Annotated in this window: 93 protein-coding genes (2 of these 93 cut by a window edge); 48 read left to right on the top strand and 45 right to left on the bottom strand. The window is 71.2% G+C overall.

Features of this window, described 5'->3' with window-relative positions:
* The 4 genes in view from ACQ0O7_RS28140 to ACQ0O7_RS28125 are tightly spaced (at most 37 nt apart) and all read left to right on the top strand, a layout consistent with a single transcriptional unit that may run on beyond the window.
* Window positions 1–609: the 3' portion of an LLM class flavin-dependent oxidoreductase gene (locus ACQ0O7_RS28140; protein ID WP_430786042.1), read on the top strand. 405 nt of this gene lie to the left of the window's left edge; the window shows 609 of its 1,014 coding nt (coding positions 406–1,014); the start codon falls outside the window, past its left edge; its stop codon occupies window positions 607–609.
* Between the two features lie 2 nt (window positions 610–611).
* Entirely contained in the window at window positions 612–1,724 is a 1,113-nt protein-coding gene (locus ACQ0O7_RS28135; RefSeq protein WP_430786040.1) for an LLM class flavin-dependent oxidoreductase, read from the top strand.
* A gap of 37 nt (window positions 1,725–1,761) precedes the next feature.
* Window positions 1,762–2,781, top strand: coding sequence for an L-histidine N(alpha)-methyltransferase (locus ACQ0O7_RS28130; RefSeq protein ID WP_430786038.1), 1,020 nt, complete (start codon window positions 1,762–1,764; stop codon window positions 2,779–2,781).
* A 23-nt stretch (window positions 2,782–2,804) separates the two neighbouring features.
* Window positions 2,805–4,022 carry an MFS transporter gene (locus ACQ0O7_RS28125; RefSeq protein ID WP_430786036.1) on the top strand — a complete coding sequence of 406 codons (1,218 nt, stop codon included), beginning with the start codon at window positions 2,805–2,807 and terminating at the stop codon, window positions 4,020–4,022.
* Between the two features lie 770 nt (window positions 4,023–4,792).
* On the opposite strand, the gene ACQ0O7_RS28120 is transcribed toward ACQ0O7_RS28125, so the two are convergent.
* On the bottom strand, window positions 4,793–6,811 hold the full coding sequence (locus ACQ0O7_RS28120; protein ID WP_430786034.1) for a prolyl oligopeptidase family serine peptidase: 2,019 nt from the start codon (window positions 6,809–6,811) through the stop codon (window positions 4,793–4,795).
* A 116-nt stretch (window positions 6,812–6,927) separates the two neighbouring features.
* Here ACQ0O7_RS28120 and ACQ0O7_RS28115 point away from each other — a divergent pair, with 116 nt between their 5' ends.
* Together ACQ0O7_RS28115 and ACQ0O7_RS28110 are read left to right on the top strand one after the other, a co-directional pair.
* Entirely contained in the window at window positions 6,928–7,884 is a 957-nt protein-coding gene (locus ACQ0O7_RS28115) for a LysR family transcriptional regulator (protein WP_430786032.1), read from the top strand.
* A 76-nt stretch (window positions 7,885–7,960) separates the two neighbouring features.
* Complete coding sequence (locus tag ACQ0O7_RS28110; protein ID WP_430786030.1) at window positions 7,961–8,821, top strand: phosphatase PAP2 family protein; 861 nt, start codon at window positions 7,961–7,963, stop codon at window positions 8,819–8,821.
* A gap of 359 nt (window positions 8,822–9,180) precedes the next feature.
* Here ACQ0O7_RS28110 and ACQ0O7_RS28105 read toward each other — a convergent pair whose 3' ends face one another.
* The 3 genes from ACQ0O7_RS28105 to ACQ0O7_RS28095 are packed head-to-tail and all read right to left on the bottom strand — an operon-like array spanning window position 9,181 to window position 11,792.
* Entirely contained in the window at window positions 9,181–9,939 is a 759-nt protein-coding gene (locus ACQ0O7_RS28105) for an ABC transporter ATP-binding protein (protein WP_430786028.1), read from the bottom strand.
* Window positions 9,926–10,948, bottom strand: coding sequence for a glycine betaine ABC transporter substrate-binding protein (locus ACQ0O7_RS28100; protein ID WP_430786026.1), 1,023 nt, complete (start codon window positions 10,946–10,948; stop codon window positions 9,926–9,928). Before ACQ0O7_RS28100 ends, ACQ0O7_RS28105 begins: the two co-directional genes overlap by 14 nt.
* A gap of 10 nt (window positions 10,949–10,958) precedes the next feature.
* Window positions 10,959–11,792 carry an ABC transporter permease gene (locus ACQ0O7_RS28095; RefSeq protein ID WP_430786024.1) on the bottom strand — a complete coding sequence of 278 codons (834 nt, stop codon included), beginning with the start codon at window positions 11,790–11,792 and terminating at the stop codon, window positions 10,959–10,961.
* Window positions 11,793–11,936: 144 nt separating this feature from the next.
* Here ACQ0O7_RS28095 and ACQ0O7_RS28090 point away from each other — a divergent pair, with 144 nt between their 5' ends.
* The 4 genes from ACQ0O7_RS28090 (at window position 11,937) to ACQ0O7_RS28075 (ending at window position 15,419) form a co-directional block, all read left to right on the top strand.
* Window positions 11,937–12,848, top strand: a complete 912-nt coding sequence (locus ACQ0O7_RS28090) for an amino acid ABC transporter permease (protein WP_430786022.1) — start codon at window positions 11,937–11,939, stop codon at window positions 12,846–12,848.
* A complete protein-coding gene (locus ACQ0O7_RS28085; protein WP_430786020.1) occupies window positions 12,845–13,600 on the top strand; it encodes an amino acid ABC transporter ATP-binding protein in 756 nt (251 codons plus the stop codon). The genes ACQ0O7_RS28090 and ACQ0O7_RS28085 overlap by 4 nt, the downstream gene beginning before the upstream one ends.
* A 119-nt stretch (window positions 13,601–13,719) precedes the next feature.
* Window positions 13,720–14,697 carry an ABC transporter substrate-binding protein gene (locus ACQ0O7_RS28080; RefSeq protein WP_430786018.1) on the top strand — a complete coding sequence of 326 codons (978 nt, stop codon included), beginning with the start codon at window positions 13,720–13,722 and terminating at the stop codon, window positions 14,695–14,697.
* Window positions 14,694–15,419 (top strand): GNAT family N-acetyltransferase, encoded by a 726-nt coding sequence (locus ACQ0O7_RS28075; RefSeq protein WP_430786016.1) that lies wholly within the window; start codon window positions 14,694–14,696, stop codon window positions 15,417–15,419. Before ACQ0O7_RS28080 ends, ACQ0O7_RS28075 begins: the two co-directional genes overlap by 4 nt.
* 31 nt (window positions 15,420–15,450) lie before the next feature.
* Here the strand turns inward: ACQ0O7_RS28075 and ACQ0O7_RS28070 are convergent, their stop codons facing one another.
* The 6 genes from ACQ0O7_RS28070 to ACQ0O7_RS28045 form a co-directional block, all read right to left on the bottom strand.
* The gene (locus ACQ0O7_RS28070) at window positions 15,451–16,473 is read right to left on the bottom strand and encodes a hypothetical protein (protein WP_430786014.1); all 1,023 of its coding nucleotides are present in this window, start codon (window positions 16,471–16,473) and stop codon (window positions 15,451–15,453) included.
* Window positions 16,474–16,581: 108 nt separating this feature from the next.
* Window positions 16,582–18,501 carry a putative bifunctional diguanylate cyclase/phosphodiesterase gene (locus ACQ0O7_RS28065; RefSeq protein ID WP_430786012.1) on the bottom strand — a complete coding sequence of 640 codons (1,920 nt, stop codon included), beginning with the start codon at window positions 18,499–18,501 and terminating at the stop codon, window positions 16,582–16,584.
* Entirely contained in the window at window positions 18,498–23,309 is a 4,812-nt protein-coding gene (locus tag ACQ0O7_RS28060; protein ID WP_430786010.1) for a diguanylate cyclase, read from the bottom strand. The genes ACQ0O7_RS28065 and ACQ0O7_RS28060 overlap by 4 nt, the downstream gene beginning before the upstream one ends.
* Before the next feature lie 59 nt (window positions 23,310–23,368).
* Window positions 23,369–25,042, bottom strand: coding sequence for a glycoside hydrolase family 13 protein (locus ACQ0O7_RS28055; RefSeq protein WP_430786008.1), 1,674 nt, complete (start codon window positions 25,040–25,042; stop codon window positions 23,369–23,371).
* A gap of 70 nt (window positions 25,043–25,112) precedes the next feature.
* Window positions 25,113–26,144: a LacI family DNA-binding transcriptional regulator gene (locus ACQ0O7_RS28050; protein ID WP_430786006.1), complete on the bottom strand. Its 1,032-nt coding sequence runs from the start codon at window positions 26,142–26,144 to the stop codon at window positions 25,113–25,115.
* A 253-nt stretch (window positions 26,145–26,397) separates the two neighbouring features.
* Window positions 26,398–27,618 carry a sulfite oxidase gene (locus ACQ0O7_RS28045; protein WP_430786004.1) on the bottom strand — a complete coding sequence of 407 codons (1,221 nt, stop codon included), beginning with the start codon at window positions 27,616–27,618 and terminating at the stop codon, window positions 26,398–26,400.
* Between the two features lie 48 nt (window positions 27,619–27,666).
* Between ACQ0O7_RS28045 and ACQ0O7_RS28040 the strand changes: the two genes are divergently transcribed.
* Window positions 27,667–28,773: an LLM class flavin-dependent oxidoreductase gene (locus tag ACQ0O7_RS28040; protein WP_430786002.1), complete on the top strand. Its 1,107-nt coding sequence runs from the start codon at window positions 27,667–27,669 to the stop codon at window positions 28,771–28,773.
* A 139-nt stretch (window positions 28,774–28,912) separates the two neighbouring features.
* Here ACQ0O7_RS28040 and ACQ0O7_RS28035 read toward each other — a convergent pair whose 3' ends face one another.
* Window positions 28,913–30,007, bottom strand: a complete 1,095-nt coding sequence (locus tag ACQ0O7_RS28035; protein WP_430786000.1) for an SAM-dependent methyltransferase — start codon at window positions 30,005–30,007, stop codon at window positions 28,913–28,915.
* Between the two features lie 222 nt (window positions 30,008–30,229).
* Between ACQ0O7_RS28035 and ACQ0O7_RS28030 the strand changes: the two genes are divergently transcribed.
* The 7 genes from ACQ0O7_RS28030 to ACQ0O7_RS28000 are packed head-to-tail and all read left to right on the top strand — an operon-like array spanning window position 30,230 to window position 38,536.
* Window positions 30,230–32,446, top strand: a complete 2,217-nt coding sequence (locus ACQ0O7_RS28030) for a sensor histidine kinase (protein ID WP_430785998.1) — start codon at window positions 30,230–30,232, stop codon at window positions 32,444–32,446.
* On the top strand, window positions 32,446–32,853 hold the full coding sequence (locus ACQ0O7_RS28025) for a roadblock/LC7 domain-containing protein (protein ID WP_430785996.1): 408 nt from the start codon (window positions 32,446–32,448) through the stop codon (window positions 32,851–32,853). Before ACQ0O7_RS28030 ends, ACQ0O7_RS28025 begins: the two co-directional genes overlap by 1 nt.
* 25 nt (window positions 32,854–32,878) lie before the next feature.
* Window positions 32,879–34,045 (top strand): ABC transporter substrate-binding protein, encoded by a 1,167-nt coding sequence (locus ACQ0O7_RS28020; protein WP_430785994.1) that lies wholly within the window; start codon window positions 32,879–32,881, stop codon window positions 34,043–34,045.
* Window positions 34,046–34,056: 11 nt separating this feature from the next.
* On the top strand, window positions 34,057–34,824 hold the full coding sequence (locus ACQ0O7_RS28015) for a class I SAM-dependent methyltransferase (RefSeq protein ID WP_430785992.1): 768 nt from the start codon (window positions 34,057–34,059) through the stop codon (window positions 34,822–34,824).
* A gap of 3 nt (window positions 34,825–34,827) precedes the next feature.
* Window positions 34,828–35,676: a branched-chain amino acid ABC transporter permease gene (locus ACQ0O7_RS28010; protein ID WP_430785990.1), complete on the top strand. Its 849-nt coding sequence runs from the start codon at window positions 34,828–34,830 to the stop codon at window positions 35,674–35,676.
* Window positions 35,673–36,602, top strand: a complete 930-nt coding sequence (locus ACQ0O7_RS28005; protein ID WP_430785988.1) for a branched-chain amino acid ABC transporter permease — start codon at window positions 35,673–35,675, stop codon at window positions 36,600–36,602. Before ACQ0O7_RS28010 ends, ACQ0O7_RS28005 begins: the two co-directional genes overlap by 4 nt.
* Entirely contained in the window at window positions 36,599–38,536 is a 1,938-nt protein-coding gene (locus ACQ0O7_RS28000; RefSeq protein WP_430785986.1) for an ATP-binding cassette domain-containing protein, read from the top strand. Before ACQ0O7_RS28005 ends, ACQ0O7_RS28000 begins: the two co-directional genes overlap by 4 nt.
* A 38-nt stretch (window positions 38,537–38,574) precedes the next feature.
* On the opposite strand, the gene ACQ0O7_RS27995 is transcribed toward ACQ0O7_RS28000, so the two are convergent.
* Window positions 38,575–40,746, bottom strand: a complete 2,172-nt coding sequence (locus ACQ0O7_RS27995) for an MMPL family transporter (protein WP_430785984.1) — start codon at window positions 40,744–40,746, stop codon at window positions 38,575–38,577.
* A 94-nt stretch (window positions 40,747–40,840) separates the two neighbouring features.
* Between ACQ0O7_RS27995 and ACQ0O7_RS27990 the strand changes: the two genes are divergently transcribed.
* The 4 genes from ACQ0O7_RS27990 to ACQ0O7_RS27975 all read left to right on the top strand — a co-directional run bounded on the left by ACQ0O7_RS27990 (window position 40,841) and on the right by ACQ0O7_RS27975 (window position 43,934).
* Window positions 40,841–41,326: a MarR family winged helix-turn-helix transcriptional regulator gene (locus tag ACQ0O7_RS27990; RefSeq protein WP_430785982.1), complete on the top strand. Its 486-nt coding sequence runs from the start codon at window positions 40,841–40,843 to the stop codon at window positions 41,324–41,326.
* A 170-nt stretch (window positions 41,327–41,496) separates the two neighbouring features.
* Window positions 41,497–42,339 (top strand): tetratricopeptide repeat protein, encoded by an 843-nt coding sequence (locus ACQ0O7_RS27985; protein ID WP_430785980.1) that lies wholly within the window; start codon window positions 41,497–41,499, stop codon window positions 42,337–42,339.
* A 171-nt stretch (window positions 42,340–42,510) separates the two neighbouring features.
* Window positions 42,511–43,179, top strand: a complete 669-nt coding sequence (locus ACQ0O7_RS27980; protein WP_430785978.1) for an RNA polymerase sigma factor — start codon at window positions 42,511–42,513, stop codon at window positions 43,177–43,179.
* Window positions 43,176–43,934: a hypothetical protein gene (locus ACQ0O7_RS27975; protein WP_430785976.1), complete on the top strand. Its 759-nt coding sequence runs from the start codon at window positions 43,176–43,178 to the stop codon at window positions 43,932–43,934. The genes ACQ0O7_RS27980 and ACQ0O7_RS27975 overlap by 4 nt, the downstream gene beginning before the upstream one ends.
* Window positions 43,935–44,446: 512 nt before the next feature.
* Here ACQ0O7_RS27975 and ACQ0O7_RS27970 read toward each other — a convergent pair.
* The gene (locus ACQ0O7_RS27970) at window positions 44,447–44,860 is read right to left on the bottom strand and encodes a MarR family winged helix-turn-helix transcriptional regulator (protein ID WP_430785974.1); all 414 of its coding nucleotides are present in this window, start codon (window positions 44,858–44,860) and stop codon (window positions 44,447–44,449) included.
* 116 nt (window positions 44,861–44,976) lie between these two features.
* On the opposite strand from ACQ0O7_RS27970, the gene ACQ0O7_RS27965 reads away from it, so the two are divergent.
* Window positions 44,977–46,749, top strand: a complete 1,773-nt coding sequence (locus tag ACQ0O7_RS27965) for an ABC transporter ATP-binding protein (protein ID WP_430786297.1) — start codon at window positions 44,977–44,979, stop codon at window positions 46,747–46,749.
* A gap of 324 nt (window positions 46,750–47,073) precedes the next feature.
* Here ACQ0O7_RS27965 and ACQ0O7_RS27960 read toward each other — a convergent pair whose 3' ends face one another.
* Window positions 47,074–47,709, bottom strand: a complete 636-nt coding sequence (locus tag ACQ0O7_RS27960) for a nitroreductase family protein (RefSeq protein WP_430785972.1) — start codon at window positions 47,707–47,709, stop codon at window positions 47,074–47,076.
* A 28-nt stretch (window positions 47,710–47,737) separates the two neighbouring features.
* Window positions 47,738–48,964, bottom strand: coding sequence for a citrate synthase (locus ACQ0O7_RS27955; protein ID WP_430785970.1), 1,227 nt, complete (start codon window positions 48,962–48,964; stop codon window positions 47,738–47,740).
* A gap of 67 nt (window positions 48,965–49,031) precedes the next feature.
* Between ACQ0O7_RS27955 and ACQ0O7_RS27950 the strand changes: the two genes are divergently transcribed.
* Complete coding sequence (locus tag ACQ0O7_RS27950; protein WP_430785968.1) at window positions 49,032–50,204, top strand: citrate synthase 2; 1,173 nt, start codon at window positions 49,032–49,034, stop codon at window positions 50,202–50,204.
* A gap of 236 nt (window positions 50,205–50,440) precedes the next feature.
* Here ACQ0O7_RS27950 and ACQ0O7_RS27945 read toward each other — a convergent pair whose 3' ends face one another.
* The gene (locus ACQ0O7_RS27945) at window positions 50,441–50,671 is read right to left on the bottom strand and encodes a hypothetical protein (protein WP_430785966.1); all 231 of its coding nucleotides are present in this window, start codon (window positions 50,669–50,671) and stop codon (window positions 50,441–50,443) included.
* A gap of 28 nt (window positions 50,672–50,699) precedes the next feature.
* On the opposite strand from ACQ0O7_RS27945, the gene ACQ0O7_RS27940 reads away from it, so the two are divergent.
* Window positions 50,700–52,391 (top strand): hypothetical protein, encoded by a 1,692-nt coding sequence (locus ACQ0O7_RS27940; RefSeq protein ID WP_430785964.1) that lies wholly within the window; start codon window positions 50,700–50,702, stop codon window positions 52,389–52,391.
* Between the two features lie 17 nt (window positions 52,392–52,408).
* Here the strand turns inward: ACQ0O7_RS27940 and ACQ0O7_RS27935 are convergent, their stop codons facing one another.
* The 4 genes from ACQ0O7_RS27935 to ACQ0O7_RS27920 all read right to left on the bottom strand — a co-directional run bounded on the left by ACQ0O7_RS27935 (window position 52,409) and on the right by ACQ0O7_RS27920 (window position 55,869).
* Window positions 52,409–53,287, bottom strand: coding sequence for an SDR family NAD(P)-dependent oxidoreductase (locus tag ACQ0O7_RS27935; protein ID WP_430785962.1), 879 nt, complete (start codon window positions 53,285–53,287; stop codon window positions 52,409–52,411).
* 117 nt (window positions 53,288–53,404) lie between these two features.
* On the bottom strand, window positions 53,405–53,860 hold the full coding sequence (locus ACQ0O7_RS27930; protein ID WP_430785960.1) for a hypothetical protein: 456 nt from the start codon (window positions 53,858–53,860) through the stop codon (window positions 53,405–53,407).
* Entirely contained in the window at window positions 53,848–55,074 is a 1,227-nt protein-coding gene (locus ACQ0O7_RS27925) for a hypothetical protein (protein ID WP_430785958.1), read from the bottom strand. The genes ACQ0O7_RS27930 and ACQ0O7_RS27925 overlap by 13 nt, the downstream gene beginning before the upstream one ends.
* Before the next feature lie 51 nt (window positions 55,075–55,125).
* Window positions 55,126–55,869, bottom strand: a complete 744-nt coding sequence (locus ACQ0O7_RS27920) for a hypothetical protein (protein WP_430785956.1) — start codon at window positions 55,867–55,869, stop codon at window positions 55,126–55,128.
* 197 nt (window positions 55,870–56,066) lie between these two features.
* On the opposite strand from ACQ0O7_RS27920, the gene ACQ0O7_RS27915 reads away from it, so the two are divergent.
* The 8 genes from ACQ0O7_RS27915 to ACQ0O7_RS27880 all read left to right on the top strand — a co-directional run bounded on the left by ACQ0O7_RS27915 (window position 56,067) and on the right by ACQ0O7_RS27880 (window position 64,014).
* On the top strand, window positions 56,067–56,282 hold the full coding sequence (locus ACQ0O7_RS27915) for a hypothetical protein (RefSeq protein WP_430785954.1): 216 nt from the start codon (window positions 56,067–56,069) through the stop codon (window positions 56,280–56,282).
* A 129-nt stretch (window positions 56,283–56,411) separates the two neighbouring features.
* A complete protein-coding gene (locus ACQ0O7_RS27910) occupies window positions 56,412–57,512 on the top strand; it encodes a uroporphyrinogen-III synthase (RefSeq protein ID WP_430785952.1) in 1,101 nt (366 codons plus the stop codon).
* Between the two features lie 93 nt (window positions 57,513–57,605).
* Window positions 57,606–58,271: a sirohydrochlorin chelatase gene (locus ACQ0O7_RS27905; RefSeq protein WP_430785950.1), complete on the top strand. Its 666-nt coding sequence runs from the start codon at window positions 57,606–57,608 to the stop codon at window positions 58,269–58,271.
* A 153-nt stretch (window positions 58,272–58,424) separates the two neighbouring features.
* The gene (gene nirB / locus ACQ0O7_RS27900) at window positions 58,425–60,884 is read left to right on the top strand and encodes a nitrite reductase large subunit NirB (protein ID WP_430785948.1); all 2,460 of its coding nucleotides are present in this window, start codon (window positions 58,425–58,427) and stop codon (window positions 60,882–60,884) included.
* Entirely contained in the window at window positions 60,884–61,201 is a 318-nt protein-coding gene (locus ACQ0O7_RS27895; RefSeq protein ID WP_430785946.1) for a Rieske (2Fe-2S) protein, read from the top strand. Before nirB ends, ACQ0O7_RS27895 begins: the two co-directional genes overlap by 1 nt.
* Before the next feature lie 2 nt (window positions 61,202–61,203).
* Window positions 61,204–62,538 (top strand): nitrate/nitrite transporter, encoded by a 1,335-nt coding sequence (locus tag ACQ0O7_RS27890; RefSeq protein WP_430785944.1) that lies wholly within the window; start codon window positions 61,204–61,206, stop codon window positions 62,536–62,538.
* Window positions 62,539–62,712: 174 nt separating this feature from the next.
* Window positions 62,713–63,183: a hypothetical protein gene (locus ACQ0O7_RS27885; RefSeq protein WP_430785942.1), complete on the top strand. Its 471-nt coding sequence runs from the start codon at window positions 62,713–62,715 to the stop codon at window positions 63,181–63,183.
* A gap of 171 nt (window positions 63,184–63,354) precedes the next feature.
* Window positions 63,355–64,014 carry a hypothetical protein gene (locus ACQ0O7_RS27880; RefSeq protein WP_430785940.1) on the top strand — a complete coding sequence of 220 codons (660 nt, stop codon included), beginning with the start codon at window positions 63,355–63,357 and terminating at the stop codon, window positions 64,012–64,014.
* On the opposite strand, the gene ACQ0O7_RS27875 is transcribed toward ACQ0O7_RS27880, so the two are convergent.
* The gene (locus ACQ0O7_RS27875) at window positions 63,971–65,878 is read right to left on the bottom strand and encodes a hypothetical protein (protein ID WP_430785938.1); all 1,908 of its coding nucleotides are present in this window, start codon (window positions 65,876–65,878) and stop codon (window positions 63,971–63,973) included. The genes ACQ0O7_RS27880 and ACQ0O7_RS27875 overlap by 44 nt on opposite strands.
* Window positions 65,875–66,633 carry an ABC transporter ATP-binding protein gene (locus ACQ0O7_RS27870; protein ID WP_430785936.1) on the bottom strand — a complete coding sequence of 253 codons (759 nt, stop codon included), beginning with the start codon at window positions 66,631–66,633 and terminating at the stop codon, window positions 65,875–65,877. The genes ACQ0O7_RS27875 and ACQ0O7_RS27870 overlap by 4 nt, the downstream gene beginning before the upstream one ends.
* An 88-nt stretch (window positions 66,634–66,721) precedes the next feature.
* Between ACQ0O7_RS27870 and ACQ0O7_RS27865 the strand changes: the two genes are divergently transcribed.
* From ACQ0O7_RS27865 to ACQ0O7_RS27855, 3 genes are all read left to right on the top strand, one after another.
* The gene (locus ACQ0O7_RS27865) at window positions 66,722–68,608 is read left to right on the top strand and encodes a hypothetical protein (RefSeq protein ID WP_430785934.1); all 1,887 of its coding nucleotides are present in this window, start codon (window positions 66,722–66,724) and stop codon (window positions 68,606–68,608) included.
* A 286-nt stretch (window positions 68,609–68,894) separates the two neighbouring features.
* Window positions 68,895–69,518, top strand: a complete 624-nt coding sequence (locus ACQ0O7_RS27860) for an NADPH-dependent FMN reductase (RefSeq protein ID WP_430785932.1) — start codon at window positions 68,895–68,897, stop codon at window positions 69,516–69,518.
* Window positions 69,515–70,894: a DHA2 family efflux MFS transporter permease subunit gene (locus ACQ0O7_RS27855; protein ID WP_430785930.1), complete on the top strand. Its 1,380-nt coding sequence runs from the start codon at window positions 69,515–69,517 to the stop codon at window positions 70,892–70,894. The genes ACQ0O7_RS27860 and ACQ0O7_RS27855 overlap by 4 nt, the downstream gene beginning before the upstream one ends.
* Window positions 70,895–70,979: 85 nt before the next feature.
* Here ACQ0O7_RS27855 and ACQ0O7_RS27850 read toward each other — a convergent pair whose 3' ends face one another.
* From ACQ0O7_RS27850 to ACQ0O7_RS27835, 4 genes are all read right to left on the bottom strand, one after another.
* On the bottom strand, window positions 70,980–71,894 hold the full coding sequence (locus ACQ0O7_RS27850; protein ID WP_430785928.1) for a carbohydrate ABC transporter permease: 915 nt from the start codon (window positions 71,892–71,894) through the stop codon (window positions 70,980–70,982).
* On the bottom strand, window positions 71,894–72,829 hold the full coding sequence (locus ACQ0O7_RS27845) for a carbohydrate ABC transporter permease (RefSeq protein WP_430785926.1): 936 nt from the start codon (window positions 72,827–72,829) through the stop codon (window positions 71,894–71,896). Before ACQ0O7_RS27845 ends, ACQ0O7_RS27850 begins: the two co-directional genes overlap by 1 nt.
* 324 nt (window positions 72,830–73,153) lie before the next feature.
* The gene (locus ACQ0O7_RS27840) at window positions 73,154–74,524 is read right to left on the bottom strand and encodes an ABC transporter substrate-binding protein (protein ID WP_430785924.1); all 1,371 of its coding nucleotides are present in this window, start codon (window positions 74,522–74,524) and stop codon (window positions 73,154–73,156) included.
* 355 nt (window positions 74,525–74,879) lie between these two features.
* Window positions 74,880–76,244, bottom strand: coding sequence for a UDP-glucose dehydrogenase family protein (locus ACQ0O7_RS27835; protein WP_430785922.1), 1,365 nt, complete (start codon window positions 76,242–76,244; stop codon window positions 74,880–74,882).
* Window positions 76,245–76,546: 302 nt separating this feature from the next.
* Here ACQ0O7_RS27835 and ACQ0O7_RS27830 point away from each other — a divergent pair, with 302 nt between their 5' ends.
* From ACQ0O7_RS27830 to ACQ0O7_RS27815, 4 genes are all read left to right on the top strand, one after another.
* On the top strand, window positions 76,547–79,189 hold the full coding sequence (locus tag ACQ0O7_RS27830; RefSeq protein ID WP_430785920.1) for a cellulose binding domain-containing protein: 2,643 nt from the start codon (window positions 76,547–76,549) through the stop codon (window positions 79,187–79,189).
* A 72-nt stretch (window positions 79,190–79,261) separates the two neighbouring features.
* The gene (locus tag ACQ0O7_RS27825; RefSeq protein WP_430785918.1) at window positions 79,262–82,180 is read left to right on the top strand and encodes a glycoside hydrolase family 48 protein; all 2,919 of its coding nucleotides are present in this window, start codon (window positions 79,262–79,264) and stop codon (window positions 82,178–82,180) included.
* A gap of 2 nt (window positions 82,181–82,182) precedes the next feature.
* Window positions 82,183–83,256 carry a lytic polysaccharide monooxygenase auxiliary activity family 9 protein gene (locus ACQ0O7_RS27820; RefSeq protein WP_430785916.1) on the top strand — a complete coding sequence of 358 codons (1,074 nt, stop codon included), beginning with the start codon at window positions 82,183–82,185 and terminating at the stop codon, window positions 83,254–83,256.
* A 148-nt stretch (window positions 83,257–83,404) separates the two neighbouring features.
* Window positions 83,405–84,700: an SGNH/GDSL hydrolase family protein gene (locus tag ACQ0O7_RS27815; RefSeq protein WP_430785914.1), complete on the top strand. Its 1,296-nt coding sequence runs from the start codon at window positions 83,405–83,407 to the stop codon at window positions 84,698–84,700.
* A 21-nt stretch (window positions 84,701–84,721) separates the two neighbouring features.
* Here ACQ0O7_RS27815 and ACQ0O7_RS27810 read toward each other — a convergent pair whose 3' ends face one another.
* Window positions 84,722–85,345: an L-threonylcarbamoyladenylate synthase gene (locus tag ACQ0O7_RS27810; RefSeq protein WP_430785912.1), complete on the bottom strand. Its 624-nt coding sequence runs from the start codon at window positions 85,343–85,345 to the stop codon at window positions 84,722–84,724.
* A gap of 23 nt (window positions 85,346–85,368) precedes the next feature.
* On the opposite strand from ACQ0O7_RS27810, the gene ACQ0O7_RS27805 reads away from it, so the two are divergent.
* The 3 genes from ACQ0O7_RS27805 (at window position 85,369) to ACQ0O7_RS27795 (ending at window position 86,660) form a co-directional block, all read left to right on the top strand.
* The gene (locus ACQ0O7_RS27805) at window positions 85,369–85,821 is read left to right on the top strand and encodes an NUDIX domain-containing protein (protein WP_430785910.1); all 453 of its coding nucleotides are present in this window, start codon (window positions 85,369–85,371) and stop codon (window positions 85,819–85,821) included.
* A 425-nt stretch (window positions 85,822–86,246) separates the two neighbouring features.
* Window positions 86,247–86,393, top strand: coding sequence for a hypothetical protein (locus tag ACQ0O7_RS27800; RefSeq protein WP_430785908.1), 147 nt, complete (start codon window positions 86,247–86,249; stop codon window positions 86,391–86,393).
* A 63-nt stretch (window positions 86,394–86,456) separates the two neighbouring features.
* On the top strand, window positions 86,457–86,660 hold the full coding sequence (locus ACQ0O7_RS27795; protein WP_430785906.1) for a DUF397 domain-containing protein: 204 nt from the start codon (window positions 86,457–86,459) through the stop codon (window positions 86,658–86,660).
* Here ACQ0O7_RS27795 and ACQ0O7_RS27790 read toward each other — a convergent pair.
* The gene (locus ACQ0O7_RS27790; RefSeq protein WP_430785904.1) at window positions 86,657–87,523 is read right to left on the bottom strand and encodes a helix-turn-helix domain-containing protein; all 867 of its coding nucleotides are present in this window, start codon (window positions 87,521–87,523) and stop codon (window positions 86,657–86,659) included. The genes ACQ0O7_RS27795 and ACQ0O7_RS27790 overlap by 4 nt on opposite strands.
* A 230-nt stretch (window positions 87,524–87,753) precedes the next feature.
* On the opposite strand from ACQ0O7_RS27790, the gene ACQ0O7_RS27785 reads away from it, so the two are divergent.
* Window positions 87,754–89,193, top strand: a complete 1,440-nt coding sequence (locus ACQ0O7_RS27785; protein ID WP_430785902.1) for a DUF4407 domain-containing protein — start codon at window positions 87,754–87,756, stop codon at window positions 89,191–89,193.
* A gap of 3 nt (window positions 89,194–89,196) precedes the next feature.
* On the opposite strand, the gene ACQ0O7_RS27780 is transcribed toward ACQ0O7_RS27785, so the two are convergent.
* From ACQ0O7_RS27780 to ACQ0O7_RS27745, 8 genes are all read right to left on the bottom strand, one after another.
* Entirely contained in the window at window positions 89,197–90,804 is a 1,608-nt protein-coding gene (locus ACQ0O7_RS27780; RefSeq protein ID WP_430785900.1) for a hypothetical protein, read from the bottom strand.
* Window positions 90,801–92,564: a hypothetical protein gene (locus ACQ0O7_RS27775; RefSeq protein WP_430785898.1), complete on the bottom strand. Its 1,764-nt coding sequence runs from the start codon at window positions 92,562–92,564 to the stop codon at window positions 90,801–90,803. Before ACQ0O7_RS27775 ends, ACQ0O7_RS27780 begins: the two co-directional genes overlap by 4 nt.
* Window positions 92,561–92,833: a hypothetical protein gene (locus ACQ0O7_RS27770; protein WP_430785896.1), complete on the bottom strand. Its 273-nt coding sequence runs from the start codon at window positions 92,831–92,833 to the stop codon at window positions 92,561–92,563. Before ACQ0O7_RS27770 ends, ACQ0O7_RS27775 begins: the two co-directional genes overlap by 4 nt.
* Before the next feature lie 3 nt (window positions 92,834–92,836).
* Window positions 92,837–94,258, bottom strand: a complete 1,422-nt coding sequence (locus tag ACQ0O7_RS27765; protein WP_430785894.1) for a hypothetical protein — start codon at window positions 94,256–94,258, stop codon at window positions 92,837–92,839.
* On the bottom strand, window positions 94,248–94,940 hold the full coding sequence (locus tag ACQ0O7_RS27760; protein WP_430785892.1) for a hypothetical protein: 693 nt from the start codon (window positions 94,938–94,940) through the stop codon (window positions 94,248–94,250). Before ACQ0O7_RS27760 ends, ACQ0O7_RS27765 begins: the two co-directional genes overlap by 11 nt.
* Window positions 94,940–97,987 (bottom strand): FtsW/RodA/SpoVE family cell cycle protein, encoded by a 3,048-nt coding sequence (locus tag ACQ0O7_RS27755; protein ID WP_430785890.1) that lies wholly within the window; start codon window positions 97,985–97,987, stop codon window positions 94,940–94,942. The genes ACQ0O7_RS27760 and ACQ0O7_RS27755 overlap by 1 nt, the downstream gene beginning before the upstream one ends.
* 112 nt (window positions 97,988–98,099) lie before the next feature.
* A complete protein-coding gene (locus tag ACQ0O7_RS27750; protein WP_430785888.1) occupies window positions 98,100–98,255 on the bottom strand; it encodes a hypothetical protein in 156 nt (51 codons plus the stop codon).
* 61 nt (window positions 98,256–98,316) lie between these two features.
* Window positions 98,317–99,123 (bottom strand): hypothetical protein, encoded by an 807-nt coding sequence (locus ACQ0O7_RS27745; protein WP_430785886.1) that lies wholly within the window; start codon window positions 99,121–99,123, stop codon window positions 98,317–98,319.
* Window positions 99,124–99,198: 75 nt separating this feature from the next.
* On the opposite strand from ACQ0O7_RS27745, the gene ACQ0O7_RS27740 reads away from it, so the two are divergent.
* Together ACQ0O7_RS27740 and ACQ0O7_RS27735 are read left to right on the top strand one after the other, a co-directional pair.
* Window positions 99,199–100,626 (top strand): NAD-dependent succinate-semialdehyde dehydrogenase, encoded by a 1,428-nt coding sequence (locus ACQ0O7_RS27740; RefSeq protein WP_430785884.1) that lies wholly within the window; start codon window positions 99,199–99,201, stop codon window positions 100,624–100,626.
* A gap of 187 nt (window positions 100,627–100,813) precedes the next feature.
* Window positions 100,814–101,947: a sugar ABC transporter substrate-binding protein gene (locus tag ACQ0O7_RS27735; protein ID WP_430785882.1), complete on the top strand. Its 1,134-nt coding sequence runs from the start codon at window positions 100,814–100,816 to the stop codon at window positions 101,945–101,947.
* Window positions 101,948–102,027: 80 nt separating this feature from the next.
* Here ACQ0O7_RS27735 and helR read toward each other — a convergent pair whose 3' ends face one another.
* The 9 genes from helR to ACQ0O7_RS27690 all read right to left on the bottom strand — a co-directional run bounded on the left by helR (window position 102,028) and on the right by ACQ0O7_RS27690 (window position 112,411).
* Window positions 102,028–104,127 (bottom strand): RNA polymerase recycling motor ATPase HelR, encoded by a 2,100-nt coding sequence (gene helR, locus ACQ0O7_RS27730; protein ID WP_430785880.1) that lies wholly within the window; start codon window positions 104,125–104,127, stop codon window positions 102,028–102,030.
* 180 nt (window positions 104,128–104,307) lie between these two features.
* Window positions 104,308–105,309 (bottom strand): LLM class flavin-dependent oxidoreductase, encoded by a 1,002-nt coding sequence (locus tag ACQ0O7_RS27725; protein ID WP_430785878.1) that lies wholly within the window; start codon window positions 105,307–105,309, stop codon window positions 104,308–104,310.
* Window positions 105,310–105,327: 18 nt separating this feature from the next.
* On the bottom strand, window positions 105,328–105,807 hold the full coding sequence (gene smpB, locus ACQ0O7_RS27720; protein WP_430785876.1) for an SsrA-binding protein SmpB: 480 nt from the start codon (window positions 105,805–105,807) through the stop codon (window positions 105,328–105,330).
* Window positions 105,800–106,087: a hypothetical protein gene (locus ACQ0O7_RS27715; protein WP_430785874.1), complete on the bottom strand. Its 288-nt coding sequence runs from the start codon at window positions 106,085–106,087 to the stop codon at window positions 105,800–105,802. The genes smpB and ACQ0O7_RS27715 overlap by 8 nt, the downstream gene beginning before the upstream one ends.
* Window positions 106,088–106,114: 27 nt before the next feature.
* Window positions 106,115–106,546 carry a DUF1801 domain-containing protein gene (locus ACQ0O7_RS27710; RefSeq protein ID WP_430785872.1) on the bottom strand — a complete coding sequence of 144 codons (432 nt, stop codon included), beginning with the start codon at window positions 106,544–106,546 and terminating at the stop codon, window positions 106,115–106,117.
* An 81-nt stretch (window positions 106,547–106,627) separates the two neighbouring features.
* Entirely contained in the window at window positions 106,628–107,737 is a 1,110-nt protein-coding gene (locus tag ACQ0O7_RS27705; protein WP_430785870.1) for a cellulose binding domain-containing protein, read from the bottom strand.
* Window positions 107,738–108,240: 503 nt separating this feature from the next.
* A complete protein-coding gene (locus ACQ0O7_RS27700; protein WP_430785868.1) occupies window positions 108,241–109,611 on the bottom strand; it encodes a (Fe-S)-binding protein in 1,371 nt (456 codons plus the stop codon).
* A 185-nt stretch (window positions 109,612–109,796) separates the two neighbouring features.
* Window positions 109,797–110,951, bottom strand: a complete 1,155-nt coding sequence (locus tag ACQ0O7_RS27695) for an FAD-binding oxidoreductase (protein ID WP_430785866.1) — start codon at window positions 110,949–110,951, stop codon at window positions 109,797–109,799.
* Window positions 110,951–112,411 (bottom strand): FAD-linked oxidase C-terminal domain-containing protein, encoded by a 1,461-nt coding sequence (locus ACQ0O7_RS27690; protein WP_430785864.1) that lies wholly within the window; start codon window positions 112,409–112,411, stop codon window positions 110,951–110,953. Before ACQ0O7_RS27690 ends, ACQ0O7_RS27695 begins: the two co-directional genes overlap by 1 nt.
* 83 nt (window positions 112,412–112,494) lie before the next feature.
* Between ACQ0O7_RS27690 and ACQ0O7_RS27685 the strand changes: the two genes are divergently transcribed.
* Both ACQ0O7_RS27685 and ppdK read left to right on the top strand, forming a co-directional pair.
* Entirely contained in the window at window positions 112,495–113,253 is a 759-nt protein-coding gene (locus ACQ0O7_RS27685; RefSeq protein ID WP_430785862.1) for a hypothetical protein, read from the top strand.
* Window positions 113,254–113,569: 316 nt separating this feature from the next.
* Window positions 113,570–115,343, top strand: partial view of a pyruvate, phosphate dikinase gene (ppdK, locus tag ACQ0O7_RS27680; RefSeq protein ID WP_430785860.1) — the 5' portion only. The gene runs 905 nt beyond the window's last position; only the first 1,774 of its 2,679 coding nucleotides appear in the window; its start codon is at window positions 113,570–113,572; the stop codon falls past the right edge of the window.

Genomic DNA, 115,343 nt, shown 5'->3' with positions numbered 1-115,343 from the left:
CGCCGGCTGTGGCGGGAGGAGAAGGTCACCTGGCAGGGGCGGTTCCGGCCGTCGCTGACCGACGCCGAGACCTGGCCCCGGCCGTTGCAGAACCCGATCACCGTGTGGCACGGCAGCGCGACCAGCCGGGCCAGCGTCGACCTCGCCGCCCGCTACGGCGACCCGCTCTTCTCCGCCAACGTCACCAACCCGATCGAGCCGTACGCCGAACTGATCGACTACTACCGGGAGCGCTGGGCCGTGCACGGCCACGACCCGGCGGCGATCCGGATCGGGGCCGGCAGTGCCGGGTTCTACGCCGCGCGTACCTCGCAAGAGGCTCTTGACGTTTACCGCCCCGTCTACCAGGCGCGGCTCGAAGCGTTCCGCAAGGTCGGGGTGGAGCCGGTGTTCCCGACCCTGGAGGACGCCGTGGAGCGCAGCTCGATCCTGGTCGGCAGCCCGCAGCAGATCATCGACAAGGTGCACCGCTACCACCAGCGGTTCGGTCACGAGATCACCCACCTGAGCGCGGACACCGAAGGGCTCACCGAGACACAGAACCGGGCCAGCCTCGAACTGTTCGCCGCCGACATCGCCCCCGCACTCGGCCACCTGAAAGGGCGGTAGCCATGCCCGTACCCCTGTCGATCCTCGATCTGGCCCCGCTCGTCTCCGGCGGTGACGTGCCGGACGCCCTGCGCCGCACCCTCGACCTGGCCCGGCGGGCCGAACAGTTCGGCTACCACCGGTACTGGGTGGCCGAACACCACTTCACGCCAGGGGTGGCCAGCTCCCAGCCGGCGCTGCTGCTCGGCCAGATCGCCGCGGTCACCGAGCACATCCGGCTCGGGTCCGGCGCGGTGCAGACCGGCTTCCTCACCGCGCTGTCCATCGTGGAGCAGTTCGGGCTGCTCGACGCCCTGTATCCGGGCCGGTTCGACCTGGGCCTGGGCCGGTCCGGGCAGGCCCGCACCGAGAAGGCCGCCGGTGGACCGCCGTCCGGCGACGCGGCCCGGGTCGTCGACGGACTGCTCATTCCGAAACACTTCGACTGGGCGCCGATCTTCGCCTCCAAACGCTCCGCGCTGGCCGGTGGCCTGCTCACCCAGCCGGGCGCGCAGCCGCTGGGGCTGACCGAGGTGCTGGACCAGATCGACGCGCTGCTGGCCGGGCCGGTCACCGACGGTGAGGGCAGCGAGGTGACCGCCACGCCGGGCGCCGGCGCCGACCTTCAGGTGTGGCTGCTCGGCAGCTCCGGTGGCGAGAGCGCCCGCACCGCCGGCGCGCGGGGGCTGCCGTTCGCCGCCAACTACCACGTCGCCCCGGCCAAGGTCCTGGAGGCCGTCCAGGCGTACCGGGAATCGTTCGTGCCGTCCGCCACCCTGGCGAAACCGCATGTGATGGTCTCCGCCGACGTGCTGGTCGCCGAGGACGACGCCACCGCCCGGCACCTGGCCACACCGTTCGCGGTCTGGGTCCGCAGCATCCGCACCGGGCTCGGCGCCGTGCCCTACCCGAGCATCGCCGAGGCCGAGGCGTTCGTGTGGACCGACCAGGACCGGGCGATCGTCGCCGACCGGGTCGACACCCAGTTCACCGGATCGCCACAGACGGTGACCGAGAAGCTCGACACCCTGCAACGGGTCACCGGCGCCGACGAGCTGCTGATCACCACGATCGCGCACGACCACACCGACCGGGTCCGATCGTACGAGCTGCTCGCGAAGGAATGGTCGGCCTGATCTTCGGCATCGATGACGGTCACCTATCATTCCGCAGGTGACCGGCATCGATGGACGAGTCGTCGCGCCCGGCCGGCGCTTCTCGCAGACCTACACGCGGGCGCAGGCGGACACCGTGGCCGACTCCCTGATCCGGCGCCGGGAGTTCCCCCAGGAGCTGACCTTCTTCGGGGACGGCGCCGAGTTGTGGCGTGCCGTCACCGAGGATCCCGGCACCGCCCGGTTCACCCGGCCCCGAGCCAGCGACCTGCTGCTCGCCGAGCACGTGACCGCACTGCTCGGCCTGCTGCCGCCCGGCCCGGTCGAGGTGCTCGACCTCGGGCCCGGCACCGGCCGGCCCGCCGAAGGGCTGCTCGCCGGGCTGCTGGCGGCCGGCCGGTTCGGCGGCTACCGGGCGATCGAGCTCAGCCCGGACCTGCTCACCATGACCAGCACCCGGCTGTGCGCGGCGTTCCCGGCCGAGACCGGCCGGATGGAGTTCGTCCAAGGCGACTTCAACGACCCCACGCTGCTCGCCGCACGTTCCGGTGATCCCCGGTTGCTGCTGCTCACCGGGGGTACGCCGTTCAACCTCGCCGATCCCGGCCCGCTGCTGTCGCACCTCGCCGCCCAGCTGGGCCCGGACGACCTGCTGGTGCTGACCGCCCGCTTCGACACCGCCGGCCGGGTGCCGTTCGGGCCGGTCGAGGCGGCCCCGCCGCTGCCGCCCAGCCACCGCCTCGGTCTCGACCTTCTCGACATCGACCCGGCCTGGTACGAGCCGGAACGCGGTTTCACCCCGGACCGTCACGAGGTGTGGAGCGGCGCCCGGCTGAACCGCCCGGTCACCCTGCACATCGACGGCGCGGCCGCCCGGCGTGTCGTCGAGTTGCACACCGGTGACCTGCTGCTGCTCTACCGCCAGCTGTTTCTCGGCCGGCCGGCGCTGACCGGCCTGCTCCAGCGGTCCGGTTTGCGGACTAGTCTGTTCCAAATAGGACGAGTCTCTGATGTCGCCATGATCGTTACCACGAGTGGTATGACGCGGACACAAGGGACTAATATGACTAAGCGGTAGTTATCTATGGCAGACTCGCTGTCATGGGGAGCCCGCCGCCGATCAGCCGTCCGATGCGCAACCTGCTGGCCGGCTTCTACACCTCCCTGCTCGGCACCCAGATGACCACCGTCGCGCTGGCGTTCGCCGTCCTCGCCAGCGGCCACGGCGCCGCCGGCCTCGGCCTCGTGCTCGCCGCCGGCCGGCTGCCCACCATCGCGTTCGTGCTGGTCGCCGGCGTCCTCGCGGACCGGCTCCCGCGCCGCACCGTCATGCTCATCACCGACGCGGTGCGCGGCGGCAGCCAGGCCGTCCTCGCCGTCTGGCTGTTCACCGGCGACGTGCCACTGATCGTGCTGATGTTCTTCGCCGCCGTCGACGGCCTCGGCAACGCCTTCTTCCGGCCCGCCCTCACCGGCCTCATCCCCACCCTGGCCGACAAGACCGGCCTGCAACGGGCCAACGCGCTCATCGGATTCGGCCGCTCCTTCGGCAGCCTCGCCGGCCCCGCCGTCGGCGGCCTGCTCGTCGCCCTCACCGGCCCGGCCACCGTGCTCGCCATCGACGCCGGCACCTACCTGATCAGCGCCCTGTTCCTGGTCGCCGTGCCCCGCGACACCGCCGCACCCCGGCCCCGCCGCACCAGCATGCTCACCGACCTGCGCGAAGGCTGGACCGAGTTCATCTCCCGGCGCTGGGTGTGGACCATCGTCGCCCAGTTCAGCCTGGTGCACCTGACCACCGTCCCGGCGTACATGGTGCTCGGCCCGCAGATCGCCGCCGACAGCCTCGGCGGCCCCCAGTCCTGGGGCTTCATCCTGGCCGGATTCGGGGCCGGCTCGGTCGTCGGCGGCCTGCTGATGGTCCGGTTCACCCCCCACCGCCCGATGCTCGTCGCCACCCTCGGCATGCTCTGGTTCGTGCCCGCCTGCCTGGCCCTCGCCCTGCACGCGCCACTCGCGGTGATCATCGGGACCGGGTTCCTGGCCGGCATCGGCATCGGGGTGTTCAGTGCCCTGTGGGCGACCGTGCTGCAGGCCAACGTGCCGACCCCGGTGCTGTCCCGGGTCAGCGCCTACGACTGGTTCGGCTCCCTGGTCACCCTGCCGATCGGGTACACCCTGGTCGGATTGCTGGCCGGCCCGTTCGGCACGGCCTTCCCGCTGATCCTCGGCGCGGTCACGATGGCGGTGACGTGCGCCGCGGTCCTGACAGTCGCCGAGGTCCGCCACTTAACGGTCGAACCCACCCGAACCCCATAACCACCCCCGTCCCACACCCGAACCATCCACACGCCGCAGCAGCCCGATCCGTGTGGTGACGTGTGGTGCGCTGCGCCCCGCAACTATCCACGCGGTGTGGTTTGCCGGTTCGTGTGGTGACGTGTGGTGTGGTGCGTGCCGCAACTGTCCACGCGGTGTGGTTTGCAAGCTTGTGTGGTGATGTGTGGTGTGGTGCGTGCCGGAAGTGTCCACGCGGTGTGGTTTGCAAGCTTGTGTGGTGATGTGTGGTGTGGTGCGTGCCGGAAGTGTCCACGCGGTGGGGCTTGTTGGTTTCTGCCCGGCCGGTTGGCTCGTTGGCTGAGCATGTTTGTGGTTTTTGGGTGGGCGTCTGGCGTTCTGGGCCGACGGCATCGCACGCACGCCTGGCCGGGAGACTGTGCCTGAACTCGTCACCCCGGCCTGTTTTAGGCCACCACACTCGGTGCCGTGTTCGGGTCGGTGAGGGGTTCGGGATGCTGGGTGCCGCATTCGCCCGGCGGTCGCCGGGCGGTGCGGTGGGGTGCGGACGTCGCGGGGACCGGACAGGGCGATTCGATTTTGGGTGGGGCCGATTGGCGTACCGGAACGGGGTTGAGAACGACCGGCGGCCCGGCGGCCGGCCGCGGAGAGGGGGAGCCGCGGACCGGGGCCGTCGCAGGGAACAAGGGGGAGCAAGGGAACAAGAGGTAGCAAGGGTGCAAGAGGTAGTAAGGGTGTAAGAGGTAGTAAGGGGACAAGAGGGAACAAGGGGACAAGAGGGAGCAAGGGGGTCAGGGGGTCAGTTCGCGCCACAGGAACTCGAAGGTCAGCGCCCACAACAGGGCCGCCTGCTCGTTGTCGGCGGCGCCGCCGTGACCGCCCTCGACGTTCTCGTAGTAGCCGGCCCGATGGCCCAGGTCGTCGAGCAGCGCCTTCATCTTGCGGGCGTGCGCCGGATGCACCCGGTCGTCGCGGGTCGACGTCAGCAGCAGCAGCGGCGGGTACGACCGATCGGGGAGCACGTTCTGCAGCGGTGAGAACTCCCGCAGGTAGGCCCAGTCCTCGGCGACGTCCGGATCCCCGTACTCGGCGATCCACGATTTTCCGGCCAGCAACTTCGTATACCTTCGCATGTCCAGCAGCGGCACCCGGGCCACCACCGCCCCGAACAGCTCCGGATAGCGGGTCAGCATCACCCCCATCAGCAGCCCGCCGTTGCTGCCGCCGAGGATGCCCAGCTGCCGCGGGGTGGTGATGCCCCGGGCGACCAGGTCGGCGGCGACGGCGGCGAAGTCCTCGAAGGCGCGCGGCCGGTTCTCCCGCAGTGCCGCCTGATGCCAGGCCGGGCCGTACTCGCCACCGCCACGGATGCCGGCCAGCACATAGGTGCCGCCGTGGGCGAGCCATCCCCGGCCCATCAACCCGCTGTACGACGGGCTCATGGTGACTTCGAAGCCGCCGTACCCGTACAGGATCGTGGGTCCGGGGCCGTCTCCGCCGGCCACGAAGTAGGGGATCCGGGTGCCGTCGGCGGAGGTGGCGAAGAACTGCCGGACCGTCATCCCGTCGGTGCCGAAGAACGCCGGCCCGCGCTTGAGGACGGTGCTGTCCCCGCCCACCTCGCCGAGGCTGAGCGTGACCGGGTCGAGGAACCCCTCCGACGACAGCAGGTACGCGTCGTCAGTGCCCGGCTCGGTGTCCAGCACCGCGACCTGATCGAGCTCGCCGGCGCCGGCGACCGGTTCCCGCCCCCACGCCCCGGGCGCCGGGGTGCGGATCTCGAGCCGGGTCCGCACGTCGCTCATCGTGGCCAGCAGCAGATGGTTGCGGGTCCACGACCAGCCGCGCAGCGAGGTCCTCTCGTCCGGTTCGAACAGCAGGGCCGGCTCGCCGCCGCCGGCCAGGAAGGCCTCCAGGTCAACGGCGACGAGCGACCCCGCCGGGTACGTCACCCCACCGGCCGTCCACGCGGACCGTGGGGAGACCAGCAGCCACTCCCGGTGCATGTCGATGACCGCGTCCTCGGGAACGTCGATGTCGGCGAGCCGGCCGTCCGGGCGGTACAGCCGGTACTCGTTGCGGTAGAACGACACCATCCGGGTCACCAGGCCGCGCTCGTACCCGGGAGTCGGATCGTAGGTCGCCGACGACAGCACATCGTCGGCCCCACCCTCGAACACCGTCTCCGCCGCGGAGAGGGGGGTGCCGCGCCGCCAGCGTTTGACGATGCGGGGGTACCCCGAGGAGGTCAGCGAACCGGGGCCGAAATCGGTCGCCACCAGCAGATGGTCGGCGTCGATCCAGCACACGTCACTCTTCGCCTCGGGCAGGGTGAACCCGCCGTCGGCCGGGTCGACGAACGACCGGGTGCCCAGATCGAACTCGCGCACCACCGCCGCGTCCGCCCCACCCCGGGACAGGCTGATCAGACCCCGGTGGTAGCCGGGACGCAGCACGTCGACCCGCTTCCACGTCCAGTTCCCGCCCTCGGCCCGGTTCAGCGCGCCGACGTCGAACAGCACCTCCCACTCCGGCTCGTCGCGGCGCAACCGCTCCAGAGTGGTCCGCCGCCACAGCCCGCGCGGATGATCGGCATCGGTCCAGAAGTCGTAGTAGAAGCCGTCACCTCGACGCCTCGGGTACGGGATCCGGTCCTTGCTGTCCAGCACCTCGCGGATCGCGTCCCGGGTGCGGGCGAACCGTTCACCGGCCAGCCCGGCGGTGGTCTCCGCGTTGCGGGCCGTCACCCACTCCAGGACGTCCGGGGTGTCCAGGTCCTCCAGCCAGAGGTATTTTTCAGCATCGATCACGGGCTCGACGATTCCATCCCCGCCGGGTGTTGCCAAGGTGTCCGGTGCGGCCACAAACAGGTGACTGGGCCGCCGAAACCGGGGTCGCGCGGCGGTCCGGCGTACACCATCTCCGGGTGGAGTTACGGCAGCTCAGCTATGTGGAGGCGGTGGCCCGGTACGGTGGGTTCACCCGTGCGGCCGAACGTCTGCACATCGCCCAGTCCGCGGTGTCGGCCCAGATCCGGGCCCTGGAGATCGAGCTGGGTGTCACCCTGTTCGCCCGGACCACCCGCAAGGTCGCCCTGACCCCGGCCGGTGAACTGTTCGTCGCCCGGGCCCGCCGGGTGCTCGCCGAACTCGACGGCGCCCGCACCGAGATGGCCGAGATCACCGCCGTGGTCAGCGGCCGGGTCACCGTCGGCGCCACCGCCAACCTGGGCGTCTACGACCTGCCGCGGGCGCTGGCCCGGTTCCGGGAAGGCCACCCCGGCATCGCCCTGCGCCAGCGCTCCGGCCTGATCACCGGCCTGCTCGGCGCCCTCGACCAGGGCGAACTGGACCTGGTGATCGGCCCGCTGCACGCCGACGTGCCGCCCCGCTTCGACGCCCTGCCACTTGTCGACGAATACCTGGTGCTGGCGCTGCCGGTCGGTCACGGCCTGACCCGTTCCGGGCGGCTGACCCTGGCCGAGGCCCGCGACGAACCGTTCGTGAGCATGCCGCACGGCAGCGGGCTGCGCTGGATCCTCGACGACGCGGGCCGCTCGGCCGGATTCACCCCGCGGGTGCAGTACGAGACCGACGGCCCGGCCGGCATCCGCGAGATGGTGTCCGCCGGGCTCGGGGTGGGGCTGCTGTCCCGGGCGGTGGCCGAGGGCCCGTGCGGATCCCCGGTGGAGGTCCGCCGGCTGCACCCGGCACCGGTCCACCCGCCGATCGGGGTGCTGCACCACCGGGACCGGCCGCTGTCCGCCGCCGCCCAGTCCCTGCGGCACCACCTGGCCGAGATCGCCGGACCCCGCCCGGACCCGGTGCACCGCGTCACCCCGGAGGCCGACGCGGAGGAGGACATGACGGAAGTCCCGGACTAAGTTGACCGGGGCGCTTACGCTCAGTCGCCCGGAAGGTGGGAGACGACCGCGAATGACCATGACCGACACTGTTGAAGTGCGAGAACCCGTGACCCGACGGCCCGGTGCCGGATACCTGGCCGCGCCGTTGATCGTCGGGGTGCTCGCCGTCGTGGCGGCCGTCACCACCTATCAGGTCTTCGTGCGCACCATCTCCGGGCAGTGGCTGGACACCGCCGCCATGTTCGGCACCGACGTCCAGCACCCGCGGATCGAGGAGATCCTCGCCCGGATCATGGACGCCACCACGCTGACCAGCCTGGTGCTGGTCTGCGTGTTCGGCGCGGTGATCGGGGTGCTGCGCAAACGCGCCGATCTGGCGGTCGCCGCGGCCGTCCTGGTGCTCGGCGCCAACGGCACCACCCAGATCCTGAAAGGCATGCTGCCGCGCCCGCCGTTCGACGGGCTGACCTACGCCAACTCGCTGCCCAGCGGCCACGTCACGGCCGCCGCCTCGGTGGCGTTCACCCTGGTCCTGGTCCTGCCGGCGGCCCTGCACGGGACGGCCGCCCTGGCCGGCGCCGGCTACACGGTGGCGGTGTCGATCGCCACCGTGTGGGCGCAGTGGCACCGGCCCAGCGACGTCATCGCCGCGGTGGCGGTGGTGCTCGCCTGGGGCGCGCTGGTGATCCTGGCGGTCCGGCTGGCCCGCTGGCGGACCGCGGCGCGACCGGAACGGCCCAGCTGGTTCGCCACCCTGCCCCTGCTGGCGGCGGCCGCGGTGACCGCCCCGATCACCGTGCTCGGCCTGCTGCTGGGCAAGACCTCCGAATCGATGACCACCCTGCCGGAACCCAGCCGCCTCACCTTCCTGACCGGCGCGGCAGGCGTCGCCGCGGTCGTCGCGATCGGCTTCCTGACCTGGCTCTGGCTGACCGCCGACGACGAACCGGCGTAGGCGTTCCACACATTCCGGTCCGGTTCCGCGTCACCACGGGCAGGCGTCCGTCTCCCGGCCGACGGTCATTCGCAACCCCGTGGAGTACGCCAGACGGGCCCACGCCGATCGGGTCGCCGGCACAGGTCCCCGCGAGGCAGGCGACACACCGGACCGTCCAGCGGCCGCCGGGCGAATGCGATGGTCCCGGTAACCCCCGAAGCGGACCAGCCGGAACGCCAGGACCGTTCAGTCACACCCCTCGATATGCTGAATTATCGGGACAAAAGGTTCGGAGCGGCGTGGCGCTCCGAACCTTTTGTGCGGCTCCGCAGCCCGGTGTCAGCAGTCGTCCGGTCGAGGCGGGCACCCGTACCGGATCACACCGTGACCCGGTCGCGGATCGCGTGGCTCACCTGGGCGCGCAGCGCGGCGAACTCGGGCCGGCCCCGCAGCTCGCCGGCGGCCACCCCGGTGCGCGGCAGGTCGATCCGCAGGTCCAGGGCGATCCGGCCGGGCCGGGGCGTGAGCACCACGACCCGGCTACCCAGGAACACCGCCTCGTCCACACTGTGCGTGACGAACACGCTGGTCCGGCCGGTCTCGGCGCTGACCTGCCGCAGATCGTCCTGCAGCTTCTCCCGGGTGAGCGCGTCCAGGGCGGCGAACGGCTCGTCCAGCAGCAGCAGGGGATTGTCGACGGCCAGGGCGCGGGCGATCGCCACCCGCTGCTGCTGTCCGCCGGAGATCTGCCAGGTGCGGCGATGGGCCACGTCGTGCAGGCCGACCCGGGCCAGCAGCTCGTCGACCCGATCCTTGGTGACCGCCTGCCCGGCGTAGCGCAGCGCCAGGGCCACATTGCCGCCGACGGTCTTCCAGGGGAACAGCCGCGGCTGCTGGAAGACCAGCCCGGCCCCCTTGCCGGGGACGGGCGCGGCACCGGCGGTCCGCACGGTTCCGGTGGTGGGCTGCTCGAACCCGGCGATCAGCCGGAGCAGGGTGCTCTTGCCGCAGCCGGAGGCGCCGACCAGGACCAGGAACTCGCCCGCCGGTACGGTGAGGTCGATCGGCCCGACCGCGACGGTGTCGCCGTAGGCGTGGGTCAGCCCGTCGATGGTGATCGCGTCAGCCGAGGACACCGGGCAGTCCCTTGACGTAGACGGCCTTCTGCACGTCGGCCAGCGACGGCACCGCGTCGATCTTGTCCTGTGACTTGAGGAATTCGGCGGCGCTGACCAGGTTGTCGGCCAGTTTGCCGACGCTGCCCTCGGTGCCCAGCCACTCCGGCGACGACAGATCGGCCGGCTTGAGGAAGACACCCTGCTTCACCTGCGCGAGTGCCTCCTCGGGCGTCAGGTTCAGCTCGGCGCCGATGGCCTTGCCGGTCGTCGCCGGGTCGGTGGCGATGATGTCCAGGGCCTGGGCCTCGGCCTTGCGCCACGCGTCGACCGCCTCCGGGTGGGCCTCGGCGAACGCGGTGGACACCACCCCCAGGTCCAGGGTGGGTTTGCCGCCGGCGGCCAGTTCCCGGCTGGTGACCAGGACTTTCCCGGTCTTCTTCAGCTCGTCCAGCGACGGCAGCCAGCTGTACGCGGCGTCGATGTCACCCCGCGTCCAGGCGGCCAGGATGTCCTGCGGTTCCAGGTCCACGATGGTCAGGTCGGACTCCTTCAGCCCGGCCTTGTCCAGGGCGGCGAGCAGGCTGTAGTGGGCGGTGGAGGCGAACGGGGTGGCCACCTTCTTCCCGCGCAGCCCGGCCACGTCGGCGATCCCGGACTCGTTGCGGGCCACCAGGGCCTCGTTGTCACCGGCCACGTCGAGGACGAAGGCGACCTGGTACGGGATGTTCAGCGGTGCGGACAGCCCGCGCGCCACCGGGCTGGAGCCGATCGCGGCGATGTCCAGGCTCTTGGCCACGAACGCGGTGTTGATGCTGGCGCCGGAGTCGAACTTGGTCCAGGTGATCTTGTAGTCGGGCAGTGCCTTCTCCAGCAGCCCCTGCTTCTTGACGATCAGGTCACCGCTGGGGAACGCCTGGTAGGCGATCCGGATCGACTTCTCCTCGGGGTCGGCGCCACCGCTGGCGGCGCCGTCCCCGCAACCGGCCAGCAGCAGGACGGCCGTGGTGAGGGCGAGAAACTTCTTCAACGTGGATTCCTTAGATTCGGCCGCGCCACGGGATCAACCGGTCCTCGGTGATCCGCAGCAGGGCGTCGATGAGCAGGCCGGAGAGTCCGATGGCGAAGAGGCCGAGCACGACCACGTCGGTCTGGGAGTAGCGCTGGGCGTCGCGGATCATGCCGCCGATGCCGGGCACGCCGTTGATGGTCTCGGCGGCGACCACCGAGGAGTACGCCACGCCGACCGCCAGCCGGACGCCGGTGAAGATCTCCGGCAGGGCGTGCGGCAGCACCACGTCCCGGGTCGACTGCCAGCGGCTCGCGCCCAGTGCCCGGGCCGCCTCGACCAGGCCGGTCGGGGCGCCGTGCACGGCGGCGGCGGTGGCGACCGCGACCGGCGGCAGGGCGGCGATCGACAGCAGCCACAGCTTCGGGGTCTCGTCGATGCCGAACCAGATGATGAACAGGCTGAAGTACGCCAGCGGCGGCAGCGCCCGGACGAAGGTGATCACCGGCTCGGCCACCACCCGCAGCCAGCCGACGGTGCCCAGCAGCACGCCGATCAGCAGGCCGCCGGCCACGCCGACGGCTGAGCCGATCACGATCCGGCGCAGGCTGACGCCCAGGTGCTCGATCAGCAGATGACCGCTGTATCCGCTGGTCGACGTCTTGACGAGTTGATCCCAGACCGCGCCGGGCGGCGGGATGAAGGTCGGGTTGCGCATCACCCGGGCCGTCACCTCCCACAGCACGTAGAGCACGACCAGGGCGAGCAGGCGCAACGCGAGGCGGCGGCGCAGTCCGCCGGCCGGCGCCAGGGCCGCCGTCTCCGCCGGCGGGGCGGGTGGCGCGGGGGCGAGCGTCGTGGTCACGGGATCTCCAGGGAGGGGTACGCGTCAATGCCCCATATTCCTATCGTGCCGATGGGCTTACTGGCAATACCGCAACGATGTCGTTAAACATATATTCTCGGTAGGACTTGTGGGTGATGCGGGGCGCTGCCTAGCGTCATCGGCATGACCGTCCTGACCCCGCCACGCCGGGAGGAGAGCGTCGGCGACCAGCTCACCGTGGTCCCCGCACGCCACCCCTGGCGCTGGGCCGGCACCGCGCTGGTGCTGGTGCTGCTCGCCCAGTTCGTCCACGGGCTGGCCACCAACCCCGGCTGGGACTGGCCCACCTTCTTCGGCTACTTCCTGGAGAAGTCGGTCGTCGAGGCGCTCGGAGTCACCCTCCTGCTCACCGTCGCCGGGGCGGTGCTCGGCTTCCTCGGCGGCATCCCGCTGGCCGCCATGCGGCTGTCACCCAACCCGGTGCTGTCCGTGGTCAGCTGGGCCTACATCTGGGTGTTCCGGTCGGTGCCGCTGCTGGTCCAGCTGCTGTTCTGGGCCAACCTCGGCTACCTCTACGACAGCCTGCAGGTCGGCGTCCCGTTCGGCCCCGGCTGGTCGTTCCCGACGGTGAACCTGATCAGCTCGCTCGGCGCCGCCATTCTCGGCCTGGCCCTGCACGAGGCCGCGTACGCCGGCGAGATCATCCGGGCCGGGCTGCTCTCCGTCGACCACGGCCAGCACGAGGCCGCCGCCGCCCTCGGCATCCCGAAGTGGCGCCAGTTCCACCGGATCGTGCTGCCGCAGGCGATGCGGGCGATCCTGCCGAACGCGGCCAACCTGCTCGTCAACCTGCTGAAGAGCACGTCCATCGTGTACGTCCTGGCCATCGGCGAGCTGTTCTACCAGGTCCAGGTGATCTACGGGCGCAGCGGCCGGGTCGTACCCCTGCTGATGGTCGCGACGGTCTGGTACGTGATCCTCACCGCCGCCCTGTCGATCCTGCAGTACTACACCGAACGGCACTTCGCCCGCGGCGCGGTCCGCACCCTGCCACCCACCCCGCTCCAGAAGCTCCTCGGGAGGGCGTCGCGATGATCGAGATCTCCGGTGTGCACAAGTCCTTCGGCCCCACCGAGGTGCTGCGCGGCATCGACCTCACCGCGGCGGCCGGCACCGTCACCGTCATCCTCGGCCCGTCCGGCTCGGGCAAATCGACACTGCTCCGGTGCGTCAACCATCTGGAGAAGGTGGACCGGGGGCTCGTACGCGTCGACGGCCAGCTCATCGGCTACCGGCAGAACGGCGCCCGGCTGCACGAACTCAGCGAACGGCAGATCCTGCGGCAGCGCGCCGGAATCGGCTTCGTCTTCCAGGGCTTCAACCTGTTCCCGCACCTGACCGCCCTGCAGAACATCGCCGAGGCGCCCGTCTCGGCACAGGGCAGACCCAGGCGGCAGGTGTACGACCGGGCCCGCGAGCTGCTCACCCGGGTCGGGCTGGGGGACCGTGCGGACGCGTACCCCCGGCAACTGTCCGGCGGCCAACAGCAACGTGTCGCCATCGCGCGGGCCCTGGCCCTCGACCCGAAGTTGATCCTCTTCGACGAGCCGACGTCGGCGCTCGACCCGGAGCTGGTCGGCGAGGTCCTCGACGTGCTCCGCGACCTGGCCGCCACCGGAACCACGATGATCGTGGTGACGCACGAGATCGGCTTCGCCCGGGAGGCCGCCGACACGGTCGTCTTCATGGACGCCGGCCGCATCGTCGAACAGGGCCCACCCGCCGCCGTCCTGGACAGCCCCCGCCACGACCGCACCCGGGCCTTCCTGTCCAAGGTCCTCGCCTAAACCCCCTGTGGTGGGGGGGGGGGGGGGGGGGGGNCACGTCCAACCCCGCCAGATCGCGTGGTGATCTGCGGCGCGCAGCGCACCGCAGATCACCACGCGATACATCTCAGGAGAACTCCATGCGCAGAAGACTCGCCCTCACCACCTTCGCCGTCGTGGCCCTCGGGCTCGGTGCGTGCGCCGCGCCGGAGGAGAAGCCCGCCGAAGCCGCGGCCGGTCCCGGCGCATCGGCCGGCCCGGCGCTCAACACCGGCCCCGACCAGAACCGGATCGTCCCGGCCCGGAACGACGCGGCCGCCGCACTGCTCCCACCGGACGTGGCCGCCTCCGGCAAGCTGGTCATCGGGGTCGGCGCGGCCGGCTCCGGATTCCCGCCGCTCGCCTTCGCCGCCACCGACAACAAGACGCTGATCGGCAACGAGCCGGACATCGCGGTCGCCATCGCCGGCACCCTCGGCCTGGAACCGGTCCTGGAGAACACCTCCTGGGAGAACCTGTTCATCGGCCTGGACAGCGGCAAGTTCCAGCTCGGCGCCTCCAACATCACGGTCACCGAGGAACGCAAACTCAAGTACGACTTCGTCACCTACCGCCTGGACAACCTGGCCTGGCTGGCGAAGAAGGGCTCCGGGCTGACCGTCACCAAACCCGCGGACATCGCCGGCAAGAAGGTCGCCGTCGGCTCCGGGACCAATCAGGAGAAGATCCTCGTCGAGTGGGCTGAGGAGGTCGAGAAGCAGGGCCTGCCCGAGGTCGAGATCAAGTACTACCAGACCAACCAGGCCACCTTCCTGGCCCTCGGCTCCGGCCAGATCGACCTCTACCTCGGCCCGTCCCCGGCCGCCGCCTACCAGGTGTCCACCACCGGGCAGTCCGAGATCGTCGGCACCTACTCGGGCGCCGGCAAGGACCTGCAAGGGCTGATCGCGCTGACCACCAAGAAGGACAACGGGCTCGTCAAGGCGTACGCCGCCGCCCTCGACACGTTGATCGCCTCCGGTGACTACGCGAAGATCCTCGACCGCTGGAACCTCGCCAACGAGGCCGTCACCAAGGCCGAGATCAACCCGCCCGGCCTGCCGATCGAGGGCAGATGACCAGCTCGCTCGCCACCGCGGTGCTGGACAACCCGGCGTGGAGTTCGCTGACCGGCGCGCACACCAGGTTCGCGCAGGTCAACGGGCGGGCGGCGCGGTACGACGACGACGTGGCCCCGTTCCACGCCGTCGAGGACCCGGCCGACCCGCGCGCGTGGGCCGACCTGTCCGCCCTGGTGCCGGCCGGGGCCACGGTGGCCATCGTCGGCGCCGGGCGGACGGTGCACCCGGGATGGGAGATCGGCGGCAGCGTCGCCGGCGTGCAGCTGGTCTCCACCGGCCCGCCCGGTGCCGGAGTGTTCGCCGCCGACTTCGCGACGGTGTTCGAGACGGTGCGGCTGGGGCCGGCCGACGTGCCGGAGATCCTCGACCTGATCGACCGTACCCAACCGGGCCCGTTCCGGCGGCGAACCGTCGAGCTCGGCGTCTACCTGGGATTACGCACACCCGGCGGGCGGCTGATCGCGATGGCGGGGGAGCGCCTGCACCCGGCCGGCTGGACCGAGATCAGCGCGGTCTGCACCGACCCGGCGTACCGCAAGAGGGGTTTGGCGACCCGCCTGGTGCACACCATCGCCGCGGGGATCCGGGACCGCGGCGACACCCCGTTCCTGCACACCTCGGCCGGCAACGTCAACGCCATCCGCCTGTACGAGTCGATCGGCTTCGCCCTGCGCCGCCGCACCGACTTCACCCAGTACCGGCGGGTCGGCCCGGCCTGATCGGTGGGCCTGCCCGGCGCCGGACGAGGTGTCAGAGCCGCTTGACGACGACCTTGCGGCCGGACGCCTTCACCGAGTAGGTCACCGACTTCTTGGTCCACGGGTTGGTGGCGTACACCCGTACCCCGCCGGTCACGTTCTTGGTCTTGACCAGGGCGAAGCCGGTGTAGCGGTTGGCCGCGGCCACCTCCTTGCGCACCTGTGTGCGCAGGGTGGCGACCTTGACCGTGCGGCCCTTGGTCACCCGGCGGGTGTTCGTGGCACCCTGCTGGGCGGCGTCCTTCACGGTCGCGGTCATGGTGAGGTAGGCGACGCCCTTGTCCACACTCGCCGCGTCGATGCTGGCCGATGCGGCGGGGACGTCGACGGTCTGCGCCTCGTATTCGTACGAGACGGTTCCCGTCAACGATTCGTCGGGGTTGGACATGCCGACACTGATCAGCGCCGACGACGCGGTGGCGGTCATGACCACGGTGAGCTTGGACTGCTTCTCCACGACCTGGTACGAGATGGTGCCGTCGTCGTGCACCGTCTTCGTGCCGGGCTGCGAGTAGTACTCGTAGAGCGTCGCCGGGTCGGGAGCGTTGTCCCGCACGATCGTCGCCAGCTTCAGCTTCTTGTCGGCGGTGAACACATACTTGACCGACGGCTTGCCCATCATCTTGAGCGCCTGGAGTTCCAGGCTGTCCGCCTGCGCCCAGGCGCCCTTGCCCTCGGCCGCGAACAGGCCCTCGGTGCCGAGCCCGGACACCGACGTCACCTGCGAGAACAGCCCGTGTACCGGATCGACCGCGACGGTGTCCCGGACCGTCGACGAGCCACCCACCCCCGGCGAGACGGTGAACACGGTGACCGCTCCCCAGCCGCCGGCACCGGCCTTCGTGGAGGCGGTGCCGATCGCCCGGAGCGCGGTGCGCATCTCGGCCGCGGTCAGATTCGTGGTGGTGTCGGCGGCCCAGGCGGCCCCCGGAGCGACGATCAGACCGCCGGTGAGCGCGGCCGCCGCAGCGGTGGCGGTGGCAAGGAGCAGAGACGGCCGGGTGAGTACGGACATAGCTGTTGACCTCGGGAATCATGTCGAATGTGGCGACGCTACGAATCGGCTGCCCCGGCGCCGGCATGAGATCACCGCGCGGAGAGATCGGCGCGGTGGCCCCGCTGATCACACGGCCGCCGCCGAGTGGAGGAAGCGGCCGTCCAGGCCGGCGGCCGGGACCGGGCGGGCGAAGTGGTAACCCTGGGCGGTGTCGCAGCCCAGGGCGCTCAGGGCCTCGGCGGTGAAGACGTCCTCGACACCCTCGGCGACCACGGTCAGGCCCAGGTTGTGGGCCAGGTCGACGGCCGAGGCGACCAGGGCGCGGCTGCTGGCGTCGCCGACCATGTCGGCCACGAACGAGCGGTCGATCTTCAGTTCGTCGACCGGCAGGAGCTTGAGGTACGACAGCGACGAGTAGCCGGTGCCGAAGTCGTCGATGGACGTCTTGACACCCAGGTTGCGGATGCTGCGCAGGGCTTCGATGGTGGTCGTCGGGTCGGACATCACGGTGTACTCGGTGATCTCGATGCAGAGCAGTTCCCCGGGGACACCGGTGGATTTGAGCAGGGCGGCCAGCCGGCCGGGGAAGGTGGCGTCGAGCAGGCTGCGGGTGGACACGTTCACCGCGACCGGCACCCGGTGGCCGGCGTCCAGCCACTCCCGGGCCTGCCGTAGTGCCAGGTCGAGCACCCGCTCGGTGAACGGGTGGATCAGGCTGGTGGTCTCCAGCACCGGCACGAACTGGCCGGGCGACACCGGGCCGCGGGCCGGGTGGTTCCAGCGGGCGAGCGCCTCGACCCCGGCCAGCGAGCCGTCGGCCAGCCGGATCTTGGGCTGGTAGTGCAGGCTGAACTGGCCGGCGTCGGTGAGCCCGCGGCGCAGGTCGCCGAGCATGGTGAGCCGGTCGTCGCTGTTCTGGCCGGCGCTGCTGCCGTCGAACCGGCGGAACGCGTCGTGCTGCTGTTTGGCGTCGTGCAGAGCGCTGTCGGCGTGCCCGAGCAGGGTGCTGACGTCGTCGTCGGCGGTGGCGGTGGCCGCCCCGATGCTGATCTCCAGGTCGACGGTGATGTCGTCGAGCTGGAACGACTCGTCGAAGGCGTCGCGCAGCCGGGTGACGACCACGTCGGCGCGGGCCGGGTCCAGGTCGCGCAGCAGGATGGCGAACTCGTCGCCGCCGGTGCGGGCGACCAGGTCGGTGTCGCGGACCACGCCGGACAGCCGCCAGCCGGCCTCGGCCAGCAGCCGGTCGCCGATGTGCGGGCCGAGCTGGTCGTTGACGTGCCGGAACCCGTTGATGTTGACGGTCAGCACGGTGATTCCGGGTACGCCGCGGACCAGCCGCCCGGTGGACAGTTCACGGTGCAGGCGGGTGGTGAACGCGGCCCGGTTGGGCAGCCCGGTGAGCGCGTCGGTGGCGGCCATCGTCTCCACCTGGCGCCGGTGCGCGCGCATGGTCCAGGCGAACAGCGCGAGCACCATCAGGGTCAGGGCGAACGAGATCAGGCCGGCCCACACCAGCCGCCGGGAGTCGGCCTCGGCGATGTCGTGGTTGCCGTGGAAGCGTTCCTGGTGTTCCTCGTGCAGTTGCAGGAGCCGGGTGTTGATCCGGTGGTACGCCGGTTCGATCACGTTCTCCAGCTGGTTCTGCGCTTGCTCCTTCTCGCCCCGGTCGAGCAGCTGCAGGTACCAGATGATCTGCTGGCGCAGGTTGATCTGCCGCTGGGCGATGGTGCCGGCCTCCATGGCCTCACCGGCGTCGTCGGTGACGTCGGCGAGCGCCAGCGTGGCCTGGTAGGTCTGGAGGTCGGCGTCGAGCAGCTGCTGCCGTTCGAGGCCGTTCGGTTCATTCGCGACCGCCTCCAGCAGCGCCAGCTCCCGGGCCGACAGGTAGGCGGCCTGCTGGTACGCGGTCACCTGTTCGCCGGCGTGGATGAGGTCCCCGACGATGTCGGCGTGCCGGCGGTTGTCGATCAGGGAGAAGCCGGAGAGCAGGGCGAGGGTGCCGACCAGGGTGCCGACCACCCAGCGGCGGGCGCGGCGGCTCATCCGGCCACCACCCGGTTGCGGCCGGCGTGCTTGGCCTCGTACAGCGCCTCGTCGGCGAGCTTGGTCAGCTCCTCCGGGTCGCCGGTGACCGACGGCGCGCCGGAGACGACGCCGACGCTGATGGTGACCACACCGTCCGCGGACGCCTCGTGCGGCTGGGCCAGCGCGGCCACCGCGTCACAGGCGCGTTCCGCGACGATCAGCGCGTTCTCGTCGTTGGCGCCGGGCATCACGATGCAGAACTCCTCACCGCCGTACCGGGCCACCAGGTCGGTCGCCCGGACGCTGCGGCGCAGCGCCTCGGCGACCATCCGCAGGCACTCGTCGCCGCCCTGGTGACCGTAGTGGTCGTTGTACTTCTTGAAATTGTCGATGTCGATCATCGCGACGCCGACCGGCTCACCGGAACGCTGCGAGCGCAGCCACGTCTCGTCCAGGAAATCGGTGAGCTTGCGCCGGTTCGGCAGCCCGGTCAGCGGGTCGGTGACGGTGAGCACCTCGAGATGCCTCTTCGCGTCGTTCAGTTCCTCGGTGCGTTCCTCGACCATCCGTTCCAGCGACGCGTACACCTGGGCGTTCTCCAGGGACACGGTCAGCTGGCCGGCGATCAGCAGGACCGCGTCCAGCCGCCCGGCCGAGAACGCGCGCCGGCTCAGCCGGTTCTCCAGCACCAGCACGGCCCGCACCTGGCTCTGCCCGACGACCGGGACGACAAGCAACGAGCAATGATCAAGACCGGCCAGGTACGGGTCCCGGCCCACCCGGTCGTCCAGCGTCACGTCGTCCACCACCATGGGTGTGCCGGTGCGTTCGGCGTACCGGATCGCGGTCAGCGGCAGCAGCCCGCGCAGTCCCGCCTCCTCCAGGTCGAACTCCGGCCGGTCGCCGTCGGCGGGCAGCGTCCACCGGCCGGTCGGCTCGTCCCGCAGCACCAGGTGCACGGCGGTCGCGCCGGTCAGCCGGCCGAGCGTCTCCTGCACCCGGATCCGCAGCTCGCCCAGATCGCGTTCGGAGCTGAGCGCGCGGGCCGCCTCCAGCACCGCCATCAGGTCGATCACCTCGGTGGACAGGTTGACGCTGTGGGTGCTGTTCAGGGTCGCGTGCACCCGGGCGCCGGCGTCGGTCTGCAGACCGAGGGCCGACCCCAGCGACGGGTGCTCCCGCTTCAGCGCGTGCACCTTGCCGACCGCGCCCCACCGGGCGTACCCGGGCAGCGCCTCGGCCAGCAGGCGCGCGCCCACGTGCTCCAGCCCGTGATCCAGATAGAACCGGGCGGCCAGCTCGGTGATCAGCGGCGCGTGCCAGGACCGGCCGGCGGTCGCCGCGTCCGCCATCGCCGCGTCGTAGCCGGCCGCGGCCGCCGCGAAGTCGCCGCGCACCGCCGCCCGGGTCGCCTCGACCAGGTGGAACAGGTGCCGGAAGTTGCCCGGCTGCCCGGCCGCCCGGGCGGCCAGGAAGTCCCGGCTCTGATCCAGAACGGTCAGCGCCTCGTCCCGCTCGGCACCGGTCGCGGTCCGCGCGGTGACCGCGGCGCCCAGCGCGCCGACCACCCGGGCCGGGGCGTTCAGGTACACCCCGGGCACCGACGGCAGCAGCCGCAGCGCCTCGCCACCGAACCGGACCAGCGCCGCGTCGTCGCCGAAGATCGCCGCGGACAGCGCCCGCAGCGTGCGGTAGAACACCCCGGCCGCGTCGTTGCCGGTCAGCCCGTACAGGTAGGTCTCCTCGTCGAAGCCGTCCTCGCCGAGCGCACCCGGCCGTACCGTCTCGCCACGCATCGCCCGGACGAACCGCCCGCCGGTGACGAACATCGAGTTCATGTCGGTGGCGCCGATCCGGTCCCCGAACGCCAGCGCCGCCTCCGCCTCCCGCTGGAACGCCCGCAACTCGGTGGACGCGTCGAGCATCTGCGGCACCGACGTCAGATAGGTGTAGAACGCGCTGCGCAGGTCACCGCCGCGCAGCAGGCCGTCGCGGGCCTCGTGCGCCATCCGCACCCCGTGCTCCAGCGGCTCGAACCAGGGCAGGGTGGACAGCGCGTGCAGGTTGCGGACCTGCGAGGTCTCCGGCTCGTACCCGAACCGCTCGCCGACCGCCAGCACGTGCGTCACCGCCCGGTACGCCACCTCGGGGTCGCCGCCACCGGCGATGGTGACCACCCCGATGTTGCCGAGCGTGCCGGCCAGCGGCGCGCACACCCCATGCCCGGCCCACAGCTCGGCCGCCTGCGCCACCAGCCACGCCATCGTGGTCTGGTCGGCGAAGAACGCCGCCGGGACCAGCCGGTTGATCAGGTGCGCGGCGGCGAGCAGCCGCGGATCGGTCAGCTCCCGCAGCTCACCGTCACCGGCACCGGCCAGCCAGCCGTGGAAGACACCCATGCCGGCGCCGATCCGCGGGCCCATCCCGGCGGGCGACGGCACGTCCACCCCGAGCCGGCCGAGCAGCCCCAGGCCGAGGGCCATCGCCTCGCCGAGCATCCGCCGGTTGGTCAGCGTGCCGATCTGCTCGGCCACCGGCCCGACCAGCCACACCGGGTCCCGGGACGGGCCGTCCAGCTCGGCGAAGACCACGTCGGCCTCGCTGAACCGGCCCAGCCCGCACAGGGCGGCATGCCACTCGGCGCGGGTTTCGGCGTACCCACAGTCGTCTTGGTCCAGAAGACGCAGCGCGGCCGCCAGATGAACCTCACTCACCGCATGGTTGGCGACCATCCGGGCCGACGCGGCGGCCCGCCGCAACGCCCGCGCCGCCGCCTGCTTCTCCGCCGGCTCGGCGGTGACCAGCAGGTCGACCGCGGCCAGGTAGAGACCGGCGGCGACCGGCGCCGGAGCCAGCCGCCGGGCCAGTGTCAGGCTCAGCTCGGCCCGGCGCCGCTCGCCCAGGCGGCCGAACGCCGCCTGCTGCACCCGGTCGTGCCGGAACCGCGCGGACCCGGCGACCAGCACCAGACCGTCCTCGACCGCGGGCGCCAGATCGGCGCCGAGCAGCGCCGGATCGACCTCGCCACCCAGGCAGGCCAGCACGTCGACGGCCGCCCGGGTGGCCTCCGGCAGCGCGTCGATCCGGGCGCCGAGCAGCGCCACCACGTCACCGTGACCGACGAAGTCACGGACCGCGGCGGCCTCCCACCGCCAGCCGCCGCCGTGCGGGACCAGCACCCCCTCCCGGCGCAGCGCGTTCAGCAGCTCCACCGTGTCGAACGGATTGCCGCGGGTCCGTTCGGCCAGCAGCGTGGCCAGCCGCTCCGCCTCCGGCAGCCGCAGCATCCCGGCGATCAGCAGGTTCAGGTCGGCGACGCTCAGGTTGTCCAGGCGCACCTCGGCCGTGTCCCCGCGCTCCCGGCGCAGCCGCTCCCGCACCGCGCTCAGCGGATGCGCCGCGTCCACCTCCTCCTCCCGGTACGCGCCCAGCACCAGCAGCCCGGGCAGTGCCGCGTCGTCCAGCACGTCGTCCAGGAACCGGAACGCGTCACCCGACGCCCACTGCAGGTCGTCCAGGAAGAACACCAGCACCGCACCGTCCGCGACGGTCCGCAGCAGGGTCAGGCCGGCCCCGCGCAGCCGCAGGGACACCGCCCGCGGGTCGAGGCCGGACAGGTCGTCGGCGGGCACGCCCAGCAACGGCTGGAACTGCGGCGTCAGCGCGGCGATCAGCCCGGCGTCCGGGCCCAGCGCCGCCAGCAGCCGCCCACGCAGATCGGCGACCACCTCGTCCGGCTCGGCCAGCAGCATCTCACCGAGCCGGCCGAACGCCTCCGCCACCGCACCGGCGCCGTCCTGGTGGAACTGGTCGAACTTGCCGGCCACGAACCGGCCGCCGGCCGCCGTCACCGCCGGGCGCAACTGATCCACCAGCGCGGTCTTGCCCACCCCGGGCGGACCGGTGATCAACCCGAGCACGCTGTGCCCGCTCTGCGCCTCGGCCAGCAGGGTGTGCAGCCCGGCCAGCGGCGCGTCCCGGCCGATCAGCCGGGCCGGAGCCGCCAGGCGCATCGGGAAATCCCGCTCACCCGGCTCGAACGCCTCACCCGCGCGCAGCCGCGCCAGGTCGTGCGCCAGCCCCTCACCACTCTGGTACCGCTGGTCCGGCTCCTTGCGCAGCAGCCGCAGGACGATCTCCGACAGAGCCGCCGGTACGAGCGGGTTCACCTCGGCCGGCGGCACCGGCACCCGCGCCAGGTGGTCGTGGATCAGCGCCAGCGGCTCCCCGCCCCGGCCGAACGGCGGCTCACCGGTGGCCAGCTCGTACAGGGTGGCGCCGAGCGCGTACAGGTCGCTGCGGTGGTCCACCGGCCGCCCGGTCCGCCCGGTCTGCTCCGGCGCCAGATAGGGCAGCGTGCCGGCCAGATCCTCCTCCGGCACGTCGGTCACCCGGTGCGAATCCAGCGTCGCCAGCTCGAAGTCGATCAGCGTCGGCGCGCCGGTGACCGGGTCGATCAGCACGTTCGCCGGGCTGACGTCGCGGTGCACCACCCCGCGCCGGTGCACCCCGGCGACCACGTCGGCCAGGTCCTCGGCCACCCGCAGCAGGGCTTCGGCCGGCCACGGCGACACCTGGTCGGCGAGGGTACGCGCGGGCAGGTCCCGCAACGACAGGTGATCGGCGCTCGGCTCGCCGGCCAGGCTCGGGATGCCGGCCGTGCCCTCCAGCCGCCGCAGCACCGCCACCTCGTTGCGCAGCCGCTCGGCCGCGTCCGGGCCGAGCGGCTGCTTACGCACGATGAAGGTGCCGTCGTCGAGACGGACCCGGGCGACGCGGGTGCGATCGCTGTCGTAGAGCAGCTCTTCGGCGCGGTCAGATGTCACGCGCTGCCCATCGTCCCGGCACGGCCGGGGATGAGCATTGCTACCCGACTACCACCGTGTCAGAGCGACCACCAGACGGTGGTGTCCGGCGGCAGCACCACGTCGTCGGCGGTGCCCTCCACCGGGCCGCTGGCCAGCAGCAGCTCACCCGGGCGGCCGACCGGCACCGGCCGATCGCTCATGTTGACCGTACAGCGGAAGACCGGTGCGCCGTCCACCCGCCGCTCGAAGGCGAGCACCCCGGCCGGCGCGGCCACCCAGGTCAGGTTGTCCACCGGGGCCAGGGCCGGGTTCGCCCGCCGGATCGCCAGCGCCGACCGGTACAGCTCCAGCGTCGAACCCGGCACACCCGCCTGCGCTGCCACACTCAGCCCGGCCCAGGTCGCGGGCTGGGGAAGCCAGCTGCCGCCGCCGTCCGGGCCGAAGCCGTACGGGGCCACGTCGCCACTCCACGGGATCGGCACCCGGCAGCCGTCGCGGTAACCGTCCTGGCCGGTGGCGCGATGGAACGCCGGATCCTGGCGAACCTCCGCGGGCAGGTCGATCACCTCCGGCAGGCCCAGCTCCTCGCCCTGGTAGACGTACGCGGAACCGGGAAGTGCCAGCATCAGCGCGGACGCCGCGCGGCCGCGCCGCAGACCCTGAGCGTCGTCCACCGGCGTGGGTTTCCGCCCCGCCGCGTCGCCCTCGACCCTCTGCATCAGCCGGGTGGTGTGCCGGACCACGTCGTGGTTCGACAGCGTCCAGGTCGTCGGGGCGCCCACCGCGCGCATCGCGGCCAGGGACTCCTCGATCATCCGCTGCTGCTCGTTGACATTCCACGCGGTGCCCAGCCAGCTGAAGTTGAACGCCTGGTGCAACTCGTCGCCGCGCACGTAGTTGGCCACCCGGGCCAGCGACGGCGCCCACGCCTCGGCCACCGCGATCCGCTCACCCGGGTACTCGTCCAGGATCCGGCGCCAGTCTCGGTAGATCTCGTGCACACCGTCCCGGTCGAAGAACGGGCTCTCCCCGGCGCCCAGCAGGTGCCACTCGCCGGTGTCGCCGATGTCCGGCAGACCCGGCTCCTTGACCATGCCGTGCGCCACGTCCACCCGGAACCCGTCCACACCCAGGTCCAGCCAGAACCGCAGGATGGTCTTGAACTCGTCGCGGACCGCCCCGTGCTCCCAGTTGAAGTCCGGCTGCTCGGGGGCGAACAGGTGCAGATACCACTCGCCGTCCTCGACCCGGGTCCAGGCCGGGCCACCGAAGATCGACGGCCAGTCGTTCGGCGGCAGCTCACCCTCGGCACCCCGGCCGGGGCGGAAGTGGTAGCGGTCCCGGAACGGCGAACCGGGGCCCTCGGCGATCGCCCGCCGGAACCATTCGTGCTGGTCCGACGAATGGTTCGGCACCAGGTCGACGATCACCCGCAGGCCCAGGGCGTGCGCGCCGGTGATCAGCCGCTCGGCGTCGGCGACGGTGCCGAAGATCGGGTCCACCGTGCGGTAGTCGGAGACGTCGTAGCCGGCGTCGGCCTGCGGCGAGGCGTAGAAGGGCGACAGCCAGACCGCGTCCACCCCCAGATCCCGCAGGTACGGCAGACGGCTGTGGATGCCGGGCAGGTCACCGATGCCGTCGCCGTTGGAGTCGGCGAAGCTGCGCGGGTAGATCTGGTAGATGACCGCGTTGCGCCACCAGGAAGCCGGTGGCGCCTCGACAGTGGGCGGTGCGATCAGTTGATCCGTCATGGCGGGGAACGCTAGCACTTTACTAACACGTGTTACAGGGCCTGCTTTGAAATTTCTTGCAAAGGGTCGGTCAGGCCGGTTTCGCGGTCGACTCCCGGACGATCAGCGAGGTGCCCAGAGTCTGGTGCGGATTCTGGTCCTCACCCCTGATCGCCGAGATCAGGAAGTCGGCGGCGATGCGGCCCTTGGTGACGATCGGCTGCCGGACGGTGGTCAGGCGGGGGCGGAACCAGGAGGACTCGGCCAGGTCGTCGAAGCCCGTCACGGACACCATTTCGGGTACGGGGATTGCAAGTCCTTGCAAAGCATCCACGGCGCCGTACGCCAGGATGTCGGACAGGGCCAGCACCGCAGTCGGGGGTTCGTCGCCGCTCATGAACCGGTGCGTGGCACGGTAGCCCTCGGCCCGGGACACCTGAACTTCGGCTAGCCGAACATCAGACATGTTAAAACCGGCCTCGGTGAGCGCATCAGCGATCCCCGCCATCCGCCGCGCCAGCGGTCCGCGATACCCGCGCACCCCCACATCGGCACCCGGATCCATCGACAACACCGCCAGCCGCCGATGCCCCAGCTCCAGCAGATGCCTGGTCACCTCACGGGCACCGCCCCGATCGTCCACCTCGACACTCGGCGCGCCCTCCACCCGATCACTGTCGATCAAGACGAACGGGATGCCACGCCGCTCCAGCTCGGCCACCTCACCACGATCGGCCTCCAGACCACAGACGATGAACCCATCGACCGCCGCGTACGGGATAGCCTTCAGCACCGAATCCCGCAGTGGTGGCGTCAACAGCAGGGTGTAGCCCTCCTGGTCGCAGACCTGACCGACACCCATCAGGAACCGGGAGTAGTACGGGTTCTCCAGGATCCCGGCCAACCGTTGCGGCAACAGCACCCCGATCGAATTCGTGGTGCCCGCCTGCAACATCCGGCCCAGGGTGCTCGGCGCGTAGCCCAGCCGCTCGGCCGCCGCGAGGATCCGCTCCCGGGTGGCCGCGGAGATCCGGTCCGGCTTGTTGAACGCGAACGACACCGCCGACCGGGACACCCCCGCGGCTGCCGCGACGTCGTGCGACGTGGCCTTTCTCGACGACATGCGGCGCTCCAGGGTCGGGCGCTCACCATACCGTTTCCGAGGGTGACCCTCACGCGTGCGGGAACGCCGCCGTGCAGAACGACGCCATCCACCCGATGACCGGGTGGCCCTCACACCTGCGGGAACGCCGCGGTGCAGAACGACGCCATCCACCCGATGACCGGGTGACCCTCACGTGTGCGGGAACGCCACCATCATCTCGACCCGGGCATCCCGCCGGCCGGGACGCGATCGTGTCCCGGCCGGGCTGAGGTCACGCAGCGGTCACCGGCACCTTGACCACCGCGTCGAACAGGTAACCGAGAGTGTTGAACCGCGCCACCTCGGGCTGAGTGTTGCCCCGGACATCGGTGGCCCGCGCCTGCAGCACGTGCGACCCGGCCGCCGGAGTCCAGTCGATCTCCCAGCGCTGCCACACCCCGCCGGGCGTCGCACCGTAGGGCCGGGCGCGCCGCCACGTCACCCCGCCGTCGGTGCTGACCCTCGTCTCCCGGATCGGGCCGTCCGCGGACCAGGACCGGCCGGTCAACCGGGTGCGCACCCCGGCCGGGAACGTCGCCCCCGGATCCAGCTCGAACGGGCTCTTCACCACCTGCCGGTCGAACGGCTGCCCCTCGGCCGGGAAATCCGGCCCGAAAAGGCGGTAGAACTGGGTGTTCCACGGCGAGAACAGCGGCTCCGCCGACACCTCGATCCGCCCGACCCATTTGATCGACGCGATGCCGATCCAGCCGGGCACCACCACCCGGACCGGAAATCCGTGGTCGGCCGGCAGTGGCGCACCGTTCAGCTCATAGGCGAGCAGCACGTCGTCGAACGCTTTCCCGACCGGGAACGGCCGCCGCACCGGCCCGAGATCCACGCCGCCGCTGACGAAGTTCGGATCGAGGCCGATCGGTTGCACATCGACGGCGGAACGGGAGATCCCGGCTTTCCGCAGCACCGTCGACAGGCGTACCCCCTTCCATTTCCCGACCCCGATGGCGCCGAGCTGCCACGCCGTACCGGAAACGCTCTGTCCCTGCTGTGTCGTGTAGAAACCGCGACCGTTTCCGGCGCACTCGATGGCGACCGGCCGCGTCTCGCTGGGCAGTCTCTTCAGTTCTTCGAGGCCGAAGTGGGAGGTCTTCCGGACTCCGGATCCGGCGATCTCCAAGGACCAGCCGGCGGCGTCGATCTCCGGGGTGACCGTGTGGTTGCGCACGAAGAACCGGTCCACCGGGACGTAATAGCCCTGATCCCGCAACGCCGACCAGCGCGTCTCGGCGTTGGTTCCGAGGGCCCGGAAAAGGTCCGCCGGAAGTGGTTTGACAATGGGGCCGGCAGCCGAGGCGCCGGTTGCCGGAACGACCGGAAGCGCCGCACCGACCCCCACCGCGGCGGTGAGGCGCATCAGATCCCGCCGGGAGAATCCGCGTGCCCGCCCGGCCTGGAAGTCACGAAGTCTGCGCTCGTCGTACACTCCTTCATCCATGGCGGTAGATCCTATCGATTTTGTAGGAGTTGTGGATAGTCTGGCCCCATGGATTTCCACTGGTTCCTGCCCACCAACGGCGACAGCCGCGAACTCACCGGCGGCACCGTCCGCCCGGTGACCACCGCATATCTCGGCCAGATCGCGCGCAGCGCCGAACAGCTGGGATTCGTCGGCGCGCTGACCCCGGCCGGCGCCTGGTGCGAGGACGCCTGGCTGTCCACGGCGATGCTGGTGGAAGTCACCGAACGACTCAAATTCCTGGTCGCGTTCCGCCCCGGCCTGATCTCACCCACCCTCGCCGCGCAGATGGCCTCCACATTCCAGCGCCTCTCCGGAAACCGCCTGCTGCTCAACGTCGTCACCGGCGGCGAATCACACGAGCAGCGCCAATTCGGCGACTTCCTCGACAAGGACTCGCGATACCAGCGGACCGGCGAATTCCTCACCGTGGTGCGGGCATTGCTGCGCGGAGAGACGATTTCGTACGAGGGACAGCATCTGCGGGTGGCCGAAGCCCGGCTCGCGCGGGTTCCGGACGTCACGCCCCGCATCTACTTCGGAGGCTCGTCCGCGGCGGCCGGCCCGGTGGCCGCCGAGCACGCCGACGTCTACCTGACCTGGGGTGAACCGCCCGCCCGGGTGGCCGAGAAGCTGGCCTGGATCCGCACCCTCGAACCGGGTATGCGTTTCGGCATCCGCCTGCACGTGATCACCCGGGACACCACGGACGAGGCCTGGGCGGAGGCCGAACGCCTGCTGCGCAACGTGTCCCCGGCTGACGTCGAAGCCGTGCAGGCCAGCCTGGCCGGCAGCGAGTCGGTCGGCCAGCAGCGGATGCGCGAACTCCACGGCGGTGACCGGGACGGCCTGGTGGTCGCACCGAACCTGTGGGCCGGGGTGGGACTCGTCCGGGGCGGGGCGGGCACCGCGCTGGTCGGCAGCCACCGTGAGGTCGCCGACCGGATCGAGGAGTACGCCGCCCTCGGCATCACCGAGTTCATCCTCTCCGGGTATCCGCACCTCGAGGAGGCGTACCGCTTCGGGGAGGGTGTCCTTCCCGAACTGCGCCGCCGCGGCCTCTGGGGCCACCCGGCCGGGGACACCCCGGTCCCGGCCGCGGTGCCCTTCACCGGTGTGCCGCTGTCGCGGTGACCTATTCGGTTCGCCGGTGGGCTGCTGTCGCGGTGGCTTTTCGGTTCGCCGGTGTGCCGCTGTCGCGGTGACCTTTTCGGATTGCCGGTGGGCTGCTGTCGCGGTGGCCGGCCTTCGGTCCTTTGCTGAGGTGGGGTCGTCACGGTAACCGGCCGACCGCGCCGTAGATCGCCACCTCGGCCGGTGTCGGCCCGTATGGCCCGGGCCGCCGCCAGTCGCAGACCGCCACCAGGCCGGGCTCGACCACGTCCAGCCCGTCCAGGAACTCGGCGACCTTCGCCCTGGGCCGGGGCCGCAGATCCGGGGCGAGCGCCGGGACCGCCGCGGCCCGCCCCGGGTCGGTGAAGTCGAGTGTGGCGTGACTGACCACCAGGAAGCTGCCGCTGGGCAGGGCGCCGACCAGCCCCTTGACCGCCGTCCCGGCCGCCTCGTCGTCGGTCACGAAGTGCAGCACCGCGGCCATCAACAGCCCGACCGGCTTGCGCAGATCCACCATCGGATGCCCGAGGATGGCCCCCGGATCACGCAGGTCGGCCTCCAGGCAGGCGGTCCGCCCGCGTGGCCCGTCGTCGAGCAGCGCACGGGCGTGCGCCATCACTATCGGATCGTTGTCCACATAGAGGACCCGCCCGCCGGACACCATGTCATGGGTGTTCTCCCTGGTGGGCAGGCCGGCGCCGACATCCACGAACTGCCGGACGCCACGCCGGTCCAGATAGCGGACCGCGCGGCGGACGAACGCCCGGTTCTCCCGGACGGCCGTGACGATGCTGGGGAAGACCCGCTCGATCGCGGCGGCGGACCGCCGGTCGGCGGGGAAGTGGTCCTTGCCGCCCAGCCAGTACCCATAACGGCGGGCCGGGTGCGGCGCGGTCACGTCGAGCTCCCGTGGCCGCTCCCGGTCCGCGCGGACCGTGCCGCCGGCCGGCAGCCGTGGACTGTACAGACCGATCGCGGCGTCGGTGACGACCCCGGTGGCCCGGCGCAGCGCGGCCCGGCGCTCGGCACACGGCCACCGGTGCTCGCCGCGCTCCAGCTTGCCGACCCAGCGCGCGTCGACGGCCAGGGCGGACGCGGTGGCCGCCGGATACAGCGCGTGCAGCGCCTCGTTGACCGCGTCGGCGAACTCGCCGCGGGACAGCGCCTGGCCGGGCCGGCGTGGGGACGGCGTGCTCCGGCGGCAGGTCAGCAGAGCGGTGTTCGGCGTGATGACCGCGTCAGGACGGCGCGGCATGGGGACCCCGTGGCATGAACATCGGCCGATTGTTCGCCATCACCGATCAAGGTCACAATGCGAATTCCAGTCCTTAATGGACGTTAAGTCAGGTGCCCTCGAAGTCGGACCTCAAGTCGGTATCTGCCGCGCTCAGCGGCCCCGTGATCGGATTGATGAAAGCCGCTCGGGACCGGTGGCGGACCCGATGCGGCACGACACCCCGATAGGAAACCGACAACGATGAAGACCGTAGGACTGGCGTTGCCGCGCCTGACCGACCGGCCGATCCGCACCAAACTGGCCTTCGTGATCACCCCGACCGTGGTGGTGATCCTGGCGCTGGCCGGCGTGATCGGTCACAGCGCGGCAGTCGCGGCATCCCGAGCCGACCAGGCCCGCCGCCTGGTCGGCGACAGCCGAACCGCGGGCGAGCTGACCGCCGCGCTCCAACGCGAGCGGGCCGCCGCCGCGCTGGTCTTCGCGCAGGCGTCCCGTCCCGACGCGGTCACCGCCTACCAGGAGGCCGGACGGTTCACCGACGAGGTCCGGAGCCGGTTCACCGGCCCACCGGCCGCCACGCTGAGCGTCCTGCCCCTGCTGCGCGAGCAGGTCCGCAGCGGCCGGGACGTGACGGCCAGCCTGGTCGTCTTCCGTTACCGGGCGATGATCACCGGCCTGATCGGCTACCGCGCCGGCATGGCCCAGCTCGACGTCAGCGCCGGCACCGCCACCCGGCTGCGCGCCGTCGCCACCCTGTCCGACGGCGTCGAAGCCCTCGGGCAGCTCCAGGTCACCGTGCTGCCGGCCCTCGCCGCCCGGCGCCTCACCGCCGCCGAGCAGCAGCAGACCGTCGCTGCCTCGGCCGCCCACGGCGAGGCGATGGAGGCCTTCCGGCGGCTCGCCCCGGACCACTGGTCCGACCGCCTCATCGCCCAGCCCGCCACCGGCGCGGTCGCCGAGGCCGAGCGGCTCCAGGCCCTGGCGGCCAACAGCCCACCCGCCACCCGCCTGCCCTGGGCGGTCCCATCCCGCCAGTGGTCCGCCGCGTTCGGTGCCCGGATGGACCGGCTGCACACCGTCGAGCGCGCCCTCGACACCGAGCTGGTCGCGAGCGTCACCGCCGACCGGGACGCCCGCCACCGCGAGATCGTCCTGCTCGCCCTCCTGGTGCTGTCCAGCCTGGTCGTGCTGGTCACGGTCGGCTGGTGGGTCACCCGCTCGATGACCCGGTCGCTGCGCGCACTCACCCACGGCGCGGCCACCACCGCCACCACCACCCTGCCCACGGTGGTCGGCCGGCTCACCGCCGGGCGGCCCGACCCGGCTGTCGCCGCCGCCCTGATCGAGCACGCCGGCACCGCCGTCCCGATCACCGGCACCGACGAGATCGCCGAGGTGGCCCGCGCCTTCAACCACGTCTCCCGGACCGCGGTCAGCCTCGCCGCCGACCAGGCCGAGCTGCAGACGGTCATCGCCACCGTGATGGAGGCGCTGGCCCGCCAGCTGCAACGCCAGGGCCACCGGGTGATGGCCGCGATCGACGCCCTGGAGCAGGACGAGGAGGATCCGGCCCGGCTGCGCCGCCTGTTCGAGCTGGACCAGCGGGCCACCGGCATCCAGCGCCTGATCGCCAACCTGTTCGTCTTCTCCGGCGGCCGGGCCGGCCAGCCGGCGAGCCGCCCGATCCCGCTCACCGACGTGGTCAAGGCCGCGATCAGCCGGGTGCACAACGCGTACGACCAGGTCGACGACACCTATGTGGACCGCGCGGTGCTGATCACCGCCGAGCACGCCGAGGAGCTCGTGCACGTGCTCACCGAGCTGGTCGACAACGGGATCCGGTTCTCCCCACCCGGCGGTCCGGTGCACGTGGCCGCCCGTCAGGTCGGCGACCGGGTGCACGTCCAGGTCAGCGACAGCGGGGTGGGCATCCCCGAGGACCGTCTCCCGTACCTTCTGGAGCGTCTCTCCTCCTTCTCCCTCGACGTGGAGACGGCCCAGCACATGGGACTGCCGGTGGTCGGCCGGATCGCCTCCCGGCTCGGCCTCGGAGTGTCCCTGCGCTCCGGCCCCGGCGGCACCCGCGCCGACGTGATGGTCCCGGAGGACCTGTGCACCGTCGCCGAGGCGCTCCCGGCACCCCGGGGCGCCGTCCCCGCGGTGATACCCGCTCCCCGGAGCAGCGTCGCCGGGGTGATTCCCGCACCCCGAGGCGCCGTCCTCGAGGCGCTGCCCGCACTTCGCGGCACCGGGCACGGCCTGCCCGCACCCCGTGGCACCGAGCACGGCCTGCCCATCCGGGTTCCCGGCCGGCACGCCGTCCCGGTGACCGAACAGCCCGGCCGGGCCACCGCCGCGACGCCCCCGGACCGCTCGGTGGTGAGCCGGGGCATGGCCGCGATCGCCGCCAGCGTCCGGGTCTCCCGTTCCACCAGCACACAGATTGGCCCCTCCTGATGAACCCCACCCCCACCCCCGCGAACCTCGGTTTCCTGCTCGACCGCTTCTGCTCGGAGAACCCGGACGTCAGCCACGCCCTCGCCGTCTCCGGTGACGGCCTGCCCATCGCGGCCAGCAGCGGCGTCGACCCGGCGGTCCGCGACCAGCTCGGCGCCAGCACCTCCGGGCTGATCGGCCTGGCCGTCGGCATGTCCACCTTCATCCGGGCCGGCGAGGTGCACGACATCGTCGTCAACTTCGACAACGGCTGGGTGCTCGTCCAGCGACCATCCCGGCGGCTCGTCCTGACCGCGCTGGCCGGACTCGACGCCGACATGGGCCGGGTGCACCACGAGCTGCTGCGCCTGGGCGAGGCGGCCGGCCGGGTCCTGGAGCCCGGCGCCGCCCACGTCACCGCGGCCTGACCACCACGAAGACCGGAGAAGACCCTTGAGACGATTTCTGTACGCGGGATGCGTGCTCCTGCTCGCCAGCGGATGCTCCGGCTCCAGCCTGGACGACAGCGCCCCGTCCGGCGGAGCCCTGACGATCGGGCTGATCTGGCCGTCCTCCGGGCCGTACGCGGCGCTCGGCAAGGACCAGGCCGCCGGCTGGCAGCTGTACCTCGACGCGCACGGCGGCAAGCTCGGCGGGCGTACCGTCGCCACGGTCACCGCCGACGAGGGTGCCGGCGCGGCCTCCGCCCTGGCCGCGGCCCGCAAACTGCTCGACGGCGACCGGGTCACCGTCCTGGTCGGCACGGCGAGCGCCGACGCCGCGGCAGCGGTCGCCGGCCCGGCCACCGAGCGGCGGGTGCCGTTCATCGGCACCGGCGGCCGCCCGTCCACCCTCGACGACGTCGGTTACACCTGGCACACGTCCTGGCTGTCCCGGGAGATGGGCCAGGCCGTCGCCCGGCATCTGAAGGACACCATCGACGGCCCGGTCTACGTGATCGGTCCCGACTACCAGGGCGGTTACGACCAGCTCGGAGGCTTCACCGACGCGTTCGCCGCGGTCGGCGGGCGGCTCGCCAACCCGGACGGCAAGACCACCTGGACACCGTGGCCGGCCACCACCAACTTCCTGCCCTACCTCAACCGGATCCGCGACTCCGGCGCCAAGGCCGTCTACACCTTCTACGCCGGGACCGCCGCCGTCGACTTCGTCAAGCAGTACCGCCAGTCCGGCCTGGACATCCCGCTCTACGGCGCCGGGTTCCTCACCGAGGGAGCGGTCCTCGGCGCGCAGAACGAGTCCGCCGACGGCGTCCACACCGTGCTGAACTACGCGGCGAACCTGGACAACGCCGCCAACCGCGCGTTCGCCCCCGCCTACCAGGACCGCTACGGCACACCCCCGAACGTGTACGCGGTGACCGGCTGGGACGCCGCGCTGCTGCTGGACCACGCGATCGCCGCGGCCGGAGACGACCCGACCGGGCCGAGCATCAACGCGGCCATCGGCGCCGGCGGCTCGGTCGACAGCCCGCGCGGCGAGTGGCGCTTCGGCAGCCTGCACAGCCCCAACCAGGCCTACTACCTGCGGCAGGTCCGGACCGACGGGCGGACCCGGGCGAACGTCGTCACCCAGACCCTGACCACCCTGACCAACTGAGAGGCCGCCCCGTGCACTACCTGTTCGACAATGCCACCGCCGAGGCCGCCCGCCAGGTCTGGCTGCTCGCCGCGATCCTCGACGGGCACACCCGCGACGTGCTCCGGCCGCTCGGCCCGAAACCCGGCTGGACCTGCCTCGACCTGGGTGCCGGCGCGGGCAGCGTGGCGCGGTTCCTGGCCGGGCGCGGGGCCCGGGTGGACGCCGTCGACACCGATCCGCGGCACCTGGCCGAGCACGAGCTGATCACCGTCCGGACCGCCGACGTCACCACCACCGACCTCGGCACCGGCCGCTATGACCTGATCCACGCCCGGCTGCTCTTCATGCACCTGCCGAACCGCGACGAGGTCCTGGCCCGGGCCGCAGCCGCGCTCAAACCCGGTGGCCGCCTGGTGATCACCGACTGGGACTGCACCCGCCCGCAGGACATGCTGCTCACCGCCCCCGCGCCGGTGATCGACGCCTTCCTGGCCATGCAGACCGCGATGATCGAGGCGGGGGAGGCCCGGGGCATGGAGGCCGGCTGGGCCCGCCGGCTGCCCGACGCGGTCCACGGCACCGGGCTGCGGGTGACCGCGGTGGTCCACAACCGGCACTGGACCGGCGGTGAGCCCGGCATGCAACTGCACGGCTGCAACAGCCGCCAGCTCGAGACACCGCTGCTCGCGGCAGGTGTCACCGGCAGACAGCTGAGCGTGCTGCGCGCCGCGATGGAGGACCCGTCGGTCACCGGGTATTCCTACCCGGCCCACACCGCCGTCGGCGTCCGGGACTGACCGATGGGGATGTACGCGGCGACCATGGTGGACGGGGTGGCCTACGGGCTGCTGCTGTTCACGGTCAGCGCCGGACTGGCCCTGATCTTCGGGGTGCTGGACGTGCTGAACCTCGCGCACGGCACCCTCTACCTGGGCGGCGCGTACCTCGCCTGGTCCGTCACCGACGGCGGTCTCACCGCGCTCGCACTGGCCGCGCTCGCCGCGATGGTGGCCGGCGCCGCGGGCGGTGGACTGCTGCATGTGGCACTGCGCCCGTTGCGGGCCGGTGCCGGCCATCTCGACCAGGCGCTCGTCACCCTCGGTCTGGCATTCACCGGCGGCTGGGTGTTCACCGAGCTGTTCGGCGCCGCTCCGCTGCCCGCCGAGCCGCCATCAGCCCTGGCCGGGTCGGTGCCGATCGCCGGGCACGGCTATCCGGTCCACCGGCTGCTGTTCATCGCCGTCGCGGCGCTGCTGGCGGTGGCCCTGCATCTGGTGGTCCGGCGTACCCGCGCCGGGATCGTCCTGCGCGCCACGGTCAGCGATCCGGCGATGGCCGCGGCGACCGGCATCCACACCGCCCGGGTCCGGATCGCCGCCCTGGCCGTCGGCGGCGCCGTCACCACCCTCGCCGGGGTGCTCGGCGCCCCACTGCTCGGTCCGGCCCCCGGCGTGGACGTCCAGGTGCTGATCATGTCGCTGGTGGTCGTGGTGGTGGGCGGCGCCGGTTCGGTCCCGCACACCCTGGCCGCCGCACTGCTGGTGGGCCAGGTCCAGACCGTCGGGGTGATCACCGCGCCGACGATGGCCGCCTTCCTGCTGTTCGCACTGGTCCTGCTGATCCTGGTGACCCGGGGGAGGACGGTATGACCGGCTTCGTCCTCGCCCCGCGGCACGCGCTGTGGGCCGCCGGGCTCGCGGTCGCCGTGCTGGTGCCGACGGTTGCCGGTCCGCATCCGGTGACGATCGCCGCGTACACCATGGTCTTCGCCCTGCTCGCGGTGAGCACCCAGCTGCTGATCACCGGCGCTGGGCTGCCGGCCTTCGGCCAGACCGCCTACCTGGGGGTGGGCGCCTACACCGCCGCCCTGCTCTGCCGTGCCGGGCACACCCAGGCGCCGCTGCTGCTGGCCGCCGCCACGTTCACCGCCGGACTGGCCGCCGCGGTGACCGCGCCGATGCTGCTGCGCACCCGGGGGACCACCTTCCTGATGGCCACCTTCGCGGTCCAGTCGCTGATGGCCACTGCCGCGTCCCGCTGGACCACGGTGACCGGCGGCGACGAGGGCCTGCACGTCCCGGCGGCCCATCCGTGGCCGGGCGGTCCGCCGCTCACCGGTCCCGCCCACCTCTACTGGTTCGCGCTGGCCGTGGTCACGCCGGTGGCCGCCGGCCTGTGGTTCTTCCAGCGTTCCCGCATCGCCCTGACGTTGCGGGGCATCGCCGGGCACGAACCCCGGATGACCGCACTGGGCCATCACGTCACCGGCACCCTCACCGTGGGGTACACCGTCGCCGGAGTGGTGGCCGGTCTGGCCGGTGGCCTGCTGGTGGTGGTGAACCGCTATCTCTCGCCGGCCGACATCGGCTTCGAGACCGCCTCGCTGGCCCTGCTGGCCGCCGCGATCGGTGGTGGCGGCCTGCCCGGAGCAGCTCTTGGAGCAGCCCTGGTGGTGGCGGTCCGGGACGGTGTCGGCGCGGGCACCGACGGGTTGAGCCCGCTGCTGCTGGGCCTGCTCTTCCTGACCGTCGCGTACGCGCGCCCGCTGATCGCCCGCCTCGGGAGGACCGGATGACCGAGATCCTGAGAGTGGACGGCGTCACCGGCCGGTACGGCGCGGTCACCGCCGTGGACGACGTCACCCTCACCGTGACGGCGGGCAGCCGGCATGCGGTGATCGGCCCGAACGGCGCCGGCAAGAGCACCCTGCTGAGCCTGATCGCGGGCAGTCTCCGCCCCTCCGCCGGCCGCCTCGTCCACGCCGGCCACGACATCACCCGTGTCGGCCAGGCGGCCCGTGCACGGCGCGGCATCGGCCGTACCTTCCAGCATCCCGGCGTCATCGCGTCGCTGACCGTCGCCGACAACGTGGCACTGGCCGTCCCGCCGCGACGGCCCGGCACGGCCGTGACCGATGCGCTCAACCCGGCCGCGACGGCCGTGACCGACGCGCTCGACCCGGCCGGGATGGCCGTGACCGATGCGCTCGACCCGGCTGGGATGGCCGTGACCGACGCGTCCGACCCGGATGGGATGGCCGTGACCGATGCGCTCGACCTGGTGGGACTGGCCGCGCGGGCCGGAGAACAGGCCGGCCGTCTCCCGTATGGCCAGCGTCGCCTGGTCGAGATCGCCATGCTTCTGGCCGCCTCGTCCACCCTGCTCCTGCTGGACGAGCCCTCCGCCGGACTGGCTCCGGACGATGTCCAGCGGCTCATCGCGGTGCTGCGCGCACTGCCCCCGGAGATCACGGTGATCCTGGCCGACCATCATCTCGACCTGGTCTGGCAGCTCGCCGGCACCGTCACCGTGTTGCATCGCGGCCGTCGTCTGTGCACCGGAACCCCCGGCGAGGTCCGTGCCGACCCGGCGGCCCGCGAGGCCTACCTCAGTCCGGGCGCTCCCGGCCGGCGCAGACCGCACGACCCCGGTCGGCCGGAGTCCCGGTCCGGTGCGCCGATCCGCCGGGGTGCGGTGGCGCTGTCGGTGACCGGGCTGCGTGCCGGCTACCGGGGTGCCCCAGTCCTCGACGACGTGGATCTGGAGGTGACCGAGGGCACCGTGCACGCCCTGCTCGGGCGCAACGGCGCCGGCAAGTCGACGCTGCTCAACGCCCTGGGTGGGCTGCTCGCCCCAGCCCTCGGCAGCCGGATCCGGGTCCATGGGGCGGATCTGCCGATCGGCCGCCCGCATCGTTTCGCCGCCCACGGTATCGCCCTGGTCCCGCAAGGCCGACGCCTGTTCAGCCGTCTCACCGTCGCCGAGCACCTGAGGCTGGCGTCTGGTGCCCGGGGTTTCGAGCGGGCTCGGGCCATCCGGTGCCAGCCGCCGGTGTTCTCCGGTTCCCGGGGATTTGAGTGGGCTCGCGTGTTTGCCGGGGACCCGAGGTCGGCGTCCGGTGGCCGGGGTTTCGAGTGGGCTCGCGTGTTTGCCGGGGACCCGAGGTCGGCGTCCGGTGGCCGGGGTTTCGAGTGGGTCCGCGCGTCTGCCGGGGACCCGAGGCCGGCGTCCGGTGGCCGGGGTTTCGAGTGGGTCCGCGCGTCTGCCGGGGACCCGAGGCCGGCGTCCGGTGGCCGGGGCTTCGAGTGGGCTCGCGCGTCTGCCGGGGACCCGGGACCGGTGCCCGGCGGCCGGGACGATGAGTGGGTCCGCGCGCTGCTGCCGGACCTGGACGATCTGCTGCCGCGCCGGCCGGACCAGCTGTCCGGTGGTCAGCAGCAGATGCTGGCGCTGGCCCGGGCGCTGCTCACCCGGCCCCGGGTGCTGCTGCTCGACGAGCCGACCGAAGGCCTGGCCCCGGCGGTGACCGACCGGCTGGCCGAGGCTCTGACCATGATCGCGGCCGAGGGTGTGGCGGTGCTGCTGGCCGAACAGAACGTTCGGTTCGCCCGCGGCGTCGCCGACCGGATCACCGTGCTGGACCGGGGCCGGGCACTGTCCGGCGACGGCGTGGCGGACCACATCGACCGGCTGCTCGGCATCGCGGCCGGAACGGCAGGTGCCGGGTGACCCGGTACGGGTCACCCGGCACCCTGTCAGCCGGTGAGTCAGGCGGTCGGCTCGTCCACCTTGGCCCGGCCGGCCGGGTCTCCGTCGGCCGCCGCTCGTGTGCCGGGCTCGCCGCCGTGTACCGGACGCGTGCCGGGCTCGCCCTCGTGCGCCGGACGCGTGTCGGGCTCGCCGCCGTGTGCCGGACGCGTGCCGGGCTCGCCGTCAGCCGCCGGGCGTGCGCCGGGATTGCCGCTGGCCTGCTCGGCCGTGAGCTGGGGCCGGCCGGGCCACCAGAACCGGTCGCCGGTGAGCGTGGCCAGGGCGGGCACCAGCACGGTCCGCACCAGCAGCGTGTCCAGCAGCACACCGATGCCGACGATGACACCGATCTGGGTGAGCGTGACCACCGGCAGCACGCCGAGTACCGCGAAGACCGCCGCGAGCAGGATGCCCGCGCTGGTGATCACCGCGCCGGTGACCGCGAGGGCGTGCACCATGCCGTCCCGGGTGCCACGGGCCGGTGCCTCCTCCTTGGCCCGGGTGACCAGGAAGATGTTGTAGTCGACACCGAGCGCCACCAGGAACAGGAACGAGAACAGCGGCACCGAGTTGTCCAGTGCCGGGTAGTCGAAGACGTTCCGGAAGAGCCACGATCCGGCGCCCAGCGACGCCACGAAGCTGACCACCACGGTGGCCATCAGCAGAACCGGGGCGACCAGGGCGCGCAGCAGCACGACCAGGACCATGAACACCACGATCAGGATCACCGGCACGATCACCACCAGGTCGCGGCGGGCGGCGTCCCGGGTGTCCAGGGCGGTCGCGACCGTGCCCCCGACCAGGGCGTCGCCGTCCAGACGTTCCCGCAGGTCACGGATGGTGTCGAAGGCTTCGGCGGTGTCCGGCGCGGCGACCAGCACGGCGCTGATGCTGACCTGGGTGGCGGTCTCCTCGGCCACCCGGGCCTGGGCGACACCCTCGGTCGACGAGACGGTGGTGAGCACCTGCTCGGCCTTGCCCGGCTCGGCGAGGATCACCGCGGGACCGGCGGCGCCGGCCGGGAAGTACTTGCTGAGCGTCTCCAGGCCGCGCACCGACTCGGCCTCGACCCGGAACTGTTCGGCCTGGGACAGCCCGACCTTGGTGCCGAGGCCGCCGAGGGCGAGGACCCCGAGCACCAGCACGGCGGCGGTGGTCACCTGGACCGGCCGGTGCACGACCATCCGGCCGACCCGGGCCCAGAAACCCTTGCCGTCCTCCGGCCCGGCCTGCCCGACCCGGGGGATGAACGGCCAGAACAGGCCGCGCCCGCAGAGCACCAGCGCGGCCGGCAGGACGAGCAGCGCGAAGACGGCGGCGATCAGCACACCGGCGGCCGCGGTCAGGCCGAGGGCGGTGTTGCTGCGCAGGCTGGCCAGGACCAGGGTGAGCAGGGCGAGGATGACGGTGCCGGCGCTGGCGGCGATGGCCGGGCCGGCCCCGCGCAGGGCTTTGGCCATGGCCTCGAACCGGTCGTCGTACTTGTGCAACTCCTCCCGGTACCGCGAGATCAGCAGCAGCGCGTAGTTGGTGCCCGCGCCGAACACCAGCACCGTGACGATGCCGGTGGTGGACCCGTTGATGGCCAGGTCGGTGTGCTGCGACAGGATCGAGATGAGCTTGGCGGCGAGCTGATCGGCGAACCCGACGACGAACAGCGGGACGATCCACAGGATCGGGCTGCGGTAGGTGACCAGCAGCAGGATCGTGACGACGACGACCGTGACGATCAGCAGCCGGGTGTTGGCGCCGCTGAAACTGTTCGACAGGTCGGCGCTGAACCCGGCGCCGCCGGTGACCTCGGCGGTCACTCCGGCGGGCAGGCCGGTGGACACCTTCTGCCGCAGCTCCTCGACTGCGGCACTCGTCACACTGGCGTCGCCGGTGGCCTCCAGCGGCACCGTGACGATGGCCGCCTTGCGGTCCTCGGACAGGATCGGCTGGCCCAGGTCCTTGACCGTGACCAGGTCGGCGTCGGTCAGCGCCTGGCCGCCTTTGGCGACCACGATCAACGCCGGGTTGGTACGCCCGGAGGGAAGCTCCCGTTGCAGCTCGGCGACCCGTGTCGACTCGGCCGAGGACGGCAGCGACGAGGTGGGGTCATTGTCGGTCTCGGTGGACCCGGCGAACCCGAAGACGAGCCCCCCTAGCAGCAGGGCCAGGAGGAGCGTCGCCCATGCCCTCTTCATGCGGTGTGCCCCATCTCTATTTTTCCTTCAAGAATAAGAATCTTTACGATCGAGATTGTTCACGACTGGGAGTGGATCTGCAACACTTACCCCCGTGGAAGGATCAGAGGCCGCGGAACGCGCGCGGTTGCGCCGGGAACTCGTCGATCTGCTGAACGCCTACAGCACCGAGGCCCAGCACATCGGTCACGCCTTCGCCAACCAGCACCGGCTGCACGCCACCGACATGCAGGCCCTGCTCGCCGTGATGCAGGCCGAGCGGAAGGGCAGTCCGCTCACTCCCGGACGGCTCGGCGAGACCATCGGCCTGACCTCCGGCGCGACCACGGCACTGATCGACCGGCTGGAACGCGGCGGCCACCTGCGGCGCTCCCGGGAGAGCACCGACCGCCGGGTCGTCCATCTGCGGTACGCCGAGGCCGGGATGGCCCTGGCCCAGACGTTCTTCACCCCGCTGGCGCCCCGTACCGACGCGGTGATGAACGGATTCAGCGTAGGCGAGCTGGAGACCGTGGAGCGCTTTCTGAACGGCATGATCGGCTCGCTGGTCTCCTACCGCGACGAGCTGCGCGAGAACTGAGCACCGCGCCCTCGTCTGGCCACCCCACCCGGACCGGCCCTCGCCGGGGTGGCCTCGCCCCGGTCACGCTTGCCGGGATCGGGCCGGTCCGGGACGGCCCCGTCGTTTGCAACGCACGTGCACCGAGGCTCCTCCCCAACCCGCCGGGGTCGCTGCCGATCGAGAGCGATGTGCAAACCGAGCTGCTCTTCGCCGAGGCCGACGCCCTGCTCGCCCGTGGCCGCGCCCAGAACGCCGCCCGCCTGCTGGCCCCGTTCGTCGGCCGGGAACCGGAGAACACCGGCGGCTGGCACCGGATGGCCCGGGCCCGCCTCGACCTCGGCGACCCGGCCGGCGCACTGCTCGCCGCGCAGGCCGCGTGGCACCTGGATCCGTACGGCATCGAGTCGCTGTACTGGCTCAGCAGCGCCCACTCACAACTGGGCGACCACGCCGAGGCCATCGCCGCCGCGGCCGCCGCCTGCCGGGAGGACCCCGGCAACCCGCGCCTGCACACCCGGCTCGCCGCCGCGCAACTGGCGGCCGGCCTGCCCACCGACGCCGCCGAGGGTCTGCGCGTGGTGGCCGACATGGCCGGTTACGACGCCGATTTGATGGTGACGTACGGCATGGCCCTGTTCGCCATCGGCCGCCCGCTGAGCGCTCGTGAGGCGGTAGGCCGGGCGCTGGCGATCGATTACAGCCACGCCGGCGCGCGCAGTGCCCTGCGCGCGTTCGAGCTGGCGATGAGCACCGCCATCGACGCCGCGTCACTGGCCCTGGCCGCCGACGAGTACGCCGAGTCGCTGCGCATCCACCCCGGCCGGCCCTCGCGTTCCCACCCCGGCGCGGCCCGGACCGCGGTGGCCCACGTGTCCCGGGTGGCGGTCCTGTGGTTCCTGGCCGTTCTGGTCGGCACCGGGATCCTCGACGGCGTGGGCCTGCTCACCGTGCCGTCCAGCCTCTACTTCGCCCTGCTGTGCGCGGCCGGCGCGGTGGCCTGCGTAGCCGCCCTGGTACGCCCCACCCGCTAGCGAGCTTCGTGATCGAGGTCAGCCCGCGTGCCGAGTTGTGGCTCGAATCGAGCCACAACTCGGCACGCGCACGTGGAGGGTGGCCCGCGGGGCTTCGCACGGGCGTACCCAATCGGAAGTTTTCTTGCGACCGGGTGTGGCAGGCTTTCGCCTCCCGGACAGGTAGGGTGCATGGACCAACAAGAGCGGTTCCGGGCGCTACACCGGGACACCTACGCTGACCTGCTGCGTTTCGTCGAGAGACGGGTGCCGGCGGATGAGGCGGAGGACATCGTGTCGACCGTCTTCCTCACCGCGTGGCGACGGTTCAGCGACATCCCCGACGATGCGCGACCGTGGTTGTTCGCGGTGGCCAGACGTGTGATGGCCAACCAGACCCGTGGTTGGTTGCGCCGCAAGGCACTGGACGTCCGGGTGGGTGCCGCCGAATCGCACGTCCCCGACGGGGCCCTCGGTGCCGACACCCGGCTCGACCTGGTCCGGGCATGGAAGACCCTGAGCGTCGGCGACCGGGAAGTGCTGGCCCTGATCGCTTTCGACGGCCTCACCGCCGATCAGGCGGCCACCGTGCTGAACTGCCGGCGCTCCACCTTCGCCATGCGCCTCACCCGGGCCCGCCGACGCCTCCAAACCGCCCTCGGCCCCGACCCGTCGTCCTCGGCCGGGCCGGCCGCACTGGTGAGCGGTTCGAGTCACCTTCCGCCCGGCCAGCGAACGGTCGCACCGGTGAGCGGTTCGGGTCACCTTCCGCCCGGCCAGCGAACGGTCGCACCCCCGTCCTCCTTTCCCGGCGCTCTGCCCGCCTCCACCGCCATGATCATCAAGGAGCCGCAGCCGTGAACGACCTCGACCGCATCGCCGTCCTCGACCCCGCCCGGGACCGCGAACCGACCGCGATGGAGCGGGCCCGCTCGGAGGCTTTCGTGGAGCGTGTGATGGACGGAACCGCCCACACCTCCACCAGCCGGACCCCGATGGTGCGGCGCTGGGCCGTCGCCGGTGCCGCCGCGATGGCCGCCGGAGCGGTAGCCGCCGTCGCCGTGCCGGCCCTGGTCCCCGGCACGGCCGAGGAGGCCATCGCCTCGTGGACCGCGATGCCGACCGCCCGCACCGGTGACCAGGTGCTCCCGCAGGCTCGGGCGTGCGCCGCCAACGGGGTCAGCGGGACCACGATCGCGAAGCCGTCCGACGTCATCCTCGCCGAACAGCGCGGGGACGCCACCCTGCTGATCATGCGAAAGGGCGGCAGCATCGTCGAATGCCTGATGGTCGGGGACGGCGACCGGGCCGCCTCGATGGGACTGGCCGACGCCGGCGGCCTGCCCGCTCCCGCCGAGGGGACCATCAACCTGGAGACGATGAGTTCCTACGGCAGCGACGACGACCAGTGGTCCAACATCGTCGGCCTGGCCGGTCCCGGAGTCACCGCGATCGAGGTCCGCCTGGACAGCGGAGCGCTCCTCCAGGCCAGCGTGAAGTCCGGCTGGTGGGCGGCCTGGTGGCCGGGCCCTGAGGGCGGCGAGGTCGACGCCATGACCATCACCGTCCACGCGGGCGACCGCACCACGTCGTTCCGCCCGTCCGAGCTGCCCTGAGGTTCGCCATTCATCCGGTGAAACGTCAGTCCGTGCCGTTTCGAGAGTCCCGGTGAGACGGTGGCCCGTGCCGCTCTGAGGGCCGCCTTCACGTGTCGACCCGCCGGCCCGTGCCGCTTCGAGCGTTACCGCTGACGTGGTGCGCTGCCGGTCCGAGCCGCTCCGATGACGGTCACCTTCGGTGAAGCGCCCTCTGAACCCCCGCCCCGGGACCGCTCCTCACATCGTGGGACGTCCACCTCACCGTGAGGTCTCGGCACCTCAACCGCGCACCGGCCGTCCCTCGGGGCGGCCGGTCGCCGTCGTCGTCGGCGGGGCGGTCCGTCGCTGGATGCCGGTCTCGTCCGCCCGCTGAGCCATCATCGCCCATCCAGCCCGTCGCTCCGCCGTTGCTGCCGCCATGGTCATCGCTCTCAACGGCCAGGTCAGCCGGTGCCCCGCATACGAGCCTCCGGTTCCGCCGCGCTGTCCGGTGCCCTTCCTTCGCTATCGCGCGGCGGTCGCGATTCGGTTCACTGACTGTCGCGGATCTCCCGGAGGATGCGGGACAGTTCGGCCCGGTCGGACGGCTGGAGTCCGGCGAACAGGCGCTCGCCCTCGGTGGCGCGGGCCTCGCGGATCCGGCGGGCGGTGTCGGCGCCCGGCTCGGTGAGGACGACCAGGGTGGCGCGGCGGTCCGACGGGTCCGGTTTGCGCTGGACCAGACCCCGGCGCTGGAGGTCGTCGATCACCTCGGTGGCCGAGCGGGGTGCGATCCGCAGGTGCTCGGCGAGGGCGCTGAGCCGCATCTCACCATGTTTGGACAGCACCATCACGGCGCGGGACTGCGAAGGTGAGATGTGCAGCGGTTCCAGGGTGACCCGGGTGTGCTCACGCAGCCGCCGGGTGACCGCCCAGAACGCTTCCAGCAGGTTGTCCTCCTCCACGGGAACAAAATACCAGCGACTACCGTTGCTCCCTCATGATGAGGTAACCTCAGCATGTCGCCCGAGCCGAGACAGGGCTCGGATACCCGTACAGAAAGGCACCGCTCTTGGCGGAAATCCCACGTCGCGGCGCGCCGCGGAGACCGACCCCCGCGGAGAAGGCGCAGGCTCGCGCCGTCTCGTTGCGCCGCATCGGCGCCCTCTTCACCGGCCATCGCCGGCAGCTCGCTGTCGTCGTCGCCGTCATCGTCGTATCGTCCGTGATCTCGATGGCCTCACCCTTCCTCCTGCGCGAGGTCATCGACGTCGCTCTTCCACAGTCGGATCTGCGGCTGCTCGTCCTGCTGGTGGCCGGCATGGTCGGTGTCGCCGCGGCCACATCCGCGCTCGGCGTCGTGCAGACCTGGATCTCCACGACCGTCGGCCAGCGGGTCATGCACCGGTTGCGCACCGACGTGTTCGCGCACCTGCAGCGGCAGTCCGTGGCGTTCTTCACCCGCACCCGCACCGGTGAGGTGCAGTCCCGGATCACCAACGACATCGGCGGCATGCAGCAGGTGGTCACCTCGACCGCCACCTCGGTCGCCGCCAACCTGACCACCGTCGTCGCCACCCTGGTCGCGATGGCCGCCCTGTCCTGGCAGCTCACGCTGGTGTCGCTGGTCGCGCTGCCACCGGCGATCTACTGGACGCGCCGGGTCGCCAGGATGCGCCAGGCCATCACCGCCCAGCGCCAGCGTGAGCTGGCCGACCTCAACGTGATCATCGACGAGGGCCTGTCGATCAGTGGGGTGCAGCTCGCCAAGACGATGGGCGCGACGGGGGCGCTGACCAGCCGGTTCGCCGCATCGTCGGCCCGCCTGATCGACCTGGAGCTGCGTTCCGAGCTGGCCGGCCGCTGGCGGATGGCCACGATGAACATCGTCTTCGCCGCCATTCCCGCCGCGATCTATCTGGCGGCCGGGCTGCCGTTCGCCGCCGGCGCGATGAGCATCGGCACGCTTGTCGCGTTCACCGGATTGCAGGCCGGCCTGTTCCGTCCCCTGATGAGCCTGCTCGACGTCGGCGTCACGCTGACCGCGTCGCTGGCGTTGTTCCAGCGCATCTTCGAGTACCTCGACCTGCCCGTCGACATCCGGGAGCCGGCCGCTCCGGTGCGGCTGACCGAGCCACGAGGGCATTTGAGATTCGAGGACGTCACTTTCGTGTACGGGGAGGGCAGCACCGCCGCCCTCGCCGGTGTCAGTCTCGACGTGCCGGCCGGATCGTCGCTGGCCCTGGTCGGTGAGACCGGCTCGGGCAAGAGCACGATCGCGGCCCTGATCGCCCGGCTGTACGACCCGGGTTCGGGCCGGGTGACGATCGACGGGGTGGACATCCGCGACCTGGCACTGTCCGACCTGGCAGGCATCGTCGGTGTGGTGAGCCAGGAGACCTACCTGCTGCACACCACGATCCGGGAGAACCTGAGATATGCGAAGCCCGACGCGACAGACGCCGAGATCGAGGCCGCGGCCCGCGCCGCCCGGATCCACGACCTGATCGCCGCACTGCCCGACGGCTACGACACGATGGTCGGCTCCCGGGGCCACCGCTTCTCCGGCGGCGAGAAACAGCGGATCGCGATCGCCCGCACGCTGCTGCGCGACCCCCGCATCCTGGTCCTGGACGAGGCGACGAGCGCGCTGGACAACGAGACGGAGCGTGCGGTCCAGCAGGCCTTCGACACCCTGTCAGCCGGCCGCACCACGGTGACCATCGCCCACCGCTTGTCCACGATCCGCAACGCCGACCAGATTGCCGTGATAGACCACGGCCGCATCCTGGAATCCGGCACCCACGACACCCTCCTCCAGCACGGCGGCCACTACGCGACCTTGGCCCGCTGACCCGCGCCGCACCCGCCCGGCGGCCATCCTCGCCTCACAGCCACCTTGGCCTGAGGTCGCCCCGGCCGGTGCCCGCCCGGTCCGTGGCCCTTCGGCCTGTGGATGGTTGTCCGGCTACCGCTCGACCGGGGTCAGTTGCCCGGCGGCGGTTTGGGTTCGGCCCACTGTGGGATGACATTCATCGTGGCGAGTGCTTTGGCGCCCGACCTCCGGGGCCCGCGGAGATGGTTCTGATCTGTCGCGCGATACCGGTGGCAGTGCCGGCTGACGTTGCAGCTGTGACGACCTGGGCGGCGATGGTGGGCCGGCGATTGGCGTACCCGATCAGGGGGTCGTGAATCTTTCGAAGTGGACGACCTCGTCGAGGGGGCGGCGTTTCGGCTGGGACCAGCGGCCGCGGCTCGGGTGGCCGATCGGGATCAGGGCCATCGTCAACGCGTCTTCGGGGAGGCCGAGTAGATCGCGGACGTCCTGTTCGTGGCCGATGTGCAAGGTCGTCAGCGTGGCGCCGAGGCCGTGCGCCCGGGCGGCCAGGATCAAATGCTGAACGGCGCCGTAGATCGAGGATCCCAGGCGCGGGTTGGTGGACTTCGCGGCACCCAGCATGACCGGGATGATCCAGACGGGCGCCTCCTCCAGATGGTTGGCCAGATGATCGGCGGCCAGGAAGCTTGCCCGGCTCATCGGACCACCCGCGGGCGCGTTCAGGATCTGGTCGCGACGTGAGCCGTAATGACGTTCCCAGCCCTCCCGGTACCAGCAGGCGATCTGCTTCTTCGTCTCCGGGTCGCGGACCACGATCCATGCCCAGAACTGCCCGTTCCCGGCGGACGGCCCGCGGATCGCGGCGTCCAGGATCGCGCGGATCACGTCGTCGTCGACAGGTTCGGTGGACAGGTATCGACGGGCCGGCGTCGAGTGCAACGCCTCCAGCAACGGCAACGCGTTCGGGTCGGTCATGCCCGCAGCCTACTGGCGAGTAGGGCATTTAGGGCGGCTGATGACCGGCATACTTTCCGGTCGGGCGGAAGCGCAGCGGCCGATCACGGTATTCCTCCAGCGCGTGGGCGAGCCAGCCCGCGGTCCGCGCCACCGCGAAGATCACCTCGCCGGCTTCCGCGGGCATCCGGTGGTGCAGGGTGAAGGCGGCGAGCGCCAGATCGATGTTGGCGGCAGTGCCCGACCTGGCCCGCATCGTCTCGTCCAGCCGCAGCGCGGTCTCCTTCGCCGGACCGTCTTCGATCAGCCCGAACAGTGCTCGCGCACGCGGGTCGCCGGCCGGGTGGAGCGGATGTCCGAAGCCGGGGACCGGCCCTCCGTGGCGCAGGTGATCGGAGACGGCCGCGATCGGGCCGGACGGGGCGGACGCCGCCCTCACCATGTCGTACGCGAGACCGCTGGCAGCCCCGTGCAACGGTCCGTCCAGTGCGGCGAGTCCAGCACTGACCACCGCATAGGGATGTGCCCGTGTCGACGCGGCGATCCGGGCCGCGAGTGTCGACGCGGCGATGTCGTGATCCGCCAGGAGCACCAGCGCGGCGTTGAGAGCGCGCAGCCCCGATTCGCTCGGCTCCGCACCGGTCAGCCGATGCCACAGTGCCCGGGTCAGGGAGGCGGGTGTGACGGCGGCGCCGGATGTCGGTGCCAGGCCGTGCACCATCGTCGCGATCAGCTGACGGCCGGTGGCGATCACCGCGGCGGGAGTGGTGTCGAAGCGGAGCGGGTCAGCCGCTGAGACCGCGGCGACGATGACGCGCAGCCGGTCGGTGAGGCGGGCGGTCGCCGGCAGCCGGGACGTCAGGTCCAGGGCGAGGTCACGCATCTCGGAGTGCACGGGGAAGGGCTCGGCCGTCCGCTCCCAGGGCCGGCGTCCGTCGTCTTCCGGTTCTGGAGCGGCGCTCACCTCGCCCGTCCAGAGCAGGGTCGCGACAGTCTCGTAGGAGGTGCTGCCGGCCAGCCGGATAGCGTCGTGGCCCCGGTAGTAGAGCTGACCGTTCCTGATCAGGGTGATGCCGGTTTCGATGCCGGGGGTGGTGGGGCGTTCGCGGCCGGCTATGAAGACGTCGATGTCGGACTTGGCGAACAGGCTGTTCTTGCCGTCGGCGTTGCGGCGGCTGGCGAGGAGGCCGCGGCTGACATACGAATACACCGTCGCGGGTTTGACGCCCAGCAGAGCAGCGACCTCCGCGGTGTTGAGCAGCGGTTCCGGCACCATGTCGCCATCCTCTCATATTGACTGGATCAACATTGACATCAACATGTCTGATCCCCACATTGAGGGCATGCTGACTGTCAATCCTGGGCTTGCCGGTGTCGTCGCGTTCGACACCGAGATCGCTGAACCCGACCGGGACGGCGGGGCGCTGCGATACCGCGGCGTTGACATCCGATCCCTGGCCGGGCGGGTGTCGTTCGGTGATGTCTGGGGGTTGCTCGTCGACGGTGACTTCCAGAGGGGTCTGCCGCCGGCCGGGATCCTGCCGCCTGTGGACGGCTCCGGGGACATGCGTGCCGACCTGCAGGCGGCGGTCGCACTCCTCGCCCCGCGCTGGTCTCTGGGGCAGCTGATCGACATCTCGGGCGAGCGTGCCCGGGAGGATCTCGCCGCCGCCTCGGCCGCGGTTCTGGCATACGCGGCCCGGATCGCCCGCTCGACCCCGCGGCCGGGTGACGCGGCGGACCGAGGGCTTCCGCCGGTGCCGCAGCGCCTGATCGATAACGGCCAGACGGCCACCGAACGATTCATGATCGCCTGGCAGGGGGAACCGGATCCTCGCCATGTCGCCGCGATCGACCGTTACTGGATCTGTGCCGCGGAGCACGGCATGAACGCCTCCACGTTCACCGCCCGGGTTGTCGCCAGCACCGGTGCCGACGCGCCGGCCTGCCTGTCCGCCGCGATCGCCGCGCTGTCCGGTCCGCTGCACGGCGGGGCGCCGGCGCGGGCACTCGGCATGATCGAGGACGTGGAGCGGGGTGCGGATCCCCGGCGGTATGTGCGGCAGCTTCTGGACAGTGGCCGACGGCTGATGGGTTTCGGACACGCCATCTACCGTGCGGAGGACCCTCGGGCCCGGATCCTGCGGGCGGCCGCCCGGGAGCTGTCGGCGCCCCGGTACGAGGTGGCCCGCGCACTCGAACTCGCCGCGCTGGCCGAACTCCGCGAACGCAAACCGGATCGGGTGCTGGCGACGAACGTCGAGTTCTGGGCCGCGGTGGTCCTCGATTTCGCCGGTGTGCCCGCGGAGATGTTCGCCACCATGTTCACCAGCGCCCGGACCGCGGGCTGGAGCGCGCACATCCTGGAACAGAAGCGGCTCGGCAAGATCATCCGCCCGTCCGCCGACTACGTGGGCCCCGCCGAGCGCGCCGCCGCCGACGTCCCCGGCTGGCCCGAGCGCGCCGCCGACGTCCCCGGCCGGCCCGAGTGCGCCGCCGATGACCTCCCCGGTTGAGCCGCGCCCGACGACAGCGCCGCCGGTGCGCTCCGACGTTCCAGATCAACACCGATCCCGATTGCGTACGGGGAACGCAAGCAACCGCCACCCCCGGACCGGGGCCGTCGACAGTTGATTCGTCGCTCAACGACGAGGGGGCGTCACGATCTCCGGCTCCGGATCTGGATCACAGGGAGAGCCTCGCCACAATAGCGACACTCCGGACAACCGCATCCAAATCGGGGATAGTCGGGTTATCGGGTCGGATAGCGCCGCTGAGCATGGCGCTCCGGCCGGCCGTTCACCGGCGGCCTCCGATCATGCGGAAGGCGTTCGATGGTTGTCACCTCCCGGGGAACCGCATCCGACGGCACGCCCGAGAACTCGTCAGGTCCGGCCGCGGTGCCCGCCCGGCCCGAGGACCGGCCCAGCGGATCGACATGGATCTCCGCGTCGACGAGGGCGATGCCGTCCACATCGTCCACATCGGCGCGATCGACACCGATTCCACCCTTGCCCGGCCCGGGAGCCGCACGGCGGGCAGACGAGGCCCGGGAGACCGGAACGGACACGCCACCCGCGGTCACCGCGGTGCTGACCGGGATCGCCGGTTCGGGTGGCGGCACCCCCGGAGAAGACGCCGCCCCGGGGCCACACCCGCGCGGCGCGGTGCTACGTGGTGACGGCCGGGCCGGCGACTCGGGCGGGCGGGTTTCCGCTGCCGAGACGTCGGCCGCCGCGACCGCGGTGATGATCGGGGTGGGCGGCGTCCACCGTGGTCGCGGCGGGGAGCCACGGCTTGCCGAACGGGGCATGGCGACCAGGCCGGACGACCACGGTGTCGAGCCGGACGCTGGGACGACGGCGAGGATTCGGGTGGACTCCGCGCCGGTGCCGGCGGGTGTCACGGCGGTCCTGACGAACGGTCCCGCACCGCGACCCGGTATCGCCGGGACCCCCGACGGTGACGGCGCGACGGGTGCAGACAGCGCCGGTTCACGCCGGCGCCCGGTGGTCCTGGTCCGGGTCGGCGACCGATGGGTGCCACCGGCGGCCATGCTCCTGACCGGCTCGCCCGGCCGGGAATTCGCCGGTGCCGGACCAGCGGGTGGCCGGGGAAGCGGGACCGGGCGGGCGATCGGTGCGAACCCCGGGGTAACCGGCCCGGGAAGCCACCCGGCGGTGGGCCCGGCGGCTCGCCGCCCGGCCGCGGGTGTCCCGCTCCAGCACCTGGCCCCCGTCGGCGGCGGATCCGGCCGGAGGGAGCCGGCTCGTGCCGTGACCGCCGGTGGGGACGCCATGGTCGCGCTGGGGCGCGGCACCTATGCGTCCGGGCGCGGCCGGACACCCGGTCCCGGGCGGCCCGGGGACGCGCCTCGCACCCCGCCGGCGCAGTACAAGGCAGCGCGGGGGACCGCTGCTCTCGGACGGGCGGTGGCGGTTCTGGTCGATAGTGCCGGACCGCTGGCCCGCCAGGCCCGGAAGCGGCCCGTTCTCACGGTCGGGCTGGTCACCGTCGGGGTGGGGGCGGTGGCCGCCTCCGCGTTCGGGACGGCGCCGGCCGGGCCCGAGTTCCGCCCGCCGCCGATCGCGGCTGTCGAAGCGCCGGCGGTGGACGCCTCGGCCACCGCGGCCGTCCCGGGGCTGGCGCCGTACGAGCGGCCCACCGGCGGGACCGGTTCTGGCCCCGTACCGGGAAAGCGGTCGCCGTCTTCGGCGGTTGACCGGAACGGATCGCCGCCTCGATCGACACCGGCGGTGCCGGGGGCTGACCCCGCACCACCGGGGGTGAGGAACGTGCCCGCCCGCCGGTCATCGCCCGGGGCAGCTGTGCCGGTGCCGGGCAGCCCGGCCGCCACCAGGCTCGCGGACCGGACCGCGGCGATCAGTTTCGGGCAACCTCGGGACGGCGACCTGATCAGCGCGGTGACTCCGGTCAGCGGCACCGCTGAACTGCCCAGGAATCATCGGATCTGGATGCTGAGCCGGGCCGGTGCCGACGGCGCGTACCTGGTCGAGGGCGCGTGCCGGGGCGGCCGGAACTTCACCTGCGGAGCGGTGAGCCTGGAGAGCGGTGAGGTCCTCCGGCTGACGGTGATCATCGTCGCTCCGGCGACGGCCCGGACGCTGAGCGCGGGGGAGTTCCGCGAGGTGCTCCCCGCATACCGGGCCCGGAGTGAGATCACCATCCGCCGGGCGGGATGAGAGACGACCCGGTGCGCTCATCTCCGGGCCACCGGGCTCGCCGGGCGCGCGCCGCGGGCGGTGGCGGCGGCGACCGCGCGCACCACCGCGGCGTGGCCGACCGGCAGCAGCCGGGCCAGCAGGTCCGGGGCCTTGGCGCTGAGCGCGATCAGCAGCCGGGCCTTCCGCTTCGCGACGGCCCGCAGAATCTGCTCCGCGGCCTTCTCCGGGGGGAAGCTGAGCAGCGCGGCGAAGCGTTTCATCTGGGCTTCGAACTCATGCCTGGGTACGTGGGACCCGATCAGCGCCGACTCGGCGATCCTGGTGCGGACGCCTCCGGGATGGACCGTCGTCACCCCCACGCCGTTGTCGAGCAGTTCGCCCCGCAACGCCTCGCTGAGCCCGCGCAGGGCGAACTTGCTGGCGCTGTACGCGCTCTGTCCCGGTGGCGCGATCAACCCGAACAGACTCGACATGTTGACGAGATGACCGCCGGGTGTCGCGGTGAGCGCCGGGAGCAGCGCGTGGGTGAGCAGCATCGGAGCCCGGAAGTTGACGTTCATGACGTGCTCGAACTGGTCCACCGTGACCTGGTCGAAGCGGCCGCCGAGGGCGATGCCCGCGTTGTTGACGAGCAGGCCGATCGACGGCCGCTCGTCCAGGATCCGGCTCGCGGCCGACTCGACGGCGCCCCGGTCGGCCAGGTCGGCGACGATCGTCCGCACGGTGAGCGACGGGTGGGCGGTCCGGACGCGGTCGGCGACGGGGGCGAGCCGCTCCTCGGCAACGTCGATCAGCACCAGGTCGCTGCCCCGCGACGCCAGGCCGTAGGCGAGCTGCTCACCGATGCCGCCGGCCGCCCCGGTGACGACGGCGGTGCGCCCGGCGAACCGGTATTCGGGAAGGCGACTGGTCATCAGATCCCTTTCGTCGTCGGTGCGGGCCGGCGGGGGTGAGGCTTCATGTCCCGGGTGCCGTCGGCTCGTGGGGTGCGGAGCCGGTCCAGCGGATGGTTCTGCCGGACCGGCCGGGGGTCACGGCAACTGCCGCAGAATCGTCTGGTCGGTGATCCTCTCATCGTCGGCCAGCAGGAACGCCTTCGACAGGATCACCGAAAGCCGCTCGTCGTCGAACGGCAGCGTGACCCGGGCGGCCTCACCCGGACCCGGGACGACGCACAGCCAGGCGTCGTTCGGCTCCACCAGGATGTCCGCCGAACCCAGATGGATGCGGTAGACCGCCCGCGTCCCGCGAACCCGCAGGAAACGCTCGGTCAGCTCGCAGCGATCGCCGATCCGGAGCCGGGGCAGCAGACGCGCCAGCACGTCCCGCCGGACCTCGGCCGTCCCGGAGAGAGGACCGGAGGACACCGATCGCCGGTACGCCCGGAAACCCTCCTCGCCCCGGTCCTCCCACGTCTCATCGGCCGCGATCGAGGCCACGCCGACGAACAGGTCCACGTCGCGCATCGCCTCACTCAGCACCCGCACCGGCACCTCGCCGACCGGCGTGGGCTCCCACCGGCAAGCGTTTTGTTGACCTCCTTGGCCAGGGACCGCACCGGCGGCGGGACAGGCCGGCCCCTGGTGCGGCGTGCCGTCGCCTTGTCACCGATGATCTCGACCGGGGCGTCGGCCGCGGCCAGCCCGTGATCGTCCACGGCCATCTCACCGGCCTCGCCGGGAGCCCAGCCTCTGGTGGTGCCCATCCGGTCCAGCGCGGCGAGAACCCGGGTGCGTAACGCCTTGTTGCGGACCGTGAGTGACAGCCGGACCAGGGCGCGCGCGGCTGCCGGACCGGGACGCCCGGCGAGGATCTCGGCGGCCGCCGCCGTGGTGCGCACCGCCCGTGGCGCGGAACTCCGGCCGATCGGCTCCCCGGCGGCCGTGGCGACTCTCGCCAGCAGCTCCGACACCGGCGTGGACGGGTCGGTGGCGAGCAGCCAGCAGACACCGCGAAGCAGTTGATCATGGTCATCGTGCACCTGGCCGGTCGTCTCGACGAAGGCAGCCGACAGAACCCGCAGCGCTTCGAGCACGACAGCGGACGAGGAGTCCTCGGAGGCGGGCCGGGCCAGGAGGGCGCCGGCCCGCCGCGACCATGCCTGCGACGGGACCGGCTTGCCGAGGGTCGCCGCGAACGTCAGCGCCTCGACCACAGCCGGGTCCGCGCGCCGGTCGCCCAGCGATCCCAGGGCGGTGACCCCGAACCTGTCGGCGGTCCCCAGCAGGCCCGCCGGCATGCCGCCGCGCAGCCGGTCCAGCGCCGCGCGATAACTCTCGATCAGCGCCGGCCGGGACCTGCCGGCGCTGACCCGCTGGTACCAGCCGAACGGGACCTCCTCGGCCAGGTCGGTGTGGATCCGGGTCAGTGCCGGTGCGGACGCGGCCAGCCATCCGACCGGGATCTGCCGGGCGATGATCGCGGGAAGACGGAACGCGGCGTCGTCGTTCCATCCGCCACCCTGGTAGGTGGACCGCAGCGACCAGGGGAGATCGTCCGGCTGCCAGGGCAGCGGCTCGGCGGTGAGCCGGTGGATCTCGTCCGGGCCGCTCCACCGGTGCCGCCCGGCGATCGCGGCCAGATGCCATCGCAGCGCGACCAGGCGCTGCCGCTCCGCCCCGATCTCGTCGCCCAGCTCGACGTCGTCGACCTGGGACGCCGCCGGCCGGGACGCGGGGATCAGGGACTGCCATCGCTCCATGCCCGGCATCATTGCGCCCGGGTACGACAAGAATCGCCACCGCGCACGAGGCTAGGTGAGGATCCACTCCTCACCGTCGGTCACGGCCAGGGCGATCTCCCACAGGTTCATCTCCAGGCGGCCGGCCACCGTCGCGATCTGGCACGCCAGCGTGAAGGCGTCGTCCGCGGTCTCCGGGCGCCGCCCGACCACGAACTGACGGGCACCGTCCCAGGCCGCCACCAGCTCCGCCCGCCACTGCTCGTACCAGCAGCGCAGGACCGCGGGTGGCAACCCGGTCCAGGCCGCCGGCAGGTGCGCCTCGGTGGTCGGGGGCAGCAGCAGCTCGACACGTTCCGGCCGCTGCCAGTTGCGGATCCCGGTCAGGCGATCGGCGTACGGCGGAACCAGCCCCCGCAGCCCGGAGTCGGCACGCACCCGCTCGTACACGTAACGGTTGACGGTCCGCGTCGTCGGATCGGGGACGTCCCGGCGTACGTCGATGGTGAGGAAGCCGGGGACCTGGGGCGTGTCTCCGGTGAGCGGCAGGTCCCACCACGGGCGGGCCAACGCCGGCCAGGGGTCCTCCCGGGCGTCGGGTGTGGTGAACGCGACGCCGGTGGGGGCACGGTCCAGCAGGAGGGGCCGGCGGCCGGTGGACGGCATCGCCGCGTGGGCGGTCCGCCAGGCCGGCAGCACGTCGGCCGGATCCAGCCCGCTGATCATCAGGCAGTCGCCGGGCGCGGGGGTGATCGGCAGGTCGGCGAGCATCGTCGCGCGCAGGGCCTTCCGGACGACGTCCACGTCAGCGGCCATGCGCCGAGTATCCGGCGGTCACCGGCCGTACACCCGGGGATCCACCGAAACGGGTGTACGACGGTTTCGGTGAGGTTGCGGCGGTACTTCCGGGGGCGGGTTCGCCACGTTCGGCCGGTGGGCCGGGGGCTCGCGGCGTGCGACATTGTCGCGACGTTCCGCGCTGAAGATCAACAGAAGACAAGAACGAGGGAAAGATGGACGACGCCCTGCTGGCCTACCACGCCGGCCGTGTGGACGGGGCCGCCGGATTCCGGGATCCGCAGATCGCCGAGGATCCCGAGGTGGGGGCCGACTACCGGGTGGGGCTGCTGGACGGCCGGATCGCCGCGTTCCATCTGATCCGGGAGGTGCGCGGGATTCTGGGCGTGGAGGACTCGTTCTATGACGGGCCGGACGATCTGATCCCTTGATCAACGGCTCACAACCCCGGCCGGCAGCCAAGTGACCAGCCGTTATCCGGACCGAAACAATGCCTTGCCGGTCCCGAAACCAGGTCTTAGGACTCTTGCAGCGGACAGGCCGCTCAGGATGGGGACCGGATGATCGAGGGTGCGTTGGCCGGCTTCACCGTCGCGGTGACCGCGGAACGGCGCCGCAGCGAGATGGCGGCACTGCTGGAACGGCGCGGGGCGCGGGTGATCAGCGCCCCGGCGATCACCATCATCCCGCTGATCGACGACGAGGCGCTGCACGCGGCGACCGCCGCCTGCATCGGGCTGGAACCGCACCTGGTGGTGGCCACCACCGGCTTCGGATTCCGTGGCTGGCTGGAGGCGGCCGAGGGCTGGGGGCTGGCCGAGACGCTGCGGGAGTCGCTGCGCAACGCGCGGATCATCGCCCGTGGGCCGAAACCGTGCGGGGCGATCCGGGCGGCCGGGCTGACCGAGGACTGGGCGGCCGAGACCGAGGCCTCCGAGGAGGTGCTGGAGCGGCTGCTCGCCGAGGGGGTCGCCGGCCGGCGGATCGTGGTGCAGGAGCACGGCGAGCCGCAGACCGAGTTCGTGAAAGCGCTGCGGGCGGCCGGTGCGGCGGTGGTCGAGGTGCCGGTCTACCGGTGGGCGATGCCGCCCGACCCGGCCCCGGTGCGGCGGCTGGCCGAGCAGGTGGTGGCCGGTCACGTCGACGCGGTCACCTTCACCAGCGCGCCCGCCGTCAAGGCGTTCCTGCAGATCGCCGCGGACGCCGGCGCCGACGTGACGTCGGCTTTCGGCCGGCACACCCTGGCCGCCTGCGTGGGCCCGGTCACCGCCGCGCCGCTGATCGAGCGGGGTGTCGAGCCGGTGATCCCGGAGCGGTTCCGCCTCGGCGCCCTGATCAAGACGGTCACCGACGAGCTGCCGCGCCGCGCGGTCCGGCTCCGGGTCGCCGGGACCACGCTTGAGGTACGCGGGCACGCGGTCCTGATCGACGGGGTCACCCACGCGCTCGCGCCGGCGGCCATGTCGATCCTGTCCGCGCTGGCCCGCCGGCCCGGTGCGGTGGTGTCGAAGGATCAGCTCGCCGGCGCCCTGCCGCGGGGCAACGACGGCCACGCGGTCGACGTGGCGGTGGCCCGGCTGCGGGCGGCGCTCGGGTCGGGCCGGCACATCGAGACCGTGATCAAGCGGGGGTACCGGCTGCGGATCGACGAAGCGGCCTGAATCAACCACCGACCAGGGAAGCCGTGAGCCTGATGTGATGCCGGGCCGCTTTCCGCACGCATCTTTCCCTGATTTCCGCGTGAGGAGCAGCTCATGTCCGACCGTCCCACTCTGATCGCCGTCGCGCACGGCACCCGTTCGCCGGCCGGCCGCCGGCAGATCCAGGAGCTGGCCGCCGTGGTGGCCCGCCGCCGGCCCGGACTGGACGTCCGCCTCTGCTACGTCGACGTGCAGGAGCCGAAGGTGGCGGAGGTGGTTCCGGCGGTCCGGGACGCGGTGGTGGTGCCGCTGCTGCTGTCGGCCGGCTATCACGTGCGGGTCGACATCGCCGAGGCGGTCGGATCCACCGGTTTCCCGGTGACCGCGCCGCTCGGCCCGGATCCGGTGTTCCTGGCGAGCCTGCGCCGGAACCTGCCGGCCGCCGACGCGGTGGTGCTGGCCTCGGCCGGTTCCTCCGATGCCCGCTGGGTGGCCGGCATCCGGGAGGTGGCCGCCCGGCTCGGTGACGGGGTGGCACTCGGCTTCACCTCGGGCAGCGGGCCGCGGGTCGCCGACGTGGTCGCGCGGCTGCGGGCGGACGGGGCGCGGACCGTCGCCGTGGCCGCGTATCTGCTGGCCGACGGGCTGTTCTACCGCACCCTGCACGGCTGCGGGGCGGACGCCGTCACCCCGCCGCTGTGTCACGACCCGGCGGTCGCCGATCTGGTGCTGCGGCGGTTCGACAGCGCACTCCTCACCACCGCCGCCAGCCGGTCGTAGTCACAACGCGTACGGCCGGGTTGTAGGGATTCCTGAACAACAGCGTCACCGTCAGGCGTCCCGGCGGGAAACGGCGGGCCGAAACCATCGTCGGCATGCACTCCGGGGCGTGTCCGCGCCGGTGGAGCTCGCATCACGCCGGGAGGAGAGCGGATGAGACAGCGTCTGGTGGTGATCGGCAACGGCATGGCCGGGGCCCGCACGGTCGAGGAGATCCTGGCCCGGGGCGGTGATTTCGCCATCACCATGTTCGGTGACGAGCCGTACGGCAACTACAACCGGATCATGCTCTCCAACCTGCTCGCCGGGGTGGAGGAGGAGTCCGGGATCTTCCTGAACGATCTGAGCTGGTACGCCGACAACGACATCACCCTGCACGCCGGGGTACGGGTGGAGCGCATCGATCGCGCCGCCAAGGTGGTCCACGCCTCGGACGGGACGGTCACGCCGTACGACACGTTGATCGTCGCGACCGGATCGAGTTCGTGGACGCCGCCGATCAAGAACATCAGCAACCCGAAACGCGGCTACCACCAGGGCGTCTTCGCGTTCCGGACGCTCGACGACACCCGCGGCATGATCCGGTACGCCCGGGACCACGAGCGCGCGGTCGTCATCGGCGGCGGACTGCTCGGCCTGGAGGCGGCCCGCGGCCTGCAGAACCACGTCAGCCGGGTGACCCTGCTGCACGCCATGGGCCATCTGATGAACGTGCAGCTCGACGAGCGGGCCGGCACCATGCTCAAGGACAGCGTGGAGAGCCGTCTCGGCATCAAGGTGATCCTCAACGCGATGACCACCGAGGTCCTCGGCAAGGACCGGGTGACCGGCGTCAAACTGGCCGACGGCACGGTCATCGAGGCCGACGTGGTCGTGGTGGCCGCCGGGATCCGGCCGAACACCCGGGTCGCCGCGGACAGCGGCCTCACCGTCGAGCGCGGCATCGTCGTCGACGACCACATGCGCGCCGAGGGCGAGGACGACATCTACGTGGTGGGCGAGTGCGCCCAGCACCGCGGCGAACTGTACGGCCTGGTCGCGCCCCTGTGGGAGCAGGCGAAGGTGCTCGCCGACCAGGTCACCGGCCGGGACCGCGACGCCGCCTACCACGGTTCGAAACTGCACACCAAGCTGAAGGTGGCCGGCATCGACGTCGCCTCGATGGGGCTGAAGGAGCCGGAGAGCGACGACGACGAGGTGATCGTCTACAGCGAGCCGAAGAAGGGCCTCTACAAGCAGGTCATCATCCGGGACAACGTGCTGGTCGGTGCCACCCTGGTCGGCGACAACAGCAAGGCGGCCGGACTGATCCAGGCTTTCGACCAAGGACGGGCCCTTCCGGACGTACGGGCGGAGCTGCTCTTCGATCTGGGTGGTCCGGCGGCCGAGGTCACGCCGGCCGAGATGCCCGACGACACGCAGGTCTGCAACTGCAACGGGGTCAGCAAGGGCGCCATCTGCGGGGTCGTCGAGGGCGGCTGCAAGACCGTCAGCGGGGTGATGGAGAAGACCCGCGCCGGCAAGGGCTGCGGCACCTGCAAGCCGCTGGTGCAGCGGATCGTCGAGTGGGCGGCCGGCGGCGAGGCCGAGGAGGACCCGGCCGCGTCCTGGTACGTGCCGGGCGTGCCGATGCCGAAACCCGAGCTGATGCGGGCCATCCGCCAATACGGGCTCAAGAGCGTGTCGGCGGTCTTCGACAAACTGGTCCCGAACGGGCAGCACGACGCCAAGAGCAAGATGGGCCTGGCGTCGCTGCTCAAGATGATGTGGGCCGATCAGTACATCGACGAACGCGACGCGCGGTTCATCAACGACCGGGTGCACGCCAACATCCAGCGCGACGGCACGTTCTCGGTGGTGCCGCAGATGAAGGGCGGCGTCACCACCCCGGCCCAGCTGCGCAAGATCGCCGAGGTGGCCGAGAAGTACGGCGTTCCGATGGTCAAACTCACCGGCGGCCAGCGCATCGACCTGCTCGGCATCCCGAAGGAGCAGCTGCCGGCGATCTGGGCGGACCTGGACATGCCTTCCGGGTACGCGTACGCCAAGAGTTTCCGCACCGTGAAGACCTGCGTCGGCTCCGACTACTGCCGGTTCGGCGTCGGTGACTCGACCGCCCTGGGCATCGCGCTGGAGGAGCGCTACCAGGGACTGGAGGGTCCCGGGAAGATGAAACTCGCGGTCACCGGCTGCCCCCGCAACTGCGCGGAGGCGTACGTCAAGGATCTGGGTGTGGTCGCCATCGACGGCGGCAAGTGGGAGATCTACGTCGGCGGCGCGGCCGGCGCCCACATCCGCAAGGGCGACCTGCTCGCCACGGTGGACAGCGCCGACGAGGTGATCCGCCTGACCGGCCGGTTCCTCCAGTACTACCGGGAGAACGCGAACTGGCTGGAACGCACCTACTCGTTCGTCCCGCGGATCGGCGTCGACCGGATCCGGGAGATCGTCGTCGACGACTCCGACGGCATCGCCGCCCGGCTGGACGACGCGGTCGAACAGGCCGTGCGCTCCTACCGCGACCCGTGGAAGGAACGGGCCGTGCCGGCCACCCCCGGCCAGTTCCGCACCTCCCTGCCCCTGACCGTCCTCCCGCAGGTTCCGGTGCGCTGATGACCATCACTGGAGTCTCCGAGACCGTTCTCGGCCCGCTCGACGAGATCCCCCTCGGTGAGGGACGCACCTACGCCGTCGGGACCGACATGATCGCCGTCTTCCGCCTCCGCGACGGCTCGCTGCGCGCGGTGTCCGCGGTCTGCCCGCATCAGGGCGGCCCGCTCGCCGACGGGCAGATCGACAACCGTGTCGTCGTCTGCCCGCTCCACCTGTACGCCTGGGACCTCGCCACCGGGTGCTCCCAGTCCGGCCAGCCCTCGCTCGACGTCTACCCGGTGCGGGTCGGCGACGGTCACATCATCCTGGGAGTCTGACCATGACCGCGACTCTGGAACGGCCCGCAGCCACCTCACTCAACGGACACTGGATCGACGACTGGCGCCCCGAGGACCGGCAGTTCTGGGACAACGGCGGCAGCCGGATCGCCCGGCGCAACCTGATCTTCTCGATCTTCTCCGAGCACATCGGCTTCTCGGTGTGGTCGCTGTGGTCGGTGATGGTGCTGTTCCTCGGGCCCGCCTACGGCTTCGACCCGGCCCAGAAGTTCCTGCTCACCGCGGTGCCGACACTGGTCGGGGCGGGGCTGCGGATCCCGTACACCTTCGCGGTGGCCCGGTTCGGCGGCCGCAACTGGACCATCATCAGCGCGTCCCTGCTGCTGATCCCGGCCATCCTGGCCGCCTTCATGATCAAACCCGGCGTGTCGTACGAGACCCTGCTGGTCCTGTCCGCCCTCGCCGGGGTCGGCGGTGGCAACTTCGCGTCCTCGATGGCCAACATCAACGCGTTCTACCCGGACCGGCTCAAGGGCTGGGCGCTCGGCGTCAACGCCGGCGGCGGCAACATCGGCGTCCCGGCGGTGCAGCTGATCGGCCTGTTCGTCCTCGCCGTGTTCGGCGCCGGCAGCCCCGGTCTGGTGGCCGGCGTCTACATCCCGCTGATCGTGCTCGCGGCGGCCGGCTCGGCGATCTACATGGACAACCTGACCCAGGCCCGCAACGAGAAGCGCGGCATGCGCGACGCCGCCACCGAGGGGCACACCTGGGTGATGTCGGTGCTGTACATCGGCACGTTCGGCTCGTTCATCGGCTTCGGGTTCGCCTTCGGGCAGGTGCTGCAGGTGCAGTTCGCGGACACCTTCGACACCCCGGTCAAAGCCGCCTGGCTGACCTTCATCGGCCCGCTGCTGGGCTCGCTGATCCGGCCGTTCGGCGGGGCGCTCGCGGACCGCTTCGGCGGGGCGCGGGTCACCTTCGTCAACTTCATCGGGATGGCGGTGGGCGCGTCGATCGTGCTCTTCGCGGCGCAGCAGCGCTCGCTGCCGCTGTACCTGATCGGGTTCATCAGCCTGTTCATGCTGAGTGGACTGGGCAACGGGTCCACGTACAAGATGATTCCGGCGATCTTCAAGCAGAAGTACGCCGGGGACGAGCACCGGGCCCGCCGCATCTCCGGCGCGGTGATCGGCATCGCCGGCGCGATCGGCGCGGTCGGCGGGGTGCTGGTGAACCTGGCGTTCCGGCAGTCGTTCCTGGCCTACGCCGACGCCGACGCCGCGTACCTGGCGTTCATCGGGTTCTACGCCCTCTGTGTGCTGGTCACGTGGGTGGTGTACCTGCGCTCTTCGGCCCGCACCAAGATCGCCGTTTGACCGATCGGAGATCGACTTTTCAGCGGGCGTGATCCTGACTGAAAGTATGAGTTTGCGCAACTGCGCGGGGTTCTTTCACCCGGACGTGGCCCGTTTTGCTGCATTTACGGGCGCTCGTCGCCATACGATTCATCCCGTCCAGAAATTACCCTTTCTTGCGGAAAAGGTGATCGTATGAACAAGGTCATTCGTGCCATCGTCATGACCGGAGTGGCCGCGGCCGCCGGTGCCACCATGGCGGCGGGCCCGGCCAGCGCGGCCCCGGCGGGCACCTCCACGCCGGCCGTCGCCGAGAAGAAGGCCGCGACCCAGCAGAAGGGCCTCGGGCGTCGCGAGCGCATCTACGGCTTCTACAACAGCCCGCGCACGTGCCACAAGATCGGCAAGGTCGGGCAGTGGAAGCGGCAGTGGCACCGCTACAACTGCTTCAAGGTCTACCGCGGCTTCAACAGCGGTGACTGGGCGCTCAAGGTCTACTACGGCGGCCACTACGGCACCGGCGTCGGCTACGGCAAGCCCGGCGGTCACTACGGCAAGCCCGGCGGCCACTACGGCAAGCCCGGCGGTCACTACGGCGGTCACAAGCCGGGCGGCGGCTACGGCGGTGGCGGGTCCTACGGTGGCGGCGCCTACAACAGCAAGTAGCCCGCCTCGCCGGTGACAGCCGGAGTCAGGTTCGTTCAGCCGAGGGCCGCACCCGTACCGGGGTGCGGCCCTCGGCCGTCCCTCCACCGGCGCACCGGCGGCGGCCCCGGCCCGGCGACGAGGAGGGACCGGGAGTGACGCGGTTGCGCGAGATCGATAGGCTCCCGCGTCGTGCGCGACGACGTCATCAGCAAGATCGCATCGCTCCTGCGGGAGATGCTCCCCGCCGGGGCCACCGAGATCGTCCTCCAGGGTGAGGCCGACGAGGACTACGCCGGTGTCTCGTTCGCCGTGCGGCGGGCCGACGGCACCGTGACCGACCTCGGCCCGGACGACGAACCGGACCGGGCCGGTGAGATCAACACACTGCTGATCGACCTGTGGGAGGCCGACCAGGCCGACGGCGGCGAGACCTGGCACGGTGTCACGATCACCGTCCGGCCCGACGGCGACCCGGACGTGGAGTTCACCGCCGAGGCCCCGGAGGAGGACCTGCCGGAGACCGACGAGATCATCCAGAGCCTGGCCGTGGTGCTCCGCGAGGTGCTACCGGACGACGCCGAGAAGGTCGTCCTCGACGGCGAACTCGACGAGGACTGGTCCAGCCACGACCTGACCATGCACCGGGCGGACGGGACGTCGTACCACATCGACTGGGACGACGCCCCGGAGTCGCTCGACGACATCGCGGACTACCTGATCGACCTCTGGGACTCCACCACCGAGGACGGCGACGACCCCTGGTACGGGATCACCATGACCGTCCGCCGCGACGACACCTACGAGGTCAACTTCTCGTACGAGCCGCTGGAACGGTCACCGCGGGACTGAACGCCGGCCGGCGGCCCCACAACACCAGACCGGTCAGCAACAGCGCGCCACCGAGGGCGACCATCGCGACCGCGACACCGGTCCGGGCGCCCCCGGTCAGGTGCGAGGCCACGATCCACCCGCCGGAGATGTCGAAGACCAGGACCATCAGACCCTGCGGTACGACCGGCACCCAGCCGGCCATCAGCAGGATCAGCGCCCACGCGGTGGCCTTGTTCCGCCGATACCACTCGGCGTCCCACGTCAGCGGGATCGCCGTCTCCGGCGGGCGGGTCCGCTGCCCGGCCGCGGTCAGCACCTCGGCGCTCCGGTTGGCCAGCCGGTCCACGGCCAGCCACCGCCCGGCGAACCACAGCGCCGCCCCGGACACCAGCCCGAACAGCGGGGCCAGCCCGCGCAGTCCGCCCGGCCCCCAGATCAGCCAGGCCAGCGGGGGCGCCGCGGCGAGCAGCCCGCCACCGGTGGCCACCAGCACACTGACGATGTCGGTCGGATTGTCGGCCGAGGTGGGATGCCGCACGTCCGGGACCGGGCGGACCCGCAACAACGACACCCACACCGGGACGGTCGCACCCGCCCCGAGCACCGCCGGCAGCACCGCCAGCGCGGCCAGGGTGCTCCCGTCCACGATGATCAGCGGGTTCAGGCCCGGATCCAGCAACACCCCCGCCACCGTCAGCAGCACCGCGACCGGTGTGATCAGGAGCAGCCAGGCCAGAGCCCGCCCACCGACCTCGGCACGCTCCCCGCCCGGCGTCCCGAACGGCATCCACAGCGCGGTCCCGTCCAGCCCGACCAGCCCGGCCGACATACCCGCCGCCCACAGCGCGGTGAACACCCCGGCCCACGGCAGCAGCAGATCGGTTCCGGCCAGCAGCGGCAGCCCGGCCAGCAGCGCGCCGTAGACGACGGCGAACGCCAGATACTGCAACCGCAGCGGGTGCCGGAACCAGGTGCGCAACTCCCGGCCGGCCACCGCCCACACCGGACCCGGCCCCCACCAGCCGGGCGAGGGCACGGTTCTCCCGGCGGGCGTGGTCCCCCCGGCGGCCGCGGTCTCCCTGGCGAGGGCGGCGGGCGCGGCCGGCGCGGCGGGGGAGCGGCGCGGACGCCACGACGGGCCACTGACCAGGGCTCGGCGGACCACCGTCAGATACGCCAGCGCGAGCAGCGCCACGATCCCCACCAGCCCGGTGATCATCCAGAAGCCCCGGCCCGACGGGCCGGCCACCGCCGACAGCGGCCAGCTCCCCGGAAAGTACGCCAGCCAGCGCACGATGTGGCCCGGCGTCCCGGCCAGCAGGAAGGTGATCCACGGCGCGACCGCCCACACCGACCCGAACAGCCCCATCACCGAGCCGGTGAACACCCCGGTCAGGATCGCCCCGGCCGGACCGCCGGCATGCCCGACCACCTCCAGCGCGCACGCCGACCCGATCAGCCCGATCAGCCACAACAGCAGCGCGCCGAGCACGGCCACCGCCACCCCGCCCGGCCCGTACCGGGCGGCGTGCACCGGCAGTGACATCAGCGCGATCAGCGACACGGCCGGCCCCACACCGACGGCCGAGGCCAGCAGCAGCCCGGCCGCCGCCGGCACCCCACCGATCGGCTCCAGGCGCAGATGCGACGGGCGGACCCGGCCCCGGCCCGCCCCCAGCATCAGCGGCAGCACGATCCAGCCCAGCACCCACGTCCCGGCCAGGATCGACAACGTGTGCTGGTCCCCGTACGACGCATAACGAATCAGCCAGGCGGCCGCGAGCAGACCGGTGACCGCGGCCACCGCCGGACCGGGATGCTCGCGCAGCGAACGCACGAACATCGCCGACCGCATCCGGGCCGGAGTCAGCGCCGCCCTCACCGGACCAGCCAGGACAGGCCGTCCGCACCGGTCGTCTCAGCGCCGACCAGCTCCACGAACCGGTCCTCCAGCGGAATCCCGCCGGCCACTTCGGCGACCGGCCCGGCCGCCACCACCCGGCCCTGATGGATGACCGTGACGTCGTCACACATCTGCTCCACCAGCAGCATCGAGTGGGTGGACAGCACACAGGTGCCGCCGCTGTCCACGAACCGGCGCAACACCCGCCGGATGCTCGCCGCCGACACCGGATCGACCGCCTCGAACGGCTCGTCCAGCACCAGCAGCCGCGGCGCGTGCAGCAGCGCCTGCGCCAGGCCCACCTTCTTCCGGTTGCCGGTCGAACAGTCGGCCAGCGGCGTGGCCGCCGCCTTGGTGATACCGAGCACCCCGATCAGCTCACCGGCACGCTCCGCGGCGGCGGTGCGCGACAGCCCGCGCAGCCCGGCGCTGTACCGCAGCAGCTCCGCCCCGGTCAGCCGCTCCGGCAGGTCCAGCCCGTCGGGCAGCACCCCGGTCAGCGACCGTGCGGTGGCCCGGTCCCGGAGCGCGTCGTGACCCAGGACGCTGATCGACCCGGCGTCCGGCACGATCAGGCCGACGGCCATCCCGATGGTGGTCGACTTGCCGGCCCCGTTGGGCCCGACCACACCGTGGAACGTGCCCGGCGCGACTGTCAGATCGATGCCGTCCACCGCGGTGAAGTCCCCGAAGGTCTTGCGAAGTCCCCGTATCTCCAGGGCTGTTGTTGCCATGCGCCAAAGAATAGGCACTGTGGAGCGCTCCGGGGTTCCCATCGTCAGGCGTTGATGGAAGCGTGTCCGCATGGGATGGAGAAGATCTATGGCCGTGGTCGTCGCCGCGGTCCTCGTCGGCGCGTCGGCGGGACCCGCCGGCGCCGCCGTGGCCGCGCCGTCGTTGAGCTACCTGAAGCCCGGCGGCCAACCGCGCCTGGTCGAGAAAGTGCCGGTCAACGTGGTTTTCGTCGGCTACCAGCCGTCGCAGGTCGCCAAGAGCGCGTTCCTCGGCGAACTGGCCGGCGGGTACGAGCCGGTGGTCCGGTCCCGCCTCTGGTACGGCGAGACCGAGAAACTGGGCATCACCTACAAATACGACTACAAACTGACGTACGCCAATCGGAACTACGAGGACAAGTTCTTCAAGCAGCTCGGCAAACTGGCGAAACCGGCCCCGCTGACGGCCTACCAGCAGGCGTACAACGATCAGGCCAACAACGTCCTGGACATCACCGCCAACACCACCATCGACGCGCCGAGCGTGGAGAAGTGGCTGGCGTTCAACCCGCCGGCCGGGGTGGACACCCGCCGCAACACGGTGTTCTTCGTCAACTGGTACGGCCGCTCCGACTTCCGGCACCACGTCTACACCAAGACCGGTGAGGCCGACCCGGACACCGGTTACGACTTCGGCGCCGAGCGCGACAGCCGCAAGATGATCGCCTGGGGCGGCACCACCGCCGACGACGAGGAGACCGGCCTCGGCGCCACCCGGCGGGTCTGGTTCCACGACCTGTCGGCCGGGCCCGAGTCGTGGACCGCCAACTACGACGTGGACAACGCGGACGTCGACGGCGACGGCGTACCCGACTACCGGATGCCGCCGAGCTGGGAGTACACCGCGGACGGCTATCGTGCCCCGTCGGCGCTGGCCGGCGACCTCGGCAAGATCACCCGGTACGTGGCGCTGAACCTGCTGTTCACCACCTCGCCGCTCTACCCGGTCGAGCTGCCGGCCGGCAACCCGCCCAAAACCCTCGACATCGACAACAACACGTACGAGGGCTGGCCCGGAGTCGACGCGTCCACGGAGTACATCACCCCGAAACTGCTCGTCGACGAACTGAGCGAACTGCGCTGGCGCAACCGGCTCTCCCACGACTTCCAGGACCTGCCGTACGACGCGCGGGCCGAGGAGTGCTACCTGGGTGTGCTCACCGAACAGTCCTGCTACCCGGACTCCGGTCTCCCGGCGATCGGCAACCTGTACCTCTACAACACCGAGAACCTCGACCGGGCCCTCGACGACCAGGGGCGGGTCGACTACGAGATCCCGCTGTTCAACTACGCGGTCGGGGAGGGCGTCCCGGTGCCGGCGCTCGGCTTCGCCGACGACGACTACACCGACGGCACCCAGTCGTACGTCTTCTCGTTCATCTCCCCGGAAATCGTCGAAGCCGGGTACGGCCTGACCACCACCCAGATCCACGAAGTCGGCCACCACCTGGGTATGAGCCACCCGCACGACGGCTACGACAGCGCCAGCGGCGTCGACTACGGCGGATCCGGCGAGTTCTACTACGCCAACGTCGGCGACGAGAACAACTCGATGATGAGCTACATCGACGTCAACTGGGACTTCAGCCAGTTCGACCGGGACAACAGCGACCGGTTCCTGACCGCCGCCTACTGGGAGGCCGCCAACCGGCTCGCCGCCACCGTCCCGGCCGGCAAGGGCAGGACCGCGCTGAAAGCCGCCGATCTGCTGCTGGGCGGGGCCAGCAAGGCGTTCGCCGCACACGACTACCGGGCCGCGTACGCGCTCGCCGAGAAGTCCTACGACACGGTCCGCTCGATCCCGGGCGTGGACCGCGCCGGAGTGGCCGCCACCCTGAAGGCGGAAGCCGACCAGGCCCGCTCCAGCAGCAAGGTGCACGAGCCGCACGAGTTCATCGACACCCTGGCCCCGAACAGCCCCCGAAGCCAGCCCTAACTCCCAATCCAGCCTGCCCCCACACCCCACCCCCGGACACCCCGACAACCTGTCTGACCTTCGGCCAGCCGTCGGTCAGACAGGTAATAGCGGGGTCATTACCTCACTGGTGTACGGCTGGGGTAGCCGAGCCGTACACCAGACAGGTAATAGCCGGTCCATTACCTCCCTGGTGTACGGCTAGCCGAGTAGTTACCTCACTGACGTACGGCTGGCCGTACCTCAGGGGGGTTTGGGGTGGGGTGTGCTTGACCTCAAGCTTGGTTGAGGGCACAAGGTGGGGTGCATGACCGACATCTCGATCGCTGACCTGCCTGCCGCTCCCACGCGTGACGACGGGCCGCCGGACGAGCCGTTGCGGATCGCGGTGATCGCCGGCAGTGTTCGGGATCGGCGAGTGAGCCGGGCCGTCGCCGAGTGGGCGGCCTTCCGCACGGCCCGGCCCGGCGGCACCGACGTCGACCTGATCGACTGTGCCGAGATCGATCTGCCGGACGACCGGGAAATACGGCCGGGTGTCGGCTCGGAGACCCCGGTGGCGGCCCGGATCGACGCCGCCGACGCGTACGTCCTCGTCACCCCGGAGTACAACCACAGCTATCCGGCCGCCCTGAAACGGCTCATCGACTGGCACTACCGGGAGTGGATGTTCAAGCCGGCCACGGTGGTCTCCTACGGTGTGCACGGCGGTCTGCTGGCCACCGAGCACCTGCGCGGCGTCCTCGCCGAACTGCATGTGGTCACCACCCGGCGGATGGTGGGTCTGCGGCAGCCGTGGACCCATCTGAGCCCTGCCGGGTACGCCCCGCCGGAGGAGACGGCCGCGGCGCTGGACGGGGCCTTGCACGAGCTGGGCTGGTGGGCCGGGGTGTTGCGGGCCGCCCGCCGGACCCGGCCGTACGTCCGATGACGCCGGCCGCGACCACCACCGACCGGATCCGTGTCCTCGGCCTGACCCTCGCCCTCGGCGGCCTGCTGGTGGTCGTCGACACCACGGTGACCGCGGTGGCGGTGCCCGCCATCGTCACCGGCCTGGGCACCACGCTTCCGGCCGCCCAGTGGGTGACCATCGGCTACCTGCTCGGCCTGGTGGCGGTGATTCCGCTGGCGGGCCGGGCGATGGAGCGGTTCGGGGCCCGCCGGGCCTATCTGGGCGCGCTGGTGGTGTTCACCGTCTTCTCGCTGCTGGCCGGGCTGGCCTGGGATGTCACCTCGCTGGCGGTGTTCCGGTTCCTGCAGGGGCTCGGTGGTGGCCTGCTCAACCCGGTGGGCCAGGCGATCGGGCTGCGTGCGGCGCCCCGGGGGTCGCGGGGCCGGCTGATGAGCCTGCTGGTGTTGCCGCTGGCGGTGGGGCCGGTGTTCGGGCCGCCGCTGGCCGGGTGGTTGATCGACGCCGGGTCGTGGCGCTGGATCTTTCTGATCAACGTGCCGTTGGGGCTGCTGGCGGTGCTGGTGTGCGGACGGGTGCTGCCGGTGGACGGCCCGGCCGGGGTGCGGCGGCGGACCGATGGGGCGGGGCTGGGGCTGCTTTCCGGTGGGGCGGCCGGGGTGGTGCTGGGCGGTACTCTGCTGGACCGTTCGGTGGGTGGGCTCGGGCTGATCGCGGCGGGTGTGGTGCTGCTGGTGCTGTTCGCGGGGCGGTCCCGGCGGGTGGCCGATCCGCTGGTGGATCCGCGGCTGCTGGCGCACCGGCCGTTCCGGGTCGCGATGGTGGTGCTGAATTGTTTCGGTGCCGCCTATTTCGGGACGATGGCGGTGCTGCCGCTGTTCGTCCAGGGGGTGGACGGCGGTCCGGCGGCGCTGGCCGGCCTGCTCACTCTGCCGTCGGCGCTGGTGGTGGCGGTGGTGGCGCAGGTCGGTACCCGCCTGGTGGACCGGGTTCCGGCGCGGCGGATCGTGGTGACCGGTACGGCTCTGGGTGTCGCCGGTGGGGCCGGGCTGGGGGTGGCGATGGCGTCCGGCGCCGGGTACCCGTGGATCGTGGTGGCGGCGATGCTGTTGAGTGCCGGTTCGGGTGCGACGGTGATGCCGGCGATGACCTTCGCGCTGCGGGATCTGGATCATGACGAGACGCCTCGTGGCACCACCCTGCTCGCGCTGGTGCAGCAGCTGTCGTCGGCGATCGGCGGGGCGGTGGTGGCGGTGTCGCTGAGTGCGCTGGTCGCGGTGCGGGCGCCGGAGGCCGGGGAGTGGCCGGGATGCTCGGGCTGGATGCCGGGGCGAGGGCGGCACTGCGGCCGGAGTTGGCGGGGGCGGTCGGTGCGGCGTACACAATCCCGGTGTTGATGTTGATCGTCAGTCTGGTGGCGGCGGCCCGGATGACGCCGGAGGGCCGCACCGGAATCCCGGTGCGGCCCTCCGCGTGACGGGTTCAGCCCTTGACGCTGCCCGCGAGCAGGCCGCGGACGAAGTACCGCTGGAGCAGCAGGAACACCGTGACCGGCACGATGATCGAGACGAATGCTCCGGCGGACAGCAGGTACCAGGCGGTGCCGCGGGTGCCGCTGAGGTTGGACAGCTGCACCGTCATCGGGGAGATCTCCGGCGCCCCGGTGAAGGTCAGGGCGACCAGCAGGTCGTTCCACACCCACAGGAACTGGAAGATGCCGAACGCGGCCAGGGCCGGGGTGAGCAGCGGCAGCAGCACCCGGAAGAAGATCGACACGTGGCCGGCGCCGTCGATCCGGGCCGCCTCGATCAGGCTGGCCGGTACTTCTTTGATGAAGTTGTGCAGCAGGTAGATCGCCAGGGGCAGGGCGAACGTGGAGTGCGCCAGCCACAGCGTCCAGAACGTGCCGTCGATGTCCATCTTGACGAACAGCTGGAGCAGCGGCAGCAGTGTCACCTGAAGCGGCACGATCTGCAGGGCGAAGATCGTGATGAACAGGAAGTTCTTGCCGGGGAAGTTCATCCAGGCGAACGCGTACGCCGCGATGGAGGCGAGGCAGAGCGGGATGAGCACCGAGGGCAGGGTGATGACGACCGAGTTGAGGAGGTAGTCGGCGAGGTTGACGCCGCTCTCCTCGTCGAAGACGGCCCGGTAGTTGTCCAGGGTCAGCTGCGGGTCGGAGAAGAACGTCCACCAGCCGGTCTTCTTGATCTGGTCCTCCGGGCGGAAGGACGAGACCAGCAGGCCGAAGGTGGGGATGGTCCAGATCACCGCGATGACGATCGCGACGAGGGACGCCCACGGCGAGGTGAGCTTCTTCTTGGCCGTCGCGGAGGCGGACAGCTTCTTGCCGTCGGTCTTCGACACCGTCGGGGTGATAGGTGCAGCGGTGGTCATCACGCCTCCGAACGGCGAAGCTGGCGGATGTTGTAGACGACGATCGGGATCACCAGGATGAACAGCACCACCGCGAGCGCCGCGCCGAAGCCGCGGTTGTCGCTGCGGAAGGTCTGGCTGTAGAACTCGTTGGCGATGACGCTCGTCTCGAACCGGCCACCGGTCATGGTCTGGACGATGTCGAAGACCTTCAGGGTGCCGATGGCGATGGTGGTCAGCACGACCACGACCGCCGGGCGGATCGCGGGCAGCGTGACGAACCGGAACATGCCCCACGGGCCGACGCCGTCGAGGCGTGCGGCTTCGATGATGTCGTCCGGGATCGCCTTGATGGCCGCCGACAGCACGGTCATCGCGAAGCCGGCCTGGATCCACACCAGGATCACGATCAGCAGGAACGTGTTGAGCGGCGCCTCGATCAGCAGTTGGACCGGTTCGCCGCCGAACGCCACGATGATCTGGTTGACCAGACCGATCTGGTTCACGTTGCGCTGATCGGGACGGAACTCGTAGACGAATTTCCAGATCACCGACGCCGCGACGAACGAGATCGACATGGGCAGGAAGACCAGCGCCTTGGCGAACGCCTCGCCCCGGGCCTTGTCGACCAGGATGGCGTAGAGCATGCCGATGGCGGTCGCGACGAACGGGGTCAGCAGCACCCAGAACGCGGTGTTGCGCAGAACCGTCAGCTGCTCCGGATCGCTGAAGATCTTCTGATAGTTGTCGAACCCGACGAAGTTCGTCAGGGACGCGTCGAGGAACGACTGGTAGATGGTGCGCATGCCGGGGTAGAGGAGCCCGACGCTGAGCAGCAGCACGGTAGGGGCCAGGTAGAGCGCGGCGATGGCACGGTCGCGCTTGCCGGTGAATCGCCCGGCGATGAACAGGATCAGGCCGACGACGGCGGCGAACAGCAGGATCGCCGCGAACATCTGAAAGATCTTATGACCTGCGGTGGAGGCGGTGGTGAACACGCGGCCCGTTCCTCCTTGGTTGTTCCAAGCGAAGAGAGAGGAGGTAAGTGAAGAACACAAGACGAGAGACTGCCGGGGTCTGTTTGAGATTCGACCGGGGCTGCGGCGTGGCCAGGAGCGCGCCTGGCAGCGTCTGCGGGAAGCCCACATACAACACCGGTATGCGGGCTTCCCGCAGCCGGTGCCAGCCACACTCCTGACCGCGCCTCGCACTCGGCCGAATCTCAAACAGACCCCGGGCCGACCGGGGGATACCCGGCCGGCCCAGAACTTACTAGCAGGTCACTTCGGCCACGCGGCTTCGATGTTGTCGAGCGTCGTCTTGGTGTCCTGACCGGTGATCCAGTTGGTGGTCTGCTTCCAGAACGCGTTGGAACCCACGGCGGCCGGCATCATGTCCGAGCCGTCGAAGCGGAACGTGGCGTTCGGGTCCAGCAGAATCTCGGCGGACAGCTTGTCGACCGGGTTCTGCAGGTTGTTGGGGTCGAGACCCTTGTTGGCGGAGACCCAGCCCGAGGAGACCTTGGCCTTGGCGTTGGCCCACACGTCGCTGGACAGGTAGGTCTGGAACGCCTTGACCTCGGGACGGTCGGCGAACGCGAGAACGAACTCGCCACCGCCGAGGACCGGCTTGTTGTCGGCGGTCTCGCCCGGCAGGTAGAAGGCGAAGACGTCGCCGTCCTCGGCCACCTTCTTGTCCTTCGGGAAGTTGGCCGCGTAGAACGAGGCCTGGCGGTGCAGCGAGCACTGGCCGTCGAGGATCGGCAGGCCGGCGTCCTGGAACGCGGTGCCGGCGATGCTCTTGACGTCGCCGAGGCCGCCGTTGACGTAGGCGTCGTTCTTGAGGTACGCGCCGACGGCGTCCAGGGCCTTGGTGGCCTCGGGGCCGTTGAACGGGATCTCGTGGCTGACCCACTTGTCGTAGGCCTCGGGACCGTTGAGCCGGAGGAAGAAGTCCTCCAGCCAGTCGGTCGCCGGCCAGCCGGTGGCCTCACCCGACGCGATGCCCGCGCACCACGGCTTCTTGCCGTCGGCGACCATCTTGTCGGTGAGGGCCTTCAGCTCGGCCAGGGTGTTCGGGATGGCGTAGTTGCTGTCCTTGAACTCGCTCGGCGAGTACCAGACCAGCGACTTCACGTTGGCACCCAGCGGCGCGGCGTAGAACTTGCCGTCGACCGAGCCGTACGCCTTCCAGTCCTCGCCGAAGTGCTTGTCGACGTTGGCGGCGGTCTCGGCCGGGGCCTCCTTGGCCTTGCCGGTCGCGACCAGGCGCTGGACCAGACCCGGCTGGGGCACGAACGCGAGGTCCGGCGGGTTGCCGGCCTCGGCCCGGATCAGGACCTGGGTCTCGAAGGCCTTGTCGCCCTCGTACTTGATGGTGGCACCGGTGCACTGCTCGAAGGGCTTGTAGGACTCCTTGTGCGGGGCGTCCTCCGGGGTCACGATACCGGTGTAGATCGTGACCGTCTTGCCCTTGATGTCACCGAACGCGGTGTAGGGCGCGCAGTCGATGGCTGCCGCCGAGCTCCCGCCGGTGGATTCGCTGTCCGTATCGCTGCTGTCGCCGCAAGCGCTGAGACCGAAGACCAGGCCCACGCTGAGGGCACCGGCGACCGCGACCCGGGATCGCGAACTCCCACGATGAACGAACATACCGCTCCCTATGTCATGTAGCGCCTCCGGCATCTTGCGACGCCGCCGTCCGAAGCGCTTCTTGACCAACAGTCAAGAGGTAACCAGCAAGTTGCGCAATGATTTCAGCGCGATCGAGTCGGTAACGATATCGCTGCGACCCATCGGCACCTTAACCGGTTAAGGGGATTGGCGAAAGAGCCTACCGACAACCGAACCATTGCGTACGGGAATACCCATATTTTTCCGGATTAAACGGCTGCCGCGTATGGTGTGAGTCGGTTTTGCTGGAGCAAAAAGGAAACCGCCGTGGCAGCCCTGGACGGGCCATCACGGCGGTTCGTGCGCACTCGTGTGCGCCAACGTTCGAAAATGCCTAGCCGGAGACCGCCACGTAGCGGTAGCCGAGGCGCCGCATCCGGTCCGGGTCCAGCACGTGCCGGCCGTCGAGCAGGATCGGCGTCCGCATCAGGCCGACGAACTTCGACCAGTCCAGCTCCAGGTACTGCGCCCACTCGGTCACCAGGACCACGGCGTCGCAGTCGGCGAACACGTCGTCGATGGTCGGGCTCAGGTAGGCCGCCAGCTCCGGCTGCTCGGCCCGGAACCGCTCGGTGGCCACCGGGTCGTGCAGCTTGACCCGGGCGCCGCGGGCCAGCAACGAGGCCGCGATGTCCAGCGCCGGCGCGTCCCGCAGGTCGTCGGTGTTCGGCTTGAACGCCAGGCCCAGCAGGCCGATCTTGCGGCCCTTGAGGATCCGCAGCTCGTCCTGGAGACGCTCGACGGCGACGGCGCGCTGCCGGCTGTTGACGTCGCGGGCCGCCTTCACGATCGGCATCTCGAGGTTGTACTCGGCGGCGGTGGCGATCAGCGCCTTGGTGTCCTTGCCGAAGCAGGAGCCGCCCCAGCCCACGCCCGGCTGCAGGAACCGGGAACCGATCCGCTGGTCCAGGCCCATGCCCCGGGCCACCTCGGTGATGTCCGCGCCGACCTTGGCGGCCAGCTGGCCGATCTCGTTCGCGTAGCTGATCTTCAGGGCCAGGAACGCGTTCGCCGCATACTTGATCAGCTCGGCCGAGGCCAGGTCGGTGGAGACCAGCGGGACCGCGTTGGCGTCCTCCGGCCGGGGCAGGAAGGCCGGCGGCGTGAACGTCTGGTTGATGATCGGCCGGTAGAGGCGGTTGAGCACCTCCAGGCTGCGGGTGTTGTCCGAGCCGATGACGATCCGGTCCGGGTAGAGGGTGTCCGCGATCGCGTTGCCCTCCCGCAGGAACTCCGGGTTCGACGCGACCGCGAACTCGACGCCGTCGGGCCGGTCCTCGCGCTGCTCGAACGAGTCGCGCAGGATGGCGTCCACCCAGTTGCCACTGCCGATCGGCACGGTGGACTTGTTGACCACCACGGTGAACTCGTGGTTCAGGCTCTGCGCGACCAGCTCGGCGGCGCGGCGGAGATAGCGGAGGTCGGGACTGCCGTCCTCGGCCGACGGGGTCTGCACCGCCACGAACACGACGTCCGCGCCGGGAACCGCCTCCTCGTAGGAGGTGGTGAAGGTGAGGTTCTGCGCCGCCTCGGCGAGCAGGTCCTCCATCCCGGGCTCGTAGATCGGGCACTTGCCGGCGCGCAGCATGTCCACCTTGGCCTGGTCGAGGTCGACACATGTCACCTCGTGACCGAGGAAGGCCAGGCTGACGCCCGTGGTCAGTCCGACATAGCCGGTACCGATAACGCAAACCTTCATGCAATCTCCTCCACCGCTACGCCGCACCCGCGGTTACGCCACGTATTCGGAACGTGGCCCAACCGGCCTCTCGCCGGGCCGGCCGGCCGGCGCCTCGGTTGGTGCCGACCTGCGTGTTCCGGCCGAATGATACACAGCCTTTGCAGGAGCCAAATGTCACGCAATGTCCTCTTCCCGGGAGGGGTCGCCGACAGTGGCTCCGATGTCACCGTGAAGTTTCCGGCTCTTGACATGAACATGACATCGGCAGACGCTCTTGGGAGCGCTCCCACTCATGTGTGTCAATGAAAGGGTCATCGCCCATGCGAAGGTCCACCGGCGGCGCGCTGGTCGCCGCCCTCATGACCGCCGCCACCGCGGTCGCCGTCGCCTCCGGCCCGAACGTCGCCACCGCCGCCCCCGCCGAGCCCTACACCTGGAAGAACGTCCGCATCGACGGCGGTGGTTTCATTCCCGGCATCGTCTTCAACCCGGGCGAGAAGGACCTCATCTATGCCCGCACCGACATCGGCGGCGCCTACCGCTGGAGCCAGGCGGCGCAGAGCTGGACCCCGCTGCTGGACTGGGTCGGGCAGGACGATTGGGGTCACAACGGTGTGCTGAGCATCGCCGCCGACCCGGTCGACACCGGGCGGGTCTACGCCGCGGTCGGCATGTACACCAACTCCTGGGACCCGAACAACGGCGCGATCCTGCGCTCCACCGACAAGGGAAACACCTGGTCACGGACGGCTCTGCCGTTCAAGGTGGGCGGCAACATGCCCGGTCGCGGCATGGGGGAGCGGCTCGCCGTCGACCCCCGGGACAACCGGAAGGTCTATTTCGCCGCCGAGGGCGGAAACGGGCTCTGGCGCAGCGTCGACCACGGCGTCACGTGGGGAAAAGTGACCAACTTCCCTAACGCCGGTAACTACGTCGCCGATCCGGCCGACCCGAACGGCTATCTGAACCAGAACCAAGGGTTGACATGGGTCACCTTCGATCCGGCGTCACCCGCTGTATATGTCGGGGTGGCCGACAAGGAGAACCCGGTCTACCGCTCGCTCGACTCCGGGGCCACCTGGGAGCGGGTCGCCGGCCAGCCCACCGGATATCTCGCGCACAAGGGCGTGATCCAGGGCAGGTACCTGTTCATCGCGACCAGTGACACCGGCGGCCCGTACGACGGCGCGGCCGGCCAGGTGGCCCGCCTGGACACCACCACCGGGGTCTGGACCGACATCTCGCCCACCCCGGTCGCCGACCGGTACTACGGCTACTCCGGCCTGACCGTGGACGCCAAGAAGCCGGGCACCCTGATGGTGGCCACCCAGATCTCCTGGTGGCCGGACGCGATCTTCTTCCGCTCCACCGACTACGGCGCCACCTGGACCCGCGCCTGGGACTGGAACGGCTACCCGAACCGCACCAAGCGTTACACCATGGACATCTCGGCGAACCCGTGGCTGGACTTCAACAGCACCGCCCAGGCGCCCGAGGAGAGCCCCAAGCTCGGCTGGATGAACGAGTCCCTGGCCATCGACCCGTTCGACTCCGACCGGCTGCTGTACGGCACCGGCGCGACCCTCTACGGCACCACCCAGCTGACCAACTGGGATGCCAACACCACGTTCACCGTCAAGCCGTTCGCCAAGGGCATCGAGGAGACCGCGGTCCAGGACCTGGCCAGCCCGCCCACCGGGGCGCCACTGGTCAGCGCGCTCTACGACGTCGGCGGCTTCCACCACGCCGATCTGGACACCGTGCAGCCGAACTTCCACGACACCCCGGCCCTGGGCAGCAACACCGGCCTGGACTTCGCCGAACTCAGCCCGTCGTTCTTCGTCCGGGTCGGCAACGCCGAGGCGGCCCCGCACATCGGGGTCTCCAACGACGGCGGCAAGACGTGGTACCAGGGACAGCAGCCGTCCGGGGTGACCGGCGGCGGCACCGTCGCGGTCGGCGCCGACGCCAACGCGGTGGTCTGGTCCCCGGCCGGCACCGGCGTGCACTACTCGGCCACCCGGGGCAGCACGTGGAGCGCGTCGGCCGGCATCCCGGCCGGGGCCGAGGTGGAGAGCGACCGGGTCAACCCGAAGACCTTCTACGGGTACGCCGCCGGCAAGTTCTACACCAGCACCGACGGCGGGGCCACGTTCACCGCCTCGGCCGCCGCGATGCCCACCGAGGGCCGGGTCAACTTCAAGGCCGTCCCCGGGTCGAGCGGTGAGGTGTGGCTGGCCGGCGAGACCGGGCTGCTGCGCTCCACCAACGCCGGGCAGACGTTCAGCACCGTCGGCGGCGGTGTCTCCGAGGGCGTCAACGTGGCGTTCGGCAAGGCCGCGCCGGGAGCCACCAACCCGGCGGTCTTCCTGGTCGGCACGGTCGACGGCGTGGACGGCGTCTACCGGTCGGACAACAGCGGCGCCCACTGGGTGCGGATCAACGACGACAGGCACCGGTACGGCAACGCCGGTGACGCCCTGGCCGGTGACCCGCGCATCTACGGACGGGTCTACCTGGGCACCAACGGCCGCGGCATCCTCTACGCCGACCGCAACGGCGGCCCGGCCTCCCCGACCCCGTCGACGTCGGTGTCCCCCTCGACCTCTGTCTCACCCTCCCCTTCTCCGTCGACCTCCCCGTCCGGAAACAGCGGCTGTTCGGCCACGTACAAGCTGACCGGCAGTTGGACGGGCGGCTTCCAGGGCGAGGTCACCGTCAAGAACAACGGAACCGCCACGACGAACGCCTGGAAGGTCGGCTGGACCTGGACCGCCGGGCAGACCGTCACCCAGAGCTGGGGCGGCACCGCCACCCAGAGCGGCGCGGCCGTCAGCGTCGTCAACGCCGGATACAACGGCACCCTCACGTCCGGGGCCTCCACCACCTTCGGATTCCTCGGCGGCACCACCGGCACCACCAACCCCGTTCCGTCCCCGATCACCTGTTCCACCACCCCGTAGGCCGGGCCCGGCGGCGCCCGGAGTCCCACCGGGCGCCACCGGAACGAACCCCGGCGGAGAGGAACATCCCCCGTGAACCAACTCAGACAGCGCCTGCGACGCGGGCTGGCCGTCACCGGCGTCGCCGTTCTCGGCGCCGGCGCGGCCCTGACCGCCGGCGCACCGGCCTATGCCGCGGCCGGCTGCACCGTGGTCTACAAGGTGCAGAGCCAGTGGACCGGCGGCTTCACCGGCGACATCCAGATCAAGAACACCGGCGACCCGCTCAGCACCTGGAAGCTGCAGTTCGACTTCCCGGACGCCAACCAGAAGGCGACCCAGGGCTGGAGCGGCGTCTACAGCCAGTCCGGCACCCGGGTCACCGTCGACAACGCCGCCTGGAACGGCTCGCTGGGCACCAACGCCACCATCGGCACCGGCTTCAACGGCACGTTCACCACGGCCAACCCGGTGCCGACCGCGTTCACCCTGAACGGCACCGCCTGCAACCAGGCGGCCAACGCGCCGACCGTGGCGATCACCAGCCCGGCCGCCAACACCAGGTACACCGCCCCGGCCACCATCCCGATCGCGGCCACCGCCACCGCGGCCAGCGGCCAGACGATCAGCCGGGTCGAGTTCTACCACGACGGGCTGCTGCTCGGCTCGGACACCACCGCGCCCTACACGTACAGCTGGAACGGTGTTCCGGCGCAGAGCGCCGCCTACCGCGTGCAGGCGGTCGCGTTCGACAACGCCGGCACCCGCAGCAGCACCGCCGACGTGCCGGTCTTCGTGGACGCGTCGACCACCCCGTCGATCGTCGCCGACGCCACCTCACTGGCCATCTCGCCCGGGGCCAGCGGCGCGTTCAAGGTGTCGCTGAGCAAGGCCCCGGCCGCCAACGTGACGGTGGCGGTGGCCCGCAGCGCCGGATCCACAGCGGTCACCGCGACCCCGGCCAGCCTCACCTTCACCCCGTCGAACTGGAGCACCGGCCAGTCCGTCACGGTCGCCGCCGCGGCGTCCGCGGCGATCGGGGCGACCGCCACCATCTCCGCCACCAGCAGCGGCTACACCGCCGCCCAGCTCGGCGTCACGGTGGTCGACCAGGGTTCGGTGGACGCCCGGTTCACCCAGCTCTACAACGACCTGAAGAACCCGGCCAACGGCTACTTCAGCCCGGAGGGCGTGCCGTACCACTCGATCGAGACGCTGATCGACGAGGCGCCCGACCACGGTCACGAGACCACCAGCGAGGCGTTCAGCTACTGGCTGTGGCTGGAGGCGTCGCAGGCCCGGATCTCCGGCAACTGGACGGCGTTCAACGGGGCCTGGGCGACGATGGAGAAGTACATCATCCCGTCGCACGCCGACCAGCCGACCAACGCCAACTACAACCCCCAGAAGCCGGCGACGTACGCGGCCGAATACCCGCTGCCGTCGCAGTACCCGTCGCAGCTGGACTCCACGGTCAGCGTCGGCACCGACCCGCTCGCCGCGGAACTGAAGTCGGCGTACGGCACCGACGACATCTACGGCATGCACTGGCTGCTGGACGTCGACAACGTGTACGGCTTCGGCCGCTGCGGTGACGGCACCACCCGTGTCGCGTACATCAACACGTTCCAGCGCGGCCCGCAGGAGTCGACCTTCGAGACCGTGCCGCAGCCCTCCTGCGACACGTTCGCGCACGGCGGACCGAACGGCTTCCTGGACCTGTTCACCAAGGACGCGTCGTACGCCAAGCAGTGGAAGTACACCAACGCCCCGGACGCCGACGCCCGGGTCGTGCAGGTCGCCTACTGGGCCCTGCAGTGGGCCACCGAGCAGGGCAAGCAGTCGCAGATCGCCTCGGCCGTGGCGAACGCCGCGAAGATGGGCGACTACCTGCGCTACTCGTTCTACGACAAGTACTTCAAGCAGCCCGGATGCGGATCCACCTCGTGCCCGGCCGGCACCGGCAAGAACGCCTCCAACAACCTGATGTCCTGGTACTACGCCTGGGGCGGGGCCTACGACACCAGCGCCGGCTGGGCCTGGCGGATCGGCTCCAGCGTGAGCCACTTCGGCTACCAGAACCCGATGGCCGCGTACATCCTGTCCAACGTCGCCGCCTTCAACCCGAAGTCGCCGACCGCCAAGGCCGACTGGCAGGCCAGCCTCGACCGGCAGCTGGAGTTCTACCAGTGGCTCCAGTCGTCCGAGGGGGCCATCGCCGGTGGCGCCACCAACAGCTGGAACGGCAACTACTCGGCCCGGCCCAGCAACGTGCCGCAGTTCTACGGACTGTCGTACGTCGAGGCCCCGGTCTACGAGGACCCGCCGTCCAACCGCTGGTTCGGCATGCAGACCTGGTCGCTGGAACGGCTCGCCGAGCTGTACTACGTGACCGGCAACGCCAAGGCCAAGGCGGTGCTCGACAAGTGGGTGCCGTGGGCTCTCGCCAACACCACGATCGGCGCCAACACCTTCGCCATCCCGTCCGACCTGCAATGGTCCGGCGCTCCGGCCACCTGGAACCCGGCCAACCCGGCCGCCAACACCAACCTGCACGTGACCGTCCTCAACCACAGCCAGGACCTGGGGGTGGCCGGCTCGTACGCCAAGCTGCTCACCTTCTACGCCGCCAAGTCCGGCAACGCGCAGGCCAAGACGGCGGCCAAGGGGCTGCTCGACGCGATCTGGGCGTTCAAGGACAGCAAGGGCGTGTCCAGCACCGAGACCCGCGCCGACTACAACCGGATGGACGACGTCTACAACGCCTCCACCGGCCAGGGCATCTACATCCCGCCGGGCTGGACCGGTGAGATGCCCAACGGCGACGTGATCAAGCCGGGCGTCTCGTTCCTGGACATCCGCAGCTTCTACCGCAACGACCCGGACTTCCCGAAGCTCGACGCCTACCTGAAGGGCGGCCCCGCGCCGACCTTCAACTACCACCGGTTCTGGGCCCAGGTCGACGTAGCAACCGGCTACGCCGAATACGCCCGGCTGTTCCCCCAGGGGTGATGATGAGATTCCTTCGGATGGCCGCGGTGGCCCTGTTCGCCGCCGCGGCCGGGATCCTGGCCCTTCCGGCCGGAGCCCAGGCACACGGCGCCATCCAGGTGCCCGGCAGCCGCACCTGGTTCTGCTACCAGGACGGCCGCAACCCGCAGACCGGCGCGATCGAGCCGAAGAACGCCGCCTGCGCCGCCGCCGTCGCTCAGAGCGGGGTCAACTCGCTCTACAACTGGTTCGCCGTGCTCCGCTCGGACGGCGCCGGCCGGGTCAACGGCTTCATTCCCGACGGGCAGCTGTGCAGCGGCGGGACCGGGGGGCCGTACAACTTCTCCGGGTTCAACCTGGCCCGCAACGACTGGCCGGTCACCCACCTGACCGCCGGGGCGAGCGTCCAGTTCAAGTACAACAACTGGGCCAAGCACCCGGGCACCTTCTACCTCTACATCACCAAGGACGGCTACGACCCGAGCAAGCCGCTGGCCTGGAGTGACCTGGAGCCGACCCCGTTCGACCAGGTGACCAACCCGCCGGACAACGGCGGCCCGGGCACCGACGCCGGCCACTACTACTGGAACGGCCGGCTGCCGGCGGGCAAGACCGGCAAGCACCTGATCTACTCGGTGTGGGCGCGCTCGGACAGCCAGGAGACCTTCTACGGCTGCTCGGACGTGGTCTTCGACGGCGGCAACGGCGAGGTCACCGGCATCGGCGGCGGCACCAGCCCGTCGCCCAGCAACCCGCCGAGCCCGTCCCCCAGCACTTCCACCCCCAACCCCAACCCCGGCGGCTGTACGGCCATGTACAGCATCGCCTCCTCCTGGACCGGTGGCTTCCAGGGTGAGGTGATGGTGCACGCCGGTTCCACCCCGGTGAACGGCTGGAAGATCGGCTGGACCTGGCCGGGCAACCAGACGCTCGCCCAGGTGTGGAGCGCCAAGGGCACCAGCAGTGGATCACTGGTGTCGGTGAGCAACGAGAACTGGAACGCGACGGTGCCGGCCAACGGTCACGTCACCTTCGGGTTCCTGGCCTCCGGCACGACGGCACCACAGGTGCAGAACCTGACGTGCACCACGGGCTGACGCTCCCTTGACGGTTCCCCCGGCAGTGTGACCGACATCGCCCTGCCGGGGGCGCCGGACGTCGGAGGTCGGCTTGACGCGCCCGCGGAGCCATTTGTACATTGCCCGCATAAAGAAGAAAAGCTCTCTTATCGGATCTTCGGGTGGTGTGGGCGACACCCCCGGGCCGTCCCGTTGGCGGGGGTTCCACCGGGCGGTCACCCGCCGTGGCCTGCTGCTGGGCGGCGCCGGCGCGACAGTCGTGATGGGCACCCCCGGCGAGGCCGGCCAGCGCGAAACCCTCTCACACACGCCCGCCCGCGTCGGCACCTGGGCGGCCGCCCCGACAGCGGTCCCCAACGGTAAGACACGGACGCTAGCCGACCAGACCATCCGGCAGGTCGTGCACACCAGCGTCGGCGGTGACCTGCCCCGCCTCACCCTGTCGAACGAATACGGGGCCGAACCGGTCCGGATCGGCGCCGCCAGCATCGCCGTCCGCGCGGGCATCGGCGAATCCTGCGACAGCGTCCCCGGCAGCACCCTCCCGATCACCTTCGACGGCGCGGGCGAAGTGGTCGTCCCGCCCGGCCGCACCGTCGTCAGCGACACCGTCCCGATGATCGTCCAGCCCGGCGCCGACCTGGTGATCAGCCTCTACCTGCCGGAACCGACGGTGGCCGGCACCATCAGCCCCCGGTCCAAGCAGTCCAACCTGATCGTCCCCGGCGACGCCACCGCCCTGGACGGGCCCGGCGCCGGCAAACGCCTGGTCCGCTACCTGTGGATCACCGGGCTCAGCGTCCGTACCGTGCGCACCGCCGCCTCGATCGTCACCCTCGGCGACTCGATCACCTGCGGCACCAACACCACCGACAACGCCAACCACCGGTGGCCCGACCTGCTCGCCGCCCGGTTCCGCGTCGACCGGGTGCCGCGCGGGCTGCTCAACGTCGGGCTCAGCGGCAACCGGCTGCTCCACGGCTACGAGGACCCCACCGGCAAGGCGGCCCGCCGGGCGTACATCGGGCCGGCCGCGGTGCGCCGCTTCGAACGGGACGTGGCCGGGCAACCCGGGGTGCGGTATGTGATCACCCTGATCGGCGTCAACGACCTGGCCAACAACCCCGCCGTCACCCCCGCCCAGCTGGTCGCCGGGCACCGGGAGCTGATCCTGCGCGCCCGGTCCGCCGGGCTGATCGTGATCGGGGGCACCCTGCTGCCGTTCGGTGCCGCCAAAGCCCGCTACAACAACCCGACCAACCTGGCCAAACGACGCACCCTCAACGACTGGATCCGCAACGGCGGCGAGTACGACGCGGTCATCGACTTCGACGCGGCACTGCGAGACCCGCGCTTCCCGGAACGCATGCTGAAGCGGTACGACTCGGGCGACGGCCTGCACCCCAACGACCTGGGGACGGCAGCGCTGGCGACGGCCGTACCGCTGGAGCTGTTCCTCTGATCTCTCAGACCCCGAAATCTCTCAGACCCCGAAACGATCCGGGTCGCCGGCGCCCACCCGCAGGACCTCCGGGGCGCCGCCGGACAGGTCGATCACCGTCGTCGGCTCGGTGCCGCACTCCCCGGAGTCGATCACCGCGTCGATCGAGTGATCCAGCGCCTCCTTGATCTCCCAGCCCTGCGTCATCGGCTCCTCCTCACCCGGCAGCAGCAGCGTCGACGAGACCAGCGGCTCACCCAGCTCGGCCAGGATCGCCTGGGCCGTGGTGTGACTGGTGATGCGTACCCCCACGGTCTTCTTCCTGGGGTGCAGCAGCCGCCGCGGCACCTCCTTGGTCGCCGGCAGGATGAACGTGTACGGCCCCGGAGTGGACGCCTTGACCGCCCGGAACAACGCGTTGTTGATCGTCACGAACTGGCCCAGCTGCGCGAAGTCATGACACATCAGGGTGAAATGGTGCCGGTCGTCCAGATGCCGGATCGCCCGGATCCGGTCCAGCGCGTCCTTGCTGCCCATCCGGCAGCCCAGCGCGAAACAGGAGTCCGTCGGATACGCGATCAGCCCGTCGGAACGGATCAGATCGACGACCTGATGAATGCTGCGCGGCTGCGGATTGTCGGGATGCACGTCGAAGTACTTGGCCACTTTCGACAGCTTAGGCTTCGATCATGACCTCCGTTCACCGACCGGCAGTCCGGATCCTCTGCTTCGACAAAGACGGATGGATCCTGCTGTTGAACTGGGCGGACCCGCTGTCCCACGAACGCCTCTGGGAGCCACCCGGCGGCGGCATCGACCCTGGCGAGACGCCGTGGCAGGCGGCCCGGCGCGAGCTGGCCGAGGAGACCGGCCTGGACCCGTCCCTGGTGGGCGAGCGGTTCATCGACGTCGATCGCGACTTCGTCTGGAAGGGCACCCGTTTCACCGGCCCGGAACAGTTCTTCGCGGCGTTCCTGCCGACCGCGCGGCCCCCGGTGGTCCGGGACAACCTGATGCCGTACGAGCAGACCGACCTGATCGCCCAGCGCTGGGTCGACCCGTCCCGCCTCACCGAACTACCCGACCGCCTGGACCCACCCACCCTGCCGTCCCTGGCCCGCGAACTGCGCACCTGGGCCTGAGGGCCCGCCCGTGGACGCCGGCTGCATCCGGCGCCCACGGCTTCTCCGGCTCGTCCATCGAGAGACAGGCGGAGGTCTGCGAAATCGGGAACCCGTCGGCCAGTATGCGCCCTGCCAGGTGGCACATTGCAAGCAATCACCCTGCGAGATGCTGCCTTGCACCACTCACTGTGACTGATTATCTGATCTTGCGGTGCCCCGGGTGAATTGCCAGTTAGTGGAGTAGTCGCGGACTATGTTCCGTTGTTGGATGGTCGAGTGGACGAGCATTCTGAAGTGGAGAGGCTCCGGTGGGCTGCATCCCGCCGGAACAAAGGCTCTCAGTCCGTCTCGTCCATCGCAGTGAGTAAGGGGGCATTGAAGTGGCTGGCTCTCCGCGGGCCGGTACCGACTGTGGGGCGTTTCCTCCGGAAGAGGAGCGTCCCGTGCTGGTGCTGACAGTTCTGCTGTTGGTGTCGGTGGTGGTCGCGCACTGGTCTGGATACAGTCCGGCCGAGGTCGCCACCCTGATCGGCGCAATTGCCGTTCTCTGGGGTACCCCGGTTCGATTCCTCACCGTACGGCCCGAATGACCTGGTAGTGGACGGCCGGTTTCGGCCGGCCGTTCACGGACGAGACAGTTTGGATGTGAATCTGTGATCTCGAACGCGAACGATTCGTTCGGCCCGCAGTGGCGAAAGAGCACCAGGAGTGGTGCCACCGCCTGTGTCGAAGTGGCTCACGTGAATGACCGCGTCATGGTTCGGGACTCCAAGAACCCGGACGGCACCGTGCTCTCCTTCGGGCGATCCGACTGGGATGCCTTCCTCGACGTCGTCAGTGCGGGCGCCCCGGATTAGCGGAGCTCGGAACGGGCCCTCTCGATCTGCTCGGCGAGAGAGGCGGAATCCCTGACCATTACCTCGAGGTCGAGGAAGATCTCGAGGTAATGGCGGGTCTCGTCCGGGGTGTCGCGGATCAGATGGTCGCCGTAGCCGGTCTCCAGGTAGATCGAGTCGTCCTCGCCCGGGCCGGACAGCTCCAGATGGATGAAGGGCCCGCCCATGCCGTTGTACTGGCCGGCCGAGAACGGGACCACCCCGATCGTCACGTTCGGCTTTCCGGCCACCGCGACCAGATGATCGAATTGCCTCTCCATCAGCTGTCGCGATCCGCCGACCAGACGGCGGAGCACCGACTCGTCGATGATGAAATGGAAGCGCCGGTCCTCGCCCCGGTCGATCAGTTCCTGGCGTTCCATCCGGAGCTGCACCAGTCGCGCGATCACATCCGGGGAATTCTCCGGGCCCCGGTAGGCGCCGATGATCGCCGTCGCATATTCCTCGGTCTGCAGCAGGCCGGGCAGGACGGTCGGCCCGAAATCACGGATGCTGCGGGCCGATGACTCCAGTCGCAGATAGTTCAGGAAGTTGCGGGGCAGGATCTCCCGGAAAGGCATGAAATTCTGCCGCCGGCTCATCCGGGCGAGCTGGATCAGCTCGTTGACCCGGTCGGTGTCCCGTACGCCGCACAGATCCAGGAGCGCCCGGAGATCGTTCACCGAGATCCCGGTGTCGCCGTTCTCGATGCGAACCACTTTCGATGTCGACCAGTAGAGCGCGTCCGCGATCTCCCGCTGTGTCATTCCCGCGCCCACCCGCAGCGATCGGATGGTGGTGCGCAGGCGCCGGCCCTGAATAACCGGATCTTCGTTCGGCTCCAATTTCGCGGAATCCCCTGAAAGGATGGAAACGGGAAAGGTGTCGTCCTCATGCTACGACAGGACGTCCCGGCGGAGGCCGGCCGGAAATCGGCCGATCACCCTGAAGCGGGGCTAGGCAAATGTAATTCGCACGAGACCGCGGGCGATCGGACGCCACTGGATCGGGGGACTGACGGGGGGACCTGGGCGGGGGATGCTTTTCGCCGGACCAGGGGTTGGGGAGGGTGCCGGTGGCCGGGAAGAGACGTGGGGTGGGGCGGCCGGACGGGGAGCGGGCCGGGTTCCTCGTCTGGCTCTCCGGGGCCGACCCGGACACCCTGGCGCGCAGCCCCCGGGAACGGCGCAAGTTCTCCGGGCTCGGCGGGGTGGTGCTCACCACCTCCGGCATGGCGGCCGTGTCGGCCGGGTTCGCGCTCTACAACGGGGTGCGCGCACCGCTCTGGGCGGCTCTTCCGGTGGCGGTGCTGTGGGGGCTGGCGATCGCCAACCTGGACCGCTGGCTGATCGCCGCGGCCACCCGCCGGGACCGGTGGTGGGAGAACCTGGCCACGCTGGTGCCCCGGCTGCTGCTGGCCGGGGTGATCGGCGCGGTGGTGTCCACCCCGCTGGTCCTGTGGATCTTCCAGAGTGAGATCCAGGCCCAGCTGACGCTCACCCAGCAGGCGGAGCGGGCCGCGTTCCAGACCACGCTGCGCGACGACGCCCGGTTCGCCGGGATCCCGCAGTTGGAGAAGGACGTCGACGAGTTGCAGCGGGTGGCCGCCGGGGCGCAGCCGGCCGGTGATCTGGCCGGTGATCCGGCGGTGGCGTCGGCCCAGGCCGAGTTCACCCGGCTGGACCAGCAGTACCAGGAGGCCCAGAAGCTCGCGTTCGCTGAACTCGACGGCTCCGGGGGCACCGGGAAGCAGGGCGCCGGGTCCACGTACCGGCAGAAGTTGAAGGTCGCCCAGGACCTGCGGAAGCAGCGGGACACGGCGAAGGAGAAGCTGGACGCCGCCCGCAACGCGGCCCTGGGCCGGGACAAGGCGGCGGCCGGCGGGCAGCAGGCCGACGCCCGCTCGGATCTGCCGGGCAAGCAGGCCGAGCTGGCCCGCCTCAAGTCGCTGAAGGCCCAGGAGGAGGACCGCTATCTGATCGACAGCCGCAACGACCGGGGGCTGCTGGCGCAGATCGAGGCGCTCAGCACGATCACCGACCGTGATGCCACGCTGAAGACCGCCTACCTGACGCTGCTGCTGTTCATCACCGCGATCGAGATCCTGCCGGTGCTGACGAAGTTCCTGCTCAACATCGGACGGCCGTCGGCGTACGACGAAATCCTGGCGTCCGCGGAACGCGCCGACGTGGAGATCGCCAAGGCGAACCTGGAGCGGGACCGGGAACGGCGGGAGAAGGAGTACGCGGCCCGGTCGGAGCGGCAGGCCGAGGTGGACGCGGAGTTGCGGGACCGGCGGATCGCCCGGTGGCGGTCGGACGAGATCCGGCGGATGCGCGGGCAGCAGGTGCCGCCGGCCCGCCCGGCGCGCTGGTGGTCGGCGATCCTGCCGGGGCAGCGGGAGCGGCGCCCGGCGGACGGCGGCTACGACGAGTGGCCGGACGCCGAGAACCCGGCGGCCACCCCGGCGTCGATCACCGACCGGGCCGGTGGTGGCTGGCGATTCCGGGAGTGAGTGTCAGCCGGCGTAGACCACGATCACCTGGATGTGGCCCTTGACGGCCGGCTGGGCCGTGTCGACGCCCTGGATCCGGCGGATCTCGGTGCCGGGGGGGACCAGGGCGGCCATCCTGGCCTGCAGGAGCCGGCCCCGCTCGCCCTGATCGATCTCGGCCAGCACGGTGACCGTGACGATGCGGCGTTCCTCCAGTTCCCGCCGGACCGCCAGCTCGTCGGCGGCCGGCCCGGCCGGGGTGGCCGGCAGGTCGATGACGTGGACCAGATCGGGGGCCGTGGTGTGGAAGGCGGCCGGGTCGGGCTGATCCCCGGAGACCCGGGCCACCACCATGATCGGCAGGGTGACGACGAGGGTGGTGGCGACCAGCACCAGCCCGGACAGTTTCAGCATCTTGGGCAGGCTGGTGTCGTCCTCGGCGGGAGGACCGGCAGGAGGACCGGCGGAAGGACCGGCAGGAGGACCGGCAAGAGAGGCGGCGGGCGGACCGGCGGGAGAAGCGGCGGGCGGACCGGCGGGGGCCGGTGGGGTGTCGAGCGCCCGCCGGCCCCCGGTGTACACACAGGCGCCGGTACGGGTGCCCGGCCCGACGATCCGGGTGACCTCGCGCAGCCAGTCCTCGGCCACCGCCTCGCCGTCCCGCTCCCGCCCGGTCCGCACCAGCGACTCGGCGACCGACTCCACCGCGGCGGTTCCGCCGGTGCGCAGCCGGCGCGGCAGGCCGGCGAGCCGGAGCAGGTCGGCGAACACGCGCGGGGGGATCCGGGCGGTCAGCCGCGGGCACACGTCGGCCAGCAGCATCAGCGGGTCGGGGTCGGCGGCGAACGCGGCGCGGATCCGGTCGGTGACCGCCCGGTGCTGATCCCATTCGGCCACGACGAGGTCGGCCGGGTCGTCGGGGACGGGCGTGGGTTCGGCCACCGGGGGCGCGACGGGTTCGGGTTCGTAGTCGGTGGGGACAGTCGACGGGGTGTCGAACGAGGCGGCCACCGTGGCGGCCAACTGTGGTGCCCAGGCCCGGAACTGTTCCGGCCACGCCCCCGAGACGGCCGGCTGCCGGGCCCGGCCGGGCGCCAGCAGCAGCGTGCAGGTCGACCAGGAGCGGGCCCGCGCCTCGGCCTCCGGTACCGAGCCGAGCACACCGGCGATCACCGCCGCGGCCCCGGCCGGTTCCAGGTCGATGGCGATCCGCTCGTACCGGCTGTCGAGGGCGCGCAGCACCTCCCGGACCCGGGCGCTGATCTCCCGGGCCGGCACGCCGTGGGCGACGGCGGTCATCCCGGTCGCGGTGATCCCGGACCGCCAGGCGCCGGCCGCGTCCATGCCGTCCGGCGCGAACGCGAAGCGGCACGTCCCGGCCACCCCGAGCCCGGCTTCGCCGCGCCGTCCCTGAACCACGAAACACCAGGTGGTACGCCGTCCGACCGGCACGTGCCGCAGGGTCCACACCGGGTGGCCGCCGGTGTCCAGGATGGGTCCGGGCGGCTGGGCCAGGTCGGTGTTGAGGAGTCGTTCGGCGGCGGTCCAGTATTCGGCGCCGCCCTGGCCCTTGCGGCTGAACCCGAGACCGTCCGCGTCGGTCCACTGGACGACGACCATCTCGTCCGTCATCGGCGTGCCCTCTCCAACAAGGCCAGCAGGAGCTGGGTGAGCCCGGCGCCGCGTTCGTCGACGTCGGGGAACTCGGCGCCCGGGTCCAGCGGCCGGATGTGCAGGCCGTCCACCGCGATCGGCACCGTGGTCAGCGGGGAGCAGAGGAAGAACCGCAGTTCGATCCAGGGTTCCCGCTGCATCTTGAGCAGGGCCTTCTCCAGGTTGAGGGCGTATCCGATGCCGCAGCCGATCGCGGACATCACCACGTCGCGGATCAGGAAGGCGCGGGCGCTGCCGGGCTGGCGGGCCGAGTCGAGGTGTTCGTCGAGATCGGGCACCCGGATGATGTGCCGCAGTTCGGCGTCGCCACCGGCCTCGGCGATCACCTCGCCCCGCTCGCCGGAGTGCAGCAGGTGCCAGAACTCGGCCTCGTTCGAGTAGTGGTCGAGCAGGCCGCGGGCGATCTGCGCGATCCGCTGGAGCCGGCCGGCCGGGGCCGCGCTGGTGGCCCCGCGCAGGTAGCCGAAGAGCAGCTCGGTCTCCCGGTCGGCGCCGGCCAGCCCTTTGATCCACCGGTTCAGGGCGAACGACAGGTAGCGTTCCACGCCACGCTGCACCTGGCCGGGCCGGCCCAGGTCGGCCAGGTGCCGGTCGGGTTTGCGCAGGGCCGCGTGGATCAGGTCGCATTTGCTGATCGCGACGAGCATCTGCAGGGCCCGGCCCTCGTCGCGGGCGAACGGGCCGTCGACCAGGGTGATCCGGTTACCGATGGCGTCCTGGATCCGGGCCCGGTTGCGCTGCACCACCAGTGGCCCGGCCTGCCCGGAGGTGCCCGGCCGCAGGCTGCCGTCGAGCTGGCCGGGGTCGAGGGTCATCCACTGGCCGGTGCCGGGGGCGACCGCCGGGTCGACCACCCAGACCAGGGCATCGAAGCCGCTGAGTTTGCCGGCCTCGCGCCGGTTGACCGCGTTGGTCACGAACAGTTCGCCGGGCAGGTCGGCCACCCCGGTCCAGGTGCGGCGGTCCTCGCTGTCGGTGCGTACCACCAGCGGCTGCCGGAAGCCGCGGCCCCAGTTCTCGGCCCGCCGCCGGCCGTCCAGGACGGTGCGCTCGATCAGCGCCTGGATCGCTTCCAGAGCCTCCCGGAACTGCTCTTCGAGGATGCCGTACGGGTATGCCGCCCGCTCGGTCCCGGTCGGGGTGATGGCGGTGTTGTTGTCCCGGGTCTCGTTGAAGTCGTCGACCCGTTTCTCGGTGGGCAGCGCTTCGAGCGGGCTGAGTTCGCGCAGCCGGATCCGGCCCCGGTCGTCGTCGTCATCGATGTGGGTGAGGATGTCCAGGCTCTGGCTCAACATCCGGATCAGCAGGTACGTCTTCCCGCTGGCCGGCGATCCGACCGCGGCGACCATGTTGAACTCGTCGACCCGCTGCCGGGTGTCGCCGTCGCGCAGCGGCCCGGAGCGGAACGCCGGCGTCTCGTCGGCGAACACGTGCCCGTCCCCGCAGAGCAGATACACGAATTCGATGTCGTACGGGTTGAACAGCGGCTCGGTCGACTCGGCCGGCGGGTAGTGGCCGGCCAGCATGGTGACCCGCCACGGCTGCCGGCTGTCGGCTTCGGCGGCGCCCACCTCGAGCCGGAACGACGGCGGCCGGACGAACCGGTCGTTCTCCCGGTCGCGTTCCGGTTCGTCGAGCCCGAGCGAGGCCCCGCACACCGGGCACACCATGCCGAGCCGCCGGGTCAGGTCGTCGGCCGGGCGGGCGCGCGGGCTCACGACACCGCCCAGACGAGCAGGAACACCAGCACCGCCCCGGCCAGCCCGGCGGTCACCCCGACGGCGGTGCCGACCAGCCGGCCCTCGTGGACCGCCCCGGCCAGGTAGCCGGCCACCGCGGACCGCACCTGCTGCACGTCGGGGTCCGGTTCGGCGTCCGGTTCGGTGTCCAGCCACTTGCCGAACCGGTAGCCGTACGGCCCGAAGACGTCACCGGGATCACCGCACCTGACCTCGACGCGGTGCCGCAGTACGTCGTCCCAGATCACCGATCATCTCCCCATCACGAACGCGTTCAACGCCAGCAGCAGCCCGGCGCCGGTCAGCCCGCCGCCCCACAGCCAGACGGCCGTCCGGGCCTGCCGGGCGGCCAGGTCGTTGGCCACCTCGTCGACCACCTGGTAGGCCCGGCGCACCAGCTGGGGGCGCCCGGCCGGGTGGGCGCGGGTCTCCCGGCGGACCCGTTCGACGGCCCGGACCGCGACCGGCGGCGCGGTGGTGACCCGGTCGCCGGCCGGTGCCCGGCCGGGTTCCCCGGTGGCGCACCGGGCCTCCGCCTCGGTCAGCCGGGCCAGCCAGCCGACCGCCCACGGCTCGGACCGTTCCAGGGCCAGCGCGCCGGCCGGGCCGGGGCCGAACGGTTCGGCGATCGCCCGGATCAGCGGCTGCCAGCGCGGGTCCTGCCAGTGCGCGGTGAGCGCTTCGGCCATCCGCCGGTCGTCGTCGGCGATCCGCCCGCGGTCCGGGTCGGTGGGGTCCACCGCGAGCGCCACCTGTTCCACCCAGTCCCGCCCGGCCAGCGCGCACAGCACCACCAGCATCAGGCCGAACCGGTCCTGGGCGTACAGGTGCCCGGCCCGGACCGGTTCGTCCTCCGGATGCCGGCGCAGTTCCCGGTAGCGGTACGCCGGCGAGGTGCGCAGCACGGCGATGGTCGGCGGCGGGGTGGTGCCGGTGGCCGCGTCGGTGTCGATCAGCACGTATTCGCTGCGCCGCCCGGAGGTGTAGCGGCACACGTTGTCCGGTTTGATGTCGCAGTGCGCCCAGCCCTGCCGGTGCAGCAGATCGAGGCCGGCGGCCAGGGTGGTGAAGTACCGCAGCCGTTCGGTGGCCGGGTGCGGTTCGTCCAGCGTGGTGCCGTACCAGTCGAGCGGGTCGGCCCGTGGCGAGGCGGCCAGCAGCACACATTCCGGCAGGGTGTCGTCGCCGAGCCAGGACCGCAGGTGCCGGTGCACCCGGGTGACCACCGGATCGTCCGGCCGGCCGAGCTGGGTCTTGAGGGCGCCGGCCACCTCCTCGGGTTGTCCGTCGCCGCGCACCACCTGGACCGGGACCACCGCCCACGGCGGCTCCAGCACCCGGCCGCGCTGTCCGGGCAGGAAGTTGTTGACCCGCTGCAGCGCGGTGGCCTGCCGGTGCAGGTGCTGGCAGAGGGCGCGGGCGTCGCCGAGGCTGTCGCACTTGTAGACCTTGACGTGCCAGTGCCGCCAGCCGGCCACCTCGTTGACCGCGTCGGTGAACACGACCCGGGTGCCGACCCGGATCAGGTGGTCGGCGGCGCCGTCGCCGTTGACCGGCGGCACCTCGAAGGCGACCTCCTTCGGCTCCTGCGGGCCGGGTGGGTCGGCCCGCAGCAGCGCGTGTCCCTGCGGGCCGGTCAGGTCGATGGGCAGACGGATGTCGTCATCGGTCATGGCGGCCCTCCCAGCCGACGCTGTAGGTGAGCCGGGTGGACGAGCCGTCCCGGGCGTATTCGATGGAGCCCCGCTCGTGGGCCGGGACCGAGCCGCCGGCCCGCAGGGGCACCCCGTCGACCCGGATCTCGTACTGCGGCCGGAATCCGGACCGGCCGAACGCGAACCGCCGGTCCCGGTTGTGCACCAGCAGCAGCGGCCCGCGCGGCAGCCAGGTGGCGTAGGCGGGCAGCCGCATGGCGACGGCCCGCTCGGCCGCGTCGTCGGTCCACCGGCCGAGGGCCAGCCAGTCCTCGGCGGCGCCGATCCGGCACGGCCAGACGAACCCGGGGTCGTAGCGCAGGGTCAGCAGGGCGACCGGGCCGGGCGGCGCGGGCCGCCCGCGCGGCCGGCGGGGCGCGCCCCGGGACTCGGCCCGGAAGGTGAACCGGTGGCCGGGCGGCGGCAGCGTGCCGTCCTCGGGGAAGGCGAGCACCGGGTCGCGGGTGGCGGCCAGCATCTGCCGGGCGTGGTCGCGGGTCAGCTCGTAGATCCACTCCTGGGTCGCCGCGGACAGCGCCTCCACCGTGGTCACCGTGACGCCGAGGACGGTCTCCGGCGTCCACGTGCCGCCCGCGTTGGCCGCGTTGCAGTGGCGCACGACGGCCTCACGGAAGGCGTCGCGCACCGTGCGCTCGTTCATCACCGGTCTCCGATCGTGGTGCGGATGACGCCGGGCAGCAGTCCGGCGGAGGCCCGGGCCAGGGCCGGGTCGGGGGAGTGCGTGACCACCGCGAACGCGGTCCGCCCGCCGCCGGTGAAACCGCAGGCCCAGAGGTAGGTGCCCCCGTCGGCGGCGACCTCCGCGGTGAGCAGGCGCAGGCCACCGGCGTCCGGGTAACGGGAGGCTTTCAGGCGTTCGGCGGTGGCGGCCGGGAACGCGGCGGCCGGCGGGCGGGGCGGGCCGGTCACCGACACCCCGGTGGCCGGGTAGGTGACCCGTTCGACCAGGCGCGGGTGGACCGCCGCGCCACCGTTGGCGACCGCGCCGGCGATCACCGCGAGGGTCAGCGGGGTGCCGTGCGCGGTGCCCGGCCGGGCCGGATCGGGCAGGCAGGAGGAGACCGTCGCGTCCAGCCGGCCGGCCATCCACTGGTCCGGGCCGGTGCAGCCGCCGGTGCGCAGGCCCAGGCGGGCGGCCTGCCGGGCGAGGTCCTCGGCGGGCACCGCGTCCCGGACCGGATCCAGGGCGCCGCCGTACGGGTAACTCCGCCCGAGCACCCCGTCCACCGAGCCGGCACCGCCCGGTTCCACGTACGACCACCGCACGCAACCGTCCTGGTCGGCGCGGGACGGTGAACGACGGCGGCAGTCCGGGTCGGGCGCCGAGTCGTCCACCCGTCCGGCCGGGTCCGGGCGCACCCAGCCCCGGTGGCGGTCGTCGAACCGTCGCTTCGCCGTGTCCGGCACCTCCCCGCCGCCGTCCGGGCCGGGGGTGGCCGACGCGCTGACCAGGATCCGGCCGGTGGTGGTGTCGAGGGCGACGAACGCCGCCGCGGCCGGCAGCCCGGTCAGCGCCTCGGCGGCCACCCGCTGCCGCCGCGGTTCCAGGGTGAGGACGATCTCGGCGTCGATCCGGTCGTACGGCGCGGGGGTGAGCCGTTCCCGCAGCCCGCCGCCGGCGCCGGCCTGCATCACCCACGGATAGGTGGCCCGCAGCGCCCCGGACACGCCCAGCAGCGCGCCGAGATGGCCGGCGCGCAGGCCGGACAGGTCGCCGTCGTCCTCCCAGTCGCCGCTCTGCCGGTCCAGCACCAGGCGGCCGGCGCCCAGCGACACGGCGAGACGGGTGCGGGCCAGGGTGATCAGGTCGGTGGAGCAGGCCGCCGGGTCGGGCGGCGGAGATTCCAGACCTTTCAGATCCGCGGTACGGGCCGGGCACAGTGGCCGGTGCTGGGCGTAGACGGTGGGCAGCCGCCGGTCGGCGAGCCGGGGTGCGGCGTACGGGATCAGGGTGAGCACCACGACCACGATGACCGGGAAGGCGGCCAGCACGGTGCCGGTGATCACGCGTACCGGCGCGGGTGTCGTCTTCTGATCGTGTTCTTCCGGCCGGGACGTGGCGAGCACCAGGGCGATGCCGATGCAGATGGCGAGAGTGGACTGACCGCCACGCGACAGCAGGGGCGCCGGGATGCCGGTGTGCGGGACCACGTTCGCGGTCGCCGCCAGCACGAACAGGAACTGGCCGGTCAGCGTCGCGCCCAGCCCGGCGGCGAACAGCATCGGCACCGACGGCCCGGCGGTGGCCGCGGCGCGGACCAGGGCGGCGCTCAGCAGCGCCAGCAGCAGACCGGAAGCGATCACCACCAGCCCGCCCAGTTTGTTCCAGATCACCGCGAGCACGAAGTCGGTGGCCCCGGCCGGCACCGCCGCCGACACCCGGTCGCGCACGCCGCGCCCCCACAGCCCGCCGTCGGCGGTCGCCGCGATGGCCCGGGCGATCTGCGACCGTTCGCTCTCGGTGTCGGCGGTCAGCGACCGCAGGCAGGCCACCCGGTGCTCCGGGACGGCACTGTCCACCTGCGGTGGGGCGTCCACCACCGCGCACGGCGCGTCCCAGCGGAACCGCCACGGGTCGTTCCAGACCCGGCCCCGTTCGCCCACGTAGTCGGTGGTGAGCAGGGTGGTCGCGGCCGCGATGAAGAGCACCGCCGCGACCGCGAACATCCGGTAGGCGGCGGTCAGCTGGGCGCCGCGCCGGGCGCCCTCGCCGGCCAGCCGGCCCCGGTCCAGATTGTGCCGGGTCGCGAACCAGGTCACCCCGATGGTGGCCAGGGCGGCCGGGACGATGGTGCCGAAGTCGCGCCGCAGGCCGCTGGCGACCGCGGCCACCGTGAAGACCGCCAGCGGCAGGATCAGGAACCGGTAGTTGCGGTAGAGGGCGCGGGCGGCGTTCGCCGTCGAGGCCGCCCGGCGCACGTCGGCGAGCCCTTCGGAGAGGCGGCCGCCCTGGAACCGGACGCTGTGGTGGGACACCACCCAGGCCAGCACCGCGCAGAGGATCAGCTTGCCGTATTCCGGGGTGGCCACCGGCCCGGCGGTCAGCGCCGGCCCGCCGTCGGCGAACGGCAGTGGCAGCAGGAACGGGACCGCGACGGCGACCAGGGCCAGAGCGGTGTCCCGGGGGCGGGGTGTGCGGCGCAGCGCGGCCCGCCAGTCCCACCGGTCCCGCCGGCGGCGCAGCAGCACCGCGGCGATCACGATGCCGGCCAGCGGCTGGATCAGGGCCGGCCAGGCCGCCGACCAGGTCTCCCCGGTCAGCGCCGCGCCGACCGGGGTGCGTGGATCGGGCACCACCACCAGCCGGACGGCCAGCAGCGCACCCAGTTCGACAAGCACCGACGCGGTGATCAGCACGGCCAGCACCGGGCCGCGCACCGGCCAGCCGCCGGGGGTGGCCACCGGATCGCGCAGCCACCGGAACGCCAGCCAGACCAGCGTCACCACGATCACCGGGATCGGCGGCACCCACACCGTGTAGGCCCCGCCGGCCAGCAGGAACGGCAGCGCGATCAGGACGTGCGGTGCCACCATGGCCAGGCCGGCCGGGCTGCGCGGGCCGTCCACCAGGATCCGCTGCCGGAGCAGGAATCGAAAAGCGGCGACACCCGCCCAGCCCAGACCGAGGAGAACGCAGATCCCGTCATGCGCCGGCCCGATGAGAAAGTCCTTGAGAATTGCCGACACCTCCGTCGAATCGCGACGGCCGGTATATGCATATCCCAGGCGGTGGGCTCGGGCAATCCCGGTTAACTCTCCCGGGGATCGCTATTCTTTAATGCGATTGTCAGTCGCTTTCTCAGCGCCGGTGACCACGCCCCTGGAGGCGGGCCAGCAGGCCCTTGATCCGCTGCTGGTTCTCCGGCTTGGCGAGTTGGCGGCGACCCTGCTCGGCGAGCTGGCGGCCACGGGGACTGTGCAGGAAGGCCTGGATGCGCTGCGTGATGGAAGCCATACCTCCAGTGTGCCCAGCGGGGCCACGATTGACACCTGCCGACCGCCCATACGCAGCAGATCTACAGCTTCTCGAGTGCCGCGGCGGCCAGTTCCTCCCGCTCACCGGACCACGGCGGCTCCTCCGGTCCCTCGTGATTGGCCCACTCCCGCAGGATCGGCTCGGCCCGGTCCCGTAACGCGGTGCGACCGAGACGGACCGCGGTGACCGCCGCGGCCAGCCGGAGATCACCGTCCGGGTCGCCGAGCCGCCGGGCCAGCAGGTCGTCGTGCTCGGCGGTGCCCGGTGGCACCAGCACACCCAGGCCGAGCAGGGCCTCCGCGGCGGCGAACGGCAGGATCTCGTCCGAGGCTGCGGCGCGGTGCAGGGCGGGCGCGCAGGTCGGGGCATGCCCGGGGAAGACCGACAGCAGCCGTACGGCCGGGACCGCGATGCTGAAATCGGCCCCCACCCCCGGCTCCACGGTCCGGGCCAGTTCGGCGAAGAGCGGGATGCCGGCGGCCACCGCCTCGTACGCGGCGCTCTCGTCCGTCTCCGCCTGCGGTGGCCAGTCGGCCGGGTGCGACTCGAACGGCTCGTCCAGCCGTTCGATGTCGCCGGTCGCCGCGACCATCAGGAACCAGAGCGCGTTCTCCCGCTGCGGGACGGCCGGGTCCGCGGCGATCTCCAGCAGGAACGGCACGGCCGCCGCGGTGGCGGAGTAGCGGCTGCCCTGGTGGATGATCGAGCCGCCGAGATCGGCCCAGGCGGCCCGGCGGGTCTCCGGATCGGCGGCGACGGTGTCGCGCAGGCTTTCGGGCACATCCCCGGCCGATCCGTAGGCGTGCCGCAGCGCCGCCCAGTCGATGGCGTCAAGATTCTCGAACACGCGCGGAATTCTGGCAGGGCGGCGGTGATCGGGGAATGCTGGGGCGAGATTCGTGGGCGAACGTGAGGAGCTGTTGTGAACACCGATCTGTTCATCGCCGGAAAATGGTCCGCGGCCTCGTCGGGTGAGAGGTTCGACGTGCTCGACCCGGCGACCGGTGACACCGTCGCCTCGGTCGCCGACGGCGGTGAGGCGGACGCGAGGGCCGCCGTCGACGCGGCCGCCGCGGCCGGGCCGGACTGGGCGGCCACCCCGGCACGGGTCCGGTCCGAGGTGCTGCGCAAGGCGTTCGAGCTGATGACCGAGCGCTCCGCGGAACTGGCGAAGCTGATCAGCCTGGAGAACGGCAAGGCGCTGACCGACGCCAAGGGCGAGGTGACGTACGCCGCCGAGTTCTTCCGCTGGTTCGCCGAGGAGGCGGTCCGGGCCGAGGGCACCGTCGGCACCGCCCCGTCCGGCGCCAACCGGATCCTGGTGGTGCGCCAGCCGGTCGGTGTGTGCGTGCTGGTGACACCGTGGAACTTCCCGGCCGCGATGGCCACCCGCAAGATCGGCCCGGCCCTGGCCGCCGGCTGCACGGTGATCCTCAAACCGGCCAGCGACACCCCGCTGACCGCCCTGGCGATGGCCGCGATCCTGGCCGAGGCCGGTGTCCCGGACGGGGTGGTCAACGTGCTGCCGTCGCGGAGTTCCGGCAAGGTGGTCTCGGCCATGCTGCGCGATCCGCGGGTCCGCAAGCTGTCGTTCACCGGCTCCACCGAGGTCGGCCGGATCCTGCTCGCCCAGGCCGCCGAGAACGTGGTCAACACGTCGATGGAACTCGGCGGCAACGCGCCGTTCGTGGTGTTCGCCGACGCCGACGTGGAGGCGGCGGTGGACGGCGCGATGATCGCGAAGATGCGCAACGGCGGCGAGGCGTGCACCGCCGCGAACCGGTTCTTCGTCGAGGAGCCGGTGGCCGCGGAGTTCGCCGCCGAGCTGGCCCGGCGGATGGCGGCGCTCGTGGTCGGGCCCGGCACCGAGGAGCGCACCCAGGTCGGCCCGCTGGTCAACGAGGACACCGTGGCCAAGGTGGACAGCCTGGTCAAGGGGGCCCTGGAGGGTGGGGCGGAGGCGGTCACCGGCGGTTCGCGGCCGGACGGGCCGGGCTTCTACTACCCGCCGACCGTGCTGACCGGGGTGCCCGCGGACGCGCCGATCCTGCGCGAGGAGATCTTCGGTCCGGTCGCGCCGATCGTCACGTTCACCGGCGAGGCGGAGGCGGTGCGCCTGGCCAACGACACCGAGTACGGCCTGGTGGCGTACGTCTACACCGGAGACTTGGCCCGGGGTCTGCGGGTCGGTGAGGCGATCGAGGCCGGCATGGTGGGCCTGAACCGGGGCCTGGTCAGCGATCCGGCGGCCCCGTTCGGCGGGGTGAAGCAGAGCGGCATCGGCCGGGAGGGCGGACACGAGGGCCTGCTGGAATACCTGGAGTCGAAATACATCGCCGTGAATTGGTAGGTCCCGGTTTGGGACTTCTGCTACGACTCGGTCACTGACAGTGTGTATTGGCAGCAACACGGCGAAAGTGAATAATCTTGTGCTTCAGCCCCCACCCGATGCTGTGGCCGTGTCGCGCTGGTTGATACTTGGCGGACCGTTCAGCGCTCCACGCAGCTCGGGAACCCCTGAGAGGACATTCAACTCCATGCGCAAGTCTTTGCTCGCCCTGGTCGCCGCCGGCCTCCTGACGTCGGTAACGCTCACGGCTTGTGATGGCGGGAGCAGCGACGGAGCCACTGGTAGTGACGCGGCTACCACGAGTGGCGGAAGTGAGAAAGTGACCGGAACCGACGGTGTCGCCGTCATCTTCCCGGACACCACCAGCTCCTCCCGGTGGAAGGACGACGACCCGAAGTACTTCCAGGCGGCGTTCGACAAGGCCGGCGTCCCGAACCAGATGTTCAATGCGGAGGGTGACCCGGAGGAGTTCAAGCGGATCGCCAAGACCGCCCTGGACAAGGGCTTCAAGGTGCTGATCATCGCCAACCTGGACGCGGCCAGCGCCAAGGCGGTCATCGACGACGCGCACTCCCGCGACGTCAAGGTGATCGACTACGACCGGCTGACCCTGAACGGCGCCGCCGACTACTACGTCAGCTTCGACAACAAGAAGGTCGGTCAGCTCCAGGCCCAGGGCCTGCTCAGCTGCCTGAACCAGAAGAAGGTCAAGAACCCGGTCATCGCCGAGCTCAACGGCTCGCCGTCGGACAACAACGCCTACCTGTTCAAGGAGGGCTACGACGAGGTCCTCAACGCCCGATACGACAACGCCGACGCCCTCAAGGGCCCGGACCAGTTCGTGCCCGGCTGGGACGAGGACAACGCGCGGGAGATCTTCGCGCTGATGGTCAAGCAGTTCCCGAAGATCGACGGGGTGCTGGCCGCCAACGACGGTCTCGGTAACGCGGCCATCGAGGTGCTCAAGGAGAAGGGCCGCAACGGCGACGTCCCGGTCACCGGCCAGGACGCCACCGTCAAGGGCCTGCAGAACATCCTCACCGGCGACCAGTGCATGACGGTCTACAAGGACACCAAGGCCGAGGCGGAGGCCGCGGCGGCCCTGGCGATCGGCCTGTACAAGAAGGACGACAAGGCGACCAAGGTCACCGACAAGCTGAAGGACCCGGAGTCCGGCCTGTACATCCCGTTCGTCAAGCTGGAGCCGAAGGCGATCAACCGGAAGAACATCAAGTCGATCGTCGACGCGAAGTACGTGGACCAGCAGGAGCTGTGCACCGCCGAGTACCGCAAGTACTGCACCCAGGCCGGCATCAAGTAATCGCCACCCGGCGTCGTCGGTCCACCGAACCGGCCGGCTCCGGTCCGCTTCGTCGCGGCCCGGAGCCGGCCGGTTCGCGTTCACGACGTCAGGACGACCAGACGGCGCGTCGCCCGGGTCATCGCCACATATCGATCGACCGCGTTCCACTCGTGTGGGTCGATCAACACGACGAGATCAAATTCCAGACCCTTCGCCAGTACGGGGGTCGACACCCGTACACCCGGCCGCTCCTGACGTCGATCTGCATCGATGACACAGATCGTGCCGTCGACATGGCCGTCCAGGATCGAGTCCAGTTCAGCGATCGGCCCGTGGTGCACCGGGATGCCGCTGCTGCGGATCGAGGTGGGCACGTTGGCGTCCGGCAGCACCGCCCGGATCACCGGCTCGGCCTCGGCCATCACCTCGGCGGGCGTCCGGTAGTTCACCGTCAGTGACGCCATCCGGATCCGCTCGACGCCGGCCCGCTCCAGCCGCTCCGTCCACGTCCCGGTGAAGCCGTGCCGGGCCTGCGCCCGGTCACCGACGATCGTCAGGCTCCCGGACGGGCACCGGGCCAGCAGCATCCGCCACTCGGCGTCGGTCAGCTCCTGCGCCTCGTCCACCACCACGTGGTCGAAGGTCTTCTCCGCGTCGCCGGCCTCACCGGCCTCGTCGTCGTCCAGCACCTCGCGCAGATCCTGCTGCCGGAGCATCGACATCAGGCCCTCACCGTCGTCGTACTCGTTCGACGCGATCAGGTCGTCGACCACCCGGTCCATGCCGGCGCGCCGCCGGCCGGCGGCGATCGCCCGGCGGTGCCGATCCCGGACCGCCGCCGGATCGCCGCACCACCGCCGGACCGCGTCGAGCAACGGCAGGTCCGCGTCGGTCCACGCCCGGGGGTCGGCGCGCTGCAGGGCGCGGATCTCGCCGGGGCTCAGCCAGGGCGCGCACCGGCGCAGATAGGCCGGCACCGACCAGAGGTCGGCGACCAGGTCGGCGGCCTCCAGCAGCGGCCAGGCCCGCCCGAACGCCGCCCGCAGCTGCCGGTCACGGCCCAGCTCGGCGGCACCGGCCCCACCCTCCGCCGCGGTCTCGCTCTTCGCCGCCAGGATCTCCAGCAGTTCGGCCCACACCTGCTCCCGGGCGTCGTTGTGCGGGGTTCCCGGATCCGGCGCGCCGAACGCCTCCGCCCAGTCCGCCGGAGTCAGCCGGACGTCCGCCTCGCCGGTGCTGACGGTCATCGACGTGGTGGGCGGCTCCTGGTAGAACCGCACCGCCGCCTCCATCGACGCCACCAGCCGTGCCGACGACTTCAGCCGGGCCACCTCCGGATCGGTCTCCGGCACCGCGACCGCGCCCTCGGCGACCAGATCCCGGAGCGTGCACGTCCGCACGTCGTCCTCGCCCAGGTTCGGCAGCACGTCGGCGACATAGGCCAGGTAGGGCTCGTGCGGGCCGACGAAGAGCACCCGCTTCAGGCGCGGGTCGGAATACCGCAGATAGGCGGTGCGGTGCAGGGCCACCACGGTCTTGCCGGTGCCCGGGCCGCCGTCGACCACCAGCGCGCCCGGCGACCCGGCCCGGACGATCGCGTCCTGATCTGCCTGGATGGTGCCGAGCACGTCCCGCATCCGCGGCGACCGGCTGGCACCCAGGCTCGCGATGAACGCCGACTGGTCGTCGAGCGCGGTGTGGCCCCGCATGCCGTCGGCGGTGAACACCTCGTCCCAGTAGTCGGTGATCCGGCCGTCCGCCCACCGGTACCGCCGCCGGCTGACCAGCCCCATCGGGTTGGCGTGGGTGGCGCCGAAGAACGGCTCGGCGGCCGGTGAGCGCCAGTCCACCAGCAGCCGCCCGCCCTCGCCGCCGGTCAGGCCGAGCCGTCCCACGTACACCGTCTCGCCGTTCGTGAAGACCATCCGCCCGAGGCACAGGTCCAGGCTGAACCGGCGCAGCGCGCGCAGGCGGGCGCTCATCCGCCGGACCGCGTCGTCCCGGTCGACGGCCTGGCGCCCTTTCCCGGCGGGCGCCCTCTGCTCGGCGCCGAGCCTCTCGTCCAATTCGGCGATCGACCGCCCGAGGCTTTCCGCGATGTCGGCGAAATGCTTCTCGTCCGCGCTGGTCATGGCCGGAACGGCTTTGCTGGAAAGCCGTTCCGGCAGAGTGAACACACTGGTGGTGGGCAGGTTCAAGGCATCCCCGTTTCCCCGGATGGGCGTTACGGGATGCGATTCTGCGCCGGGTACGGGGTCTTGCCGCAAGACCCCCTCTGTGCTATAGCTTAGAAGTGGCGGAGAGATGTTCTCTCCGCATTTTTTGTGCCCACCCCGACTTTTTTGTCCACCTTGGTCAGGCTTCGCCTTTCAGCCCGGTCAGGCCAGCAGCTCGCGGACCCGGGGGACCACCTGCTCGCCGTAGAGGCGGATGCACGTCATCAGGTGCTCGTGAGGGAGCGGGCCGTGCGCGTACTTCATGTCGAACCGGTCGATGCCCAGCGCTTTGATCGTCGCGGCGATCTTCCGCGCCACCGTCTCCGGGGAGCCGACATGCCACGCGCCCTCGGCCACATCCGCCTCGAACCGGTCCCGGGTGGCCGGCGGCCAGCCGCGCTCACGGCCGATCCGGTCCAGGTTGCGGCGGGCGTGCGGCCACAGGATGTCGATCGCCTCCTGATCGGTCTCGGCCACGAACCCCGGGCAGTGCACCGCCACCGGCTGCGACTCCTGCTCCAGCTCCTTCAGCGCGCGGTGATACAGCTCCACGTACGGTTCGAACCGGGCCGGAGCGCCCCCGATGATCGCCAGGACCAGGGGCAGACCGTACTGGGCGGCGCGGACCACCGACTCCGGGCTGCCACCGACGCCGATCCAGGTCCGGATCGATCCGGACTCGGTCTTGGGATAGACGTGCTGATCGCGCAGCGCCGGGCGGATCGACCCCTCCCACGACACCGGGCCCTCGCTGAGCAGCTCGGACATCAGATCCAGCTTCTCCGCGAACAGCCGCTCGTAGTCGCCCAGATCAAAACCGAACAGCGGGAACGACTCGGTGAACGAGCCCCGCCCGAGGATGATCTCGGCACGGCCCCTCGCCACCGCGTCGAGGGTGGCGAACCGCTCGTACACCCGGACCGGATCATCGGAACTCAGAACCGTGACCGCCGTGCCCACCTTGATCCGCTCGGTCCGCGCGGCGATCGCCGCGAGGACGATCTCCGGGGACGAGATCGCATAATCGTCGCGGTGGTGCTCACCGACACCGAAGAAGTCGAGACCGACCTCGTCGGCGAGCACCCCTTGCTCGACCACATCCCGGATGACCTGCGCGTAGGGTTTTCCGTTGACGTCGCCGAAAGTATCCAGACCGAATTCCACCCGAAGATCCTACCGGCCTTATCGGCGGCCTTTCAGGCGTCGGCCCATCTCCCTGGCAATCTCCTTCTTGGCGTCCCTTTCGGCCAGGACCTGCCTTTTATCGTACGATTTGAGGCCGCGTGCCAGGCCCAGCTCGACCTTCGCCCAGCCATCCTTGAAGTACAGCGACAGTGGCACCAGGGTGAGCCCGGAACCCTCGCTCAGCTGGTTCAGGATCTTGACGATCTCGACCTTGTGCAACAGCAGTTTCCGGGTACGCCGAGGGGCGTGATTGGTCCACGAACCGAAGCCGTACTCCGCGATGTGCAGCCCGTACAGCATGATCTCGCCCTCGTGCTCCTGGGCGAACGTGTCGACCAGCGACGCCCGCCCCAGCCGCAGCGATTTCACCTCGGTGCCGGCCAGCACCAGGCCCGCCTCGTACGTCTTCAGAATCGCGTAGTCGTGCCGCGCCTTCTTGTTCGAGGCGACCAGCTTGACCCCGGTCTCCCTAGGCATGCGGATCGGTCAGATCGGACGGAACCGGGCGGCGCATCGAATACGTCACCGCGCTCAGCCGGTGCGGCTCGTCCTTGACGTGGATGACGGCCCGGTCGTACGCCTGCCAGCCGGCCGCGCCCGCCCGGTTCAGATGCCGCAGGTCGTCGAATCGTTCGTCGGTCCCCCAGCGCAGCACCCCGCCCGGATGATTGAACGTCGCCGTCCAGTCCATGAAACGGTCCGATCCGAGCGTGCCCGCCGCGCGGTATTCCAGTCGCGCGTACTCCCAGTTGTTCACCCCGACGATTATGCCGTCCGATTCGGCCTATTGCTCCCCCGAGACGATCGTCTGCCCGTCCAGATGCCGAAAACCGCGAACGATCAGGTCTTTCAGGACATCCTGATCGACGTCGGCGAGTTGCTTCAGATAGAGACAGGATTTGCCGGTGGAGTGCGGGCCCAGGCGGGACAGCAGGTCCGCCCGGCCGTCGAAGTCGGTCGCCAGATAGAGGGTCAGCGCCTGTTTGCGCGGGGAGAGGCCGATCGCGGGCCAGTCACCCTCGCGGCCGGAGGCGTATTTGTAGTGGTAGGCGCCGAAACCGACGATGGACGTGCCCCACATGGTGGGTTCGGCCGCTGTCGCGCCGGCGATCAGTGCCACCGCGGCCTCGGCGTCGGCTCGTCGCTTCGGGTCCGCGACATCGGCGAGGAATGCGGCGACACTCTGCGGGTTGCGGGTGGTCTTCGGCTCCGCCATCAGGCCAGGGTAAGCCCGTTTCCGTCATCGCGGGGGCCCGGCGCGGCGGGTGTCCGCCGCCCCACCGCACCGGGCCGTGGCTCAGGCGATGGCGGCCTGGACGGCGGGCAGCCAGCGGGCGGCGATCTTCACGTTGCCGGCGTCGTTCGGGTGGACGCCGTCGTAGGTGTCCGTCGCGGTGTTGAAGCCGGTCCACTGGTCGACGACGGTGATCGGGGACGCGGCCGTCGACAGCGACGAGGCCCAGGCCGGGATCGCGGCGTTCAGGTTGACCACCCGCTGACCGCAGTCCGTACACGTCGACGGGTTGAGCGGGATGATCTTCGCAACGATGATCTTCATGTTCGGGTTGGCGGCGCGCATCTGACCGACCAGCGTGGTGTACGCGTTGAGAATCGTCGACGTCGACAGGTTGCTCCACGCGTCATTGGTGCCGAAGTGCATCAACACGACGTCGGGGTCGCTCGCGCTCAGCCAGCCGGGGAGCAGGTTCTGGCTGGCCACATTGGTGGCCAGGTAGCCGCCGTGCCCCTCGTGCTGGCTGTCGTACGGGAATCCGCATCCGTCGCCGGGCAGCGTGCCGACGAAGTCGACCTCGGTGGCCGGGAGCTGCTGCCACAGCAGGGCGCGCCAGCAGCCGGGGGAGCCGGTGATCGAATCGCCGAGCGGCATGATCTTGGTGGGTGCGTCGCCGGGCGGGGTGCTCGGAGGCGTGCTGGGCGGGGTGCTCGGCGGGTTGCTCGGAGGCGTGCTCGGCGGGTTGCTGGGCGGGTTGCTCGGTGTGGTGCCGCCGGTGCAGGTCACTCCGTTCAGGGCGAACGACGACGGCGCGGGGTTGCTGCCGGTCCAGGATCCGTTGAAGCCGAACGAGGCGGTGCCGTTGGTGGCCACCGAGCCGTTCCAGGCGGCGTTGCGGACGGTGACGGCGGAGCCGGACTGGGTGACCGAGCCGCTCCACAGCTGGGTGATGGTCTGCCCGGCCGGGAACGTGAACATCAGCGACCAGCCGGTCAGCGGATCGCCGAGGTTGGTGACGTCGACCGTCGCGCCGAAGCCGCCCGGCCACTGACTGGCCACGGTGTACTTGACCGAACAGCCGGCGGCAGCGTTCGCACTGGTGGCGGCCGCGATGGCGGCGCCGGTGAGCAGGGTTGTGGTGAGGGCGAGGACGGCCCATTTACGTCTTTGCACGGGATGCCTCCGGGGATGTGCTTGACGGGCGTGCGGGGACGGCGCACGCTGGGAGCGCTCCCAATTAACGCACATCGATGTGGGATTGGAGAACGGTTATCCCGTCCGGCGTTCTGACGCCGCCGGGCCTGTCGCCGCCGCGCCGGGTGAGGTGCTGGGTGAGACGTGCGGCGCGATGGGATGGGTGCCGCGCGGGCCGGGCGGCCGCGGTGGAGGGTGAGGTCGATCAGCGCGGGGGCGCCACGACCTCACTCGGCGGTCGCCGGCCGGGAGAGCGCGGGGGGACCGGGCGCTACGGGGCCCGGCTCCCCGCGTTCCGCCCACGCCCGCGTCCGCGTTCCGCCCGCGTCCGCGTTCCGCCCGCGTCCGCGTTCCGCCCGCGTCCGCGTTCCGCCCGCGTCCGCGTTCCGCCCGCGTCCGCGTTCCGCCCACGTCCGCGTGCGTTCTGCCTCACCCGTTGCTGCTCCACACCGGTTGGCGGGTTCACCGCTCGGTGGTGCCGATCACCGGGGCAGGAGGGCGTCCGTGCCCAGGTTGCGGATCGAGGCGTCGAGGACCTGGGCGGTGTGCGCCAGGCCGATCGTGGCGCCCTGCCGGCGAACGGCGGCCGCCACCTGCATCATGCAGCCCGGGTTCGCGGTGACCAGGAGTTCCGCCCCGGTGGCCAGCACTGCTCGGGCCTTGCGGTCGCCCAGTTCGGCGGCCGGGACCGGGTTCAGAACGTTCCACACCCCGGCCGAACCGCAGCAGATCTCGGGTTCGGCGATCCGGCGCACCTCCAGCCCGGGAATCCCCTGCAGCAGGGCCCGCGGTTGCTCCCGGACACCCTGCGCGTGCCCCAGATGACAGGCGTCGTGGTAGGCCACCGACATCGGCAGCGGATGACGGCGCGCCACCGGGCCCAGCTCGACGAGGAGTTCGGCCAGGTCACGAACCTTGGCGGTGAACTCGGCGGCCCGCGCGGCATACCGTGGATCGTCGGCGAGCAACTGCCCGTACTCCTTCAGTGACGACCCGCACCCGGCCGCGTTCACCACGAAGTAGTCCATGCCGGTCCGCTCGAACACGTCGATCAAACGCCGCGCGAACCGTTGCGCCTCCGCCCGCCGCCCGTTGTGCACACTGAGTGCGCCGCAGCAGCCCTGACCGGGTGGGATCAGCACCTCGCACCCTTCGGCGGCGAGGATCCGGATCGTCGCGGAGTTGACGGCCGGAAAGAACGCCGACTGAACACAACCGGTCAGCATCCCCACGACGGCGCGACGTGGCCCGCGCGCCGGGACACGCCTCGGCGGGTCCGGCACCGGACGTAGCCGGGGCGCGAGCGATTCCAGGGTGGCGAGGGTCGGCGCGAGTCGTTCGCGCAGACCGGTGCGGTCGACGAGCTTCCGCAGACCCGACCTCTGGTACGCCAGCAGAGGCCCCCGCAACAGCCGCAACCTCCGCGGGTAGGGGAAGAGCGCGAAGATCGCCGCCCGCAGCGCCCGCTCCCGTACCGGCCGGACGTGCCGGCGCTCCACTTGCGCCCGGGTGTCCTCGATCAGCAGGTCGTACCGCACCCCGGAGGGGCAGGCCGTCACACAGGCCATGCACCCGAGACACCGATCGAAGTGCCCGACCATCGAATCGGAGAGCGGCTCCCCGGACAGCCCCTGCCCGATCAGGTGGATCCGCCCGCGGGGTGAGTCCATCTCCTCACCCCACAGCACATACGTCGGGCAGGTGGTCAGGCAGAACCCACAGTGAACACAATCGGACACCAGCTCGGCACTCGGCGGATGGTGCCGGTCGAAGGCGGAGACGCTCCCGCTCTCCGCGGCCCGCAGCACGTCAGTCGGCGCGGCACCGGTGCCCCGGGTCGCGTCGACGGGCATCCCGTCGCCCCCGGCAGTGTGTTGATCGCCGTTGGGGATCGCGCCGCCCCCGGCAGTGTGTTGAGCGCCGGAGGGGATCGCGCCACCCTCGGCAGTGTGTTGAGTGCCAGAGAGGATCCCGCGGCCCCCGGCAGCGGGTTGAGTGCCGGAGGGGATCCCGGCAGCGGGCTCGGTGGCGTCGGCCATCAGATACCTCCCACGAAGCGGCCGGGCGCGAACCGGTGCCCCGGATCGAATCGGTCCTTGACGCGGCGCATCAGGTCGAGCCCGGGAACCGGCCCCCACATGTCGATCCCGTCGCGGATCGGCTCGGGCGCGGCCAGCACGACCGCATGCCCACCGGCCGAGGTGGCGGCCGCCCGCAGCGTCTCGACGGCGCCGACCGTCGCGTCACCGGCGGGGCATCCCGCGAACAGGACTCCGGCCCCGGCCGACCCCCGGACGGTGAAACCCGCGTCGACCGCCGTGGTGACCAGGCCGGGCACCCGGGAGAGGACCGAGGTCAGCTTCAGCGCCAGCCCGCCGGGTGGCCACGGTGGGGTGTCCCACCACGACGGCGGCTCGGTGGTGGCCTCGCCGTCGAGGAGCGCGGCCAGCTCGGTGGCACGGTCGTGGACCCCGGCGGCGGTGCCCTCCAGCAGGACCGCGATCTCCGGTGCGGCCCCGGGCGCGGCGTCGATCTCCAGAGCGCTCGGTGCGAACTGGCCGGCCAGAACCTTCGCCGCCGACGAGGGTGGGGCGGTGGAGCGGACGACCAGGGAGGTGACCGGAACCGGATGCAGCCGGAAGACACACTCGGTGATCAGCCCCAGCGTGCCGAACGATCCGGTGTAGAGCTTGCCCAGGTCGTACCCGGCGACGTTCTTGACGACCTTGCCACCCGCTTTGGTGACCCGGCCGTCGGGCCGGACCACGGTGATGCCGATCAGCAGGTCGCGGGCGGTGCCATAACGCAGCCGGCGTGGACCGCTGCCGTTCGCCGCGACGGTGCCCCCGGCCGTCGCCGCCGGCGGCGCGTCGAGTGCCAGCTGCTGACCGGGCAGCCGGTGCAACTCGGCCATCGGCGTGCCGGCCCGGACCACGGTGATCAGGTCACCGGCCGCGTGCTCGACGATCCCGGTGAGCCGCCGGGTGTCGATGATCAGGTCCAGCTCGCGCGGGGGTGGGCCCTGCTGGATCCGGGTGCCGCCGCCGCGGATCACCACGCTGAGATCCCGGGCCGCGGTGATCAGCGCGGACGCCTCCTCGGTCGACGCCGGCGCCGCCACCAGCCGGGCCCGCACACCCCCGACCACGTCGTCGTCGCCGGCCTCGGTGGTCAGATCGTCCAGCCCGCTCATCAGAAGATCTCCGCCACGCCGGCCCGCTGCAGCGGATGGGCGCCCTGACGCCGGCCGGGCCGCTCGCCGCACAGGCGCGGGGTGGGGAAGACCTTGCCCGGATTGGCCAGCCCGTCCGGGTCGAAGGCACACCTGACCAGCTGCATGGTGTCCAGATCGTCGTCGGTGAACATGCGGGGCATGTAGCGCGCCTTGTCCACCCCGACCCCGTGCTCGCCGGTGATCGAGCCGCCGAACTCGATGCACAGGTCGAGAATGGCCCCGGAGACGGTCTCGGCCCGGCCGGCCTCGCCCGGCACCGCGTCGTCGAAGAGGACCAGCGGATGCAGGTTGCCGTCACCGGCGTGGAAGACGTTGGCGACCCGCACCCCGTGAGTGGTGGCCACCTCGTTGATGCGGCGCAGCACCTCGGGCAGCGCGGTCCGGGGGATCACCCCGTCCTGCACGATGTAGTCGGGGCTGATCCGCCCGACCGCCGCGAACGCCGACTTGCGCCCCCGCCAGATCAGCGCCCGCTCCGCGTCGTCGGCGGCCACCCGGACCTCGAAGGCGCCATGCTCCGAGCACAGTCGCGTGACCTGCTCGAACTGGGCCTCGACCTCGGCCGCCGGCCCGTCCAGCTCGACCACCAGGACGGCGCCCGCGCCGCTCGGGTAACCGCAGTGGACGGCCGACTCGGCGGCCTCGATGGACAGGGCGTCCATCATCTCGATCGCGGCCGGGACCACCCCGGCCGCGATGATCGCCGAGGTGGCGGCCCCGGCCTGGTCGGTGCCGTGAAAGGCGGCGAGCAGGGTCCGGACGGTCTGCGGCAGCCTGGTCAGCCGGACCGTGACCTCGGTGGCGATGCCGAGCGTGCCCTCCGAGCCGACGAACGCGCCGAGCAGGTCGTAACCGGGGGTGTCCGGCGCGGGCCCGCCGAGCCGGACCAGGTCGCCGTCGGGGGTGACCATCTCGATGCCGGTGACGTGGTTGGTGGTGAATCCGTATTTCAGGCAGTGGGCACCGCCGGAGTTCTCCGCGACGTTGCCACCGATCGAGCAGATCTGCTGGCTGGACGGATCGGGCGCGTAGTAATACCCGAAATCCCGGACCGCCTCGCTGACCTGCAGATTGATCACGCCGGGCTGCACCACGGCACGCTCGTCGGCGGGATCGAGCGACACGACCGACCGCAGTTGGGAGGTGACGATCAGGACCCCGTCGGCGTGTGGCAGCGCTCCACCGGACAGGCCGGTGCCGGAGCCCCGGGCCACGAACGGCACCCCCGCCTCGGCACAGGCACGGACGACCGCTGCGGTCTCGGCGGAACTGCGTGGCAGGGCGACGAGCGCGGGGACGACCCGATAGTGCGCGAGGCCGTCACACTCGTACGTCCGAAGTTGTTGCCTGTCGGTCAGCACCTGCTCCGGGCCCAGCCCGGACCGCAGACGTGCGGCCAGCGCATCGATGACGCTCATCGTGGACCTCCTCGGCGACGTTGCCTACCGGCCACGCTAAACCGGAACGCCGCCCAGCGCGACGGGGACGCTTCCGCCTGTGGATGAGCCGCGGCCTGTGGATGGCCGACGAGCCGGCCGGGCTGGTCTGGCAGGATGGCCGGATGTTCACGACCGCCAGAACCCTCCGTGCCGCCGTGGGCGCAGCCTGCGCCCTGGTGTTGGCGGCCGGGTGCAGCTCCGACGACGGCGACGGTGACGCGCCGGACGCCGGTCTGGTCACCGTCACCACGATGCGCGGGGCCTTCCTGCAGCCGGCCGAGATCGGGCCGTCCTGGTCCGCTCCGCAGGAGAGCGCCGCGCCGACCCGCCTGGTCAGCTTCTGCGGTGGCACGACCGCGCCGCCGGAGATCCCGCCGGGCGCCGAGGTGGTCTCGTCGAACGCCGCCGACGAAGGGGAGAAGGGCGCGCAGACCCTGCAGCAGTCGGCGCTGGTCTACGCCGACGCGGCCAGCGCCGAGGCCGGGCAGTCACTGCTGCGCGCGGTCGCCGACCAGTGCGTGGCCAAGGTCGACGTGCCGGCCACGGTGACCGCGGACCGCAACGAGCCCGCCTACACCGAGACGGTCGAGATCCGCGAGCTGGACGAGGGCGGCTGGTCCGGGTTCGTGATCGTCCGGCACAAGCTGTACGACGCCGAGCACCCGGGCACCGCCGACACCGCGGTGGCCGTTCTGCGTACCCGCAATGTGGTGCTTGTGGACAGCTACGCGGTCTATCGCCTGGACAACTCGTCGCCGTCGCCGTCCTTCGACGCCGACTGGCAGCGCCTGATCGGCTCGGTCGTGCAGCGCGTGAGTTAGCGCCTGGGATGGACAGCTCGACGATCGTCGTCTAATGTTCGCGGTGCGCCGTTGCGAGTTCTTCCCCCGTGGAATTCGCAGCGGCGCTCTTATTTTCCGCCGTGAACCGTCCCGGCGACCCCCTCCCACGACGCGATCAGTGGCCGTGTGCGCGTTACTGCTCGGAGAGAGCGCATACCGCTCAGTGATGGGCGGACCTCTGTGGAAAAAGCCACGGCACGGTTAATTTTTCAGCCCTCCCGTGCTTAGCCTTACGAATCCCAGGGCAGGAAGTGGTATCCACCACGGATTCGTCGCCGAAGGCCGGAGGTAGGGCATGAAGTTCGTGTACGACTTCTCTGAGGGCAACAAGGACCTGAAAGATCTGCTGGGCGGCAAGGGCGCCAATCTCGCGGAGATGACCAATCTGGGCCTGCCCGTGCCTCCCGGTTTCACCATCACCACCGAGGCGTGCCAGCGGTTCCTGCGTCAGGGCACGCACGCCGACGGCCTGACCGCCGAGATCGACGAGCATCTGGCCGCTCTGGAGTCCGCGATGGGCCGTGAGCTCGGCGACCCGGCCGATCCGCTGCTGGTGTCGGTGCGGTCGGGGGCCAAGTTCTCGATGCCCGGCATGATGGAGACCGTTCTCAACGTGGGTCTCAACGACGCCTCGGTGGATGGGCTGTCGCGGCAGGCGGGTGGCAACGACCGGTTCGCCTGGGACTCGTACCGGCGCCTGATCCAGATGTTCGGCAAGACCGTCTGCGAGGTGCCCGGCCACGAGTTCGAGGACGCGCTGCACGAGGCGAAGACGGCCAAGGGCGTCACCGATGACGTCGACCTGGACGCCGGCGATCTGCGGGCGCTGGTCACCGCGTACAAGAAGGTGTTCGTCAAGCACACCGGCCACGACTTCCCGCAGGATCCCCGCGAACAGCTCGACCAGGCGGTGGAGGCGGTCTTCCGGTCGTGGAACGCCGACCGCGCGATCCTCTACCGCCGCCAGGAGCGTATTCCGGCCGACCTGGGCACGGCCGTCAACGTGGTCGCCATGGTCTTCGGCAACCTGGGCGCCGACTCCGGCACCGGTGTCGCGTTCACCCGCGATCCGGCCACCGGTGAGCAGGGCGTCTACGGCGACTACCTGTCCAACGCGCAGGGCGAGGACGTGGTCGCCGGGATCCGTAACACGCTGTCGCTGGCCGATCTGGAACGGCTGGACAAGCGGTCGTACGACGAACTGATGCAGATCATGGCCACCTTGGAGGGCCACTACCGCGATCTGTGCGACATCGAGTTCACCATCGAGCGTGGCAAGCTCTGGATGTTGCAGACCCGGGTCGGGAAACGGACCGCGGCCGCCGCGTTCACCATCGCCGCGCAGCTGGTCGACGAGGGCGTGATCGATCTGGACGAGGCGCTCACCCGGGTCACCGGCGGGCAGCTAGCCCAGCTGATGTTCCCCCGTTTCGACCTGTCCGGCGATCCGGAGTCGCTGACCCGGGGCATCGGCGCGTCGCCCGGTGCGGCGTTCGGTGAGGTGGTCTTCACCTCGCGGCGGGCTGTCGAGGTCGCCGCCGAGGGCCGGCCGGTGATCCTGGTGCGGCGGGAGACCAACCCGGACGACCTGCCCGGCATGATCGCCGCGAACGGCATCCTGACCAGCCGGGGCGGCAAGACCTCGCACGCCGCGGTGGTGGCCCGCGGCATGGGCAAGACGTGTGTCTGCGGCGCCGACCGGATGGAGGTCTCGGCGGCGTCGTTCGCGATCGGCTCGCACATCGTTCGCGAGGGCGACACGATCTCCGTCGACGGCACCACCGGGCGGGTCTATCTCGGCGAGGTGCCGGTGCGGCCCAGCGAGGTGGTGCAGTACTTCGAGGGCGATCTGGACCCCGCGCGGGCCAACGATCCGCTGGTCGCGGCGGTGCACCGGATCCTCACCCACGCCGACGCCACCCGTCGTCTGCGGGTGCGCACCAACGCCGACACCGGTGCCGACGCGGCCCGCGCCCGCCGGTTCGGCGCTCAGGGCATCGGCCTGTGCCGGACCGAGCACATGTTCCTCGGTGACCGCCGGGAACTCGTCGAGCGTCTGATTCTTGCGC

Origin of the sequence: Actinoplanes sp. G11-F43 (assembly GCF_050589265.1) — a bacterium.
GTDB lineage: Bacteria > Actinomycetota > Actinomycetes > Mycobacteriales > Micromonosporaceae > Actinoplanes.
This window is presented reverse-complemented; position numbering and strand designations above follow the sequence as displayed.

Bases quoted from the DNA above. Each gene is read 5' to 3' on its own strand.
- ACQ0O7_RS28135 (WP_430786040.1), top strand. From the start codon at position 612: ATGCCCGTACCCCTGTCGATCCTCGATCTGGCCCCGCTCGTCTCCGGC.
- ACQ0O7_RS28125 (WP_430786036.1), top strand. From the start codon at position 2,805: ATGGGGAGCCCGCCGCCGATCAGCCGTCCGATGCGCAACCTGCTGGCC.
- ACQ0O7_RS28090 (WP_430786022.1), top strand. From the start codon at position 11,937: ATGACCGTCCTGACCCCGCCACGCCGGGAGGAGAGCGTCGGCGACCAG.
- ACQ0O7_RS28085 (WP_430786020.1), top strand. From the start codon at position 12,845: ATGATCGAGATCTCCGGTGTGCACAAGTCCTTCGGCCCCACCGAGGTG.
- ACQ0O7_RS28080 (WP_430786018.1), top strand. From the start codon at position 13,720: ATGCGCAGAAGACTCGCCCTCACCACCTTCGCCGTCGTGGCCCTCGGG.
- ACQ0O7_RS28075 (WP_430786016.1), top strand. From the start codon at position 14,694: ATGACCAGCTCGCTCGCCACCGCGGTGCTGGACAACCCGGCGTGGAGT.
- ACQ0O7_RS28070 (WP_430786014.1), bottom strand. From the start codon at position 16,473: ATGTCCGTACTCACCCGGCCGTCTCTGCTCCTTGCCACCGCCACCGCT.
- ACQ0O7_RS28065 (WP_430786012.1), bottom strand. From the start codon at position 18,501: ATGAGCCGCCGCGCCCGCCGCTGGGTGGTCGGCACCCTGGTCGGCACC.
- ACQ0O7_RS28055 (WP_430786008.1), bottom strand. From the start codon at position 25,042: ATGACGGATCAACTGATCGCACCGCCCACTGTCGAGGCGCCACCGGCT.
- ACQ0O7_RS28050 (WP_430786006.1), bottom strand. From the start codon at position 26,144: ATGTCGTCGAGAAAGGCCACGTCGCACGACGTCGCGGCAGCCGCGGGG.
- ACQ0O7_RS28045 (WP_430786004.1), bottom strand. From the start codon at position 27,618: ATGGATGAAGGAGTGTACGACGAGCGCAGACTTCGTGACTTCCAGGCC.
- ACQ0O7_RS28040 (WP_430786002.1), top strand. From the start codon at position 27,667: ATGGATTTCCACTGGTTCCTGCCCACCAACGGCGACAGCCGCGAACTC.
- ACQ0O7_RS28035 (WP_430786000.1), bottom strand. From the start codon at position 30,007: ATGCCGCGCCGTCCTGACGCGGTCATCACGCCGAACACCGCTCTGCTG.
- ACQ0O7_RS28030 (WP_430785998.1), top strand. From the start codon at position 30,230: ATGAAGACCGTAGGACTGGCGTTGCCGCGCCTGACCGACCGGCCGATC.
- ACQ0O7_RS28025 (WP_430785996.1), top strand. From the start codon at position 32,446: ATGAACCCCACCCCCACCCCCGCGAACCTCGGTTTCCTGCTCGACCGC.
- ACQ0O7_RS28010 (WP_430785990.1), top strand. From the start codon at position 34,828: ATGGGGATGTACGCGGCGACCATGGTGGACGGGGTGGCCTACGGGCTG.
- ACQ0O7_RS28005 (WP_430785988.1), top strand. From the start codon at position 35,673: ATGACCGGCTTCGTCCTCGCCCCGCGGCACGCGCTGTGGGCCGCCGGG.
- ACQ0O7_RS28000 (WP_430785986.1), top strand. From the start codon at position 36,599: ATGACCGAGATCCTGAGAGTGGACGGCGTCACCGGCCGGTACGGCGCG.
- ACQ0O7_RS27995 (WP_430785984.1), bottom strand. From the start codon at position 40,746: ATGAAGAGGGCATGGGCGACGCTCCTCCTGGCCCTGCTGCTAGGGGGG.
- ACQ0O7_RS27980 (WP_430785978.1), top strand. From the start codon at position 42,511: ATGGACCAACAAGAGCGGTTCCGGGCGCTACACCGGGACACCTACGCT.
- ACQ0O7_RS27960 (WP_430785972.1), bottom strand. From the start codon at position 47,709: ATGACCGACCCGAACGCGTTGCCGTTGCTGGAGGCGTTGCACTCGACG.
- ACQ0O7_RS27955 (WP_430785970.1), bottom strand. From the start codon at position 48,964: ATGGTGCCGGAACCGCTGCTCAACACCGCGGAGGTCGCTGCTCTGCTG.
- ACQ0O7_RS27950 (WP_430785968.1), top strand. From the start codon at position 49,032: ATGCTGACTGTCAATCCTGGGCTTGCCGGTGTCGTCGCGTTCGACACC.
- ACQ0O7_RS27935 (WP_430785962.1), bottom strand. From the start codon at position 53,287: ATGACCAGTCGCCTTCCCGAATACCGGTTCGCCGGGCGCACCGCCGTC.
- ACQ0O7_RS27925 (WP_430785958.1), bottom strand. From the start codon at position 55,074: ATGGAGCGATGGCAGTCCCTGATCCCCGCGTCCCGGCCGGCGGCGTCC.
- ACQ0O7_RS27920 (WP_430785956.1), bottom strand. From the start codon at position 55,869: ATGGCCGCTGACGTGGACGTCGTCCGGAAGGCCCTGCGCGCGACGATG.
- ACQ0O7_RS27915 (WP_430785954.1), top strand. From the start codon at position 56,067: ATGGACGACGCCCTGCTGGCCTACCACGCCGGCCGTGTGGACGGGGCC.
- ACQ0O7_RS27910 (WP_430785952.1), top strand. From the start codon at position 56,412: ATGATCGAGGGTGCGTTGGCCGGCTTCACCGTCGCGGTGACCGCGGAA.
- ACQ0O7_RS27905 (WP_430785950.1), top strand. From the start codon at position 57,606: ATGTCCGACCGTCCCACTCTGATCGCCGTCGCGCACGGCACCCGTTCG.
- nirB (WP_430785948.1), top strand. From the start codon at position 58,425: ATGAGACAGCGTCTGGTGGTGATCGGCAACGGCATGGCCGGGGCCCGC.
- ACQ0O7_RS27895 (WP_430785946.1), top strand. From the start codon at position 60,884: ATGACCATCACTGGAGTCTCCGAGACCGTTCTCGGCCCGCTCGACGAG.
- ACQ0O7_RS27890 (WP_430785944.1), top strand. From the start codon at position 61,204: ATGACCGCGACTCTGGAACGGCCCGCAGCCACCTCACTCAACGGACAC.
- ACQ0O7_RS27885 (WP_430785942.1), top strand. From the start codon at position 62,713: ATGAACAAGGTCATTCGTGCCATCGTCATGACCGGAGTGGCCGCGGCC.
- ACQ0O7_RS27870 (WP_430785936.1), bottom strand. From the start codon at position 66,633: ATGGCAACAACAGCCCTGGAGATACGGGGACTTCGCAAGACCTTCGGG.
- ACQ0O7_RS27865 (WP_430785934.1), top strand. From the start codon at position 66,722: ATGGCCGTGGTCGTCGCCGCGGTCCTCGTCGGCGCGTCGGCGGGACCC.
- ACQ0O7_RS27860 (WP_430785932.1), top strand. From the start codon at position 68,895: ATGACCGACATCTCGATCGCTGACCTGCCTGCCGCTCCCACGCGTGAC.
- ACQ0O7_RS27855 (WP_430785930.1), top strand. From the start codon at position 69,515: ATGACGCCGGCCGCGACCACCACCGACCGGATCCGTGTCCTCGGCCTG.
- ACQ0O7_RS27850 (WP_430785928.1), bottom strand. From the start codon at position 71,894: ATGACCACCGCTGCACCTATCACCCCGACGGTGTCGAAGACCGACGGC.
- ACQ0O7_RS27845 (WP_430785926.1), bottom strand. From the start codon at position 72,829: ATGTTCGCGGCGATCCTGCTGTTCGCCGCCGTCGTCGGCCTGATCCTG.
- ACQ0O7_RS27840 (WP_430785924.1), bottom strand. From the start codon at position 74,524: ATGTTCGTTCATCGTGGGAGTTCGCGATCCCGGGTCGCGGTCGCCGGT.
- ACQ0O7_RS27835 (WP_430785922.1), bottom strand. From the start codon at position 76,244: ATGAAGGTTTGCGTTATCGGTACCGGCTATGTCGGACTGACCACGGGC.
- ACQ0O7_RS27830 (WP_430785920.1), top strand. From the start codon at position 76,547: ATGCGAAGGTCCACCGGCGGCGCGCTGGTCGCCGCCCTCATGACCGCC.
- ACQ0O7_RS27820 (WP_430785916.1), top strand. From the start codon at position 82,183: ATGAGATTCCTTCGGATGGCCGCGGTGGCCCTGTTCGCCGCCGCGGCC.
- ACQ0O7_RS27805 (WP_430785910.1), top strand. From the start codon at position 85,369: ATGACCTCCGTTCACCGACCGGCAGTCCGGATCCTCTGCTTCGACAAA.
- ACQ0O7_RS27780 (WP_430785900.1), bottom strand. From the start codon at position 90,804: ATGACGGACGAGATGGTCGTCGTCCAGTGGACCGACGCGGACGGTCTC.
- ACQ0O7_RS27765 (WP_430785894.1), bottom strand. From the start codon at position 94,258: ATGACCGATGACGACATCCGTCTGCCCATCGACCTGACCGGCCCGCAG.
- ACQ0O7_RS27760 (WP_430785892.1), bottom strand. From the start codon at position 94,940: ATGAACGAGCGCACGGTGCGCGACGCCTTCCGTGAGGCCGTCGTGCGC.
- ACQ0O7_RS27750 (WP_430785888.1), bottom strand. From the start codon at position 98,255: ATGGCTTCCATCACGCAGCGCATCCAGGCCTTCCTGCACAGTCCCCGT.
- ACQ0O7_RS27735 (WP_430785882.1), top strand. From the start codon at position 100,814: ATGCGCAAGTCTTTGCTCGCCCTGGTCGCCGCCGGCCTCCTGACGTCG.
- smpB (WP_430785876.1), bottom strand. From the start codon at position 105,807: ATGCCTAGGGAGACCGGGGTCAAGCTGGTCGCCTCGAACAAGAAGGCG.
- ACQ0O7_RS27710 (WP_430785872.1), bottom strand. From the start codon at position 106,546: ATGGCGGAGCCGAAGACCACCCGCAACCCGCAGAGTGTCGCCGCATTC.
- ACQ0O7_RS27700 (WP_430785868.1), bottom strand. From the start codon at position 109,611: ATGCCCGTCGACGCGACCCGGGGCACCGGTGCCGCGCCGACTGACGTG.
- ACQ0O7_RS27695 (WP_430785866.1), bottom strand. From the start codon at position 110,951: ATGAGCGGGCTGGACGATCTGACCACCGAGGCCGGCGACGACGACGTG.
- ACQ0O7_RS27690 (WP_430785864.1), bottom strand. From the start codon at position 112,411: ATGAGCGTCATCGATGCGCTGGCCGCACGTCTGCGGTCCGGGCTGGGC.
- ACQ0O7_RS27685 (WP_430785862.1), top strand. From the start codon at position 112,495: ATGAGCCGCGGCCTGTGGATGGCCGACGAGCCGGCCGGGCTGGTCTGG.